The organism is Beduini massiliensis, assembly GCF_000829905.1.
Classification (GTDB): domain Bacteria; phylum Bacillota_I; class Bacilli_A; order Erysipelotrichales; family Coprobacillaceae; genus Beduini; species Beduini massiliensis.
In genome coordinates, this window is record NZ_CDPP01000003.1 from 115,343 (window position 1) to 230,685 (window position 115,343).

110 protein-coding genes, 2 tRNA genes, 1 pseudogene and 1 other annotated feature (2 of these 114 running past the window's edge) are annotated in these 115,343 nt (G+C 36.5%); of the genes and pseudogenes, 86 read left to right on the forward strand and 27 right to left on the reverse strand.

Annotation, left to right across the window (positions count from 1 at the left end; translation table 11 throughout):
• Together BN1225_RS02260 and aroD are read left to right on the forward strand one after the other, a co-directional pair.
• A protein-coding gene (locus BN1225_RS02260) for a hypothetical protein (protein WP_041138206.1) crosses the window boundary here: on the forward strand, positions 1 to 400 show its 3' portion. The gene continues 356 nt to the left of window position 1, outside the view; 400 of the gene's 756 nt are visible here — the last part of the coding sequence; its start codon lies off the left edge, out of view; it ends in the stop codon at positions 398 to 400.
• Between the two features lie 11 nt (positions 401 to 411).
• The gene (aroD, locus tag BN1225_RS02265) at positions 412 to 1,155 is read left to right on the forward strand and encodes a type I 3-dehydroquinate dehydratase (protein WP_041138207.1); all 744 of its coding nucleotides are present in this window, start codon (positions 412 to 414) and stop codon (positions 1,153 to 1,155) included.
• Positions 1,156 to 1,159: 4 nt separating this feature from the next.
• Here the strand turns inward: aroD and BN1225_RS02270 are convergent, their stop codons facing one another.
• Positions 1,160 to 1,606 carry an HIT family protein gene (locus BN1225_RS02270; protein ID WP_041138208.1) on the reverse strand — a complete coding sequence of 149 codons (447 nt, stop codon included), beginning with the start codon at positions 1,604 to 1,606 and terminating at the stop codon, positions 1,160 to 1,162.
• Positions 1,607 to 1,729: 123 nt separating this feature from the next.
• On the opposite strand from BN1225_RS02270, the gene BN1225_RS02275 reads away from it, so the two are divergent.
• From BN1225_RS02275 to BN1225_RS02290, 4 genes are all read left to right on the forward strand, one after another.
• Positions 1,730 to 2,107: an FMN-binding protein gene (locus BN1225_RS02275; RefSeq protein ID WP_041138209.1), complete on the forward strand. Its 378-nt coding sequence runs from the start codon at positions 1,730 to 1,732 to the stop codon at positions 2,105 to 2,107.
• Positions 2,107 to 2,574, forward strand: a complete 468-nt coding sequence (locus tag BN1225_RS02280) for a MarR family winged helix-turn-helix transcriptional regulator (RefSeq protein WP_041138210.1) — start codon at positions 2,107 to 2,109, stop codon at positions 2,572 to 2,574. Before BN1225_RS02275 ends, BN1225_RS02280 begins: the two co-directional genes overlap by 1 nt.
• Positions 2,571 to 3,101, forward strand: coding sequence for a flavodoxin domain-containing protein (locus tag BN1225_RS13985; protein WP_052466252.1), 531 nt, complete (start codon positions 2,571 to 2,573; stop codon positions 3,099 to 3,101). Before BN1225_RS02280 ends, BN1225_RS13985 begins: the two co-directional genes overlap by 4 nt.
• Before the next feature lie 119 nt (positions 3,102 to 3,220).
• Positions 3,221 to 4,570, forward strand: a complete 1,350-nt coding sequence (locus BN1225_RS02290; protein ID WP_041138211.1) for an MATE family efflux transporter — start codon at positions 3,221 to 3,223, stop codon at positions 4,568 to 4,570.
• Between the two features lie 94 nt (positions 4,571 to 4,664).
• Here the strand turns inward: BN1225_RS02290 and BN1225_RS02295 are convergent, their stop codons facing one another.
• The gene (locus BN1225_RS02295; RefSeq protein WP_041138212.1) at positions 4,665 to 5,000 is read right to left on the reverse strand and encodes a winged helix-turn-helix transcriptional regulator; all 336 of its coding nucleotides are present in this window, start codon (positions 4,998 to 5,000) and stop codon (positions 4,665 to 4,667) included.
• A gap of 132 nt (positions 5,001 to 5,132) precedes the next feature.
• Here BN1225_RS02295 and BN1225_RS02300 point away from each other — a divergent pair, with 132 nt between their 5' ends.
• The 12 genes from BN1225_RS02300 to greA all read left to right on the forward strand — a co-directional run bounded on the left by BN1225_RS02300 (position 5,133) and on the right by greA (position 17,059).
• Complete coding sequence (locus tag BN1225_RS02300; RefSeq protein ID WP_041138213.1) at positions 5,133 to 5,645, forward strand: nitroreductase; 513 nt, start codon at positions 5,133 to 5,135, stop codon at positions 5,643 to 5,645.
• A 526-nt stretch (positions 5,646 to 6,171) separates the two neighbouring features.
• Complete coding sequence (locus BN1225_RS02305; RefSeq protein ID WP_052466254.1) at positions 6,172 to 7,908, forward strand: bifunctional diguanylate cyclase/phosphodiesterase; 1,737 nt, start codon at positions 6,172 to 6,174, stop codon at positions 7,906 to 7,908.
• A 90-nt stretch (positions 7,909 to 7,998) separates the two neighbouring features.
• Positions 7,999 to 8,185: a binding site (T-box leader), on the forward strand.
• Between the two features lie 36 nt (positions 8,186 to 8,221).
• Positions 8,222 to 10,834 (forward strand): alanine--tRNA ligase, encoded by a 2,613-nt coding sequence (gene alaS, locus BN1225_RS02310; RefSeq protein ID WP_041138214.1) that lies wholly within the window; start codon positions 8,222 to 8,224, stop codon positions 10,832 to 10,834.
• A gap of 62 nt (positions 10,835 to 10,896) precedes the next feature.
• Positions 10,897 to 11,154: an IreB family regulatory phosphoprotein gene (locus tag BN1225_RS02315; RefSeq protein WP_041138215.1), complete on the forward strand. Its 258-nt coding sequence runs from the start codon at positions 10,897 to 10,899 to the stop codon at positions 11,152 to 11,154.
• A gap of 4 nt (positions 11,155 to 11,158) precedes the next feature.
• Entirely contained in the window at positions 11,159 to 11,578 is a 420-nt protein-coding gene (gene ruvX, locus BN1225_RS02320; RefSeq protein WP_041138216.1) for a Holliday junction resolvase RuvX, read from the forward strand.
• Positions 11,579 to 11,589: 11 nt separating this feature from the next.
• A complete protein-coding gene (locus BN1225_RS02325; RefSeq protein WP_041138217.1) occupies positions 11,590 to 11,958 on the forward strand; it encodes a DUF1292 domain-containing protein in 369 nt (122 codons plus the stop codon).
• A gap of 200 nt (positions 11,959 to 12,158) precedes the next feature.
• Positions 12,159 to 13,202 carry an endolytic transglycosylase MltG gene (gene mltG, locus BN1225_RS02330; protein WP_041138218.1) on the forward strand — a complete coding sequence of 348 codons (1,044 nt, stop codon included), beginning with the start codon at positions 12,159 to 12,161 and terminating at the stop codon, positions 13,200 to 13,202.
• Between the two features lies 1 nt (position 13,203).
• On the forward strand, positions 13,204 to 13,812 hold the full coding sequence (locus BN1225_RS02335) for an O-methyltransferase (RefSeq protein ID WP_041138219.1): 609 nt from the start codon (positions 13,204 to 13,206) through the stop codon (positions 13,810 to 13,812).
• Entirely contained in the window at positions 13,809 to 14,693 is an 885-nt protein-coding gene (locus BN1225_RS02340; protein ID WP_041138220.1) for a peptidase U32 family protein, read from the forward strand. The genes BN1225_RS02335 and BN1225_RS02340 overlap by 4 nt, the downstream gene beginning before the upstream one ends.
• The gene (locus BN1225_RS02345; RefSeq protein ID WP_041138221.1) at positions 14,680 to 15,927 is read left to right on the forward strand and encodes a peptidase U32 family protein; all 1,248 of its coding nucleotides are present in this window, start codon (positions 14,680 to 14,682) and stop codon (positions 15,925 to 15,927) included. Before BN1225_RS02340 ends, BN1225_RS02345 begins: the two co-directional genes overlap by 14 nt.
• Entirely contained in the window at positions 15,924 to 16,544 is a 621-nt protein-coding gene (gene udk, locus BN1225_RS02350; RefSeq protein ID WP_041138222.1) for a uridine kinase, read from the forward strand. The genes BN1225_RS02345 and udk overlap by 4 nt, the downstream gene beginning before the upstream one ends.
• A gap of 35 nt (positions 16,545 to 16,579) precedes the next feature.
• Positions 16,580 to 17,059, forward strand: coding sequence for a transcription elongation factor GreA (greA, locus tag BN1225_RS02355; RefSeq protein ID WP_041138223.1), 480 nt, complete (start codon positions 16,580 to 16,582; stop codon positions 17,057 to 17,059).
• Between the two features lie 98 nt (positions 17,060 to 17,157).
• Here greA and pepT read toward each other — a convergent pair whose 3' ends face one another.
• Together pepT and BN1225_RS13990 are read right to left on the reverse strand one after the other, a co-directional pair.
• A complete protein-coding gene (gene pepT, locus BN1225_RS02360; RefSeq protein ID WP_041138224.1) occupies positions 17,158 to 18,369 on the reverse strand; it encodes a peptidase T in 1,212 nt (403 codons plus the stop codon).
• A gap of 60 nt (positions 18,370 to 18,429) precedes the next feature.
• Complete coding sequence (locus BN1225_RS13990) at positions 18,430 to 19,911, reverse strand: LCP family protein (protein WP_052466256.1); 1,482 nt, start codon at positions 19,909 to 19,911, stop codon at positions 18,430 to 18,432.
• Between the two features lie 118 nt (positions 19,912 to 20,029).
• Between BN1225_RS13990 and BN1225_RS02370 the strand changes: the two genes are divergently transcribed.
• From BN1225_RS02370 to dnaJ, 14 genes are all read left to right on the forward strand, one after another.
• A complete protein-coding gene (locus BN1225_RS02370) occupies positions 20,030 to 21,406 on the forward strand; it encodes a D-2-hydroxyacid dehydrogenase (protein WP_317621625.1) in 1,377 nt (458 codons plus the stop codon).
• An 82-nt stretch (positions 21,407 to 21,488) separates the two neighbouring features.
• Positions 21,489 to 23,039, forward strand: coding sequence for a DEAD/DEAH box helicase (locus BN1225_RS02375; protein ID WP_041138225.1), 1,551 nt, complete (start codon positions 21,489 to 21,491; stop codon positions 23,037 to 23,039).
• 153 nt (positions 23,040 to 23,192) lie between these two features.
• Positions 23,193 to 23,894, forward strand: coding sequence for a gamma-glutamyl-gamma-aminobutyrate hydrolase family protein (locus tag BN1225_RS02380; protein ID WP_041138226.1), 702 nt, complete (start codon positions 23,193 to 23,195; stop codon positions 23,892 to 23,894).
• 9 nt (positions 23,895 to 23,903) lie between these two features.
• Positions 23,904 to 24,461, forward strand: a complete 558-nt coding sequence (gene ruvA / locus BN1225_RS02385; protein ID WP_041138227.1) for a Holliday junction branch migration protein RuvA — start codon at positions 23,904 to 23,906, stop codon at positions 24,459 to 24,461.
• A gap of 7 nt (positions 24,462 to 24,468) precedes the next feature.
• Positions 24,469 to 25,464, forward strand: coding sequence for a Holliday junction branch migration DNA helicase RuvB (gene ruvB / locus BN1225_RS02390; protein WP_041138228.1), 996 nt, complete (start codon positions 24,469 to 24,471; stop codon positions 25,462 to 25,464).
• Positions 25,465 to 25,503: 39 nt separating this feature from the next.
• Positions 25,504 to 25,968 (forward strand): ComEA family DNA-binding protein, encoded by a 465-nt coding sequence (locus BN1225_RS02395; RefSeq protein ID WP_041138229.1) that lies wholly within the window; start codon positions 25,504 to 25,506, stop codon positions 25,966 to 25,968.
• The gene (locus tag BN1225_RS02400; protein ID WP_041138230.1) at positions 25,959 to 27,929 is read left to right on the forward strand and encodes a ComEC/Rec2 family competence protein; all 1,971 of its coding nucleotides are present in this window, start codon (positions 25,959 to 25,961) and stop codon (positions 27,927 to 27,929) included. The genes BN1225_RS02395 and BN1225_RS02400 overlap by 10 nt, the downstream gene beginning before the upstream one ends.
• Positions 27,930 to 27,946: 17 nt before the next feature.
• Positions 27,947 to 28,912, forward strand: coding sequence for a DNA polymerase III subunit delta (holA, locus tag BN1225_RS02405; RefSeq protein ID WP_197066524.1), 966 nt, complete (start codon positions 27,947 to 27,949; stop codon positions 28,910 to 28,912).
• Positions 28,913 to 28,921: 9 nt separating this feature from the next.
• Positions 28,922 to 30,139: an L-serine ammonia-lyase, iron-sulfur-dependent, subunit alpha gene (locus BN1225_RS02410; RefSeq protein ID WP_041138232.1), complete on the forward strand. Its 1,218-nt coding sequence runs from the start codon at positions 28,922 to 28,924 to the stop codon at positions 30,137 to 30,139.
• The gene (gene hemW / locus BN1225_RS02415) at positions 30,132 to 31,256 is read left to right on the forward strand and encodes a radical SAM family heme chaperone HemW (protein WP_082029248.1); all 1,125 of its coding nucleotides are present in this window, start codon (positions 30,132 to 30,134) and stop codon (positions 31,254 to 31,256) included. Before BN1225_RS02410 ends, hemW begins: the two co-directional genes overlap by 8 nt.
• Positions 31,257 to 31,356: 100 nt before the next feature.
• Positions 31,357 to 32,391 carry a heat-inducible transcriptional repressor HrcA gene (hrcA, locus tag BN1225_RS02420; protein ID WP_041138233.1) on the forward strand — a complete coding sequence of 345 codons (1,035 nt, stop codon included), beginning with the start codon at positions 31,357 to 31,359 and terminating at the stop codon, positions 32,389 to 32,391.
• An 11-nt stretch (positions 32,392 to 32,402) separates the two neighbouring features.
• A complete protein-coding gene (grpE, locus tag BN1225_RS02425; RefSeq protein WP_041138234.1) occupies positions 32,403 to 32,969 on the forward strand; it encodes a nucleotide exchange factor GrpE in 567 nt (188 codons plus the stop codon).
• Positions 32,970 to 32,988: 19 nt separating this feature from the next.
• Positions 32,989 to 34,797 carry a molecular chaperone DnaK gene (gene dnaK, locus BN1225_RS02430; protein WP_041138235.1) on the forward strand — a complete coding sequence of 603 codons (1,809 nt, stop codon included), beginning with the start codon at positions 32,989 to 32,991 and terminating at the stop codon, positions 34,795 to 34,797.
• A gap of 59 nt (positions 34,798 to 34,856) precedes the next feature.
• On the forward strand, positions 34,857 to 35,987 hold the full coding sequence (dnaJ, locus tag BN1225_RS02435; protein ID WP_041138236.1) for a molecular chaperone DnaJ: 1,131 nt from the start codon (positions 34,857 to 34,859) through the stop codon (positions 35,985 to 35,987).
• A gap of 133 nt (positions 35,988 to 36,120) precedes the next feature.
• Here dnaJ and rpmB read toward each other — a convergent pair whose 3' ends face one another.
• Complete coding sequence (rpmB, locus tag BN1225_RS02440) at positions 36,121 to 36,306, reverse strand: 50S ribosomal protein L28 (protein ID WP_041138237.1); 186 nt, start codon at positions 36,304 to 36,306, stop codon at positions 36,121 to 36,123.
• 229 nt (positions 36,307 to 36,535) lie between these two features.
• On the opposite strand from rpmB, the gene BN1225_RS02445 reads away from it, so the two are divergent.
• The 3 genes from BN1225_RS02445 (at position 36,536) to BN1225_RS02455 (ending at position 43,375) form a co-directional block, all read left to right on the forward strand.
• Entirely contained in the window at positions 36,536 to 36,892 is a 357-nt protein-coding gene (locus tag BN1225_RS02445) for an Asp23/Gls24 family envelope stress response protein (RefSeq protein ID WP_041138238.1), read from the forward strand.
• A gap of 17 nt (positions 36,893 to 36,909) precedes the next feature.
• Positions 36,910 to 38,547, forward strand: a complete 1,638-nt coding sequence (locus BN1225_RS02450; protein ID WP_041138239.1) for a DAK2 domain-containing protein — start codon at positions 36,910 to 36,912, stop codon at positions 38,545 to 38,547.
• 484 nt (positions 38,548 to 39,031) lie between these two features.
• Entirely contained in the window at positions 39,032 to 43,375 is a 4,344-nt protein-coding gene (locus BN1225_RS02455; protein WP_041138240.1) for an MSCRAMM family protein, read from the forward strand.
• 82 nt (positions 43,376 to 43,457) lie between these two features.
• On the opposite strand, the gene BN1225_RS02460 is transcribed toward BN1225_RS02455, so the two are convergent.
• Positions 43,458 to 44,897 (reverse strand): GntR family transcriptional regulator, encoded by a 1,440-nt coding sequence (locus BN1225_RS02460; protein WP_041138241.1) that lies wholly within the window; start codon positions 44,895 to 44,897, stop codon positions 43,458 to 43,460.
• A gap of 130 nt (positions 44,898 to 45,027) precedes the next feature.
• Positions 45,028 to 45,978, reverse strand: a complete 951-nt coding sequence (locus BN1225_RS02465; RefSeq protein ID WP_052466258.1) for an alkaline phosphatase family protein — start codon at positions 45,976 to 45,978, stop codon at positions 45,028 to 45,030.
• Between the two features lie 235 nt (positions 45,979 to 46,213).
• Between BN1225_RS02465 and BN1225_RS02470 the strand changes: the two genes are divergently transcribed.
• The 9 genes from BN1225_RS02470 (at position 46,214) to BN1225_RS02510 (ending at position 54,264) form a co-directional block, all read left to right on the forward strand.
• The gene (locus BN1225_RS02470) at positions 46,214 to 46,885 is read left to right on the forward strand and encodes a response regulator transcription factor (protein ID WP_041138242.1); all 672 of its coding nucleotides are present in this window, start codon (positions 46,214 to 46,216) and stop codon (positions 46,883 to 46,885) included.
• The gene (locus BN1225_RS02475; RefSeq protein WP_052466261.1) at positions 46,873 to 47,976 is read left to right on the forward strand and encodes a sensor histidine kinase; all 1,104 of its coding nucleotides are present in this window, start codon (positions 46,873 to 46,875) and stop codon (positions 47,974 to 47,976) included. The genes BN1225_RS02470 and BN1225_RS02475 overlap by 13 nt, the downstream gene beginning before the upstream one ends.
• An 87-nt stretch (positions 47,977 to 48,063) precedes the next feature.
• Entirely contained in the window at positions 48,064 to 49,434 is a 1,371-nt protein-coding gene (locus BN1225_RS02480; protein ID WP_041138243.1) for an ABC transporter permease, read from the forward strand.
• 9 nt (positions 49,435 to 49,443) lie between these two features.
• On the forward strand, positions 49,444 to 50,112 hold the full coding sequence (locus BN1225_RS02485) for an ATP-binding cassette domain-containing protein (RefSeq protein ID WP_041138244.1): 669 nt from the start codon (positions 49,444 to 49,446) through the stop codon (positions 50,110 to 50,112).
• A 2-nt stretch (positions 50,113 to 50,114) separates the two neighbouring features.
• The gene (locus tag BN1225_RS02490) at positions 50,115 to 51,374 is read left to right on the forward strand and encodes an ABC transporter permease (RefSeq protein WP_041138245.1); all 1,260 of its coding nucleotides are present in this window, start codon (positions 50,115 to 50,117) and stop codon (positions 51,372 to 51,374) included.
• A gap of 20 nt (positions 51,375 to 51,394) precedes the next feature.
• Positions 51,395 to 51,859 carry a hypothetical protein gene (locus BN1225_RS02495; RefSeq protein WP_041138246.1) on the forward strand — a complete coding sequence of 155 codons (465 nt, stop codon included), beginning with the start codon at positions 51,395 to 51,397 and terminating at the stop codon, positions 51,857 to 51,859.
• Between the two features lie 88 nt (positions 51,860 to 51,947).
• The gene (locus tag BN1225_RS02500) at positions 51,948 to 52,928 is read left to right on the forward strand and encodes an ROK family protein (protein WP_041138247.1); all 981 of its coding nucleotides are present in this window, start codon (positions 51,948 to 51,950) and stop codon (positions 52,926 to 52,928) included.
• Positions 52,928 to 53,566 carry an HAD family hydrolase gene (locus BN1225_RS02505; protein ID WP_041138248.1) on the forward strand — a complete coding sequence of 213 codons (639 nt, stop codon included), beginning with the start codon at positions 52,928 to 52,930 and terminating at the stop codon, positions 53,564 to 53,566. The genes BN1225_RS02500 and BN1225_RS02505 overlap by 1 nt, the downstream gene beginning before the upstream one ends.
• Before the next feature lie 113 nt (positions 53,567 to 53,679).
• A complete protein-coding gene (locus BN1225_RS02510; RefSeq protein ID WP_041138249.1) occupies positions 53,680 to 54,264 on the forward strand; it encodes a sugar O-acetyltransferase in 585 nt (194 codons plus the stop codon).
• Between the two features lie 18 nt (positions 54,265 to 54,282).
• On the opposite strand, the gene BN1225_RS02515 is transcribed toward BN1225_RS02510, so the two are convergent.
• Entirely contained in the window at positions 54,283 to 54,747 is a 465-nt protein-coding gene (locus tag BN1225_RS02515; protein ID WP_041138250.1) for an NUDIX hydrolase, read from the reverse strand.
• Between the two features lie 228 nt (positions 54,748 to 54,975).
• Between BN1225_RS02515 and BN1225_RS02520 the strand changes: the two genes are divergently transcribed.
• Positions 54,976 to 55,386: a heavy-metal-associated domain-containing protein gene (locus BN1225_RS02520; RefSeq protein WP_041138251.1), complete on the forward strand. Its 411-nt coding sequence runs from the start codon at positions 54,976 to 54,978 to the stop codon at positions 55,384 to 55,386.
• A 29-nt stretch (positions 55,387 to 55,415) separates the two neighbouring features.
• Here BN1225_RS02520 and BN1225_RS02525 read toward each other — a convergent pair whose 3' ends face one another.
• A complete protein-coding gene (locus BN1225_RS02525; protein WP_041138252.1) occupies positions 55,416 to 55,652 on the reverse strand; it encodes an RDAC family protein in 237 nt (78 codons plus the stop codon).
• A gap of 132 nt (positions 55,653 to 55,784) precedes the next feature.
• Between BN1225_RS02525 and BN1225_RS02530 the strand changes: the two genes are divergently transcribed.
• Positions 55,785 to 56,609, forward strand: a complete 825-nt coding sequence (locus BN1225_RS02530) for a Cof-type HAD-IIB family hydrolase (protein WP_041138253.1) — start codon at positions 55,785 to 55,787, stop codon at positions 56,607 to 56,609.
• A gap of 12 nt (positions 56,610 to 56,621) precedes the next feature.
• Here BN1225_RS02530 and BN1225_RS02535 read toward each other — a convergent pair whose 3' ends face one another.
• On the reverse strand, positions 56,622 to 57,440 hold the full coding sequence (locus BN1225_RS02535; RefSeq protein ID WP_041138254.1) for a Cof-type HAD-IIB family hydrolase: 819 nt from the start codon (positions 57,438 to 57,440) through the stop codon (positions 56,622 to 56,624).
• 175 nt (positions 57,441 to 57,615) lie between these two features.
• Here BN1225_RS02535 and BN1225_RS02540 point away from each other — a divergent pair.
• Positions 57,616 to 57,691, forward strand: a tRNA-His gene (locus BN1225_RS02540).
• A 295-nt stretch (positions 57,692 to 57,986) separates the two neighbouring features.
• On the opposite strand, the gene BN1225_RS02545 is transcribed toward BN1225_RS02540, so the two are convergent.
• Positions 57,987 to 59,369 carry an EAL domain-containing protein gene (locus BN1225_RS02545; protein WP_082029249.1) on the reverse strand — a complete coding sequence of 461 codons (1,383 nt, stop codon included), beginning with the start codon at positions 59,367 to 59,369 and terminating at the stop codon, positions 57,987 to 57,989.
• Positions 59,370 to 59,505: 136 nt separating this feature from the next.
• On the opposite strand from BN1225_RS02545, the gene BN1225_RS02550 reads away from it, so the two are divergent.
• A complete protein-coding gene (locus tag BN1225_RS02550; RefSeq protein ID WP_041138255.1) occupies positions 59,506 to 60,960 on the forward strand; it encodes a winged helix-turn-helix domain-containing protein in 1,455 nt (484 codons plus the stop codon).
• Positions 60,961 to 61,040: 80 nt separating this feature from the next.
• Here BN1225_RS02550 and BN1225_RS02555 read toward each other — a convergent pair whose 3' ends face one another.
• The gene (locus BN1225_RS02555) at positions 61,041 to 61,505 is read right to left on the reverse strand and encodes a MerR family transcriptional regulator (protein WP_041138256.1); all 465 of its coding nucleotides are present in this window, start codon (positions 61,503 to 61,505) and stop codon (positions 61,041 to 61,043) included.
• A gap of 227 nt (positions 61,506 to 61,732) precedes the next feature.
• Here BN1225_RS02555 and BN1225_RS02560 point away from each other — a divergent pair, with 227 nt between their 5' ends.
• Complete coding sequence (locus tag BN1225_RS02560; RefSeq protein ID WP_082029250.1) at positions 61,733 to 62,389, forward strand: DUF1905 domain-containing protein; 657 nt, start codon at positions 61,733 to 61,735, stop codon at positions 62,387 to 62,389.
• 86 nt (positions 62,390 to 62,475) lie between these two features.
• Here the strand turns inward: BN1225_RS02560 and BN1225_RS02565 are convergent, their stop codons facing one another.
• The 3 genes from BN1225_RS02565 to BN1225_RS02575 are packed head-to-tail and all read right to left on the reverse strand — an operon-like array spanning position 62,476 to position 64,353.
• Positions 62,476 to 63,120 (reverse strand): ABC-2 transporter permease, encoded by a 645-nt coding sequence (locus BN1225_RS02565; protein ID WP_041138258.1) that lies wholly within the window; start codon positions 63,118 to 63,120, stop codon positions 62,476 to 62,478.
• Positions 63,117 to 63,977 (reverse strand): ABC transporter ATP-binding protein, encoded by an 861-nt coding sequence (locus BN1225_RS02570; RefSeq protein ID WP_041138259.1) that lies wholly within the window; start codon positions 63,975 to 63,977, stop codon positions 63,117 to 63,119. Before BN1225_RS02570 ends, BN1225_RS02565 begins: the two co-directional genes overlap by 4 nt.
• A gap of 1 nt (position 63,978) precedes the next feature.
• A complete protein-coding gene (locus tag BN1225_RS02575; RefSeq protein ID WP_041138260.1) occupies positions 63,979 to 64,353 on the reverse strand; it encodes a GntR family transcriptional regulator in 375 nt (124 codons plus the stop codon).
• 423 nt (positions 64,354 to 64,776) lie between these two features.
• On the opposite strand from BN1225_RS02575, the gene BN1225_RS02580 reads away from it, so the two are divergent.
• The 14 genes and pseudogenes from BN1225_RS02580 to BN1225_RS02640 all read left to right on the forward strand — a co-directional run bounded on the left by BN1225_RS02580 (position 64,777) and on the right by BN1225_RS02640 (position 81,635).
• Positions 64,777 to 65,250 (forward strand): dihydrofolate reductase, encoded by a 474-nt coding sequence (locus tag BN1225_RS02580; RefSeq protein ID WP_041138261.1) that lies wholly within the window; start codon positions 64,777 to 64,779, stop codon positions 65,248 to 65,250.
• A 1-nt stretch (position 65,251) separates the two neighbouring features.
• Positions 65,252 to 65,965 (forward strand): lysophospholipid acyltransferase family protein, encoded by a 714-nt coding sequence (locus BN1225_RS02585; RefSeq protein WP_041138262.1) that lies wholly within the window; start codon positions 65,252 to 65,254, stop codon positions 65,963 to 65,965.
• Positions 65,966 to 66,058: 93 nt separating this feature from the next.
• The gene (gene cysE / locus BN1225_RS02590) at positions 66,059 to 66,598 is read left to right on the forward strand and encodes a serine O-acetyltransferase (RefSeq protein ID WP_041138263.1); all 540 of its coding nucleotides are present in this window, start codon (positions 66,059 to 66,061) and stop codon (positions 66,596 to 66,598) included.
• Positions 66,595 to 67,173 (forward strand): phosphatase PAP2 family protein, encoded by a 579-nt coding sequence (locus tag BN1225_RS02595; protein WP_052466266.1) that lies wholly within the window; start codon positions 66,595 to 66,597, stop codon positions 67,171 to 67,173. The genes cysE and BN1225_RS02595 overlap by 4 nt, the downstream gene beginning before the upstream one ends.
• 16 nt (positions 67,174 to 67,189) lie before the next feature.
• A complete protein-coding gene (locus BN1225_RS02600) occupies positions 67,190 to 68,320 on the forward strand; it encodes an AI-2E family transporter (protein WP_041138264.1) in 1,131 nt (376 codons plus the stop codon).
• Between the two features lie 172 nt (positions 68,321 to 68,492).
• Complete coding sequence (locus BN1225_RS02605) at positions 68,493 to 69,743, forward strand: HD domain-containing phosphohydrolase (protein ID WP_052466270.1); 1,251 nt, start codon at positions 68,493 to 68,495, stop codon at positions 69,741 to 69,743.
• A 365-nt stretch (positions 69,744 to 70,108) separates the two neighbouring features.
• A tRNA-Arg gene (locus BN1225_RS02610) sits at positions 70,109 to 70,185 on the forward strand.
• Positions 70,186 to 70,893: 708 nt separating this feature from the next.
• A complete protein-coding gene (locus BN1225_RS02615) occupies positions 70,894 to 73,116 on the forward strand; it encodes a hypothetical protein (RefSeq protein WP_147585164.1) in 2,223 nt (740 codons plus the stop codon).
• 521 nt (positions 73,117 to 73,637) lie between these two features.
• Positions 73,638 to 73,847: an integrase DNA-binding domain-containing protein gene (locus tag BN1225_RS15140; RefSeq protein ID WP_041138266.1), complete on the forward strand. Its 210-nt coding sequence runs from the start codon at positions 73,638 to 73,640 to the stop codon at positions 73,845 to 73,847.
• Positions 73,790 to 73,977, forward strand: a pseudogene (locus BN1225_RS14695) (tyrosine-type recombinase/integrase); the annotation flags it as partial. The gene BN1225_RS15140 and the pseudogene BN1225_RS14695, both read left to right, overlap by 58 nt.
• A gap of 441 nt (positions 73,978 to 74,418) precedes the next feature.
• Complete coding sequence (locus tag BN1225_RS02625) at positions 74,419 to 77,142, forward strand: sensor domain-containing diguanylate cyclase (protein ID WP_041138480.1); 2,724 nt, start codon at positions 74,419 to 74,421, stop codon at positions 77,140 to 77,142.
• 140 nt (positions 77,143 to 77,282) lie between these two features.
• A complete protein-coding gene (locus tag BN1225_RS02630) occupies positions 77,283 to 78,212 on the forward strand; it encodes an AraC family transcriptional regulator (protein WP_041138267.1) in 930 nt (309 codons plus the stop codon).
• 49 nt (positions 78,213 to 78,261) lie between these two features.
• Positions 78,262 to 80,598 carry an excinuclease ABC subunit UvrA gene (locus tag BN1225_RS02635; RefSeq protein ID WP_041138268.1) on the forward strand — a complete coding sequence of 779 codons (2,337 nt, stop codon included), beginning with the start codon at positions 78,262 to 78,264 and terminating at the stop codon, positions 80,596 to 80,598.
• A complete protein-coding gene (locus tag BN1225_RS02640; RefSeq protein ID WP_052466272.1) occupies positions 80,598 to 81,635 on the forward strand; it encodes a serine hydrolase domain-containing protein in 1,038 nt (345 codons plus the stop codon). The genes BN1225_RS02635 and BN1225_RS02640 overlap by 1 nt, the downstream gene beginning before the upstream one ends.
• A gap of 236 nt (positions 81,636 to 81,871) precedes the next feature.
• Here BN1225_RS02640 and BN1225_RS02645 read toward each other — a convergent pair whose 3' ends face one another.
• The 8 genes from BN1225_RS02645 to BN1225_RS02675 form a co-directional block, all read right to left on the reverse strand.
• A complete protein-coding gene (locus BN1225_RS02645; RefSeq protein ID WP_443984283.1) occupies positions 81,872 to 82,699 on the reverse strand; it encodes an undecaprenyl-diphosphate phosphatase in 828 nt (275 codons plus the stop codon).
• 2 nt (positions 82,700 to 82,701) lie between these two features.
• Positions 82,702 to 83,451 (reverse strand): ABC transporter permease, encoded by a 750-nt coding sequence (locus tag BN1225_RS02650; protein WP_147585166.1) that lies wholly within the window; start codon positions 83,449 to 83,451, stop codon positions 82,702 to 82,704.
• Positions 83,444 to 84,352 (reverse strand): ATP-binding cassette domain-containing protein, encoded by a 909-nt coding sequence (locus BN1225_RS02655; protein ID WP_041138271.1) that lies wholly within the window; start codon positions 84,350 to 84,352, stop codon positions 83,444 to 83,446. The genes BN1225_RS02650 and BN1225_RS02655 overlap by 8 nt, the downstream gene beginning before the upstream one ends.
• 678 nt (positions 84,353 to 85,030) lie before the next feature.
• Entirely contained in the window at positions 85,031 to 86,653 is a 1,623-nt protein-coding gene (locus BN1225_RS02660; RefSeq protein WP_002334812.1) for a recombinase family protein, read from the reverse strand.
• Positions 86,654 to 86,752: 99 nt separating this feature from the next.
• Complete coding sequence (locus BN1225_RS02665) at positions 86,753 to 86,947, reverse strand: hypothetical protein (RefSeq protein WP_002334813.1); 195 nt, start codon at positions 86,945 to 86,947, stop codon at positions 86,753 to 86,755.
• A 72-nt stretch (positions 86,948 to 87,019) separates the two neighbouring features.
• Positions 87,020 to 87,964, reverse strand: a complete 945-nt coding sequence (mobV, locus tag BN1225_RS02670; protein ID WP_002334814.1) for a MobV family relaxase — start codon at positions 87,962 to 87,964, stop codon at positions 87,020 to 87,022.
• A 183-nt stretch (positions 87,965 to 88,147) separates the two neighbouring features.
• A complete protein-coding gene (locus BN1225_RS14275; protein WP_002588752.1) occupies positions 88,148 to 88,543 on the reverse strand; it encodes a replication initiator protein A in 396 nt (131 codons plus the stop codon).
• Between the two features lie 50 nt (positions 88,544 to 88,593).
• A complete protein-coding gene (locus tag BN1225_RS02675) occupies positions 88,594 to 89,067 on the reverse strand; it encodes a cysteine-rich VLP domain-containing protein (protein ID WP_455423228.1) in 474 nt (157 codons plus the stop codon).
• A 338-nt stretch (positions 89,068 to 89,405) separates the two neighbouring features.
• Here BN1225_RS02675 and BN1225_RS02680 point away from each other — a divergent pair, with 338 nt between their 5' ends.
• The 5 genes from BN1225_RS02680 (at position 89,406) to BN1225_RS02700 (ending at position 93,586) form a co-directional block, all read left to right on the forward strand.
• Positions 89,406 to 90,203, forward strand: a complete 798-nt coding sequence (locus BN1225_RS02680; RefSeq protein WP_041138272.1) for a helix-turn-helix domain-containing protein — start codon at positions 89,406 to 89,408, stop codon at positions 90,201 to 90,203.
• Between the two features lie 24 nt (positions 90,204 to 90,227).
• Positions 90,228 to 90,998, forward strand: coding sequence for a nucleoside phosphorylase (locus BN1225_RS02685; RefSeq protein WP_002578723.1), 771 nt, complete (start codon positions 90,228 to 90,230; stop codon positions 90,996 to 90,998).
• A gap of 24 nt (positions 90,999 to 91,022) precedes the next feature.
• Positions 91,023 to 91,799, forward strand: a complete 777-nt coding sequence (locus BN1225_RS02690; RefSeq protein WP_002578722.1) for an ANT(9) family aminoglycoside nucleotidyltransferase — start codon at positions 91,023 to 91,025, stop codon at positions 91,797 to 91,799.
• A gap of 199 nt (positions 91,800 to 91,998) precedes the next feature.
• Positions 91,999 to 92,544, forward strand: coding sequence for a P-loop nucleotide/nucleoside kinase family protein (locus BN1225_RS02695; RefSeq protein WP_041138273.1), 546 nt, complete (start codon positions 91,999 to 92,001; stop codon positions 92,542 to 92,544).
• 175 nt (positions 92,545 to 92,719) lie between these two features.
• Positions 92,720 to 93,586, forward strand: a complete 867-nt coding sequence (locus tag BN1225_RS02700) for an aminoglycoside 6-adenylyltransferase AadE (protein ID WP_001255868.1) — start codon at positions 92,720 to 92,722, stop codon at positions 93,584 to 93,586.
• Positions 93,587 to 94,184: 598 nt separating this feature from the next.
• Here the strand turns inward: BN1225_RS02700 and BN1225_RS02705 are convergent.
• Complete coding sequence (locus tag BN1225_RS02705; RefSeq protein ID WP_041138274.1) at positions 94,185 to 94,313, reverse strand: helix-turn-helix transcriptional regulator; 129 nt, start codon at positions 94,311 to 94,313, stop codon at positions 94,185 to 94,187.
• A gap of 303 nt (positions 94,314 to 94,616) precedes the next feature.
• On the opposite strand from BN1225_RS02705, the gene BN1225_RS02710 reads away from it, so the two are divergent.
• The 14 genes from BN1225_RS02710 to BN1225_RS02775 all read left to right on the forward strand — a co-directional run bounded on the left by BN1225_RS02710 (position 94,617) and on the right by BN1225_RS02775 (position 109,944).
• On the forward strand, positions 94,617 to 95,468 hold the full coding sequence (locus tag BN1225_RS02710; RefSeq protein ID WP_041138275.1) for a tyrosine-type recombinase/integrase: 852 nt from the start codon (positions 94,617 to 94,619) through the stop codon (positions 95,466 to 95,468).
• 507 nt (positions 95,469 to 95,975) lie between these two features.
• The gene (locus BN1225_RS02715; RefSeq protein WP_041138276.1) at positions 95,976 to 96,413 is read left to right on the forward strand and encodes a hypothetical protein; all 438 of its coding nucleotides are present in this window, start codon (positions 95,976 to 95,978) and stop codon (positions 96,411 to 96,413) included.
• 226 nt (positions 96,414 to 96,639) lie between these two features.
• The gene (locus BN1225_RS02720) at positions 96,640 to 97,938 is read left to right on the forward strand and encodes a helix-turn-helix transcriptional regulator (RefSeq protein ID WP_041138277.1); all 1,299 of its coding nucleotides are present in this window, start codon (positions 96,640 to 96,642) and stop codon (positions 97,936 to 97,938) included.
• Positions 97,939 to 98,103: 165 nt separating this feature from the next.
• Entirely contained in the window at positions 98,104 to 99,579 is a 1,476-nt protein-coding gene (locus tag BN1225_RS02725) for an SLC13 family permease (protein WP_041138278.1), read from the forward strand.
• 100 nt (positions 99,580 to 99,679) lie between these two features.
• Positions 99,680 to 100,594, forward strand: a complete 915-nt coding sequence (locus BN1225_RS02730) for an NAD(P)/FAD-dependent oxidoreductase (protein ID WP_041138279.1) — start codon at positions 99,680 to 99,682, stop codon at positions 100,592 to 100,594.
• Positions 100,595 to 100,608: 14 nt separating this feature from the next.
• The gene (locus tag BN1225_RS02735) at positions 100,609 to 100,920 is read left to right on the forward strand and encodes a thioredoxin family protein (RefSeq protein WP_041138280.1); all 312 of its coding nucleotides are present in this window, start codon (positions 100,609 to 100,611) and stop codon (positions 100,918 to 100,920) included.
• Positions 100,921 to 100,935: 15 nt separating this feature from the next.
• On the forward strand, positions 100,936 to 102,792 hold the full coding sequence (locus BN1225_RS02740) for an aryl-sulfate sulfotransferase (protein ID WP_041138281.1): 1,857 nt from the start codon (positions 100,936 to 100,938) through the stop codon (positions 102,790 to 102,792).
• 18 nt (positions 102,793 to 102,810) lie between these two features.
• Complete coding sequence (locus BN1225_RS02745; protein WP_041138282.1) at positions 102,811 to 104,676, forward strand: aryl-sulfate sulfotransferase; 1,866 nt, start codon at positions 102,811 to 102,813, stop codon at positions 104,674 to 104,676.
• Positions 104,677 to 104,700: 24 nt separating this feature from the next.
• Positions 104,701 to 105,405 (forward strand): phosphoribosyltransferase, encoded by a 705-nt coding sequence (locus tag BN1225_RS02750; RefSeq protein ID WP_041138283.1) that lies wholly within the window; start codon positions 104,701 to 104,703, stop codon positions 105,403 to 105,405.
• Positions 105,406 to 105,648: 243 nt separating this feature from the next.
• Positions 105,649 to 106,413, forward strand: coding sequence for a MurR/RpiR family transcriptional regulator (locus BN1225_RS02755; protein WP_041138284.1), 765 nt, complete (start codon positions 105,649 to 105,651; stop codon positions 106,411 to 106,413).
• Between the two features lie 89 nt (positions 106,414 to 106,502).
• Positions 106,503 to 107,057 carry a DJ-1 family glyoxalase III gene (locus tag BN1225_RS02760; protein WP_317621626.1) on the forward strand — a complete coding sequence of 185 codons (555 nt, stop codon included), beginning with the start codon at positions 106,503 to 106,505 and terminating at the stop codon, positions 107,055 to 107,057.
• Between the two features lie 47 nt (positions 107,058 to 107,104).
• Positions 107,105 to 107,797: a YoaK family protein gene (locus BN1225_RS02765; protein WP_041138285.1), complete on the forward strand. Its 693-nt coding sequence runs from the start codon at positions 107,105 to 107,107 to the stop codon at positions 107,795 to 107,797.
• 100 nt (positions 107,798 to 107,897) lie between these two features.
• On the forward strand, positions 107,898 to 108,617 hold the full coding sequence (locus BN1225_RS02770; protein WP_041138286.1) for a LytR/AlgR family response regulator transcription factor: 720 nt from the start codon (positions 107,898 to 107,900) through the stop codon (positions 108,615 to 108,617).
• Position 108,618: 1 nt separating this feature from the next.
• Positions 108,619 to 109,944: a sensor histidine kinase gene (locus BN1225_RS02775; protein ID WP_041138287.1), complete on the forward strand. Its 1,326-nt coding sequence runs from the start codon at positions 108,619 to 108,621 to the stop codon at positions 109,942 to 109,944.
• 39 nt (positions 109,945 to 109,983) lie between these two features.
• On the opposite strand, the gene BN1225_RS02780 is transcribed toward BN1225_RS02775, so the two are convergent.
• The 3 genes from BN1225_RS02780 to BN1225_RS02790 form a co-directional block, all read right to left on the reverse strand.
• On the reverse strand, positions 109,984 to 110,733 hold the full coding sequence (locus BN1225_RS02780; RefSeq protein ID WP_041138288.1) for a MurR/RpiR family transcriptional regulator: 750 nt from the start codon (positions 110,731 to 110,733) through the stop codon (positions 109,984 to 109,986).
• A gap of 32 nt (positions 110,734 to 110,765) precedes the next feature.
• Complete coding sequence (locus BN1225_RS02785) at positions 110,766 to 111,383, reverse strand: PTS sugar transporter subunit IIB (protein WP_041138289.1); 618 nt, start codon at positions 111,381 to 111,383, stop codon at positions 110,766 to 110,768.
• Positions 111,384 to 111,478: 95 nt separating this feature from the next.
• Positions 111,479 to 112,108: a PTS sugar transporter subunit IIB gene (locus tag BN1225_RS02790; RefSeq protein ID WP_041138290.1), complete on the reverse strand. Its 630-nt coding sequence runs from the start codon at positions 112,106 to 112,108 to the stop codon at positions 111,479 to 111,481.
• 137 nt (positions 112,109 to 112,245) lie between these two features.
• Between BN1225_RS02790 and BN1225_RS02795 the strand changes: the two genes are divergently transcribed.
• The 4 genes from BN1225_RS02795 to BN1225_RS02810 all read left to right on the forward strand — a co-directional run.
• On the forward strand, positions 112,246 to 113,004 hold the full coding sequence (locus BN1225_RS02795) for a metallophosphoesterase (protein WP_041138291.1): 759 nt from the start codon (positions 112,246 to 112,248) through the stop codon (positions 113,002 to 113,004).
• 261 nt (positions 113,005 to 113,265) lie between these two features.
• On the forward strand, positions 113,266 to 114,177 hold the full coding sequence (locus tag BN1225_RS02800; RefSeq protein WP_041138292.1) for a hypothetical protein: 912 nt from the start codon (positions 113,266 to 113,268) through the stop codon (positions 114,175 to 114,177).
• A gap of 71 nt (positions 114,178 to 114,248) precedes the next feature.
• Positions 114,249 to 114,902, forward strand: coding sequence for an HAD family hydrolase (locus BN1225_RS02805; RefSeq protein WP_041138293.1), 654 nt, complete (start codon positions 114,249 to 114,251; stop codon positions 114,900 to 114,902).
• Between the two features lies 1 nt (position 114,903).
• Positions 114,904 to 115,343: the 5' portion of an HD domain-containing protein gene (locus BN1225_RS02810; protein WP_041138294.1), read on the forward strand. It continues 169 nt past the right edge of the window; only the first 440 of its 609 coding nucleotides appear in the window; it begins with the start codon at positions 114,904 to 114,906; the stop codon falls past the right edge of the window.

The following is a 115,343-nucleotide window of genomic DNA, read 5'->3' on the forward strand; positions in this document are numbered from 1 at the left end:
AGTCGATCAAGGAAATTCAAAGCTGCACTATAAAATCTTCGGTGATTACCAACTGGACTGTTTTTTGACATTAAGAGAAAACCGCCCTTATGATGGTGCATTAAGAGCGCGACCAAAAGTATTGAGTGAAATTGAGAAGTATGTCGGACTTATTGGACTGCATCAAGGATGGATTGATCAATCTACCCCTTACATGATTAAATTTATTGATCGTGCATCTAATTTCAACCCTTACAGTTTCAGTGCTGACGGTTCGGAAGTAGGAATGAAAACAGCTTTGGTCTATTATGCATTAATGGTGATCACATCCCATCAGCAAATCGATGTTCAAATTGATTTAGCGAGTGAGTATCAAGTTACACCGGAACATATTTTAGAAATAATTCCTATCTGTGAATAAAAGGAGTGCTCATGTATATAAAAAATTTAGAATTGAAAAACGGACTGCCTAAAATCTGTATTCCGTTAATCGCAAAAAATAAAGAAGAATTAAAAACGGAAATAAATACATTAAAAGATATTTATTATGATTTAATTGAATGGCGTATCGATCATTATGAAAAGGTAGAAGAGGAATCGGAGCTTTTAGAAGCTTTAGAACTGATTCGTCAGGAGTTGCCGGACTGTGTCCTGCTGGTTACTTTTAGAACCATTTATGAAGGCGGCAATACGATAACAAAAAGATATGCCGATATTTATCGTGGACTGATTAAAACCCATCAGATCGATTTAATAGATGTCGAGTTTTCTCGTGGTGATGAGTTGTTTACTGAAATATTGAAGCTATCGCATCATCATCATGTAGGCGTTATTGCTTCTTATCATGACTTTTCACAAACACCAAGTAAAAAAGAAATGATGGCATGCTTTGAAAAAATGAAAACACTGCAAGCAGATATTTTCAAATTGGCGGTTATGCCTAAAAGCATAGAAGACGTATTGGCATTGTTAGAAGTGACTTATAAAGCCAATAAACTTTTTACACAGCCGATCATTACGATGTCGATGTCAAAATTAGGATTTATTACACGTGCTACGGGGGAATTATTTGGCAGTGCGGTGACATTTGGCAGCGGGAAAGAGGCATCGGCACCGGGACAAATCTCAGCCGAACAACTTCGTCAATTATTATTGTTAATGCATGAAGGATTATAAAAAGCTACAGAAGTTCATCAAGAACTTTCTGCAGCTTTTTTATTTCTTTTTTTAAAGTGGCATCATCTAATTGATAACGAACGTGATTCATCTTTTCATAGGGAACCCACCAAACCGGACCGGGGATCGGCGTATCTTGAATACGTCTTGGAAATAAGTGCCAATGAAGGTGGGCATCGCCATTGCCAAGGCATTCATAATTCATTTTCTCTGCATGAAATGCAATTTTGACAGCTTTAGCAACAATAATCATTTCTTCCATAAATTCTTTTCTGAAATTTTCTTCCAGGTCAAAGAGTTCAACAGCATGAAACTTACATAGAAAAAGCGTATATCCTTTAAAATACTGACTATCGCCTAATACCACATATCCTGTTTTTAATTCTTTAACAAAATAACGGTTTTGCTTCTTCTTTATTTGTTCGATTCGATTACAGATTAGACAGTTCATTTTTCATTTCTCCGAATCTAAGCATAACCGTTAACGTAAGGAAACTGTCAAGAGGGGTTGACAATTTATTCATTATGTAATATATTTCTTATTAGAAAGGTAATGTATTACATAGTGATAACGATGAAAAAACGAATAAAAATGATTGGAATGATTGTCCTTCTCCTCTTTATTGTGTTTGCCGGTATTTTTTTTAAAGAGAAGAATGAGATTGACAGGTTAAAGAACGTACAGGTGATGCATGTAAAGGATGGCTGTTACATTGGCGAGGCAAAAACTTTATTGATCAAAGCAAAAGTTGAAGTGACAATTCTTAATGAAAAGATAACCTCTATTCAACTTCTCGAACATGATCATGGTCTTGGACAAAACGCTGAAACGATAATTGAAGAGATGATGAAAGAAAATACTTGGGATGTGGATACGATCAGCGGAGCCACCTTATCGAGTGAAGTCATTAAACACGCGGTCAATCAGGCACTGCAGAAGGGAGCAAAATAATGGATAGAGAGAAATTACTAGAAGGTATGGAAAGCAGAAAAGCATTATTTGGATTGTTTTTTAGTTTTGATAATCGTCTTCAGCAGGCGGGGGATCAGTTTTATGAAGAAATTACTTGCAAACAATTTTTTCTATTAATCTGTTTATCTTTGTTTAAAGAAGAAGCCCCTACGATCAATGACTTATCTGAAATTATGGGAAGCTCACATCAAAACGTTAAACAGATTGCATTAAAGCTGGAAAGGAATGGATTTATCAAAACAATGAATGATCCCCATGATAAACGAAAACTAAGGATTGTTCCAACCAAAAAGATTCAGGATTTAGGAGAGAAGTATGTCAAGCAAGAAGAGGCATTCATGGAAGCCTTATATGCGGGGATCAGTGACGAAGATATTGAAAGAACTTTCCAAACAATGAGTAAGATTGAACAAAATTTGATTAAAATAAAAGGAGAACATCAATGAGAGCAATTGTTGTCTATTCAAGTAAGACCGGTTTCACCTTAAAATATGCGAAAAAATTAAGTGAAGACTTAAACTGTGAACTCCTCTCAATAAAAGAAATAAAAACAAGAAATTGGGATAAAGATGAAATTGTTATCTATGGCGGAAGTTTAAAAGCCGGGTTGATTCGCGATCTTAGTCATTTTAATAAAACGGTGAAAGTAAATCCGGATCACTTGGTTGTATTTGCCTGTGGGCTGACTTCAAGGGAGGATCAAGTTAAGATTCAAGAAATAAAAAAAGCAAACCATTTAGAAAATAGTCCGTTTTATTATTTTCCCGGCGGTGTGGATTATAGCCGGCTTGGCTTTGCCAGCAGAAGCCTTTTGAAGATGATCTGCCAATCTATTAAAAAAGATCCACAGAAAGATCAGATGATGGCAAAACGTTTGGAAAAGTCAGGAGATTATACAGAACTTGATCTTTTAGAAGAGATGATTGAACAGATTAAAAGCAAATCGCGATTTCATGAAATAAATGTTGAATAATGGGTTGAAAAACAGATCTGTAACCTGTGGCTAACCGTTCTTCTTCTTCATTTTACCTATTGAATTCACTAAATTTTTGGTGTAAACTCTTATAAGTTGGGTTAAGAGGAGGTTAAGATATGGTTAAAGATATGACAGAAGGCAAACCGATAAAGTTAATTTTAGCGTTTTGTTTGCCTTTGGTAGCAGGGAATATTTTTCAACAGCTTTACAACATGGTAGACAGTATCGTGGTAGGGAAGTTCGTTGGGGTGAATGCCTTGGCAGCAGTAGGAGCAACAGGTTCTATTAACTTTTTGGTTCTTGGGTTTGCTTTAGGACTGTGCAGTGGGTTCGGGATTCCGATCTCTCAAAGTTTTGGTGCGCAAGATGAAGTAGGCGTTAGAAAGTTTGTGATTAATTCGATTTATTTATGTTTAATCGCAACGATTGTGCTGACAACACTGACGATGATTTTTACACCGTCATTGCTGACATTGATGAATACACCGGCTGATATTTATCAGGATTCTTATACATATATTTCGATTATGTTTATGGGAATTGTCGCTACTATTTACTATAATATGCTTTCAAGTATATTAAGAGCGTTGGGGGATAGTAAAACACCATTACTTTTCTTAGCCATTGCGTCTATATTAAATGTTATTTTAGACTTAGTATTCGTTATTAACTTTAACATGGGGGTCGCAGGAGTGGCTTGGGCAACGTTGGTGGCACAAGCAGTGTCGGCTATATTATGTGCTGTCTTTATGATTAAACGTTTCCCTATTTTAAAGTTTAAAAAAGAAGAATTTCGTTTTGATATTGCTTGCTGTAAAAGATTATTGGTAATCGGAGTGCCGATGGCATTACAATTCTCCATCACAGCAATCGGATCTGTTATGATTCAGACTGCGGTCAATGGATTAGGATCTGCTCGTGTTGCTGCGGTTACAGCCGCTAATAAGATACAGATGATGGTGACACAGCCAATGGATACATTGGGAATCACGATGGCAACTTATTGTGGACAAAACTTAGGAGCCAAGAAAATCGATCGTATCGAAAAAGGCTTAAAAGTAAGCTTTGCATTATCATTTGGTTATTGTATTATCGCTTGTTTATTGATGTGGGGATTTGGAACATTTATCGCCCAGTTGTTTATCGATGCTTCAGAAACCGCCATTATGGCAGATGTCTCTTTATTCTTACGAATGAATAGTATTTTGTTCTTCTTACTGGGAGCATTGTTTATTATGCGAAACTCATTGCAGGGATTAGGGTATTCCGCTTTAACGATGTTAGCCGGAGTAGCAGAATTAATCGGACGTGCCATCGTTGCGTTTGTATTTGTAGGAATCTTTGGTTTTACAGCCATCTGCTTTGCCAACCAATTCGCATGGTTGTTGGCAGATATTATTTTACTGATAACATTCATTATTAAAATGAAGCAACTAAAGCTGTCCGCAGCTAATCAAACACTATAGCAAAAAAACTTGGAATTCACCGATAAGGCAGTTCCAAGTTTTTTGTTGCACCTAATTCACTATTCATTCTAATTAATATAATTAAACGTTTATCCTAATGATCCGTTTTTTCCATGTATTGAATATACTGTTTCCCCCATGTTTTAAAGCTATCCAAGACAGGGAGAAATTCTTTTCCAATATTACTCAAGGAATATTCTACTTTCGGTGGTATTTGCGGATATTCTTTCCTGATGATCAGACTGTCATTTTCTAACTTTTTTAACTGTTTAGATAGAGTGGCATGCGTCATATTGGGCATCATTTTTAGTAATTCGTTAAATCTGAGTGTACCGTCACTTAAAAAGTGCAGGATTAAAATAGACCATTTTCCCTGTAAAACCGATTGTGCAGTAAAATACGGGCATTTTCCAAATCTTTCATCTGTCATAATGTTTCCTCCTAAGTATCTTTTAAGATACTATGTATCATAAAATATCGTACTTTTCATTTGTTTCCTATAATGATATTATCATATTAGGAATAAAAAATACAAGGAACTAAGCAAAAGGGAGGAATTCTTATGAATGAAACAGTAAAAAATTTAATTAGCAGAAAAAGCTGCAAAAGTTATCAGGATAAACATGTCAGCAAAGAATTGTTGGAAGACATTGTTGCCGCTGGACTCAATGCCCCATCTGGCATGAATAAGCAGACACCACGATTTGTTGTCGTATCAAATAATGAGGTTGTTGGAAAATTATCAGCGATGAATGCTGCGGTTGCTGGAATGCCATCCGATCCATTTTATGGAGCAAAAGATGTGATTATCGTTTTAGCAAAGAAAGAAGCTACCTATTTATATGATGGCAGCCTCGCTATGGGGAATCTGATGAATGCGGCTTGGTCAATGGGAATTGATTCCAGATGGATACATCGTGCCAAAGAAGTATTTGAAAGTGAAGAAGGAAAGAAACTTTTGCAGGAATGGGGCATTCAAGATGAGGTAGAAGGAATTGGTTTTTGTATCCTTGGCTATGCAAAGGAAGAAAAAGAAAAAACAGAAATTCAAGATGGCAGAGTATTTTACATTTAAACGTTATCTGTATGAATGCTAAAGGACATCGTATTCTATAAAACGGTAATCTATAAGATTGCCGTTTTTTTATAAGGAGTACTTTCATACTTTTTATCAATGTTTATATTTGATTTTTTATTTCAATAAAAAACAACATAATACGCATTATGTTGTATAAACGAAAAAAATGTCCTATTTTCTAGCATTAATTCTATTATATGCGTCACTTTTATAAAATCATAATGAAATAAAATTCCATTATTCAGTATCTAATGCCAAAAAATATTGTCACGAAGGAAAATTGTTGTTAAAATGAGAGTGGATTTATTAGTAAAATATGAAACTTAAACAGCTTACATTTTCTATTTTACTATGAATTGCTAAATATGAGATACATTTGTTGAAGTTATTTCTAAATAGTTAAAGAATTTTAATAATACATTTATTTGACAACATAATGCGTATTATGTTGTACAAATTGAACGAATAATTTGTTTAAAATAGTTGAATAAATCAACGTTTTTAGAAATGTGAGGGTAGAGTTATGGATGCTGTTGAAAAAAAGATTAAAGTTTTAAGTGAATCGATGATTACACATTTTTTCGTACAGAAAGAAGATCAATACTTTGTTTCGTATTTATCTGATAACTTACTTTGGATGAGTGATGACAACACGTTTTATGATAGACAGACAACCCTAGCTTACCTAAAACAATTACGAGATGATTGCCATGGAGTCGTTAAGATCAAGCATCAAGATTTTCATGTGTATTCTCTGCGTCCGCATATTTGCTTTGTAGTAGGAACGGTGACCATTGAGGTGGGCAGTGAAGAAAATCAGTTTAGAGAAAATGAAATATGTATCAGTGGTATTTGGCAAGAAGAGAGCAACTGGTGTTTAACTCACTTCTATTCTGCGATTAAAGATGAACGACTGATGAGTCAAAACGGTTCGTTATCTTTACATCAGCAATTAGAAGTAATTCAAAAAGCAACGATGATCGATCCTTTGACACAGATCAATAATTTACAAGGGTTTGAAAAAGAAGCAGCTGCACTTTTGAAACAATATCCCAAACAGAAATATGTCATGATTAAGTTTGGTATTCGGGATTTTCGTTTTGTGAATCGCCGTCATGGCTATAAAATGGGAGATTTGGTGTTAAAGCATATTGCTAAAAATCTGCTGGCGACCTTAAATGATCGTGAAACCTGCGGACGCATGGAGAAAGATGTTTTTGCTATGCTGTATTGTTTTGAAGATAAAGCCTCTTTAGAACAAAGGGTGGAACAGCTGGAGACAGTGCTTATTGATACACCGCTCCGTCAGCGTTTGGAAACAAAAATTCATTTTAATATTGGAATCTATCAGATTGAAAATGATCATACCGAGTATATTAAAGATATGTTGGATAAGGCATTGATTGCGCAGAAAAAAGGCAGCACTTCAATCAGTCATCGTCATCACTATGCTTATTATGAAGAATGGATGATGACAGCTCAGTATCAGCGCAGTAAATTATTAGAAGAAGCCCCCAAAGCAATGGAAGAGAATGAATTTTCACTTTATATACAACCGCAGTTTGATTTAACTTCGGGAACTTTAGTAGCGGGAGAAGCATTGGTAAGATGGATTACTCAAGACGGTATTCGTATGCCCGGTGAATTTATTCCGATCTTTGAAGAACAAGGATTTATTTTTTCATTTGATTACTACATGCTTGATAAGATTTGTCAGCAAATGAGAAAATGGATAGATGTAGGGGTAGAAGTGCATCCTATTTCAACGAATCAATCAAGATTACATATTGAAGAAGAAAATTATTTTAAAGATTTTTGTGCGGTGATTGATCGTTATCAAATTCCTCATGAATATATCATTTTTGAACTGACTGAATCTGCTTTTGTGGAAAACAGTGAAAAAATGGTACGTTTGACAGAATTACTGCATGAACATCATTATAAAATTGCGATTGATGACTTTGGTACCGGCTATGCTTCTTTGAATTTATTGAGTGTAGTTCCGGCAGATATTTTAAAGATTGATAAAAGCATGCTGAAAGGGTACAGTACTAATATTCGCACCCAGATCATTATCGAAAGAATCATTCAGTTAGCTCATGATATTGGGATGAGCGTAGTCTGTGAAGGGATTGAGGAACAGGCAGAATGGGAATATCTTAAAAAAATCGGCTGCAACATCGGTCAAGGCTTTCTGATGGGAAAGCCGGTGGAAGCAGAGGCTTATCGAAAGCTATGGTTGAAAACACCAAATCGCTAAAATAATCAATTAAAGTTTATACCGGTGAAAACACGGTATAATATTCATAGATGAGTATTGAAATTTATTAAATTATATTATATAATTCTAAGTAATTCAGTGAAGAAGATGAGTAGATAATATTTATTTTACAGAGAGAAAACGGTTGGTGGAAGTTTTTAAAGGATATTATTGAAGGCTACTTTGGAGAAGTTCGCTTTGCAGCGTTATTGCATAATTAAGTGTGTGACACATAGTCATGAATTAGGATGGTACCGCGATTTAAGTCGTTCCTATTATAGGAGCGGCTTTTTATATTTTAGAGGAGGACATTATGAAAAAATTAACAGGAAATCAAGTAAGACAATTGTTCTTAGATTTTTTTGAAAGCAAAGGACACAGGGTAGAACCTAGTCATTCATTGATCCCAAATGGAGACCCGACTTTATTATGGATCAACAGCGGGGTAGCAGCCCTTAAAAAATATTTTGATGGAACGATTACGCCGGATGTGCCAAGAATTACGAATGCACAAAAATCAATTCGTACCAACGATATCGAAAATGTTGGTGTGACAGCAAGACATCATACATTCTTTGAAATGTTAGGGAACTTTTCGATCGGGGATTATTTTAAGAAAGAAGCTATTGATTTTGCTTGGGAATTTTTAACAGGTGAAGAGTGGCTGGCATTTGAAAAAGATAAGCTTTATATTACTGTCTATCAAGATGACGAAGAAGCTTATGATTATTGGGTGAACGTTATAGGTGTTCGTCCTGATCATATGCTCAAAACCGAAGGAAACTTCTGGGAAATTGGAGAAGGTCCATGTGGTCCGGATTCGGAGATTTTCTATGACCGAGGGGAAAAATATGATCCTGACCATATCGGTACAACGTTATTTTATGAAGAATTAGAAAATGACCGTTATGTTGAAATATGGAATTTGGTTTTCTCACAATTCAACGCTAAAGAGGGTGTTGATCGTAAAGACTATCAGGAACTTCCACAAAAAAATATTGATACCGGAATGGGATTAGAACGTATCGTGAGCATTATTCAAGAAGGGGAAACGAATTTTGATACAGATTTCTTTTTGCCAACGATCAGAGCTGCAGAAAAACTGGCAAAGGTCACTTATGAACAGGATAAAATGGCATATCGTATCATTGCGGATCATATTCGTACAGTCACGTTTGCTTTGGCAGACGGTGCTCAGTTTGATAATGAAGGACGTGGCTATGTATTAAGAAGAATCCTGCGCCGAGCTGTACGTTATGGTAAAAAGATCGGTATTGAAGGGACTTTCATGTTCAATTTAGTTGATGTCGTATCGGATATCATGAAAGAATTTTATACATATTTACCTGAAAAAGTGGATTATATTAAAAAATTGGTAAAGATTGAAGAAGAACGTTTCCATGCTACATTGAGTGGTGGTGAAAAAATGTTGTCAGAGATCATTGCCAACACAAAAGGCGATACGATTGATGGCAAAACCGCATTTAAACTTTATGATACTTACGGATTCCCGTTTGAATTAACTTTGGAGATTGCTGCTGAACATCAGTTAAAAGTCGATGAAGATGGTTTTAAAGAGGAAATGAGAAAACAAAAAGAGCGTGCTCGTAATGCCAGAGGCGGAAACGAATCAATGGGATCTCAAAAAGAGGATTTAATGAAATTTATGGAATCTTCTACATTTACTTATGATCCAGCCCCATTAAAAGCAAAAGTAATAGGTTTATTTAAAGACGGAATACAAGTTGAAAGGTTAGAAGATGCTGGAGAGATTATTTTTGATCATACCAACTATTATGCACAAATGGGTGGTCAATGTGCAGATCGAGGAACAATTAAGAATGCAGCCACGACTTTAGTATGTACAAATGTATTGAAAGCACCAAATGGTCAGCATTTACATTATGTAGAAGTCAAAAACGGACAAGTAAAAGTCGGCGATGAATTTACACTTGAAATTGATATGACATTAAGAAATCAGACACAAAACAACCATACAGCGACCCATTTGCTGCAAGCAGCTTTGAAAGAAGTATTGGGCAGTCATGTTGCACAGGCAGGTTCTTATGTGGATAGTCAGCGTTTACGTTTTGATTTTACTCATTATGAAAAATTAACCAAAGAAGAATTAAATAAGATTGAACGTATTGTAAATGATAAGATCTTTGCGGCTTATCCGGTCAATATTTCTTATATGTCAAAAGAGGAAGCGATTGCTTCAGGAGCAACTGCATTATTTGATGAAAAATATGGTGACGAAGTGCGTGTTGTTAATATTTCCGGATACTCAATAGAGTTATGTGGAGGAAGCCATGTTGTGAATACATCTGCTATCGGTATCTTCAAGATCGAAATGGAAGAAAGTATTGGTTCGGGTATCCGTCGTATTGAAGCCGTTACGGGGAAAGCCGCGTATGCCTCATTACATCATGCAGTTCAAACGATTGATGCGATCAGTGATACATTAAAACTTAAAAATAAAGCAGAAGTTTTAACGAAAGTAGAAGCTTTGCAGACAGAGTTAAATGAAATCAGAAAAGAAAACGAGAAACTGCGCTCTAAACTAAACAGCTTGGAAGCAAAAGAAAAATTAAGCAATGTCGAAATTATTCATGACATTAAGTTCCTATTGGTTAATCAGGAACAAATGAGTGCAAATGAAGCAAAACAGCTGACTTTTGAATATCGCAGTCAGTTAGGCAGCGGAATTGTGGCTTTAGTGAATGTGGAAGAGGATAAAGCGACTTATTATGTAGCTGTCAGTGAAGACCTTGTTGCTAAGGGGTATAAAGCCGGAGATTTAGTAAAAGCGGCTTGTGCAATCAGCAATGGACGTGGTGGCGGAAAGCCTGATTTTGCTCAAGGCGGAACAAAAGAATTGGACAAAGTTTTGTTGGGAATTAGCGAAATTAAAAAAGCTTTATAGTAGATAAATTGCGATAAATAGTGTACAATGCTTATGAGGATTAGCAGAAGGGAGTGACTGATATGGAGAAAGATATGACAGCAACAAGAATTTTCAGTGCCGAAGATATTAAGCGAGAGGTTATTCGTTCAAACTTACAAACGGTTGTTTCAGCATTAGAAGAACGCGGTTATAATGCCGTACATCAAATTGCCGGATATTTGATTTCAAATGATCCTGCTTACATCTCTAGTCACAAGGGAGCACGTGCTATTATCCAGCAAATCGATCGCAATGAAATTATCGAAGAACTCGTAAAATTTTATTTGGAAAGTAAGTAGATTTATGGAAAAAATAATGGGACTTGATTTAGGGTCAAAGACGTTAGGAATTGCCATTTCAGATGCATTAGGAATGATCGCCCATGGGGTTGAGACATTCCGATTTGCGGAAAATCAAGATAGTTTAAGCATTCCTCGAGTAAAAGAATTATGTGCTCAGGAAGGCATTAAAAAAATTGTTTTGGGTTTACCTAAACATATGAATGGCGATGTCGGTATTCGTGGGGAAGTGTCTCTCAAGTATAAAGAAAAACTTGAAAAGAATATCGAAGGAATTGAAGTGATACTCGCAGATGAGCGTTTAACCACAAAAGTGGCAGAAAATGCATTGATTTTTGCAGATGTATCAAGAAAAAAAAGAAAAAAAGTTATCGATAAGATGGCAGCTGTAACAATTTTGCAGTCTTATTTAGATAGCCATTAAAGGAGATTACAATGGATACAAATCAAATCGTAGTGACAGATGATCAAGGAAATGAACATGCTTTAGAAGTATTGTTCACATTCAACAGTGATGAAACAGGGAAAAAATATGTATTATATTTTGATCCGAAAGAAGAACAGCCAACTGTATTTGCTTCTTCATTCGATGATGAAGGGCAATTATATGAAGTAGAATCACCAGAAGAATGGGAAATGATCGAGGAAGTATTCCAAAGCTTCGTTGCTCAAGATGAAGGTGGATGCGGATGCCACAATCATGGTGACGGAGAATGTGATTGTTCAGGAGATGGTGAATGTGGATGCCATGAAGAAGAAGGTCACGAATGCTGTTGCGGTGACGACGGAGAATGTTGCCATTAAGACTGATTTATCAGTCTTTTTTTATTGACTTAAACAGCCATTATTGCTAAAGCTAAGTCAAAATTCAGGGAGTATCAATAAAAGAAGAACAGGCGGCATAATATGAATGATTTGAAACTTTATATTCTGTGTTATTATAGGCATAATAAATTGAAAAGCGTCGATAAATAGATTATAATAAACTTATTTGGAGGTAACGAATGAAACGTATACATAAAATAATTATTGCTGTTGTGGTGGTCATTGTAATAGCCGGAGCCGGTTTTTTCTTGACTTATCAGCAGTCCATTAAAGCGGTCTCAAATAAGGATGAAAAAATACAATTTACGGTAGTGGAAGGCATGAGTCATGGAGATGTTGTAAATGAATTAGAAGCATCAGGATTAATCAAGAGTAAATTTTTCACACAGTTATTCTTAAAATTCAACTCTTATCCCATTATTCAGGTGAATACCTACCAGTTAAATAAAAATATGGATTTGAAAACAATTTTTAATATTTTATCAACCGGATCTTATGAAAATTTAGTACAGGCAGGATTTACAGTAAATGAGGGACTGACCATACCTGAAATTGCTGAAATCATGGCTAAAGAACTTCATGTTTCAAAAGAAGAAGTGTTAAATAAATGGAAAGATCAAGCTTATTTACAGGGATTGATCAATCAGTATGATTTTTTAACGACGGATATTTTAAATGATCAGCTGCTTTATCCGTTAGAAGGCTATTTATACCCGGAAACTTATAGTACGGTAGGCGTAGAAGCAACAATCGAAGATTATACTAAACTGATGCTGGATATGTCGGAGACGGTTTTTGGCACATATTTGGATCAGATTAAAGCAACCGGCATGAGTGTACATGAATTCTTAACATTTACTTCAGTCGTGGAAAGAGAATCGTTATATGAACAGGATAAACCAATGATTGCCGGGGTCTTTAAAAACCGCTTAAACATTGATATGAATCTGCAAAGCGACATTACAGTTTTATATGCATTGCAAAGAACGGGGTTAGATATTTCCTATGCGGATTTAGAAGTGGATTCACCTTATAATACATATATGTATAAGGGATTACCTGTTGGACCAATCAGCAGTGTATATAAAACAACGATAGAAGCTTGTTTAAATCCTTCACAACATGATTATTTATTCTTCTTTGCATTAAAAGATGGAAATGTGATTTATTCGAAAACATTAGAAGAACATGATAAAGCAGTAGAGGAAAATATGTGGTATTAATATGATAGATCAGAAAACATTAGATAAAATTGAATTAGAAGCATTAAAACGCAATATACCGGTAATGCAAAAAGAAGGGCTTGATTTTATGATCAGCCTTTTAAATGAAGAAAAAGCAATGACGTTACTGGAAATCGGCAGTGCGATTGGGTATTCGGCAATGCGCTTAGTGACCAATGTCGAACAGTTGACAGTGGAAACCATTGAACTCGATGATGAACGTTTTTTGGAAGCGAGAAAGAATATTGATCAGTATGGCTTACAGGATCAGATTTATCTTCATCATGATAACGCTCTGACCTTTGATGAAAGTCAGCTGGTGCTTAAAAACTTTGATGCCTTATTTATAGATGCGGCGAAAGCTCAATATCAGCGCTTTTTTGAAAAATATATTCCTTATATTAAAGAAAATGGGGTAGTCATTGTTGATAATTTAGATTTTCATGGTATGGTGGATCATATTGAAGAGATTCGCAGCCGCAACACAAGACAATTAGTCAAGAAAATAAAAAGATTCAGAGATTGGATATTTGATCATGAACTCTATGATGCCCATTATTATCCGGTAGGGGATGGGATCGTCGTGGTCAGAAGAAAGGAAACATCATGAAATATATTGTTCACTTAAATGACATAGAGATGATCGAGCCATTGATTGAACGTCAGATAGCCGGTGTGATCGTTGGAACAGATCATTATTCTAATGGGGGCATCATAAATAGCTCTATTGAACAGATTCGACAGATCGTCGCTAAAATTAATCATCGTATGCACGTTTATGTACTTGTTAATCGTCTTTTTCATCAACATGAAATCGCAAGTTTAAAAGTATTCTTAAAAGATTTGATGGAGAGCGATATCGACGGTGTTGTTTTTCAGGATTTTGGTGTACTGAATATCGTTCAAGAGTTACAGGCATCTTATAAGATGATCTATGCTCCGGATACTTTGAATACCAATCATCAAACAATGAACAGCTTGTCGTTATTAGGAGTGGATGCTTTTATGCTCGCCGGACAGCTTCATTATGATGAAGTGGAAGCCATCGTCAATCATAGTCAAAAACCATGCATCGTGCCTGTTCATGGAGTCCAGTATATATCTTGTTCAAGAAGAGAACTGCTGACAAACTATTTCTCTCAGATCAATAAATCAGAGAGCAGCAGATATCAAGATAAGATTAAAATTAAAGTCAATAATAAGGAAGAATATTCTTATATTTATGAAGATGAAGCCGGGACTCATATCTATACTACCAATGAACTTTGTACACTAAATTTGAAAATACCGGGAGAATACGGCTATATCGAAACCCTTTATTTAGATAATGATTATATTTTGGATGTTATTGATTATTATCAGAATCATTTTTTAGAAGAAGAACTAAAAACGAAATATCCTGAGCATAACTATGATCATGGATTCTTGGAAGATGGAACAGTTTATAAGATTGAAGATGTAAGGAAGCGTGAAGAACATGAGAAACGTTAGTACAATCATAGATGGGAAAAGAGTTATCACCAAAAAGCCTGAGTTGTTGGCTCCGGCGGGTAACTTAGAAAAATTAAAAGTAGCGATCATGTATGGTGCTGATGCAGTATTTGTAGGTGGAAAAGAGTTTTCTCTGCGTTCTTTAGCATCTAACTTTACGTTGGAAGATATTAAGGAAGCGGTTGAGTTTGCCAATTTGTACCATGCAAAAATTCACGTGACCTGCAATATTATTCTTCATGAAGAAAATTTAGAAGGAATTCGCGAGTATCTGAAAGCGTTGGATGAAATCGGTGTAGCAGCTATCATTGTTGCCGATCCGTACATTATGCTTTTAGCAAAGCAATTACATTTATCTTTACAGGTACATGTTTCAACCCAGTTATCTTCAACCAATGCGGAAGCTATTCGCTTTTGGCAAAAGCAGGGATTGGAACGTGTTGTATTAGGGCGTGAAGTCGACTATCAGGACCTTAAAGCGATTATGGCAGAAACCGATATTGAAGTCGAGTATTTTATCCATGGGGCGTTATGTATTTCCTATTCAGGAAGATGTATGCTGTCGAATTATTATTCAAGACGCGATGCCAATCGTGGGGGTTGTTCGCAGTCTTGCCGCTGGTACTATGATATTTATAAAGGGGATCGAAAAATAAATACAGATGAAGATATTCCCTTTAGTATGTCCAGCAAGGATTTGTCATTAGTCGATCATATCGGAGAACTGATTGAATTAGGGGTGGATTCCTTTAAAATTGAGGGAAGAATGAAATCTCTGCATTATATTGCGACAGTCGTTTCAACGTATCGTAAACTGATTGATACTTACTGTGCCGATCCGGATCATTTTGAATACGATCCAAAGTATATGACGGAATTGAATAAAGCGGCAAACCGTGCGTTAACACTGGGATTCTATAATCAAAAGCCAAGTCAGAATGACCAATTATTTAACTTGCGCGATGAACATCCTACCCAGGAGTTTTGCATGCGTGTCTTACACTACAACCCAGTCACTCAACTAGCTAAAATTGAACAGCGCAACTATTTTAAATTAGGGGATGTGGTAGAATTTTTCAGTCCTGATCGAGATAATTTTAAAATGGTTGTCCGTGAGTTATATAATGAAGACATGGAAAAAATAGAAGTAGCCAATCATCCGATGGAAGTCTTATATGTCAAAGTAGAAGGGCTCGTTAAAAAAGACGATATGGCAAGAAAGGTGGGAAAATAGTGAGACCGATTATTATTGGAATTGCCGGTGGAACAGCTTCCGGCAAGACAACGATTGCGAATCGACTGGTTGAATCTTTTGTGGATGAAACGCATGTAACTGTGATTCGTCAAGATGATTACTATAAAGATCAAACTCATAAAACGATGGCGGAACGTGTAAAAAACAATTACGATCATCCGGATGCTTTTGATACGGAATTCTTAGTTGAACAACTGTCGGCTTTAAAAAGAGGCGAAACTATTTTAAAGCCTACCTATGATTATGAACAACATACCCGCAGTGATATCGTTGAAATGATTGCACCTAGCCGCGTTATCGTTTTAGAAGGAATCTTCGTCTTAGCTCAAAAGGAAGTACGTGATCTATGTGATATCAAGGTCTATTGTGACACCCCGGATGATATTCGCTTTATTCGTCGTTTAGTCCGTGATGTGAATGAGCGTGGGCGTACGGTCGAATCTGTCATCAATCAATATTTAAGTACAGTAAAGCCAATGCACGATGCCTTTATTGAACCTTCTAAAAAATATGCGCATATTATATTTCCGGAAAACACCGAAAATGATGTAGCGATCGATCTATTAATTACTAAAATTGCTAGTATTATTCAATAAATTATGTTATATTTAGGACTGGAAGGTGAAAAAACATGGAAGAAAATAAAGTTTTACTAACCCTAAGTGGTATCGAAAAATTAAAAAAAGAACGTGAAAATTTAGTTAATGTTGAACGTCCACATGTCATAGAAGAGTTACAAGCTGCCAGAGCCCAAGGGGACTTGTCAGAAAATGCTGACTATGATGCAGCCAGAGATAAACAAGCCGCATTAGAAGCAAGAATCAAAGAAATCGACAGCATGTTACAGCATGCAGAGATCATTAATGAAGATGATACCGATGTTGCCTTAGTTAAACCGGGGACAACGGTGACTTTATTAGATTTAGCCGATAATGAAGAAGGAACTTATACAATTGTCGGTTCTTTTGAAACAGATCCGGGAAATGGAAAGATTTCAAATGAGTCACCATTGGCAAAAGCGATCCTTGGACATGGGATGAATGAAATTGTTACTGTTGCAGTGGAAGATCCTTATGAAGTCAAAATCTTAAAAATTGAGTATAAAAGCTAATCTCGCTTGCGAGATTTTTTTATTTAAAAAGCAGGAATATGTCGCCATTTCATAAAGTTGGGTTACTTTATGGAAACGTTACGCATTCCTGCTTTTGTTTATGCTTTTACAATTTCAACCAATAACTCTACGCATTGTTTCATAGCATTAATACTGACATATTCGTATTTGCCATGCGCGTTATAGCCACCGGTTCCTAAGTTTGGACAAGGCAGCCCGGCATACGTCAGCATGGCTCCGTCCGTTCCGCCGCGAATCGCACTGCTTTTTGGTGTTAAGCCAATTTGTCGCATTGCTGTTTTCGCTTTCTCGATGACACGCATATCCTTTTCAATATGTTGTCTCATATTTGCGTACGTATCTTGAATATCTAAAGAGATAATCGGATACCCATATTTATTATTCATAAACGTTTGTGCATTGATAAAATCCTGCTTTTGTTTTTCTAACAGCTGTTCATCATGATTACGAATAATATAATCCATTTGCGTAAAATCCACATTTCCGCTCATTGTGTTTAAATGATTGAAGCCTTCATAGCCTTCCGTATATGCGGGGTTATCAAAAACCGGAAGCAAGCTTTGGAATTCCATTGCCGCTAATAATGAATTGATCATCTTATATTTCGCACTTCCTGGATGAATTCCTTTTCCCTGCACACTGACTTTACAACTGGCGGCATTAAAGTTTTCATAATCGATACAGTTAATTTCCCCACCGTCAACGGTATACGCAAAATCACAGCCAAAATATGAAACATCAAAGTTTTCGGTTCCTCGGCCTACTTCTTCATCGGGTGTAAAAGCCAGTTTGATCGTTCCATGTTTGATGGTAGGATTTGCTAATAAATAGTCTGCCATCTGCATAATTTCGGCAATCCCGGCTTTATCGTCACCCCCTAAAAGAGTAGTGCCATCGGTCACAATTAAATCCTGATGGATATTTTCTTTTAGACTTGGGAATTCTATTGGGTCCATCACAATATTCAGTGCTTCATTTAAAACAATCGGTGATCCATCATAATCTTGAATGATTCTCGGTTTCACATTTTCACCGCTCATATCCGGTGAGGTATCCATATGTGCAACAAAACCAATAGTAGGTAATGGTTCTTCCGTATTGCTTGGTAAACATCCGTAAACGACTCCGGAATGATCCAACTTTACCTCCTGAATCCCCATCTCCTGCATTTCCTTTTCTAAAAAGCGTGCCAGATCCAGTTGTTTTGATGTACTGGGAACACTGCTAGAAGTGGCAGAAGACTGAGTATCTATCTTGACATAATTTAAAAAACGATCAACAACGTTCATCTTATCCCTCCGTTCTTATAATTTTTATTATATGCCGATTAAAATAAAAGAGCAATGAAATCATTGCCCTTTGTGGATTTGTTCAATTAAGTTTTTGGCTTCGGCAATCGACGTGGCATCCAGATAAGTCACATAGAGTTCTTCACCATATTGAGGAAGATAAGTAATATCATCTTCTCCGGCAATAATCAGATTCTGATAGCTTAAATTACCAAAGTTAGGTGCCAGTCCGGCAAGGGTATATAACTCTTTCTTCGTAAAGTTCGTCAGCATGTTCGATGACAATACTTTTAAGATCGAATTAAAATTCGTTACGACAGAGAAACTTGTCAGCTTATTGGTAATTCCCTGAATCACTTGTTGTTGTGCGTTGTTACGGATATGATCGGTTACCGTTTTACGATGACGGGCATAAGCTAAAGCCTGTTCTCCGTTTAGATTTTGCTGACCTTCTTCTAAACAGATGGCATCCGGCACATCGTTGCTGTCTTGTTCACAGAAACCATAGTCGACATGGATATTAATACCGCCAATCGCATCGATAATTTTAACTAACGCATTAAAGTTAAATTTCGCAAAGTAGTTGATATTGATATCTAAAAGATCTTCTACCGTATTGATAACAGATGGAATTCCGGACATCCCGGCATGTGTGATCTTGTCTTTTTCTCCCCCATTGATGCTGACATAAGAATCACGCGGGATGGAGATCAGACTGATTTTCATGGTTTTAGGATTAAAAGAAGCGACCATCAGTGTATCTGTACGGCTGTCTGTTTTGATCGTTCCTTCTTCTTCACGAATATCCACTCCCATGATGAGGACATTGAAGGGTTCACTGGAAACATTCACCGGATCACTCGTGGCGGAAGAAGAAAGTGACAGCTGACAGACTAATGTTGTCTTTTGAGTAAAGTCTTCATTGTATTTTTTCATTGTTTCGGTTTCTTTTTCAGAGACAACGATGACATCAACATCTTTTTCCGCTAAACCAATATATAGATCTACGGCCGTTGGATAAGAAACAATTGTATGCGTAGACGAGGTTTTGTTGTAATCTTTTTTGAGTGTATTGGATAAAGGCATCTTGATACTTCCATCTTCACGGGACAAGGTACCAAAATAATCGATTTCTTTTGAACTCAAACTGGTAATATTGGATTCTTTTAATGCATACACATTACACACCAAGACTTCTTCAGTCAGATCAATATCTGTAATGGAATCCATCGTTCGATCGATATTATAGTATAGATGGTTAACATAGGTTAAACCAATACATAGCGCCAGCATCAAACAGATTGAGCTTAGTCGCTTGCGTTTGATTTTATTCTTTTCTCTTTGGGGCATCTTACGTTTGACCTTTTTTAATTGTGTTGACCAAAAACGTATAAAGATCAATGCACAAACAACGATTAAAATAATAATAAAAGCATAACGAAATCCGGTTGTAAAGCCTTGATATTGATAAAGCTGCCAGCCGCTAAATCCGGTAATCCCGATAAAGATGGCAGACAGCACAATTGCGAATATTTTTCTCATTTCTATCACCTTGTTTAATATTACCCAATGAAGCAAATTTAGTCAATGAATATCATTGCTTTTTTCGCATGACAAATTTCGTGACATCATATATAATGAGGCAAGGAGCGTGAGAATAATGAAATTGATTGAACAGATGAAAAATGAAGATTTAGGCGGTGTCCTTTTATATAATTTTACTTTAGGATATGGTCAGCCGGTTCCGATAGAAATTTATGACTATGTACTGCCATTGCTTTTTAGTGAATGTTTTACTTCACATATTTTAAGCGTTTCGACTTATCAGGAATGTGTCGTTGAAACGCTGAAAGAAGATCCTGCTTTATTTGATGATATTCGTAATCAGCTGGAAGCGTTGAAGCAGCTGACAAACCGTACGTTAGGATTAGCCGTTGTCAATAGAATAATGGCATTTGAAACTATCGCGCAGCAAGTCTGCGGGATAACGCAGCCAAGTTCGATTCTGCCTTTTAATGAAGCAATACGTTTAGGCGAGTGGTTTAAGCAGCTTACTTTGGAAGAAATGATTAAGCCTTTTTCTCACCAAACGAAAAAAATCGTTATTTTGGATGGGGAGACATTGGGAGATGATATTGATCTTACCGTATTTAAAAAATTAGGACAGCTGACGATCTATCCGGCATCTACCCAAGAAGAAGCGATTCAACGCATAGCGGATGCTCATTATGTGTTAGTCAATAAAGTCGTGTTGGATGAACAAGTATTAAAAAATGCCCCGCATTTAGAATATATCGGCTTGTTTGCCACCGGTTTGAATAATATAGACTTAAATTATTGTCAGAATCATCAGATTACTGTCAAAAATGTATCCGGCTATTCTACGGATATCGTGGCACAACATACCTTTGCTTTACTTTTATATCTTTATGAAAAAATGGCATATTATGATCACTATGTGCAATCGGGTGATTACTGTCATTCTCTGTCATTTTCTCATTTTGGAATGCCATTTAACGAATTATCAGGGAAAACTTGGGGAATAATAGGATTAGGGCAGATCGGATGTCAGGTCGCAAAAATCGCAGAAGCCTTTGGCTGTCATGTGATTTATTATTCAACCAGTGGTAAAAATCATCACGATCACTATCAGCAAGTACCGTTTTATACTTTGCTGGAACAAAGTGATATCGTCAGCATCCATGCGCCTTTGAATGAACAAACGTATCATCTATTCAATGGGAAAGCATTTGCACATATGAAACGTACGGCTTATCTGATCAATGTCGGCAGAGGACCGATTATCGATGAAATTGAATTGGCTTTTGCCTTGAAACATCATTTGATAGCCGGTGCGGGATTAGATGTATTGGAAACAGAACCCATGACTAAAGATAATCCTCTGCTTCCGCTTTGTGATTCACAGCATTTAGTCATTACACCACATAGTGCTTGGGCGGCAGTGGAAACAAGGAATCGACTGGTTCAGTTTGCATTTTCCAATTTAAAGGCATTTATAGAAGAAAATGTTGAATAGAAGGTGATTAATCGCCTTTTTTGTTTGCTTTTTGCAAGAAAATGTGGTACAAATAATCTATTGCAAGAAAAAGGAGAAATGAATGAAGAGATTTGAAGAATTTAATTTAAGTATTGAGGTACTGCAAGGTATCCGCAACATGGGATATGATAAACCAACAAACATCCAAGCAGAGGCGATTCCTTTAATGTTAGAAGGACAAGATGTTATCGGTTTAGCTCAAACTGGAACAGGAAAAACTTTGGCTTTTGCCAGCGGGATGCTTTCGTTGTTAGAATATAATTATGATAAATCAATTAAAGGAGTAATTTTATCTCCAACAAGAGAGTTAGTTGTTCAAATAGAAAATGAAATGCGTCGTATCGGTGAATTTACAAAAGCCAAGATCATCTCTGTCTATGGCGGAAGCAAAATCGAACCGCAGATTCGTGATATTAAAAGAGGTGTTGATATTATCGTTGCTACGCCGGGACGTTTAATGGATTTAATGCGTCGTAAAGTGGTAAAGTTAGATCAAGTAAAAATATTCGTTTTAGATGAAGCAGATGAAATGCTGAACATGGGATTCTTAGAAGATATTGAAACGATTCTGGAACAGACGAATACAGATCGTCAGACGGTATTATTTTCTGCCACTATGAAAGAAGATATTCAGCGTATCGCTAAAAACTATATGCGTGAAGATGCGGAATTAATTAAAGTAGATCAGCATACGAAAACAGCATCAACAATTAAACAGTATTATATTGAGACAAAACCTAAAGCACGTTTAGAAACACTTTGCCGTTTGATCGATTTTGCTCAGATTGAGAGCGGAATCATCTTTTGTAAAACGAAAAAAGGCGTGGATGATCTTGTTTTTGAACTTAAGAACCGTAATTATTTAGTCGAAGCGATTCATGGTGATTTGTCACAGGAACAGCGTATGAAAGCTTTGCGTCAGTTTAAAGAAGGGGCAACCACTTTATTAGTAGCGACAGATGTTGTAGCTCGTGGAATCGATATTGAAAATGTAACACACGTTATTAATTATGAATTACCACAGGAAAAAGAAGCGTATGTCCATCGTATTGGGCGTACCGGGCGTGCATCGAAAGAGGGAACAAGTTATACTCTGATCACAAGTCGTGAAAAGAGCTTTATCGAACAAGTACAAAAGCAAATGAACTGTACGATCAAGGAATTGCCGATTCCAACGAATGAACAGATCTTAGAAGTGAAGGCGGCAGCGTTATTAACCAAAGCGAGTCAGTATTTTGAAGACCGTCGTCATCAGCGTTTTGTGGATATGATGAGTGCCTATGATCATCATATGCTGGTAGATTTATCTGCTTCACTATTTTCAATGCTGTATGAAAAAGAAATCGGTTTTGATGAAACACAACGTGTAGAAAAACCGACAGAATATGAAGTCATTCGCTTAAATGTCGGAAAGAAAGAACGTGTTCAGGCAAAACAAGTCTTATTCTTTATCTTAGATAATAGTAATATCAATAAAAGAGCGGTTGGGCATATTCGCTTGGCACCGAAATTTACAGATGTTGAAATTGAAAAGAAATACGCTAAGAAAGTATTGGATAAATGTCAAAATCAGCGTATCGGTCGTAATAAAGTAAAATTAGTCAGAGCTTAAAAAAGGCGGGTCATCATGGCTCGCTTTTATTGTTACAACAATGAGATTTCTTTGGCATATAATGATAGTGATTCTCTGATATAATGGTACTGTGTCATCTTTTAATTTCATGAAAAGCGTGTTATACTGATAATATTCAAAGGGGGAACGAGAATGAGTAAGAAAATTATTGCGATTTCTGGCGGGATTAGCAGAGAAAATGGCGTGAAGCGTGCGAACATCAGTCAAAATTATATTGATGCGGTCGTAGCAAGCGGACATTCGCCGCTTATTTTACCTATCATGCAGGATGAAGAAGCAATCGAAGCGGCACTTCGTGTTTGTGATGGATTGATTATGACCGGGGGAGTGGATATCAATCCATTATATTACAATCAGCCGGTACATCGTTTATGCGGTGAACTTGATGATGAACGTGATACGTATGAAAAGAAAGTAATGGATAAAGCAACAAAATTAGATATGCCGATCTTAGGTATCTGTCGTGGGAATCAGATGATTAATGTATATTTTGGCGGAACCTTATATCAAGATGTCACATTGAAAGATCAAAATGTGATTCAGCATTTACAACTTGGAAGTCGTGGGAAAGGCTGCCAGTTTATTGATATTGAAGAAGGCAGTTTGCTATATAGTGTGTTGGGCAAGAAAGGATATGTGAATTCTTATCATCACCAATCTATTGATCAGTTAGCCCCTAATTTTAAGGTGACAGCTACAGCGGTAGATGGTATCATTGAGGGGATCGAGCATGTCAGCAAAAAGATTTATGGTGTGCAGTTCCATCCGGAAGTCACCCATTATGAAGATGAACTCATGCTGAACATCTTTAAAGAATTTATTGATCGCATTTAGGAGGAAAGTATGTACAGTTATATAAAAGGAATGGTCACAATGATCTTTAAGGATCATATTGTGTTGGAAAATCAGGGAATCGGCTATATGATCTATGTACCTAATCCATATAGTTTTAAAACAAACAGTGATATGACTGTATATATTTATCAGCAGGTAAAAGAAGATGGGCATCTTCTTTTTGGGTTTAAATCTTTAGAAGAAAAAGAATTGTTTTTAAAACTGATTTCGGTAAAAGGAATCGGACCCAAAACAGCGGTCGGAGCTTTAGCGACTTTGGAAGTGGAGCGCATTGTCGGTGCGATTGAAAGCGGCAATATCAACTTCTTAAAGAAAATTCCGGGAATCGGACCTAAGGCAGCCGGACAGATTATATTGGATTTACAAGGGAAGATTGTTTTGCATAACGAGCCTTCGATCAATCCGGCATTTGATGAAGCGATTGAGGTGCTGGTGGCATTGGGGTATCGTGAAGCGGATGTTGTGAAAATAATGAAGAAAATCGAAGATGATGCGTTAGATACGAACGGGTATGTCAAACAAGCATTAAGTTTATTAGTAAAGTAGGGAAAACATGAATAGAGAAGGAATATTGGATGCCACTTTCCAAGAAGTGGAAGAGATCACTTTGCGTCCGCAGTCCTTTGCGGAATATGTCGGGCAGGAGGATCTTAAGCAGAATTTAAAAGTTTTTGTTGGAGCTGCCAAGATGCGAGAGGAATCATTGGATCATGTCTTGTTGTATGGACCCCCCGGACTGGGGAAAACGACAATGTCCATGATTATTGCCAATGAGATGGGGACCAACATTAAAGTGACGACAGGGCCAAGTATTGAAAAAACTGGGGATTTGGTTGCGGTATTAACCCAATTAGAAGCAGGAGATGTCTTGTTTATTGATGAAATTCATCGTATTCCCAAAGTGGTCGAAGAGATTTTGTATCCGGCAATGGAAGATTACTGCGTAGATGTAGTGATTGGAAAAGATGCGTCAACACGCTCGGTGCGTATTGATCTGCCTCCGTTTACTTTAGTCGGAGCAACAACGCGTGCCGGTGATTTATCGGCACCATTGAGGGATCGTTTTGGGATTATCTCAAAGCTCGAATACTATCAGCCGGAAGATTTAATCAAGATCATTTCTCGAACTGCCGGTGTTTATAATATGGAAATGGAAGAAGAAGCAAAGGCGGAATTAGCCCGTCGTTCTCGCGGTACTCCGCGTATTGCTAATCGTCTGTTTCGTCGTGTGCGTGATTTTGCACAATTTAATGGGGACACCACAATCACTTTAGCACGTACCCAAGAAGCATTGGGGCGATTAAAAGTCGATCATTTAGGACTGGATGATGTCGATCACAAGTATCTTTTAGGGATTATTGAACGCTTCCGTGGGGGACCGGTCGGATTGGAATCCATTGCCGCGTCCATTGGTGAAGAACCGATGACTTTGGAAGATGTTTATGAACCTTATTTATTGCAGACAGGGCTGATTAAACGTACGCCAAGAGGACGTGTCGTAACAGAAATGGCGTATCAACATTTTAATATTCCTTATCATACGAAGTAGATCTAACGAGGTTAGGTCTATTTTTATTTAGGAGGCTATATGAAATCAATTATTCTATTTATTATACTGCTGTTTAGCAGTTATTTTTTTACTTTTCAAACCCAAGGTTCTCTAACCAAACAAGAAAGCCAACCGATCATTACTGTGGTGGTCGAAGGAGCACTGCATAATCCCGGTACTTTTGAATTAAGTGAACCGACTATGGACGCCTTACTGCTCCAACTGGATCTTGATGTTCAAGCAGATTGTACCTGTCTTTCTATGGAGAGGACTTTGCTTGATCAGGATATTGTATTTATCCCTAGTATGGTCCAGCAAAAAGTGTCCTTAAATCAAGGAAGCATAGAAGAATTGATGAGCATCAACGGAATTGGTCAAAAGAAAGCGGAAAAAATCATTGAATATCGAAATAATATTCCCTTTACTTATATTGAACAGATCATGGAGATAAGTGGTGTAGGGTATAAAACCTATTTAAAATGGAGACCCTATCTATGTTTATAATCTATTTAGCGTTGTTTATGATCATGGTGATTTTACTCATCAATGGGACTTATGCAATTATTGTTGTTTATGGCCTCCTGCTTTATTTTTGTTGTTGTAAATATGGGGTTAAAATGTCACTCCTGCTCCAACTGCCCGTTCTCTTGTTTTGTTTCATGGTTAAGGTCCCACAGGCACAGCTGCCAAGTGAATTAAAAGGAGAAGTGGTGGAGGTTGGGGAGTATCATTATATTTTAAAGACCGATTATGGAAAAATAAGGGTCGTCAGTCATGGACAGGAAATTGAAAAAGGCAATCGTCTGGTTATTGAAGTTTTGCCGGATTCTTTATCTAAACCAAGCAATTTTAATGCCTTTGATAATCGTCTGTATTGTTTTAGTCAGAAAATCTTTTACCAAGTAAAAGAACAGCAACTGCTTTCTAATGACCATCATCGCTCATTAATAGGTAAGGCGGAACATTGGATAGAAGGCTTTAAAAATGAAAAAGTCGTTTCAATGACGAAACAGCTTATATTAGGAATCAAGGATGAAGCCATGGCAGAATTATTAGAAGCCGGACAAAATCTATCCATCGTTCATCTCTTTGCCCTTTCAGGGATGCATTTAATGATACTGAAAAAATTATTAGAAAGAATTGGTATTCGCCAAACAAAATGGCTTCTTTTTATATTAGGGGCTTATGTCTTGTTTTTAGGGGATGTGATTTCCTTATGGCGGGCTTATTTGATGCTTCTGTTTCGCTATTTATTAAAAGATAAAGGGAATGATTTAGAGATTCTTTCGGGAATCAGTATTTTATTTTGTCTTTATAATCCGTTTGTCATTTACTCCTTATCCTATATTTTCTCCTTTACGATTTATGCATTCATATTGTTAGCTAAAGGACATCGCTTTTCTTTTATCTACCCTTACTTAGCGGGCATTCCCATTGTTTTATCCACTCAATTTTCACTAAATCCGTTTAGTTTCTTTTTTATCTGGTTATTTTCTCATGTCATTGAAATCCTTTATGGTATCGTACTATTAAATGTGGGATGCTTTAATCTTTTGGGAACGATTACCGGGTTTGTGATTTCTCAATTTGAACGAGTTCTCTATTTTTTAGATCATTATTCATTAGAATGGATATTCATGAAACCGCCAATGATCTTCTTTTTATTTTATTACGGTTTCTTACTGTTATCTTTATACCATGAACCTCTCAAGGGGTCTTGTTATAAAGATTATTTAAAATTAGGCGGTGTAATCGTGATCTTATATTTTTATCCCTATCTTCAGCCCTATAGCCGTGTCACAATGATCGATGTGGGACAAGGGGACTGCTTTTTAATTATGCAGCCCTTTCATCAAGGAAATTATTTAATCGATACCGGTGGGAACCAGAATTATGATCTGGCTAAAAAACGCATTATCCCTTATTTGAAGTCTATCGGTATTAAAGAACTGACTGCACTCATTATTACCCATGATGATTATGATCATATGGGGGCGAGTGAAAGCTTACAGACGCACTTTATAATTAATAAAGTTATCACGAAAGGCGAGGATGTTGGCATGTTGAAGTATTTGCCTCTGCCTTATGCTTCAGAAGATAAAAATGCTAATAGCTTAGTGTATTATTTGTACTTAAATCAGCTAGGATATTTGTTTACCGGTGATTTGCCGATTGCTCAGGAAGAACAGCTGACGGCAATGTATCCGCAGTTAGAAGTCAATGTATTAAAAGTAGGACATCATGGATCTAATACATCTACAGGGGCACTGCTGCTATCGACCTATCAGCCACACTATGGGCTTATCAGTGTTGGCAGAAATAACCTTTATCATCACCCTAATGCGCTTGTTTTAGAACGGCTGAAAGCTTATGATGTTGACATTTATCGCAGTGATACGATGGGAATGGTAGAGATCGTCAGTCTTTTGGGGATTCACCGAATTAATTATTGTAGAAAAACTTGAGACAGGGTATAATTTGAATGGTGATAAAAATGATTTATGTGCTTTATGGAGAAGAAACGTTTCTATTGGAACAAAAACTTAAAGATATTAAAAAAGAATACGGAATCAGTGAAGAAAATATGAATCTTGCTGTCTATGATTCCGCTGCAACAGAATTAAAAGAGGTGATTGAAGACTGCAATATGCCGCCTTTTTTAAGTGACTATAAAATGGTACTGTTGAAAAATCCTTATTTTTTGACGACCCAAAAAGGACCGGCGAGTCTTCATCAAGATGGCACTCTATTGGAAAAATACCTTAAAGCACCGATGGAATCTACAATATTCGTCATCTATCATAATGTCAAGAATTTTGATGAACGTAAGAAATTAGTAAAGCTCTTGAAAAAAGAAACAACATTCATGCTGATGGATAAGATCGGACATCATCAGTTAAAGTCTTCGGTTCGCAATGCAGTAAAACGCAGAAAAGCGGTGATTGACGATGAAGCGTTGGAATTTATGCTGAGTCGTTTGCCTAATGATTTGATGATGATTTCTAGTGAAGTAGAGAAACTATGTCTTTACTCACAACATATCACTTTGGAGGATGTACGTGCCGTCGTCAGCAAACCCTTAGAGGAAAATGCGTTTGAACTGGTCAGTGCAATCATGAAAAAAGACCAGCAAAAAGCTGTTCAGATTTATAAAGATTTGATGGTGAATAATGAGGAACCGGTAAAACTGATTGTATTAATTGCTAATCAGATGCGTTTGCTGATGCAAGTCAAAACTTTGGATCGAAAAGGGTATAATGACCAGGAAATCGCTAAAATACTTGGGATTAACCCATTTAGACTGCGTTATATTCGCGCCGATGCTTCTCAGTATGATATACAGGATTTGATGCACCGATTAAATGATCTTGCCTTGTTAGATACCGATATTAAAAAAGGAATGGTCGATAAGAGGCTGGGCTTAGAATTATTTTTGATGAAAGTATAGGAGATAATTATGGAATCTTTAAGAAACTTATATAAAATTGGGGTAGGACCTTCATCTTCACATACCTATGGACCTAAATTAGCGGCAGAAAGAATTAAAATGCTTTATCCAAATGCTTCAAAGATCGTTGTCACTTTATATGGATCTTTGGCATTGACAGGAAAAGGACACTTAACCGATTATATTATCGAAAAAGCCTTAGCACCGTTACCCTGTGTGTTTACCTTTAAAGCGGATGCTTTGCCTTATCATCCGAACGGGATGATGTTTACTGTCTATGAGGGAGAAAATAAGGTGGATGAGATTACTGCCTATTCCGTGGGCGGTGGCAAGATTGAAATGCCCGGGGTTGAAAATGAAGCCGATCAAGAGGTCTATCCGCAAAAAAATATGACAGAAATCATTGAGTATATTGAAGATCATAATATTTCTTTTTACGATTATATATTAGAGTTTGAAGATGAAGAAATTGAAATCTATTTATACCATGTTTTAGAAGCGATGTTTCAAAGCGTTGAGGATGGGCTGCATACTCAGGGCACGATTCCCGGGCGTCTGCAATTAAAAAGAGTGGCTAAGATGATGCATGCACAGGCTTTAAACACAAAAAAAGAAAGCGAACGTGAACGGCTTTTAGTCAGCAGCTATGCTTATGCGGTCAGCGAAGAAAATGCGTGTGGGCATACAATTGTGACTGCTCCGACATGTGGGGCCAGCGGAGTAATTCCAGCGGTACTGTATTATTGCTATAAACAATTGCATATGGAGAAAAAAGATTTAGTCAAAGCCTTGGGAGTCGGCGGATTATTTGGCAATGTCATCAAGAAAAATGCAACGATTTCCGGGGCTGATGGGGGCTGTCAGGCAGAAATAGGTTCGGCATGTGCAATGGCCGCCGCACTTTATGCATGGCTGTTAGAACTCAATAATAGTGCGATTGAATATGCAGCGGAAATGGGAATGGAACATAATTTAGGATTAACCTGTGACCCTGTTGGCGGTTATGTTCAGATTCCTTGTATTGAACGCAATGGCTTTGCGGCATTAAGAGCGATGGATGCGGCAGTCTATTCAAAACAACTTGGATATATCCGTAAAAATAAAATCTCATTTGATGCAGTAGTAAAAGTTATGTATGAAACAGGAAAAGATCTAAACTCAGCTTATAAGGAAACATCACTAGGCGGACTTGCAAGTCATTTTGAATTTGGTGAAGAAAATGAATAAAAAAATAGAATGGTTGGAAAATAATGAAGGGATGGGATTGTATGTCCATATCCCTTTTTGCACGAATATCTGTACTTACTGTGATTTTTCCAAAATGTATTATAAAAAAGAATGGGTTGATCGCTATTTGGAAGCTTTAAAAAAAGAGATTCAGCAATATGCCATTGATGTCCCGATTACCACAGTATATATTGGCGGTGGAACGCCAAGCAGTTTAACCACGGAGCAATTGCAAACACTCTTACAAATGCTGCAGGTGTATACGAATAATGTATTGGAATATACGATTGAGGTGAATCCGGAATCAATGACCTGTGAAAAACTGCAGTTGTTTAAAGCTTATGGCATCAATCGTTTAAGTATTGGAGTTCAGACCTTTAATGAAAAGATTTTAAAGAAGATTGGCAGACAACATTGTAATCAAGAGGTTTTTAGGCTCATTTACCAAGCACAAGAAATCGGTATAAACACCATTTCAATCGATTTAATGTATAATCTGCCTTTACAGACAAAAGAGGATATTTTAAAGGACTTGCAAATTGTTGAAACTTTGCCAATCACACATTTATCCTATTACTCCTTAATATTGGAAGAACATACTATGTTGTATAATGAACACTTTGAGGGCATGAATGAGCAGGAGGAATACACAATGACAGAGATGATCCGTGAAAAGCTCGGGCAGATTGGGTTTCACCGATATGAGATCAGTAATTTTGAAAAAAACGGACATCCTTCTTTGCATAACAGCATATATTGGCTCAATCAGCATTATTATGGATTTGGTTTGGGAGCGCATGGATATCTTCAAAATATCCGCTATTCAAATACAAAACAGTTATCCGCTTATTTAAGGGGAGAGTTTTTGCTATGTGAGGAAACGATCAATCAAACAGAAAGTATGTTTGAAGCTTTGATGTTAGGCTTGCGTTTAGCTAACGGTATCTCTCTTTCCTTGTTTAAACAGCGTTATCACATAGATTTGCTTGCTTATTATCAAGAAAGATTGCAGCCATTTTTCGATCAAGGACTCTTAATCATAGAAGAAAATCATTTGCGCCCAACTAGTAAAGGGATGGATTTATTGGATTTTATATTACTTGAATTGGTCGATTAACTTTTTTATATTTTTAGCACTAAATTGTTGACAGTGCTAAATAATTATGTATAATATAGTTAGCACATGAAAATGATGAGTGCTAAAAGGTGGTGACATCATGCTTACATCAAGACAAATCACGATATTTAAAGCCATTGTGGATGCGTTTGTAGAAACGGCAGAACCGGTGGGCTCTAAGTATTTATTGGAAAGATATCAGTTACCATACTCAAGTGCAACAATTCGTAATGAAATGGCGGCTTTAGAGGAATATGGCTATCTGGAAAAGACACATACCTCTTCGGGACGTATTCCCAGTGTGGAAGGGTACAAGTATTATGTGGAAACACTGACGGATTTTAAAATCGAAGATACGATTAAAAATCAAATGCAGACAATATTCAGCGAGCGCGGCAGAACTTTAAATGAAGTTGTTAAAGAAAGCTGTGAGATGCTGAGTCAGCTGACGCATTTAACGTCCATTGCTTTAGGACCGGATGCCCGGAATGAAAGTTTGCAAAACATCACGATAGTTCCCATTTCCAATGAGCGTGTCTCGGTGATTATAGTGACCGATATGGGACATGTGGAAAATAAGACGTTTATCTTGGATGGAACGTATAGTTATGAAGATTTGATTTCTTGTGTAGGAGTTATGAATGAGATGCTGATCGGCACTCCGATCAATCAGGTCATTATCCGTTTGGAAAAAGATGTAAAACCAATCATCTCAAGTCGTATTCAGGAACATGAAGTGCTCTTTAGAGCGTTTCTGGAAGCTTTTGTTAAGTTTGCCAGCAAAGATGTTTATTTCTCCGGCAAAGAGAATATGCTGTATCAGCCTGAATTTAATGATGTCAATAAATTAAGAAGACTTGTCAGTGCCTTTGAAAATTCACAGATGTGGCAAAGCATCGGATTGAATGAAGAAGAAGGCGTCACTGTTAAAATTGGTCAGCCACTTCCTTTAACAGAATTAGAAGATGTTTCAGTGATTTCCGGATCATTCAAAACCGGCAGTCATTCATCCGGAACTATTTCCGTTATTGGTCCAACAAGAATGCCTTATGAACAGGTTGTTTCTTTAGTGGATTACGTGTCAAAAAATATTGAAGAATTATTTTTCAATGATGACGACGAAGATGATGAATAAGAGGTGAAAGAATGGAAAAAGATAAAGTAGAGCAGGAAGTAAACGAAGAAGTTGAAGAAAACCAAGCTCAAGAACAGGAAGAAAATGTTGAAGAAGTAAAAACAGAAAAATCAGTGGAAGAACTTCAACAAGAAAAAATCGCTGAATTAGGTGAAGAAGTAGAAAAATGGAAAACAGATTACTATAAGGTGTTTGCCGATATGGAGAACCTTAAAAAACGTCTGCAGAACGAACATGCGAACGCTTTAAAATATATGCTTCAATCTTTTGCAGAAGATCTGTTGCCGGTCGTAGATAACTTGGAACGTTCACAAAATGTGGCTGAACCAAGTGAAGAATTAAAGAATTTCTTAAAAGGTTATGAAATGATCACTGCTCAGTTCATTGAAGCATTGAAAAAACATGGTATTGAACAGATTGATGTAGAAGGAAAAGAATTTGATCCAAATTTCCATCAGGCAGTTATGATGGTAAATGATGATAATTATGGTCATAATATGATCGTAGAAGAATTACAAAAAGGATACAAGTTGAAAGATCGCGTTATTCGTGCATCTTTAGTAAAAGTAAATGAGTAATTTTTAGGAGGATAAGAATATGAGTAAAAAAATTATTGGTATTGACTTAGGAACTACTAACTCTTGTGTTAGTATTATGGAAAACGGAGAAGTAAAAGTAATTGCTAATCCAGAAGGAAATAGAACAACACCTTCGGTAGTATCATTTAAAAACGGTGAAATCATTGTTGGGGAAGCCGCAAAACGTCAGGCAGTAACAAACAAAGATACAGTTTCATCAGTAAAAAGACATATGGGAACAGCCTATAAAGAACATGTTAACGGAAAAGATTATACACCACAAGAAATCTCTGCTATGGTATTACAGAACTTAAAAGCTACAGCAGAAGCTTACTTAGGGGAAACTGTCACAAGTGCAGTTATTACTGTTCCTGCTTATTTCAATGATGCGCAAAGACAAGCAACAAAAGATGCAGGTAAAATTGCCGGATTAGAAGTAGAACGTATCATCAACGAACCAACAGCAGCCGCTTTGGCATTCGGGTTGGATAAATTAGATAAAGAACAAAAAGTATTAGTTTATGACTTAGGTGGAGGAACTTTCGACGTTTCTATCTTGGACTTAGCAGATGGTACTTTTGAAGTATTATCAACTGCCGGAGACAACATGTTAGGTGGAGATGATTTCGATAAGAAAATCATGGATTATGTTGTCGCTGAATTCAAAAAACAAGAAGGTATTGATTTAAGCGCAGATAAAATGGCAATGCAACGTGTTAAAGAAGCAGCTGAAAAAGCGAAAAAAGATCTTTCAGGTGTAATGCAGACACAAATTTCATTACCATTCATCTCAGCCGGAGCAAACGGACCAGTGCATTTGGAAATGACATTGACTCGTGCTAAATTCGACGAATTGACAAGAGACTTAGTTGAAAGAACTGTCGGACCAGTTAGACGTGCATTAAGCGATGCCGGAGTTACACCTAATGAAATCGATCAAGTATTGTTAGTAGGTGGATCAACACGTATCCCTGCTGTACAGGAAACAGTAAAAAGAGAATTAGGAAAAGAACCTAATAAATCAGTAAACCCTGATGAAGTGGTTTCTATGGGAGCTGCTATCCAAGGTGGCGTTATTGCCGGAGATGTAAAAGATATCGTATTATTAGACGTTACACCATTATCATTAGGTATCGAAACAATGGGTGGTGTCATGACGGTCTTAATCGAAAGAAATACAACGATTCCAACTACAAAATCACAGATTTTCTCAACTGCTGCCGATAATCAGCCAGCGGTAGATATCAACGTATTACAAGGTGAACGTAGTATGGCAAAAGATAATAAACAATTAGGTTTATTCAAATTAGACGGTATTGAACCGGCTCCAAGAGGAGTACCTCAAATCGAAGTTACTTTCAATATCGATGTTAACGGTATCGTCAACGTTAAAGCAAAAGATATGAAATCAAATAAAGAACAATCTATCACTATTCAAAACTCTACTGGATTAAGTGATGAAGAAATCGATAGAATGGTAAAAGAAGCAGAAGCAAATAAAGCGGATGACGAAAAGAAACGTAAAGAAGTAGAAACAAGAAACAAAGCAGAACAAATGATCAATGAAATCGATAAATCATTAGCAGAACAAGGTGATAAAATCGATGAAAAACAAAAAGAAGAAGCAACAAAATTAAGAGATGAGTTAAAATCAGCTTTAGATAACAATGATTTAGATACATTGGAATCTAGAATGAATGAATTAGAACAAATGGCTCAGCAAATGGCATCTTATGCTTACCAACAACAACAGGGTCAAAACCCAACCGACACAAACAGCGGTGGGGCTGATGATGTGGTAGATGCAGATTTTGAAGAAAAGAATTAATGATTTGGCCAAGGGATTTTTCCCTTGGCTAAGATCATAATACGTAAGGATGGTAGCAAATGGCAAAAAGAGATTATTATGAAGTGTTGGGTGTCAGCAAGGATGCAGATGCTCCCACTATAAAAAGAGCTTATCGTAAGCTCGCAAAAACATATCACCCTGATGTTAATAAAGAAGCAGATGCTGAGGAAAAATTCAAAGAAGTTCAAGAAGCTTACGATGTTTTATCCGACGACAATAAACGTGCTGCCTATGACCGTTATGGACATGCTGCGTTTGATCAAAGTGCAGGTGGCTTTGGCGGTGGTGGGTTCCAAGGTGGATTCAGTGGTTTTGATGACATGGACCTTGGTGATATTTTCAGTTCGTTCTTTGGTGGCGGCGGTGGCTCAACACGTGCGCGCTCAACCGGACCTCGTCGTGGGCAAGATCGCTATATGCAAGTGGAAATTGACTTCATGGATGCGATTAACGGAAAAACATTGGATTTAAAAATTAATTATGATGAACAATGTTCTCACTGTCATGGAACCGGTGCGGAAACCCCAAATGATTATACGACTTGTTCACGCTGTAACGGAACCGGGCAGATCAAAACTCAGCAGCGTACAGCATTTGGGACTTTTGTTAACCAAAGTGTTTGTCCGGATTGTCAGGGAACAGGAAAAACAGTGAAAACAAAATGCCATCAATGTCATGGCAGCGGATATACAAACAAGAACATTACAGTGGAATTAAAGATTCCAGCTGGAATTGATTCGCATCAGCAGCTGCGTGTAGCCGGAAAAGGGGCACGTGGAAGCAATGGCGGATCTAACGGAGATTTATATGTTGAAATCGTAATCAAGAGACATCCTCATTTTGTTCGAGACGGACGCAATATCTTGATTAATATACCGATTTCTGCCCCTAATGCAACATTAGGGTGTGAAGTCGATGTTCCAACCCCATATGGTGAAGTCACCTTGAAAATTCCTGAAGGAACACAACATGGAACAACATTACGCTTAAAGGGCAAAGGAGTTAAGGATTTACGCAGTGATAACTATGGGGATGAATTAGTGAAGATCGAAGTTAAGATTCCAACGAAGTTATCTAAAGAAGAAAAAGAACTTTATCGTAAGATCATTGAGAAAGATAAGAAAAAAGATTCATTCTTCGATAATTTCAAAAGAGCATTTAAACGTTAACAAGCGCACGAATTTCGTGCGTTTTCTTTATGGATAATAAAAAAGCTATCATACAGGATCATCCTATACAATAGCTTGATTAATAAAAAAAGATGCGTTTGCATCTTACCATGGTAAATTTACAATACTAAAATTAAGCGCTTTTTCTTAAAGTTTTAAGAGCTCTTGCTGAAATTTTAACTTTTGTTGGTTTTCCATCCACCAATACGACTGCTTTTTGAAGGTTAACATTCCATTTTCTTCTTGTCGCATGTAATGAATGTGAACGTGCGTTTCCAGACATTGCACCTTTACCAGTTAATTGACATTTTCTTGACATTTCATTTTACCCCCTTTTTTAGTGGCTTTTTCATACTTACCAATAATAACATCTAATAATATAAAAATCAAGCAAAAAATATAAATTTAATTCATGAAAGGTGTTGAAATATTGGAAATAGACGAATATAATGTATTGGTCGTGAATTATTTGCTTAATCAAAATATCTAGGGTATAATAATATTAGCGTTTATTATACATAAATGAAACAATATGGAGGGATCACTTGATGATTGAAAAAAATACACAATTTGGTAATATTAATTTTTCTTCAGAAGTCGTAGCTCAAACAGCTGGCGGGGCAGCCACTGAATGTTACGGGGTAGTGGGCATGGCCAGTCAAAAAATGTTAAAAGATGGTTTCTATGAATTACTAAAGAAAGATAATTTTTCTCGTGGAATAGAAGCAAAAGAAGGATTGACGGGATTAATCGTAGATATGTATATCTTTGTCGGATATGGGATGAAGATATCAGAGATCGTATATGAAGTTCAAAAGAAAGTAAAATATGTTCTTGAAAAATCACTAGATGTTAGAGTTGAAGCTGTTAACGTTTATGTTCAAGGCATTAAAGTTGTGGAGTAAACGTGGAGGGAACATAAATGGAAAAAATCAATGGACAGCTATTTAAAGAAATGATATTGGCAGGGTGCTATCTACTGCACAATCAGCATCATGAAATTGATGCCCTAAATGTTTTCCCAGTACCAGATGGAGATACGGGAACAAATATGTCACTTACTTTTTCTTCAGGAGCAAAAGAGATTGAAAACATGGATACGAGCAGTATCTATGATATTTCAAAGAAATTATCAAAAGGATTGCTGATGGGAGCCCGTGGAAATTCAGGGGTTATTCTTTCACAGATCTTTAGAGGTGTTTCTATTGCTTTAGAAGGAAAAGATGAAATTGATTGCGTAGATTTAGCAAAAGCTTTTAAAAACGGGGCTAAGGTGGCATATAAGGCCGTTATGAGACCCGTGGAAGGTACAATCTTGACAGTCATCAGAGAAGCTTCAGATGCTGTCGTGAAATACGCTAAAAAAGATAAATCAATTGAAGATGTCTTTTCTTATTTTGTGAAGCAGGCAGAAGATTCATTAGAAAGAACACCAGAATTATTGCCGGTTTTAAAAGAAGTGGGTGTAGTGGACAGTGGTGGAGCTGGATTAGTCTTGATCCTAACCGGGTTTATGTCTGCGATTGCCGGAGATAAAATTGAAAAAGTCGATGTTTTTTCAGAGGTGCAGGCAGCAGCCAGCAATGTGGATACAGGAGAAGAAGGCTTTGGATACTGTACTGAATTCATTTTAAGATTAGAAGAATCCTTAGTGAATAAATTCAGTGAAGATCAATTGAAAAATGAATTATCGATGATTCCAGGAGAAAGTATTGTCGTGGTACAAGATGAAGATATCGTTAAAGTCCATGTACATACCTTAAAGCCAGGGGAAGCATTGAATTTAGCTCAGCGATTTGGTGAATTTATCAAACTGAAAATTGAAAATATGCAGGAACAGCATAATACCATTATTGAAGAACAAGCACAAAGTGCAAAAACGGAAGCCCCACGTGAAGAAAAAGAAGTTGGGTTGATTTCAGTAGCTGCCGGAAGCGGAATTAAAGACATGTTCATGGAATTAAACTGTGACTACGTGGTAAGCGGCGGTCAAACGATGAATCCGTCTACTGAAGATTTAGTGGCGGCCATTACAAGCATCAATGCAAAAAATGTGATTGTTTTACCAAACAACTCTAATATTATTATGGCAGCTAATCAGGCGGCGGTCGTGCTGGAAGGTAAAGTCAATGTTAAAGTGATTCCGACTAGAACGATTCCTCAAGGATTATCCGCATGTATCATGTTTAATCCGGAAGCACATTTAGAGGACACAATCGAAGATATGATGGAAGCTGTAAACAATGTTAAAACCGGACAGGTTACTTTTGCGATTAAAGATACCAATATTGATGGCATAGATATCAAAGCGAATCAATATATGGCAATGGTAGAAAAAAGCATTGTCGCTTGTGTTCCTAGTAAAGTAGAAGCATGTAAAGAGACATTAAATGGATTATTCAGCGATGAAGATGAAATTATTACATTGATTGCCGGAGATGATGTCAGCAAAGAAGAATTAGATGACATCACACATTTCATCGAAGAAAATTCGGAAGCTGAACTGGAAGTTCATTTAGGGATGCAGCCAATTTATTCGTTTATTGTCGGTGTTGAGTAAAAGACAGCTGAAGACTTATATATACTAAAAAATTTAAAAAGCCTCATTGGTTAGACGATGAGTCTCCTCTACTGGTCAAAACAGTAGAGGTTTTTTGCTTTTATTGTATGTTTGTAAATATAACCGATATAGGTATTTATGTAAAACGCAATACATCCTCATTAACTATTTTAAATGTAAGAAACAAATATCTGATTAAAAAAATCAGTAGACCTGATATAAAAAACAGGTCTTTTTTATTTAAATTTTGAAAGGGGGAATATCATATATTTCATTTTTTCTTTATTAAAGAATTAATCTATAAGAAGGATAAATGAGGTGGAGAAAACAGTAAGAAGTTGTTGAAAACGGTAGCTTGTACTATTAGGTACTTGTCAGCCATTTTGCTAAATGATATAGTGATGCTGCTCATGATATCGCCACTGACGATAACGTCACTGGTGATATCGTAAATTTCATTTTAGGGAGTAGAGGAGAGAAAACTATGCTGAAAAAAAGAGTAAACCAACTTTCAAAGATTTTACTGTCTTTGCTGATGGTAATAATGCTGGCAGTAAATTCATCTTCAGTATTTGCGGATGATGCAAAAGAATCTGTTGATATGAAAGACTTTTTAACGGATGCCGGGATTGTCGGTTATAAGGGAATTCCTTATACAAAAGAAACAAAAATTCCAAAATACGCAGAGGATATCCAGTTTGAAATTACTTTTACAGAAAAAAGTGATCATCAGTTTCCAATTGGAAAAATTTTAGAATATACACTGCCATCAGGGCTGACTTTACCCAGTAATCAAAATGGGGAAGTATTGATGGGAGAAACGGTAATCGGCTCTTATACTATAAAGACAGATGGAACTGTACAAATGGAATTAAAAGCAGAGTATGACAGTGATGATATTGTCATCACAAATTGTCGTATTGGGTTTACCGCTAATCTAGGAGATATTGCATCTGACAGTACCAATCCTAAAAAAGGACAGCTCGCCTTTCCCCCTGATAAAACCATCACTTTTCTATGGGAAGATCCGATTAATTTTTCATTGAATAAAGCGATTCAAAATTATGATAAACAAACCCACATTGTCACATATAAAATTGACCTTCTTATTACAGAGATGAATATGTACAATGAGGGAACCACCATTACATTAACAGATACAATGGGGAATAACTTGGTGTATCAGGCAAATAGTCTGCGGATTGATAATATTAAACAAGCAGATCCAGTAATTAAAGATCAGCAATTTACTTTAGAGCTTCCTATTGTTGCAGGGCAGAGCGGAGCAAAAACGATTACAGTGGTTTATCAGGCAAAAATTAAAGATGATGCTTTCATTCAAGCCAATACAGACACAGTAGTAGTAGATGAAGTTGATAATCGCGTAACAGCAGAAGAACCCAATTCTAAACCGCAAACCAGTGAAGTGGATTTAGCGACAGATAGTGGTACAAAAGATGAAATGAAATATCAATGGATAGAAAAATCAAGCAAACGTTTAGCTGGAGATGCAATCGAGTGGACAGTGAAAATGAACAGTTCTTGTTATTTTGCTGTTGGGGGTTATACTTTTAAAGACGTTTTAGATAGCCGTGGAATTCTTTCTTACGATACCACAAAGGATGTTGTATTAAAGAAAACAAACAGTAACGGAGACATAATTTACAACGGATCTATTATAGTTAATTACAATGATGAAAAGAGTCAGTTTACTTATCTGTTACCAACAGAGGACACTTCCCCTTATATCTATGAATTTACATATACAACGCTTTATAATCCTAAGGGTTTTTTGGGCAGTGGTACCTATAATAATGATGCTTATCTGATTGGACCAGGTCCCGGACAAAACTTTCATTCACAGGTAGGTATTGCATTAAAAGGAGTCGAAGCAACCGTAAAAAAAGAAGTCATTGCTTATGATTTTGATACAACAGAATGGAAATATACGATTCATGTCCCTAAAGATGGTTTAAAACATGCCTATTTTGTAGATACTTTTGGAAATAATGATGGTATGATCCAAGCGTTAGCTAATGGAATAACCGATATAAATGTGAGTAGTTCGAGTTTAGTGAACATCTATCATACGGTAAAACAAGGAATAAACGGATTTGAAATCTATTTTGCTGACACGCAGGAAAAAGCAGATATCGCAAGCAGTGAAAATAAAAGTGGAACAGAATCTTCTAGCTTCTTACCGGAAACAAGCACAGAAGATGGGTATGATATCACAATCACTTATCAGACAAAAATAACAAATATGAGTGATCTGATGATGGGTAAAACCGTTAAAAATACCGGTAAGCTGTTTGCTGAGGAAACCAGTGCACAGGCATCAGCGGCTAGAAAAATTATTGCTGCTGTCAATAAAAGCGGCAATGCCAATAAAGATGGAACGATCACATGGAATATCATTGTACCGCAGTCTTTTCTTAATTCAGTGGTAAAAGAGAATGGTAAGGTTGTTCTGCAAGATGAAATGCAGGCAAATGAACTGGAATATATTGATGAAAGTGTTACGATGAGAGCGATAGACGGCATTTTGACAAATCCATCTGTATCTGATTTTAATGCAAGGGCAACCTGTACGAATATCAATGCAAGCAATGAAGGCAACGGTAAAATAAAGTTTTTCATCGATCTATCTGGTGATGCACATGACTATTATCTGATCACCTATCAAACAAAAATTGTCGATAAGCGATTATTAGATGAACAAAGCAAAGCCGATCATATACTCCAATATGAAAATAAAGTCGCTATTCCCTATAGTGGGACATTGGAAGATTTTCAGTTCAATTCATCAGCTGTTGTTCCTTATGATAATAAAATTGTGAATAAGCAGGTGATAGAAAAACCAAATGCTAAAAATAAAAATACAGTGACCTATCAGATTGATATAAACCCATTGGGACTTGATCTTTATGCAAGCGAAACGTATCAGGAAAAAGAAGACTACTTTATCTATGATTTACCAAGTGATAATTTGTCTTTAAATTATGATACTATTCAAATTTTAGATAAGACAACGAATGTAACGTTAAACAAAACGGATTATCGTGTTTTCCAACAAGTTGTAAATGGACAGCCTCAAATTGTTTTCCAGATTCACAATAAGAAGATTGCCGGAGAAGGAAAAGGACATCATTATGTTATTATTTACCAAGCAAAAGTATTGGGAAATGTTGGAGAAAACACGGCTTATTCCAACAGTGTTTCTTTAAATAATCAATCCACTATTCGCTTTGAACAATCAGATAGCTATAAATATGAAAGTTCTTATTCTTCAGCGGAAATACTTAATTATGAATTGACTATAAAAAAGAGTGCCAGTGACGATATGCTAAGTGGTCTTTCAGGAGCCGAATATGCGGTGTATAAAGAAAATTATGATCCCTTGCATCAAGATCGCTATTTAATGGAAATGTTAGTAACTGATGAGAATGGTAACGCAAAATTAGAAAAATTACTAAGTCACTATGATTGTCAAGCAGGGACAAAACTTATTTTAGTAGAGACGAAGGCACCGGATGGCTACACCCTTAATAATGAGCCTATTGAGATTATCTTAAATGATGGGAGACAAACCATTGAAAATAAAGAAAAACTGGCTGATTTAGGATCAATATTCTATTTAAGTGATAATAACATTAAAAACGAATTAATGATTCAAAAACAGTTTTATAAAGGAAATGAATTACAAAATGATGATACTTTATCAGCTGTATTTGCTTTATATGAAAATCAAGAATCTCTAGTGCCGCTTTTAGAAGCAACTACTTTTAAAGGAATCGCTAAATTTCATAACCTAGATAATGGGACTTACTATTTAAAAGAATATAAAACTACAGAAGGCTATCAGTTATCTCCAACGGTATATGAAATAAAAGTTGATGGTTCTTCAATAAAAATAGATGGACAAGAAATAAATAAGGTAATAATCAAAAATCAGTATTGTTATGGAAGCTTTTCGTTTGTTAAACAGGATGCACTAAAAGAACATAATTTGAAAGGCGCAGTCTTCTCTTTGAGCAATAAACAAAACCGTTATGAAGCTGTCTCTGATGACTTAGGAAACGTGCATTTCACGAATTTGGAGCAAGGAACTTACTTACTAACGGAAGAGATAGCACCATCACGCTATGAATGCAGTGATGCAATGGTACAAATCACAGTAGATCAGCAAGGCAATATTTTAATGGCTGATCAACCTTATGTTGCCAGCAGCTTAACTGAACTTTTCTTAAATACATTAAAAGACAATGAGCAGGCAGATACCGCTATTTCATTAATAATCACCGATTCTGACAGTCAGCCTCTACGTGGTGCTATCTTTACCCTTTATAAACGAGTAAATGGTCATTTAGCCAAGGTGGTGGAACTTACTGAACAAAGTGAATATATAATTGAACATTTAGATGAAGGCGATTATGTATTGAAACAAACATCCACACCAAATGGGTATCTGTCTGCTGAGGATTATCTGTTTACGATTGACGAACAATTACGTGTATGGTCTTCTGATCAAGAAGTTACAGATAACCAAATCCCAATAATCCTTAGACAGTATGCAGATGCTGAAGAATTACAACCGGCACTGCCAAAACCAACTCTACCTCATCCCAATCTGCCCAAACCAGATAGTATACCGGAATTACCCGATCAAACAGTCAATGAAAATACACCTGTAGAGAAAGTGAATGAAAATAAAGTAGTTTTAACTGGAGATCAGAATAATCCATGGTTCTATTTGGTAGGGCTAGCAGTAAGTGGGGGACTGCTTGGAGCAATCCTTGAATTAACAAAAAGAAAATTCCCACTTTAATAATCAGCATAATAAAAGACCCCTCTTTACTGGTTTGTCCGGTAAAGAGGGTACATATTCATAAATATTTGGATTCACTTTATTAAGAATCGCTTAATGTCGTATCATAGGCTTGAAGCAGCTGATCAATATAATTTTCTACAATATAAAGTATTTCATCTATATAACGATTTATCTCATTGTATTTTTTTAGGCTTAATGCTTCTAAAAACTGATGGTTTCTTTTTATAAAATCATAAGGAATTCGATTTGGATCAAACAAAGTGTCACTATAAATATTCCAGGCAAGGGATTTATTAAGCTCAAGGTAAATGTTATATAAAGTTGAATTGCTGTTTGAAAAGATAAACTCAATATAATGAACTAAAACCATTTTATTAGAGGCTTGCTTTTGATATTGGATGAAGGAAGCCAATACGTCATCCGCACAGGTGGATAACACAGGTTTATTTAATCCTTTTGCCAAAATTAATAAAATCTGCAAAGCCTCCTTGTAAAGCATGATATTAGACATAACTTCTTTATTAGACAACAGTATTCGAGGATCGTGTATTTCATCAATAATGATCCGACTTTTTAAACCGTTGCTTTTTTGAATAATGTGATATTCATCTAATAGGTCACAAGCTTTTCTTACAGTTCTTAAACTGGTCTGATAGTTTTCAGAAAGCTGTTGTAATGAAGGCAATGAGGTAAGATATTTCTTATTATTAATATCCAAGATGATCTTAATAAGTGTTTGCATATAACGAAGATCTAAATGCCGTGTGCTTTTCCAATTAAATGCGATAAACTCTGTTTGATCGACAGCACTGCCTATTTTATCCACATAGTTTAAAGTAGTATAAGACAGTGTGGATAATAACAGTGAAATGGAATGTTTAAGTACAAAATCATTTTTAGTCAGTAAGAAACCAGCTATTTTTGGAAGTGCATCACTGATCGTCTGCGTGATTTGATTAAATTTTAGATTTTGCTTATCGTCTGCGATGGGCAAATAGATGAAATGAAAAATATCTCTAAAAAGGGTATCTAATAAGCTGTTCTTGAATAGAGCGATAACTTCAAGGATAATTCCATAGAATTTATCAACAAATTCTTTTTGTGAATAAATCTTATTTTTATTAATATAAACTGTATTTATTTTTTCTGCCAGATGTATTAATTCCTCTTTGTTTGTTTTTTTCTTTAATTCAATGATTAGATCTGGCATGCACCAGCTAAGAAATTGAAAAAGATCTTCATAAGCCTGCTTACGTTCATAAATGGATTTTTTATACATAAACTGCGATTCCATCTCATTGATATCAAATCTAACAATCGCTGGTGCACCACGCTGGTTTTGAATAAATCCGCGGGTTTCAAGCAAGTTCAAGGCAGAGCGGACAGTGTTGCGCCCGACATTGTATTTTTCACATAAATGATTAAGAGTAGGGAGCTTTTCACCGTAAAGATATTTACGGTTTAAGATATCTGTCATAAGATGTTCATAAATGTCTAAGTACAGTTTATTTTCAGACATGATCTCTCCTCGCTTTCATCATCAAGATATTCTTATTTTATCACTATTACATGAAAATGGTAGGATAATTCTATATATAGAGAAAAACCTCTGCATACTCGACTGAATACAGCTAAGCATGCAAAGGTTTTTATTTGTGATAATTCAGCCATTCTGAATTAGGCGTGACAGGTTGATTTACAGCAAACCAAGTATTGCGTTCTTCATCGCTTTGACCACCATGATGCAGATCTATACCGCCATGATCGGTTGTGATGATGACGAGCCATTCTTCCTTTGGATAAGTTTCACGCTCCTTTACGGCATTCAATATTTCTTTTCCCCAATGATCTGCCTCTTGGCAGGCTTCTTGATATATGGGATTATCATTGCCAAAACCACTAGAATGTCCCGCATTATCGGTACACTCGGCAATCGCCATAACAATATCAAAATCTTGCTTTATCGCTTCGATTGCCTGATTTTTAGAATCTTCATCATTCGTTGCGAAAATATATTGTGAAGGCTCGTTTAATAATTCTGCCCTTATCATATCTTGTGTATAAACTGTTTCAAAATGTTCTTTCCATGAAGAAACAAATGTAGTGGAATATCCTTTTTGAACTGCTGTTTGAAATAAAGTCGGTACATCCTTTTTAGGAATTCCGTTATCTTCAACACCATGATAATCATGCCATCCTCCTGTGAGAATGGAACTCCATCCGGGAGATGTACTGGTTGCCTGTGAAGAATCTTCCAAACCACCGGCAAAGCTATGATACAGTCCGCCGGAATCCATAATAGACAAGATAGCACTATTTTCTATATCATAGATATTATTTAAACCATCTTCACGAAATCCGTCATATCCAAGAATCAGTACCTTTTTTCTTTCTTTCCCATTTGCCAGAGGACGATTTATAAAATCATCAACAATTTTTTGAATAATAGTCTGTGGCAATCTTTCTTCAGCACTAAACGTAAAAGCAGCAGCATTTACCTTACAATCCCCACAGGCATTCGCTCGTGAAATAAATGTTGCAGCCAAAGCAACAAGTACGATTACACATGCAATCCATGTGTTTGTCATCTTTTTTTTCATTATTTCTACCTCCTATTTCTATCAAAAAGGCCCTTACTTCCTTCTTGATGAGATAACTCTATCATTTAAAGTTAACTCCAAGTCAATGTTTTTTTCTTTCCTTTATCATTTTATTTTCGATAAAACTCTTCTTCTCATCATTTATTTATTAAATTGTCTGTTTAAAGAAAGTAGTCAGTCTGTGATAGGTATGCTATGATAGTAGTAATCTATTATTTGGAAAGAGGGCGATATCATGAAACTATTAATCGTAGAAGACTATGTAGAGCTGTCGTTAAGAATGAAGGAAACATTAGAAGGTATTGGTTTTTATGTAGATGTAGCTCATGATGGAGCGAGTGGAGAAGAAAAAGCGTTTGTGAATCATTATGATGCGATTCTTTTGGATTTAAACTTACCCGATAAAGATGGGATCGATATACTTAAATTTTTAAGAAAAAATGATGTGGCAGCACCTGTCATTATTATTACTGCTAGAGATGAATTGGGTGATCGAGTGAAAGGATTGGACTTAGGAGCTGATGATTATTTAGTTAAACCATTTCAATTAGAAGAATTAAGAGCACGTGTTCAGGCTGTCATACGACGATTTTACGGGCGTCATCAATCGCAAATCAAGATAGAAGGATTGATCGTAGACAGTGGTGCCAGAACAGTTACTTTAAATAATCAGCCGGTATCTTTATTAGCTAAAGAATTTGATATTTTAGAATATTTAGCGATACGTTATCCGAATGTTGTTTCCAGTGAGGAATTGGCAGAACATGTTTATGATGAAAGTTTTGATCCGTTTTCATCTGCTCTACGTGTACAACTGACCCGCCTGCGTAAAAAATTAAGTGAAAGCACGCATCGGGAAATTTTAAAAACAATCCGCGGGAAGGGTTATTATCTATGTCTAAAGTAACCATTAAAATGGCTTTGGTAGTAAGTGTTTTTGCTCTGTTTATTACCAGTTTATTTGTGTTAGGCATCTTCTCTTTTGCTTCGATAAAGGATAATATCGACATAGACTATTATATTCAGGAAAATATGGTCGAAAGAGAGAACTATGCAACTATTGATGATATTTCAGAGTTGGTAGAACCCGATGAATCTTCGATTTATGAAAATAATGATGGGCGCTATGCTGATTTAAAGGAGTATACAGTTTATTATAATGCTGAATTGATGAAAAGAATCATTCCGATTGCCGGGCTATTTTGTATTTTTTTAATAGGGGCATCGATATTGATGTGGATTCTCCTTAAAAGAATTCAGCACCAAGAAAATAAACGGATTGCCAATCAATTGGCATCTTTGCAAGAAATACATGAATTTACCCATGATGATCCGGTATTGGCTAAAGCCTATGAAAGTATTCAAAGAGAATTTGATCGGCATATTACAGATTATAAGCGTCTTCATACGTATTTATCCCATGAACAGAAAAATGCTTTATCGTTATTAAAAGCAAATTTAGAATTGCATCATGAAGAAGCTTGCATGAAAAATATTGATGATATAAATGAGGGGATTGATGATCTGGTTACATTGAGTGAACAGGGAAAGGAAACTGACATCGAAACTGTCGACATCACTTTATTATGTGCGGATGTTTATGATAAATATAAGGTATATTATCCCCAGTTAAACTTTCAGTTTGACGATCAAGAACTTTTAGTAAAAGCAAAGCCACGATGGATCATCTGTGCATTAAATAATTTAATCGATAATGCAATAAAATATGGCAATAATAAGGAGATACTGTTATCTGTCTATCGTAAAAATGATCAAGCAATCATTGAAGTCAAGGATCATGGAATTGGGATTGCTAAAGATAAGTTAGAGAAAATCTTTGATCATCACTATCGTATAAACGAATTAAATAAGGATGGGTACGGTATTGGACTCAGTCTATTACAACATGTCTGTGAACTATGTGATGGAATGATTGAGTGCAGCAGTGTTGAAAATGAGGGTACCGTCTTCACTTTAGCATTTCCGATTAATAATTAAGAAAACGAAATTTCGTTTTCTTTTTTTTATGTAACATTCATGTAACACAATAAGTTATATACTGGGTTACAGTAAGGAGTGAGATATATGTATTTAATAGAAAACGCTATAAAAAACATAGGTAGAAATAAAGGCAGAAATTTATTGCTTGGAGGAATGATGTCTTTGATATTATTTATCGCAACATTATCCATTATGATCTATTCTGCGACTCAGCATCAGATTCAGATTTATAAAAATCAGCTTTCTGCTTCGGTTGTCATATATCGAGATGATGAAAAAGCAATGAAAGTTAAAAATTATCAAGAACCGAGTATAGAAGATTATAAAAAATTTGCAACATCTTCATTATTAAAAAGTACTGAGATGATCCTTACCACACCAGTCAGTCTGCTTCAGGGAAAAGCACTGGATGAAGATAGTACTAAGATCTCCGGGATCGAAAGAGAAGATACGGAGGGACCGACTGTCAAGGTTTCAACGAATATGATTTATGGAACCAATCATCCCTTTGTTAATGGTGAATTTGAAAATGGTATTCGCAAAATAATCGAAGGAAGAAAGTTTGAAAATATTAATGAAGTTATCATTTCCCAACAGCTTTCTAAACTCAATAATTGGCAAATTAATGATACGATTGAACTTCAGTTAGCTTCAATAGGAGAAAAAGAAAGTGGCAGATTAAAAGTGACGATTGTGGGGATTTACGAAGACCATACACAAGCATATGAAGATAAAGAGATGCAGATGCCATTGTTGAATCGTGGCAATGAGATTTTCACCAGTTTGGAGACTCTGGAAAAAGCAGAGGGTACGTTTATTAATGCAGCTGCAAATTTTACGATTCAGGATCCATCAAAAATCAAAGAGTTAGAAAAGGAAATGTATGCGTTGGGGTTACCACAATATTTTGGGTTACAGGCAGATGACAGCGGTTATCAAAAGGTCATTGCACCATTGATGGGACTTCGTGATTTAGCGATAATATTTGTGGTAAGCGTTTTAGTTGTTGGAGGTGGAATCCTGATTCTTTTATCCGGTCTTTCAATTCGTGAACGTACTTATGAAGTAGGTGTTCTTCGAGCAATAGGAATGAAAAAAAGAAAATTGGCAGTCAGTTTTCTTTTAGAAGGATTTATTATTACCAGTCTTAGTTTATGTCTTGCCTTTGGTACTGCTAAATTAGTGAGTCATCCTGTTGCAAATGCATTATTTCAGCAGCAGGAAACAATTCAGCCGTCTCAGAATGAACAATCAAGCAATGTCACGCTAAGTACTGCCGGAGGATTTTCAGCAGGATCAGGCACCCAGTTCGAGCAGATTCAAATCAATATAACATCAGAAATGATGGTTCAGATTATTGGAATGACAATTCTATTTGGAACGATCGCCAGTATGGGAGGGATCTATTATGTCATGCGCTATGAACCAAGAAAAATATTATCAGATCGACATTAGGAGGTTATTATGAGCATATTAAAATTAGAACATGTCAGTTATCAGTATGAAAAAAGTAATATAAATGTGATTAACGATATCAATGCCCAATTTGAAACAGATAAAATTTATACCATTATAGGAAAATCTGGAGCTGGAAAGAGTACCTTGTTATCTCTTTTATCTGGGTTGGACGTAGCTACAAAGGGGGAGGTGCTATATAAAGACATCTCATTAAAAAAACTAGATCGGGACGATTATCGTGCTAAAAGTATCGGTATCATATTTCAGGGGTATAACTTATTAACGAATATGAGTGCTGTTGAAAATATTATTCTTGCCATGAATATTTCTGGAAGTCATATCAAAGATAAACAACAAGCGGCATACCACCTTTTAGAACAAGTAGGGATTTCAGCAGAAATTGCAGACCGTAAAGTTTTGAAATTGTCTGGCGGAGAACAGCAGCGTGTTGGGATTGCCCGTGCACTCTCTCATGATCCGGATATTATCATTGCGGATGAACCAACCGGAAACTTAGACGGCGAGACGGAAAAAGGAATTATGACAATATTGCAGAAACTTGCTCATGAAGAACATAAATGTGTGATTATTGTAACACATTCAAAAGGTGTAAGTACTTATGCAGATCATTGTTTCAAACTGATGAACGGAAAACTTAAAGAGATGGGTGAATAAAGATGTATGCTTTAACTTACGCGACACACAACTTATTACGAAATAAGGGAAGGAACATTTTACTTGGCATCATTTTAACTGCCATGATCACTTTATCGGGAATTACATGGATTGTTTATCATGGCAGTTCTCAGTTAACTCAGGTGTATAAACAGCAGTTTGGTTCAAAAGTAATCTTGAATGCTGCTCTAAATGCCCCTAAGTTATCACCATCTCAGCTCATGGCGTTTGGGACTTCCGAATATTTGCTTAAACAGGACTTGACCGCTAAAGTACCCATCATACAGGAAAATTTAAAAGCGGTAGGGGAAGAAGAAAGCACCTCATTGGAAAATATACCAAAAGGTTATTTAATAAGCTTTTCGGATCAGGAATTAAATGACACTTTTAAAAACAAATCAAAAAAATTAGTTCAAGGACGCATGTTTGAAAATTCCAAAGAAATCATTGTCAGTCAAAAATTTGCCGAGTTAAATCATTTAAAACTTAATGATACGATTTATTTAAAAGGGAAAAAAACAGATTCTCCCGCTTCAACCACATTTACGGTTGTCGGCATTTATACCCCTCTTGCATTAGGACAATATTCGGGCGATGTTCCTTTGTTAGATCCGCAAAATCATATATATACTTCTTTTCAAACCATACTTCAAAGTGAATTGTTTCATCAATATGGAGATTTATCCGCAGTCTTTTATTTAAAAGACCCGCAAATGATTGCGGTTTTTCAAGAAGAAATGCGAACAAAAGGTCTGCCTGAAAGTTACGAAGCAACTACCGATGACAGGAATTATGAGGAAGCAGTGCAGCCGCTTCGTACCACAAATAAGATCTCTCTTTTATTTACCGCTGGTATTCTTTCATTAGGTAGTATAATTACTTTACTTCTTTCATTATTTTTTATGCGGGAAAGAAAATATGAAATCGGTTTATTAAGAGCAATGGGAATGAAAAAATTAAAGGTAGCCATTAGCTTAATGACTGAAAATGTATGGATTTGCTGTATCAGTCTAAGTATTGGATTGGCTTTTGCTCAAGTGGGCGGACACTGGATTGGTCAAATCTTTTTGCAAAATCAGCAGCGCTTTATTGAAAAGATGCAGCTATCTGTTGACTTATCTCAAATTACTTTTCATATGGATATAACCGGCATGGTTTTATTGATTGGTACAATATCTTGTCTCTGTTTTCTTTCTGGATTAGTGGCAATATGGAAAATCATGCGCTATGAACCAAGACAAATTTTATCTCAGCAAAATTAGATAAATCAGGAGGAATTAAAATGAATAAAAGACTAAAAGAAATCTTTGTTTTACTATTAACAATAAGCATAATAAGTGGATGTGCTGATCGTTCAAATAATCACTCATCCTATCAATATCCCCCATCTTCCTCACAGACAAATCGACAATCCAACGATGATCAGATTCCTGATGCAAGTGGTTTTTCTATAAAGGAGCTTGAAACAGCTTTACGTAAGGTCGGGGCTATTAATGAGAAAGGAGAACCTTACGATGTAGCAGGAACATATTTTGAATCTGCTGTGCGTTATGGGAATATCGTAATTGCAGAAAGTGGTATTAACAGTATTTCTCAAGCCATCTCCGATTATAATAAAGGAAGTATGGAACTTCATGGAAATAAAGTAAAAGTCGCTAATATGATAGGGGGTTATTTACTGATTGTTTTAGAGGGTGATATCAGCCAAGAAGCAATCAAAGCTTTTCAGGCTGTAGGAGGATTATAATCAAGCAGATTCAATGAATCTGCTTTTTCAGTAAAATAAATTGACGTTTACTTTTATTATATTATAATAAAAGTAAGGAGGAAATGAAATGAAGGCGTATGCACACACTGTTTTAAAACAAAACAACAGTCATTTACTGTTACATCATTTATATATTAAACAGAATGCGACAATGTACGATTTGGTACAAGCAACACACTTATCACAGTCCAGTGTCCGTAATATGCTAAGACAATTTGAAGAAAATAAGATCGTTAAAACTATTGGAGTAGATGAATCTACGGGAGGAAGATGCCCTATACGTTTTTCTTTAAACCCGGATTTTTTCAGCTTGATTTGTTTATTTGTTCACAAAGATTATGCTGAATGTAAAATAATGAAGTTATATGAGGTAATTGAGTCCATAAAGATAGAGTACACTGCATTCCATCAGCTTGCCAATCAAATTAAAGGTTTAATTAAACAGTATGACTCCACTGCGATTGTGATGGCAGTAGAGGGAATCGTAGATCAGCATATGTATTATACAGACCATGAAGATCAGTACATAAAAAATGATTGGATTGATCATTTACAGCAACAGCTGACAATTCCGATTTATATTGAAAACGATGTTAAATGTATGCAAAGAGGCATCTATAAGCATGATGAATCTGTCGATAATTTTGTGTATTTATATATCAGTTCTCTAGGAATGGGGGGATCCGTGATGGTAAATGGAACTATTTTAAATGGTCATAAAGGGATTATGGGTGAATTAGGACTGATTCCCTATCAGGACAAAACGATTAATCAAGCGATACGCGTATGTCAAAATGAAATGGAATTTAATCAGATTATGTCGTATTTGTTAGTGATTACCTGTACGAGCAATGACCCGCAGAAAATAAAAATGACTTCGAGACTTTCGTTTCCTTTGAACTTATCGTTATTGAAACAACAGCTTAAAACCTGGGTTCATCAGGAATATTGTTTAGAGCTTGAAGAAAACCCAGATCAATGTCTATTTGATGGTCTGGAATATTTAGGAATAATGAATCTTATTAAAAAGATAGCGGAGGAACAATGATGAAAAGTTATAAGGCAATTATTTATGATATAGATGGAACAATTTTAGATACTTTAAAAATGAATATGGTTCCACTGCAAAGAATTATTAAGGAAGAACTTTATGTCGATTATACTTATGAGCAAGTCCTGAAATATGCCTCTTACCCGGGAATGAAAGTGATGGAAGAATTACCTATTAAAGATAAAGAAAAAACTTATGCAAGATGGGTGCAGTATGTAAATGATTATGAGGAGGGGGCAAGTGTTTATTCGGGAATCAGAGAAGTACTTGAAACTTTTCATCACTATATGCGGCAAGCCGTAGTTTCTGCCAAAACAAAAAAACAATACCAAATCGATTTTGTATCCAAAGGATTGGATCAATATATGGAGACTGCTGTTTTAGCGGATGATACTACATTGCATAAACCTGATCCAGCCCCCATTCTTTTGTGTTTAGAAAGACTGAACGTAAAAAAAGATGAAGTGATTTATATCGGGGATGCGTTGAGTGATTACCTCTGCTGTCAGGCAGCGGGAGTTGATTTTGGTTATGCTAAATGGGGCAGTGTTTCAGATAAAGGTATCATTGATTCAACGTTCACCTTTTATCAGCCTGCTGACTTGCTGAAGCTTTTATCTATCCCTGAAAAGTAAATATAAAAGATTATTGCAAAAATAGATAAGGAAGGAATAGAGGCAAATTGCTGAGATGGCAATGATCAAATATTAAAATGGAATGAAGTCATAAATAGATAAAGGAGAAGCACATGACAGAAAGGGAAAAAATGTTGGCGGGAGAATTATACGACTGTGGAGATAAAGAACTGTTGTTACAATGGCATTTAGCGAAAGATTTAGTACGCCAATATAATCTTTGTGATTCAAATGACAGTGAGAAAAAAATACAATTGCTTCAACAACTTTTAGGCGGATTTGGTGAAAATCTTTGGATTACACCTCCGTTTTATGTGGATTATGGGGAAAATATATATTTCGGTGAAAATTGTGAAGTAAACATGAATTGTACCTTTTTAGATGATAATACGATTAAAATTGGGGATTATGCTTTGATTGCACCGAATGTCCAAATTTATACTGCTTTTCACCCCACCAGTGCAAAAGAACGTTTTGGGGAAAAGAAAGAAGATGGCACATTTGCTTTTTGCAAGACTCAAACTGCTCCGGTGATCATTGGCGATCATGTATGGATTGGGGGCGGAGCGATTATTATGCCCGGAGTTACAATCGGTGATAATGTTGTGATTGGCGCAGGGAGTGTCGTCACAAAAGATATTCCCTCTAATAAGGTGGCTTATGGTAATCCTTGCCGCGTTATTCGAGATAATAGTTAATTATAAAAGTCAATCTGATCAGATTGACTTGTTTTCATTTATATAGTTTTTATAAAATTGAATGTATATTTTATATTCATCTTCCATATTTTCCGGCAGACTCTCTAAATCAAAATAATCTAGGGCTAGGCTTTCAAAGCCGTCTGCCAGTAGTTCACCACTAATATGTTTGGCATGATATAACGCCGTTACAACATAGATTTGATCTTTATTTGGCAGAGTAAAATAGAATGCTGGTCCGGAAAAAACGTTAAGCAGCTTTAATTCCGCAATATCAATATGGGCCTCTTCTTTTACTTCACGAATCGCCGTTTCTTCTAAGGATTCCCCAATTTCCATTAATCCGCCAAGCAGCCCCCACGTTTCATTGGCTCTTTTTTGAAGTAAGATTCGATGTGATGAATCCGTGATGATAATATTTGATCCGATTAAAATCAAATCATCATGTCCGATTTTCTTTCTTATTGTTTTTACATAATTCATTTTATCCTTCACCACGCTTTATAATTACTGTTACTATTATAACATTGATTAGGCTTTGCCTAAATAGATTTTACGTTTAAATGAGTGTGTTTATAGACTTTCTTTTCACAGCTAATTTCACATAAAATCTGTATAAATATTTGACAATACTAACTTATTGGCATAATATAGAATTATAAGTTAGATAAAACTAACAAAGTGAGGGATCTTTATGATAAGAAATGATAGATGCAGCAGTCAATCGAGAAAAAGCAGCAGAATGGGAATATGGTCACAGCTATTCTTTTTACAGCTATTGTTTTAATAAGTATATTTGCGACTAAATCTTATTTAAGAAAATTACTGCATGGCTGCTGCGAAAATGAAACGTCAAAGAATGAGGGGGATATGAATAAAACCATTGATAAGAAGAACTATCCTTATTGTCATAGAATTTTGATTTATGGCATGACATGTGCTTTCTGCAAGAGCAGAATAGAAAATGAATTCAATCGGCTAAAGGGCTATTATATTGAAGTAGACTTAAAAAACAATTGTGCTGTTCTTTACACGATGCGTCCGATTGTAAGGGAAGATGTCATAAACAGAATCCGTTCATTAGGGTATCATGTGTTTAAAATATATGCTGAAACAAAATAAAACTCTTATTACTAAAAATAATAAGAGCTTTATTTTATTAACAAATGATTGGAATCATACGGATCTGCCTCTACTTGCAGCCAGCTTTGACTTAAAAATGAATTTATTTTATCGCAAAGTTCTTTCATGTGGATATCACTTTGTGTTTCAATACGTAAAGAACGATTATCACAAGCGCTGGCATGATGAAGAATGCAGTCTATGTTTTCCTCTTTTAAGTATTGATTTAGTCTCATTAACGTCATTACATCAATCGTTTTAGACATAATATCACCTCTTTTCTTTATTCTAACGAATTTATAAGATGAGTACAATCAAGATACATTTCTTTTCATATTTTGAGATTCTCGCTATTCATTATCGAAATCATGTACAATACAATTAACGGAGGAATATATATGTATAAAATAATAGCAAGTGATTTAGATGAAACTTTATTAGATGATCACCATCAAATCTGTGAAGCAAATAAAAAAGCAATTCATGAAGCTTCAAAAAGAGGAGTGAAATTTGTTCCCTGCACCGGAAGAGGGTATATGGCTATCCAGTCAATATTAAAAGATTTAGACTTAGATGATAAAGAGAATGAATATTCCATCTCATTTAACGGTTGTGCATTAACAGAAAACAAGAATAATCGTTTAATATTTTTTAATGGGTTAGATTTTGATAAAGCTGCTGAATTATTCGAGTTTGGAAAAACAAAAGATGTCTGCATTCATGTATATACATCTACAGAGGTGTATGTCTATAATCTTAATGAAGATGAACGCCAGCGCTTTTACAATCAAAAAAACACGTTTATTGAGATACAAGGAGAGTCGATTGAATTTTTAAGAGATGAACCGATTGCGAAAGTTCTCTATCAAAATGTAGATGTTCCTTATTTAAAAAGCTTTGAAGAAGAAATGCGACCGATGACAGATGATGCAGTAAGTGTCAGTTATTCATCTAATCGATACATGGAATTAAATCGTTTAGGTGTCAATAAAGGGGATACCCTTAGACAATTAGCCAAGTTATTAGACTGCAAAATCGAACAGACGATAGGGGTAGGGGATAATTACAACGATATGCCGATGCTGCTTGCGGCTGGCTTGAGTGTGGCGGCTGGAAATTCTGTTCCCGATGTTAAAGAAGCCTGTGACTATGTGTGTGAAAATGATAATAATCAGGGCGTTTTGGCAGAATTGATCGAAAAATTCATTTTAAATGAAAAATAGTGCTGTTTGGCACTATTTTTTTAATATAAATTCTTCAATAACTTCGGCAACCGATCCTTCTGCATAATCTCTTTTAGTGACATAATCGGATATCGCTTGTATATCTTGATGAGCACTGGCAACACATGCCCCTAATCCGGCAGTTTTGATCATATCGATATCATTGTAATTATCACCAATGCCGATTGTTTCTTCAATTGGAATATTCAAGTATTCAGCCAGCCATTTTAATCCAACCCCTTTATTAACCCCTTTTTTATTGAATTCAATGTAGCGGGAAGAAGAAGCCGTAACGGTTACTTTATCTCCTACCAAAGGTTCGATTTCTTGTTTTATTTTTGCCATATACTCGACATCTGTGTTCTCATAGTTAATTTTAGCGATGCGCTGATCTTTTAAGAAATCAATATCATAGCCTTCCATAACTTTGAAGTTTGACTTTTGTCTTGTTTTTCTTTGAATTTCGTCTTCATTCGCATTAAATAAGTAACATCCTTCTGTTGTAAAGACCATTAAGCAAACATCTAAATTTTTACCATATTCAAAAATTTGTTTCATCAACTCATATTCTAAGCCATTGAACATCAATTCTTTAGGTCCTTTTGTTTCCATGATCAAAGCACCATTATACCCAACCAAATATTCTCCAGCTTGCTCGTATTGATCTAATTCTTTAAGAACGTCGATTGTCATATCGTAGCCACGCCCTGTACAAGGAATAATTTTAACCCCTTGTTGCTTTGCTTTATTGATTGCCTGCAGGTTCACTGCCGGAACATGATGATCGGCTAACAGCGTTTCATCTAAATCCGCAAAAACTAATTTATACATCTAATCACCTCTTCACCACTTTAACATATGTGGCAGAAGAATCCCAGTTTTTTAACATTTGTAAAAAAGAATCAACACAGAAAATGGAATTATAAATAAATTTTAAAAAATGTCATTTTATGCTTTACAAGTAAAAGGTTTTATACTATAATATTTTTTGCTGATGAGCGATATGGCGATCGTGGTGAAGTGGTTAACACATCAGATTGTGGCTCTGACATTCGTGGGTTCGATTCCCATCGGTCGCCCCATTTTAAAACTAACATCAGCAAATATATAAAAGTAATCAACTGTTTAGGCAGTTGATTTTTTATTTTAAATATAGAGTTTTAAAAAATGAATTGAGAAATAATGACGGATATTGAACCTTCTATAAAGAAAGCATTATCTTTAGTAGATATGTACATAATCCGTATATAATCTATTTTTCAATATTGATTATATAAAGTTTATTGAAATAGATAAATTAACGTGTCCAACTTTTTGGTGACACTACATATTTGTACGGTTGGTATTTTATGATGTGTAAAGTATAACGTTATGGATTTAAAACTGATTTTTAAAATTATCCAGCCATGATTCCAATGTGGCAAGAGGGTATGGTCTAGCAAAGTAATACCCTTGAACGATTTCACAACCGCAATGTTTTAAAATTTCTATTTGATTTGCGGTTTCAATCCCTTCAGCTACCATTTTTATACCTAACTCTTTAGTCAAGGTAATAAAGCCGGCTATAATGGTTTGTGCTTTGGGATTTTCTATATCTATAAAAAATTCACGATCTAACTTAATACAATCAATGTTAAAATCTTTTAAAAGTGCCAAAGCTGAAAAGCCAACACCAAAGTCATCGAGAGAACATAAGAAACCCGATTGATGCATTTCGTCAATCGCATCTTTTACGGCTTTTCGCTGTTCCTTATCAAAAAAGGTATATTCTGTAAGTTCAAATTCAATCCATTTATCTGGTATTCCATATTTACGTTTTATACGTGAAAAAGCTTCTAAAAAATTTGACTTTTTAAAATGGATGCGAGATAAATTGACCGAAATTGGATAGATCGGTTTTTGTTTTTGCTGACAATCGTGAAGATACTTACATACTTGTTCAAATACAAATAGATCCAGTTGACAAATCTTATTACTTTTTTCAAATAAAGGAATAAATTCAGAGGGGGCAATCATTCCTAAGCTAGGATGCTGCCAACGAACAAGAATTTCCAAACCGACGATAGAATGATCATTCAACTTTATTTTAGGTTGGAAATAAAGCTGAAATTCATGATTATACAAAGAAGTCTCAAATAACTGGTTCAGTTCGTATTCTTTATTTAATCGCATGGATAATTTCTTTTTATAAAAATAACAGAAATTCACCGCTTCTTTTTGATAACAGGCAATGCGTGAACGATCCATTGCAATTCTGGCATTTATAGTAAGATCGTCAATTAGATAAACACCCAGATAAAAAGTATATTCAAATGTTGTTTTTTGGGAATAGTGGTTCATATGTTCGATCATACTAGATAATCGCTGACCAATCGTATGAGGGTCATGTTCCTTGAGACAAAGAAAAAAACAATCAGAGTTATCACGACATAGAAATTCTTCATCACCAATCTGACTTTTTAAAATATGATATAGATTTATTAAAATTTGATCCCCCATCGATGAACCGTATTTTTCATTAATCCATTTAAAATTTTTCATGTTCATAAATACGATAGTGTAGGTATGTGGGGGAGACTGCAAGACCTTTTTTTCATATTCCTGACAAAATGCCGTAATGTTGAAACCTTGAGTTATATGATCTTGAAAAGCCAATTGTTTTAAATGTTTACACTTTTTTTGAAAAAAGCAACAGCTAATCAACACACTAACAAGTAAGGCAAGATAAAAAAATATAAAAAGAATATGCATCAATTTCATCACCTTCGACACATGAATAATATCATTAAATATCTTGTGCTTCAATTATCAATCTGGGTCCATTTAGGTATAGCAGGATTGTAAAAGTGAAGGATATGACTATAATAATTTAATAATCATTATTTTGGAGGAAACTATGTGGCATAAACAGACGTTATTTGATTATGTCTATGACAGCTTAAAAGAACAGATTTTAACGAAACGATTTAATAATGGGGAAAAACTCCCATCTGTAAGCCAAATGATGGAAATATATCATGTTGGGAAGCGAACTGTGAAGAATGTCATTCATCGATTAAAAACGGAGGGATATATTATTGGGGAAGAACGAAAAGGACTGTACGTCGTTTATCAAGGAGAGGAAGACGAACACCTCATGATCTTGCTGAATAATCAAAAATCCTCAATTATTCAAGCCTATCAGACATTGGCGATTATCCTTCCTTTGTTTTTGTCTTTTTCTCTTACTCAATACAAAAGAAGGGAATTATCAGAATTAGCAAAACACTATTCTTCTAATCTATGGATAAAACAGAGGAATCCTAAACGATTGTACCAGTCTTGTATACATGAAATATTTAATCATTCAAATAACCCTCTTTATTATGACTTTATTTGTCACATTGCGGTTTATGCAAAACTTTCTTTTCTAAATCAAGAGAACCGAATAGGTCATTTACTTTTTAATCATCCACAAAAAGAAAAGGATTGGTTTTTTCATACGTTATTGCTCGATAATAAAAATGAACTTATTGAACGTTTTTCAGCGTTATTAAATGAACAAACTCTATTAGTGGAAAAAATGTTGTCAGAAACGATTAAAACGACACAACATAACGCCTTACATGAGAACCTAAATCCTTTTTATTGGAATATTCACTATGGGCAGGATCATTTTTATATGCAAATCGTACACGATATCATTGATAAGATTTCTCTTAAAGAGTATCCCTTGAATGGTTTTTTACCCTCTGAAAAAAAGCTTGCTGAATATTATCAAGTAGGTTTATCCACCGTTCGTTCTGCGCTTTCTTTATTAAATAAGTTGGGATATGCAGAGACTATAAACGGGCAGGGAACGAGAATCATGCTGCAAGATGAAGTGACAGCACAAAAATGTATGAACAATAGGTGGATACGAAAAAACACAATACTTTATTTGAATGCACTGCAATGTATGATTATTATTCTTCCACCAGCATGCAGAATGAGTTTTGACTTTATTGAGGATAGCACTAAAACTGATCTTATTGAACGTTCTTTAAAGCAGAATCATATTTTTATTGATGATCTATATCAATGTCTGATCGATCATATTTCATTGCAGCCTTATCAAGAAATATTGATTCAATTAAGAGAAATTTGTCGCTATGGATACTATTATTCCTTCTTTAAGAACGGGATTGAAAGTGAAAAAGTGGTTGCAGATAAAAGTAAAAAAGTACTCCAATTTTTATTAGATGGAGAAAAAGAAGCCTTTACTCGGGAATTTACATCGTGTTTTCAGTATATATTAGAGTTTGTTAGAGAGCATATCATTAATTATGGCTTATTAGAAGCAAGAAAAATTAAGATTCCTATGATGAAATAGATATTCCATTATAAAAGGTCTGTTCCTTATTAATAAGAAACAAACCTTTTGCTTAATAGAGATGATGATTGAGCCATCTCTTACTTAGAGGGAACGATATCCAGTTTTCCCAGATCACGCTTTATCTTGGCATATTTTTCCGGCATTTCTTCAAATGACATGCGATCGACATAATCCATTGTGCCATCTTTTTTTGAAGTTTCATAATACCAGCATTTATATTCTAATATGGCAAGCGTTTTTTGCATTTCTTTAATTTTATTTTCGACAGATTCTTTTTCTTTTCTGAAAAGTTCTAAACGGGCATCAATACTTTTATCCCCCTCACCAATCATATCAATATAGCGTTTAATATCTTTAATAGAAATTCCGGTCTGTTTCAGACAATGAATAACAGAAAGAATTTCAAAATCTTTTTCGGTAAAAAAACGAATTCCGTTTTCACTGCGCTGAATGAAAGGCAACAGCCCTTCTTTATCATAATACCGAAGTGTGGAAGGGGCAACGTTCATCTTTTTTGCGACTTCTCCAATAGTAAAGGTCATGTGGTTTCCTCCTTGAATAATAGTTAAAGTTAACTTTAATTAAACTACATAAAGTATAACATAATTATTTCTGTCTCACAATGCTTCAAATTTTTAACGGTAAAATTTTAGAAATATTGCATTTCTTCATGACAATTTCTTGATATAATGAGGTTATGGATTAGAAATAAAGGTTAAATCTTATCTCAAGAAAGTTATACACGAACTAAGAAATGGGGATGAACACAATGACACATGCGTTTATTGGTAAAATAATTAAGCAAGGGAATCGCCATTTTATTGCTGTTCCTTTTAATGTTTGGGAAACATGTGGTCAAAAAGGGAACGTTCAAGTTCAAGTGACTATTGATAATTGTGTTTTTGAATGTAAGTTGGTTCCTAAAGGAAAAGGCTTTTATTATATTCCCATTACAAAATCAATATTAACTGCCATCGATAGGGAAACCAATGTAGATGTTTCTTTCAGAATAATCACAGGACTAACGCGAATTCGTCAGAACAGTCCTTATACAAAAGAAAATCCGATTCAAACAATGAAGACTATTCAAAAAATAGCTTATCCTAAAGCGGGTTACTGTGGTCAGCAATGCATCGCTATGCTTACGGGATTGCGTGTCGAGGATATCGTCGAAATCATGCATGCAAAAGCGTGGCAATGTTCTTTTTCTAAATTGGTAGAAACATTGGATTATTTTGGGATTTCTTACGAGGATAAGGTTATGTACACAAGGGGTAAACCCGTCGAATTGCCCAAGTGCTGCATTGTGACGATCCGAGATGAAAGAATAAACCACTTTGCTTTATATTATAAGGGAGAATTTTACGAAGATACAACTTACGAAGCAAGCGATATTATCAGCTATTTAAAAATCAATGTTGAGTAGGACAGGTGTATATTTTATTGATAATATTTATAAGTAAAAAAGAGTTTATAGAAATATGTACAATTTCTTCTAAACTCTTTTTGTTTTTATGAATATTTGCGAGTGAAAATCTTCAGTGAAGTAAAATAACTGACGATCAAGCAAAGTATCGTGATTAGACAAGCTATGAGCATTAATACAGTGGAACTTAAAGTTAACACTTGCTTGATATCAAAACCAAGGAAGGTAACGACATAACCAATAATGGAAAGAAGCAAGATGACCATATAAACAAACGTTCCTTTTTTTGCTCCCAGTAAAATATATCCGACACTATTGATAGAAATCATCATTGTGCCGATCAATAGACCAATTCCCCATAGAAGAAGACCAAATTCTAAACTAACGGATTTAATCACATAAATATGGATAAAAGTATAAATCAGCCCAAACAGCATATGGATTCCAAAATAGATGAATGAGGTAATATATTTAGCTAAAATAATCTCAGCTTTTGTAACAGGCAGTGAAATAACAGTTTTGTCAAAATTAGTACGTTCCTCTTTTTCCATGACCACTTGGATAAAAACACTTCCGCCAATTGGGTAAGATAAAATAATAATCAATGCTAATCCATATAAGTTTTGAAAGAAAAATCCTATTGGAATGACCATTAATAAATTAAGAATGAGTGTGGCCAGCTGACCTTTTTGTTTTAAAACAAATAAATCTTTGTAAATTAATGCTTTCAAAGTTTTGTCCCCCTTACATACATCAGCATGATGTCTTCAATTGTTGCTTTATCAATAACAAGATCTTTATAGATTTTTTGGAAATCTTGTCTGTTTTCCACTAATACTTTATATTCAAAATCCTCTTTTTTATAAGCTAATATTTCATCTTCAGGCAGAGTTTCAAATATCTTTTGTCCACATCGAATAAGACCATATTGACTGTGAATATCATCGTAGGTTTTGGTGAATAAGATTTCCCCATTATGGATAAAGGTAATATAATCGGCAATCTTATCTAAATCACTGGTGATGTGGGAAGACATCAATATGCCATGTTCTTCATCCATGATAAACTCTTGCAGGATTTCTAAAATCTCATCCCTAACGATAGGATCGAGCCCACTGGTTGCTTCATCTAAAATCAGCAGTTTAGGGTGGTATGACAGCTCTGCGGCAAAACATAGTTTCATCTTCATTCCCTTGGAATATTGGGAAATAGTTTTATTTTTAGGTAATGAAAAGCGATCAATATATTCAAGATATTTTTCTTGGTCCCAATGATCATAGACAAGACTCATCATTTTACCAAGATCTGAATATTTAAACTTTTCATTATAATGACAGCTGTCATAAATGATGCCAATATCCTGTTTTAATGTTTTTTCATGCTCTCTAAGATTTTGACCAAAGACATATATTTCACCACTGTCTTCTTTTAATAATCCCTCTATGATATTAATAATAGTCGATTTACCTGCTCCGTTTTCACCAATCAGACCTACAATCATTCCTTTTGGAACAGTAATCGATACATTTTTTAATTGAAAATCATCAAATTGTTTATTGATATTTTTTAATTCAAGAATTGAGTCCATGTTAATCCTCCTTATATAATAATGTAATGGTATCAATTAATTGAGATAGTGGAATGCCATTCATTTTCGCAGCTTCGACTAACTCCTCTGCCTTTGCTTCCAGTATTCTCAGTTGTTCTTCACGTACAAAATCTTTATTTTGAAGAGAAACAAAGGTGCCTTTTCCGGCAACTGTTTCAATAAAGCCATCTCGGGCTAAATCTTCGTAAGCATGTTGGGAAGTAATCACACTGATATGCAAAGATTTGGCTAAGCCGCGAATAGATGGCAAAGTATCTCCGGGTTTTAATGTTCCATTCATAATCATGGCTTTGATTTGGGAAACGATTTGTTCATAAATTGGTTTATTTGAACTGTTGCTTAATATGATCTCCACATTTTTCCTCCTAACTGTACTTACTGTACATATACAGTATAGTCTGTACATGTACAGTTGTCAATCCCTCAATAGTAAATTCTGCATAAAATAAAAATCAACTACTATGAAGCAGTTGATTTTATCTGGCTAAACCCGGTGAACTCAATGATCTTGGACGTGTAAATTAACATATAGAATATAGGGAGTACCGAGTGGAAACGTGATTGCTTATATTTTCTACTTGTATTATAAGAGGATTTTATGTATAAGCTTCATTATTTTCAAAGGATGAAACGTATTGTCAGAATCTTTTCACTTTTAAAGTTTAGATAAGGTGAATGAATGGAAAAAATAGTTGCATCGTTAATCTGTGAATTTGGTTTCACAGTTTGAATAAGTTATGCTATAATGGTAAATGATTTCGATAAAGAGGGAGAAATTATGATTAAAATCATTGTGGCAATGGATAAAAATAATTTGATTGGCAGTACTCAGGGAAGAATGGGGATGCCATGGCATAACGCCGAGGATCTTTTGCATTTTAAAGAGACCACTTGGAAACAAACGATTTTGATGGGAAGAAAAACGTTTGAAGCGATTGGCAGAGCATTGCCGGAAAGAAAAACGATTGTTGTCAGCAAAAGAAACCGGATTGAAGATCCTGCTGTTGAGATTTGTGAAGATTTAGACTCTTTATTGAAAGAATATGCGGATGATCAAGATATTTATATTTGCGGAGGAGCGTCCGTTTATCAGCAAACCCTTGATTTAGCCAAAGAGCTAATTGTTTCTTATATACCCGGAGAATATACAGGAAATGCCTATTTTCCAAAGATTAAAGAAGATCAGTTTATGTGTATAGAAGAAGTGAAAAAAGAAACGTTCATTTTAAAAAAGTATAGGAGGATCAAATAGAATGAAAAGAATAGCACTCATTGTATTACGATTATTTTGGAAAATACCGTATTACTTATTCCAATTGAAGCGATTGCAGAAAGTAGATAAGTTTCCAATAGAAGAAAGATATGGCTTTATAAATAAGTTTTTAACCGATGTGGCAAGAGCGGGGAGAGTTCAAATCGTGTGTACAGGATTAGAGAACCTGCCTAAAGAAGATGGTTATTTGATGGCACCCAATCATCAGGGGTTATTTGATCCGGTAATTATTGCGATCACGCATAAAAGACCGACAACTGCAGTTATTAAAAAAGAATTGTTAAAGGCTCCGATCGTGAAGCAGATTGCGGTGATCGATCAAGCACAGGCTATGGATCGTAATGATATCCGTGGGTCAGTTAAAATTATCAGACAGGTTACAAAAGAATTAAAAGAAGGACGTACTTATTTTATTTTTCCTGAAGGTACACGTTCTCGTGAGGGAAATAAGATGGGAGAATTCAAGGGCGGAACATTTAAGACTGCGGTAGAAGCAAAAAAACCCATCGTTCCGGTTGCTTGTATTGACTGCTATAAACCGTTTGATGCTAATACGATTGCGAAAGTAACGGCACAAGTGCATTATTTGAAACCTATCTATCCGGAAGAATATGCAGAAATGTCAACAGTGGATATCGCAAAATTAGTACAATCAAGAATTCAAGAGAAAATGGATGAGGTATTGGGAGAATAGGAGCATCTTTCTCCTTTTTTCATATATATAACTATAACATCATTTGAAAAAATGAGTGAAACATGGTTAAATGACAAACAAGGAGAGATCTATGTGGAAAAGAGTCTTGTCAAAAAGATCTTGGAGACCGATCCGGCAGCTAAAAACAGATTGAATGTAGTATTAAATTATCCCGGGGTTCATGCGTTATTTTTTTATCGTATCGCCCATACTTTGTGGAAAGGACACCTGAGAATACTGGCTCGTTTTATCAGTCAGCTGGCTCGCTTTATGACTGGCATTGAAATTCATCCGGGAGCAAAAATCGGGAAACGTTTATTTATTGATCACGGACATGGTGTAGTCATCGGTGAAACAACAGTAATCGGTAATGACTGCACTTTATATCAAGGGGTTACATTGGGTGGTGTCGGGACAGGACCGTTGATGATGAAACGTCATCCGACCTTAAAGGATCGAGTCATGGTGAGTGCCGGTGCTAAAGTCATCGGGAATATTACGATTGGCAATGATTCCATTGTAGGAGCACAGGCAGTGGTTTTAAAAAATGTTCCTCCTAACTGCACAGTTGTGGGAATCCCGGCGAGCATTGTGAAAAAAGACGGAGAAAGAATGAGGGAAGAATCAAAATGAAGAAGTGGACAATAGCTTGTTTAATACTTATTGGAATATTGATTTTGGTAAAGACAAATATCATTTTACCATTAGATAAACAAATCTATGATTATGTCTCATTACTTCAATCCCCTAAAACCAATCAGCTAATCATCAATATTACTAATTTGGGGTCAGGAACTTTTTATGGGATTATTTGTGTTCTTCTCATTGTCTTTAAAAGAAGACTGGGGCTCGTTCTGACCTTAAACAGCAGTTTTGGTTTTTTAATGAATTACACTTTAAAAAATATTGTTCAGCGACCACGACCAATAGATCGTTTAGCCGTTGAAACAGGATTCAGTTTCCCAAGTTCCCATACTACCTGTTCAGTCATGTTTTATGGGATGCTGGGGATTATGTTTGCTCACAGCAACCTGAAATATAAAAAAGCGTTCAGTTATGCCTCATGGGCAATGATTCCCATTATTGCGTTTACACGGGTTTATCTGCATGTTCATTATTTCAGTGATGTATTGGCGGGGGCCGTATTTGGTGGTATATTATTAGCAGTGATGTATGAAAAAGTATTTAAGAAAATGCTAGACTACTAGCAAAGAGGTGAAGAGATTGTCTAAAGAGAAATTTAAACATTATTTAGAGTGGTTTTTATTAGCTGCGGCAGTGATTGTATTCTATAAGACTTTTGATAGTTTACATATTATTTATGATGTCTTTAAAATGATATTAACGATATTAACGCCGTTTATTGTCGGCGGTGCTTTAGCGTATTTCTTGTATCCAATTTGTAAGAAAGTGGAAGGGATACTTGAAAAGACAAAGAAACCTTGGGTGATTGAAAGACGCTTATCTTTGAGTGTATTTATAACTTATTTCGCCTTTTTGCTTCTATTAGCGATTTTATTATTATATCTGATTCCACTCACTATCAATAATGTGATGGACTTTATCAGTAAATCAGGACAGTATGTCGAACAGTTTGATCAGTTGGTAACCTCCACATTCAGTGATCCTAAACTTGTTTCTTTCCTACAATCTACGTTTAATAATTTTCAAATTCCATTTGACCGTTTATTAAACTTTGATGTTTTAAAATATGCTCAGGGAGCCATTAATACGGCTGGGGTCTTGTTATCTTGGGTGATGGGAATCGTCATTTGCCCTTATGTACTTTTTGAAAGAAGAAATTTAATGCGTATATTTGATCAAGTGATGGGAATGTTTATTGATCAAAAAAAGATTTCTTTGATTCATTACTATGTACGTAAAGTTCATATTATCTTTTCTAATTTTATTTATGGAAAAGCTGTTGATTCCTTAATTATAGGGATTATTGCTTATATTGGGTTTTCCTTACTGAACTTAAAATTTGCATTCATGTTGGCTTTAATTATTATGGTGACTAATATGATACCTTACTTTGGCCCCTTCATTGGAGGAATACCGGTTGTGATTATCACCTTGATTGTCATGAATCCGATCACTGCAATTTGGGTTGCACTCTTTATCTTTGCCCTGCAACAATTTGATGGATTGATCTTGGGACCGGCAATCTTAGGAGATTCAGTGGGCATCAGTCCTTTTTGGATTATCTTTGCGATTACGTTATTTGGTGGATTATTTGGTTTTTTAGGAATGTTTTTAGGTGTTCCGCTGATTGCGGTCATCCGCATGATTATATTAGAAGTACGAGATTATCAGGCGAATCCTTCTAAACAAAAACTCATCGATGATGAATAATAGTGAAGCCTTCGTTTTTAAGCGAAGGTTTTTTATTATTTATAAGATTTACTGGATAGAAAGATAAAATAAATTATCATCTGAAAGCTGTTTAGTGAGACTAATTTTATTTCAAATGGAATATATCTAGTGTATACTAGAATTAGAGTAGAAACTTAAAGAGGGAAAAAGCGTGAATATAATAAAAGATCAAGATGTAATCATTATTTTAAAGACAATGTTGAACAGACTGGATGATCGTTTAGTGGATCATGGAGAACGCGTTGCTTACTTGTGTTTAGAGCTTATGCGTTACATGAATGTTTCAGAGGAAGAATATCTGCATGTCGCTAAACTTGCACTGCTGCATGATATCGGAGCCTATAAAACTGAAGAGGTCGATGCCTTGCTTAGCTTTGAGAGTGAAGATGTTTGGGAGCATGCGATTTATGGTTATTTATTTTTGACTAAGATGTCCCCATTGAAAAAGAATGCGGATTGTGTATTATATCACCATATGTCCTATGAAAGATTGATGGAAACGGATTGTTCAAATAAGAAGATCGCAGCCTTGATCCATTTATGTGACCGCATAGATGTTTCTATAAAACGGGGAGCATCACTTCCATCTATTCTTCATCAGGAAGGACAATTTGATCCGATACAAGTTAAGGCTTTTGAAGAATTAAATCATGATAACCGCTTAATACAAAGATTAGAAAATAAATCTTATCAAGATAAAATGAATGATCTTTATCAAACTATTTATTTAGGTGAAGACGAACGCAAAGGCTATCTTGAAATGCTTGCTTACTCGATTGACTTTAGAAGTGAATTCACGGTTCTGCATACGATTACCACTACGGCGATTGCTATTGAATTGGGCAAACAATATCAATTAAGTTCAGAAGAACTCGATAAATTATTTTATGCCGCCTTACTTCATGATATTGGCAAAGGAGCAATTCCAATCAGTATCTTAGAAAAGCAGGGGAAACTTAATGACGAAGAAACAAAATGGATGCAGCGTCATGTATCGATTACCGAAGAGATTTTAAATGGATATATTCAAACAGATGTACTTCATATGGCAGCGCGTCATCACGAAAAACTAGATGGGAGCGGGTATCCGCATCAATTAACGGATAAAGAGCTGACCTTAGGAGATCGCATTGTAGCCATTGCGGATATCCTCAGTGCTTTATTAGGAAAACGAAGCTACAAGGAAAAATTCTCTATCACAAAAGCTATTTCCATTATTGAGGAGATGGCGGAGAATGAGAAAATTGATCGGGAGATTGTTCGTGTATTTGCTGATCATCATGAAGACATAATGATTCAGGTTGAACAGAATACAAAAAAGATGAATCAATTATATGGGGATATGCTGGAGCATTACCAAGAACTTAAAACAATGTATTGGATGAACAGTGTAAAAGTGTAATTTATTTTTATAAAATTATATATTGTATAAAAAGAGCCATACAAGTTAAATAGAGTTTATTAAGCAATCGAAAGACGTTATAAAAAAGTTATTGTATGAATCAATAACTTTTTTGCTAGTAACCTCAAAACTTAATTCATTACTGTAAGAAGTAATTTAAAGGTACATCTATACTATTGCTTTATGAATGATATTATATCGAGGTGAGCATTAATGACTAGAATACGATTTATCAGATAACATATTAAACTGCAAGGAAACGGAAATATTTACTTCATTCTATTCTTTATTTTGCATATTTTGTAAATGGCAGCAAAGTTGCATTTTAAAATAAAAAATGCTAGAATGGTAGAGTCTTTAAAAATGTCGCTATAGCTCAGCTGGATAGAGCGACCGCCTCCTAAGCGGTAGGTCGGAGGTTCAAATCCTCTTAGTGACGCCAAAAATTCCGCCGAAAACGTTGATTTTTCAAGGTTTTCGGCGTTTCTTATTTTTACGAGAGAAATTGCACTCGTAGCAATGTGCGATTAGCAAGAGCATCTTTCTGCTAATTTTTTCTTCCTCAAATATAATCGAACTATATATTTTGGTCAGCGATTAGCTTACTAATTTAAAAGGCGAAAGTTCCTCATTTTACCCGGTGTTTTCTAACATTATCTGCTCCTGCTGTTGAAGATGTACAGGAGAAAAAAACATCTAAAGCGGCACAGTCCAACCAAGAAATATGTCTTGCTAATCACCTGCAAAAAGGAGCGTTTAAAATACCTTAAAACCAGCAAGGAAGCGGAGGTACGAGATAACACCTTAACCTTGTGAAAAGTGAGTAAATATAGGGATTATTTAAACTTATAAGGGAACTGTTTAGCCCCTGCAGTGCTGCTCCTAAGCGGAAGACCAGCGGTTCGGTAAAAAAATATTGCTTTTTAATATAGTACATGTTATTTATATAAATATATCTGAACGGTTTGTGAGGATGATTGTTATTGCCATGAAATGATAAATGGGAGAACAGATATGCATTATGTTACAAAGGGAAGTATTTTCTCAAAAGTAGAAAGGGACAGAGATGATAAAAAAGAGAAGAATAAATAAGATATTGTTATTATGTATATGTCTGGGTTGGGGCTGGATCCAGACCGGGGCATACCAGGTGCAGGCTGCTAATATTGCTTCAGTCAGTTATGATGTTTCCACGGATTCGGTGAATTTGACAAATACCAATGAGACAGTCAGTATTACCGGAACAAGCGAGGAACAGAATACAACTGTTATATTAGACCAGCCAACGCTCCACTTAAATAATGTAAACATTCAAGAGTCAAACAAGAATGTCATGTCTGGGGCGGATAATTCTAATATAAGTAAGCCAGCTTATTATGATGAGATTCCGGAAGAGCCTATGAACAAAACTGTACAAATAGCAGTGTCTGACAATGTGAATGGCAGGGAGTTTAAGCTGAATCATTCGGCAGCTATTGTAAAGAATAAGGTTCCTCAGGTGGAGAGTATGACTGTAGATATAAAAGGAGAGGTAGAGTCAGAAGAAATATTTACGATTACGTTAACCGGAACACAAATGGAGGCTTTTCAAAACGGAACTTTAATGGCTATCATGGAAATTCCAAAAAGCAATGTGACGTCACAGGCAACATTTAAACGTGTAAATGATAATCAGTGGAAAGCCAGTTTAAAAGCTCTGATGAACCGAACGGATCAAACGCAGACATACCAGGTTCGTATCTCTGCACTGTCGAAGGACAATGAAAGTTATGACTATGATTTCCATGCAAATGCGTTTGTAGATTCCAGCAGTGCGGATTTTGACAGTTGTATGACACCTGTATTCGTGAAGCCTAATTTGGATACTCCTTCATTTTCATTAAAGAATGGAGCGTTAAAGATTTCTAAAAATGTGGACGGTACAATCCAGGTCGAACAGCCGAATAGACAGGCAGTCACTCTTTTGCAAAAGAAATTGGCCATTTCAGATGGGACAACATTGGATTCATGGAAAATTCTTTATGGAGACGATGGCTATAAAGAACAGCCATTGGTCGAGATTGGTGAGGGGGTAGAGGTTGAGATTGTCCTGGATGGTGATGTTTTGCAAAGAATGCCGGGTTATAAAGCAAATACCATTGAGAGTCAAGGTGATGTTGTGCTGAAACTGGACACAGCAGCCCGCTCAATTATATATGGAGATATTGATTTGGGAAAAAATAGTATATTAAAGGTGGGTGTAGTGGAGGTCGATGGATACGTCACAGCTGATCAGGTAAAAGTAGAAACATCAGGGGTTTTTCTCGTCGGGGATACACTGACTGCCAGGCAAATAGTCACTGATCAGGCAGTCATCTATGCGGATAGTTTAAAAGTGGCAGATTCTGCTGTTTTTAATGAAAGTTTAGTGCACTTTCAAAATATCAGCAATTCCGTGCTGCCGACTTTAAATTATTCCATCTTTGGTGTTCAAAACGGATTTAACGAAGTTTTAAAAGATTCGGACAATCAGACGTTAAAGGAGACGGATATCACTCTCCCACTGCTGATGTCACATGGAGATTATCCATTCCCGGCTTTAAAAGAGGTGATTTTCTCCGCAAATCAGGGAGAAAACTGGCATACAGTAGATCTCAGTGAAAAAAATGTCGACTATGATATTTTTAAATATTTTTTTATGTCAGATATCCCTGTACTCTATGTGCAGGAGGACATCTCCGCTGTTCTTGTGAAGATTGCAAACAGGATCTATCAGTATGATATCGACGGAAAGGCATTTGAGAATGAATTGATTCTTCATTTGGATAAAAATGAATTGGCTTCCCAGGGAACTACGCCGCAGGTGGAACTGGGATTGCAGAATAAGGGAACTGTAGATTTGCCCTATGTCAATTACCAACTATCCGGGCAGGATGGGGACAAGATGCAGATATTGGAAAAGGCCAGTCGTTCAATGATGATGAACATTGCGGCCGGAGACCAGAAGAATGTGGCAGTTGGATTAAAAGAGGGGATGAACGCTGGGACGTACAAGGCAGAAATGGAGGTTTCTATTGGAGATTTAAATCTATATAAGATACCAGTTACCTTAACAAAACAGGAGAAGCAGCCCGAAACAACTGATCCATCGGGAGGAATAGACAGTCATCCCGAAACAACTGAACCGTCGGGAGGAACAAACAGTCAGCCCGGCACCGATGTGGACAAGCAAACGGATAAACAGTCCGGTTTGGATTCATTAGGAAATCCTGCAGGTGGAAATACAAAAAATGGGAATGTGAAGTCTGGTGATACGGCTCCTGTTAGTCTGTACTTTAGCACTCTTGTTGCATCAATTGCTGTAATAGGCGTGGTGGGGTGTTTTGTTTTATAAGAAAAAAGCTAAGAAATAAAAGGTAATCATTTGAAAACTATGTATAATTAATATCAGCATAGATTCTAAGGAGGTATATTGGTGTGACCTCCCATAAGCTTGAGGTGGTTAGAGAGAGCAAAGTGCCGGAAACATTGAATTTCCGGCACTCTTTCTTTAGCAGCTTTAGCTTACAGTAAAAAATTCCCAATGATAAGCAGTGATTTATTTATTGTTATTACGGAAATGTTTTGGTGAAGAACCATATACTCCTTTAAATGTAGGGGAAGAGTGTAACTGATTACTATAGACTACAACATTACCGATTTCATTTATGGAAAGTTCAGTGGTAATAATTAGCTGCGCGGCTTTTGAGATTTGATTAGATACTCTTGTGACCTTGTCCCAGGATATCCTTAAAAAGCTTGAGTAAATGATTGCGATGTATGTTACACTGAGCAGCAATAGACTCTACAGAAATATCATTCATAAAATTTTTTCTATATATAAAAGGGCAGTCTGCATAAGAGAGAAGAGAACAGATGGCAGATACTTTTGGGGAACAGCAATCCGTGTATTCATGGAAATTGGCCGCCGCGGACAGATTGCTGAAAGGAAAACGTGACTGTGTGTCACTACGGGAAAAAGAAGCAGAGATACGCAAAGACCTAAAGGATGATATAAACGCTTTGCTAACTTTACGCCAAACATCACACCACATATCCTGTGCCACATGTTCTGTAGCCATTTAGCGAATAAGAACATGAACCCAATGCGCTTGCAGTATATCATGGGTCATTCTAATATCAATATTACGCTGAATCTAAACGCCATGTGTCACTGGATGGTGTAAAGACTGAAATGGTAAATCTGATAGCGTAATAATTTACCACTTATTTACTACTTTCCAAAGATAAAACATGAGAATTTATGAAAAGAAACGTGAAGTATCTACCGATAGTAAAAATGCCCGTAAATTCTGTAGAATAAAACTTTGCGGACATATACGAATTTATGAAAAGATAATCAGAAACCTATTTTAAGGTTAATTAATCTTATTATACTTCTTATCGTTAAAGAAACAGAATCAATTTTACCATTCTTATTCTTACTTATACTTTTTATGATAAGAAAAAGGTGGCCATTTTATCTTCTAATTGATAGGGTATATAATAACAAGTTTCTATTTATTTATAGTAGCCATTAGAAATTCATTTATTTAGAAAGTAAAACATAAATTAGTTAAGAAAAATGGTATAATGGGATTACATCTGATTGTTTTAAAAAATCAAGGGATTTATCAGTAATAGGAGAGTGATTTTGGTGAAAAGAAAATTGTCGAAAATGCGAGTTGCAGCAGTTCCGTTTGTTTTATGTATTGCCTTAATATTAAGTGGAATACTGTCGGTTCAATCAATCAATAATTTGCAAGGAAATGCACGCATTATTAATTATACCGGAATCGTTCGTGGAGCTACTCAAAGATTAATCAAAAAGGAACTGAATTATAATCCCGATGATAGTTTAATGGAACGTATTGATGATATTTTAGTTGGGCTTGATGAAGGCAGTAAAGAATTGAATTTAATTAAACTTAATGCAGAGGAATTTCAATCTTTGCTTTTGCAAATGCAGACAGAATGGGAAGAAATAAAAACGGAGATTGCATTATATCGCCAGCAGGAAACATCAGGTGAGCGTTTATTTAATTTAAGTGAAGACTTTTTTAATTTGGCAGATGAAACGGTTATGGCCGCTGAAGTTTATACTGAAAAAGTGGTAATGAATGCACGGAACCAATTATTTTATATGAATGGTATTTTTATCTTATTGGCAGGGTTATGTACCGTGTATGCTTTTATGCAAGAAAAACGTCGTATTCAGCTGAATGCCGCGGAAGAAGAAAATCGCAAAAAAGGAGAGCAGCTTTCACAGCGATTTCAGGAATTATTAGTTCCTATGAATGAGATTACCGAATTATTATATGTCTCTGATATCGAAACAAATGAACTCTTATTTGCCAATGAAATGGGGAAAAAGACCTTTCATATTACAGATGATGCGCATTTAAAATGTTATAAGGCATTGCAGGGATTAGATGCGCCTTGTCCGTTTTGCACTACCCAACATTTAAAAGAGGGAGAAACGTATACGTGGGAGCATACTAATTTAATTACGCATCGCCATTATTTATTAAAGGATCGTCTCATGGAATGGAATGGACGTCCGGCAAGAATGGAGATCGCTTTTGATATCACGGATGCAGCTAATGAAAAAAATGAATTGAAAAATAGATTAGAACGAGATAATGTTCTTGTTGAATGTATTCGGGAATTTTATCGTAATCAGGATATGCTGGATGCATCGTCGCATGTATTAAAAAGAATCGGTGAATTGTTTTCAGCCGATCGTGCTTACATTTTCTCTTTTCATGGAGAGGCTATATCCAATATTGCAGAGTGGTGTCAAGAGGAAATTGAACCCCAGATAGAACACCTGCAAAACCTGCCTAAATCAGAATTCCAAATCTGGCTGAATATGTTTGATCATCAACAGAATATAGTGATTCATGATCTAAATGATATTAAAGAGATGTCCTATGAATATGCATTTCTTGCACAGCAGGGAATTCAAAATGTGATTATGGTGCCATTGGAACGTGATGGACAGTTAGACGGCTGCATTGGATTAGATAACCCTGAGCATAAACTTATGGAAAATGCGGTCACATTTTTAGAAACGCTTCGCTATTACATTATGCTGGCAATGCGAAGAGAAGAAGATGAAAAAGCACTGTATCACTTAAGCTATGTAGATACGCTGACTTCTTTTTATAATCGAAATCGCTATATCCAAGATATTAACCGGCTGAAAGAAAAAGAAGAATCTGTGGGGGTTATTTATTTAGATGTAAATGGATTAAAAGAAATCAATGATCGATTTGGACATGATGCCGGAGATGCCCTATTGAAAAAATGTGCAAAAATAATTCAAAAGAGTATTATAAACGGATCTTTTTATCGCATTGGCGGTGATGAGTTTATTATTATCTGTTTGGGAATAGAAGAAGAATCGTTTAAGGAACACCTTTACGGGTTAAAAAATAATTTATCTCATGAGGAATGCACTGCTGCGATTGGTTATAAATGGGAAAACAACTGTCATCATATTCAAAAAATCATTAATCAGGCAGATGAATTTATGTATACCGATAAAAAAGAGTTTTATCACCGTCATCTTGAAACAGGACGTTATCGTCATCAAAATGATGTGCTGGATTATTTGTCTGATCCGTCTTTACTCAAAGATAAAATTGCCAATAAAAAGTTCCAAGTATACTTACAGGCAAAGCTTGATGTTGAGACACATGCTTTAGTAGGTGCAGAAGCTTTAGTTCGCTATTTAGATGATGATGGAATGATTCAGCCACCGGATCGTTTTATTCCCGTGTTAGAAAATACGTATCAAATCAGTAAAATAGATTTTTATGTTTTTGAAACAATCTGTGCTCAATTACAGACGTGGCAAAAGCAAGGAAAACAACTGTTTCCAATATCAAGTAACTTTTCACGTATTACATTTATGGAAGAAAACTTGCTGGAAAAATTGGAAACGATCATTCAAAAATATGGGATTTCCAAACAATATTTAGAAGTAGAGATTACAGAAAGTACCTGTTCATCGAATTGTAAAGGGTTAACAGATCAAATCAATCAAATCAGAGAAGCCGGATTCTTAGTTTCAGTCGATGATTTTGGGGCTGAAAGTTCAAATCTCGCACTATTGGCAACGGCCCAATTTGATATTTTAAAGATAGATCAAGGTTTTGTTAAAGATATTGTGTCGAATACTTATGCACAATCGATTGTAGAAGCTATGGTAGGCGTGTGCAATAAAAGAGGGATTCATCTGATTGCAGAAGGAGTAGAAAATGAAGAACAGTTTGAAGTTTTAAAAAACTGTGGGGTTAAAACCGTGCAGGGGTTCCTTTTTAGTAAGCCGATCCCTATGAAACAGTATGAATGGCGTTATCTAAATACTAAATAATAATGTACGATTGTCAATGAAACTGCCCGATATAAATAGGCAGTTTTATTTGTTATAGGGCACTCTCATTGAGGTATTAAAATAGATTAAGTATAATGAATGAGAATAGTAAGTCAATATTCATATAAAGGAGAAACGATATGGAACATTATAAAAGTAAAAGTGAATATCAGCATCGTATTAATAAAGTTCAGGACTATATTGAAGCTCATCCTTTTGAGTCTTTTACACTGGCAGAACTTGCACACGTTGCCGGATTTTCTAAATACCATTTTCATCGCATTTTTAAAGCAGTAACTCATGAATCTTTATCTCAGTATGTCCATCGTTTTAAGTTGGAAAAAGCAACCCATCTTTTGGGACAACGTGATGATATGAGTATTACCGATATTGCTTATCATTTGGGATTCACGGATTCAGCTGTTTTTTCAAGAAGCTTTAAACAAATGTACAAGATCAGTCCTAATGATTATCGTAAAAATTATCGCAAGAATTGCAAAGACCAATATAATATTTCCAGATACAATCAAAGTGTATCAGACATGGGAAAAAGCGTATCTAAAGAAAAGGTGAGAGGACAAGTAGAAATCGTAAAAGTAGAAAAGATGAGGGTCGCTTATGTTCGTTTTACCGGAAACTATGGAGAGCTTGCAGAGCAGTTTTCTGCTTTATTGAATCGCTTATTCAAGATTGCTCAAGAACAGCATTTATTGGATGAAAAAACAAAAGTGTTATCTGTTTATCATGATCATCCTGAATTTACGGAACCGGATTATTTCAAGACCAGTATCGCGGTGACGATTGCAGAGGATGTCAAGGTAGATGAAAATTGTGGTCTAGGAGTGATGGAGCTGCCTGCAGGGCAATATCTTGTAGGACATTTTTACATTGAACAGGATCATTACAGTGCAGCATGGGATTATATTTATGAAGAATGGCTGACAACAAGCGGTTATGTACCGTGTGACAGTTGTCCATTTGAAATGTATATGAATGATCACTCCGTCGATCCTAATAATATGCATTTAGTAGATATTTATTTGCCGGTAGAACCCATCGTTTTATCTTAGCTGTTTTCCATCTCTGATTAGATCGTGAATTTAATGATGAGGTGATGAAATGAAAGAAATAAAGATTAAAGGGGCACATCTCCATAATTTGAAAAATATAGATGTAACCTTGCCTAAAAACAAATTAATTGTGGCAACAGGAGTCAGTGGATCAGGAAAATCCAGTTTAGTTTTTGATATTATTTTCGAGGAAGGACGTAAACAATATCTGCAGTCTTTAGGCATGCTGACTAACTTAGAAGAATCTTATAAATTTGATTCAATTGAAGGGATCGGTCCCACAATTGCCGTTCATCAAAATACGATTCGTCAAAGTAATCCACGTTCTACTATTGGGACACGAACCGGAATCCTGCATATGCTGACACTTTTATATTCCAGCGAAGGGAAAGTGAAAAATGAGGATTATGATGAGGATGAACATTTTGGACCGAGCTTCTTTTCCTATAATTCAGCTAGTGGAATGTGTCTTCATTGTTCAGGAAAAGGTGCCCATTATGAAATCAATCTCGAGCAGCTTGTCAGCGATGATAAGATGACATTAAAAGAAGTTTTTATTCAATCAAAAGTAACGCCGGGATATATGAATATTTTAAAGAAACGGTTTGAAGCTTATTTTGATATGCCCTTTGTTTCATTGCCTAGTGAAGTAAAAGAAGAGGTCATCTATGGGCGTTTTGAGTTAGGAAAAAGCAGTTATTGTTTAATGAAAGCTTTTGAAAATCGTCAGCGCAAAGGTGAAGCTGTTCAGGATTTTTATGCACTGCAGCCATGTGTTGAGTGTCACGGTTATCGTATCGGTATAGAGGCAAGAAGTGTTTTTATTCATGGAAAACACATTGGAGAATTATGTCTGATGCCTGTTTCTGACCTCCATACGTTTCTTTTAGAGACCCTTGAAACAGAAAGTTACAGTCCGCTTGGAAGTAACTTGATTCAAGATATCCTTATTAAATTAAAGCATTTAATGAGTGCTAAACTGGGCTATTTAACGCTTTATCGGGAATTATCTTCATTAAGCGGCGGAGAGCTGCAGAGACTATTTTTAAATTCTCATTTGGATAGTAAAATGGATTCTCTAATTTATGTTTTAGATGAGCCGACAGCCGGACTTCATGCTTCTGAAAAAGAAGAAATCATTGCTTCCATTCAACAGTTAAAGGAGATTGGCAACACAGTTATCGTTGTTGAACATGATAAAAATACAATCCAACAGGCAGATCACATTATTGATATCGGTCCCTTTGCCGGGCGTTTAGGCGGGCAGATTGTTTATCAAGGGGATGTCGCCGGTTTATTGAAATCTTCTGATTCTGTTACCGGGAACTATTTATCAGGTAAAAAGAAACTGCCCATTAGAAAGTTTCGACCGATAATTGATAAAACCTCATTTCTGACGATATCCAACGCCAAAACGAATAACCTTAAGAATATCTCTGTGGGAATACCTTTACATGCGCTTGTGGGCATTGCCGGGAAATCCGGAAGCGGGAAAAGCTCATTGATCTTTGATACATTGCTTCCTTTACTGCGAACACATTTTAAATATGGATATCAAGACGGTATTAGGACTAAGACAACAGTAAAGGCAAAAGCAGATGGTTTAATAGGCGTGGAAGCAATCGCCGGATATGCGGAAATATCCCAAGCTCCGATTGGCCGCAACAGCAATTCAAATCCCGCTTCCTACATTGGCATTTGGGATAAAATTAGGGCATTGTATGCCAAACAGGAGGAAGCTGTTGCTCAAGGGATGCATGAAGGCTATTTTTCATTCAATTCAAAGGGTGGCTGTGGCAAATGTAAGGGGAGTGGATATGAAAAAATATGGTTAGGAGAGCATCTCAGCATTAATAAAACCTGTCCCAAATGCTTAGGAAAACGATTTAATCAAGAAACACTTTCCGTTCATTATAAAGGAAAATCAATTGCCGAGGTGCTTGAGATGAGTGTTGATGAGGCGATTGCATTCTTTTGTGATCACTCAGCTATATTAAATCCATTAAAGATTCTGCAGCAGATTGGAATGGGCTATATCCAATTAGGACAACCAACACCAACACTAAGCGGTGGGGAATCACAGCGAATCAAACTGGCAAAAGAAATAGGCAGAAAAAGAAAAGGGAATATTCTGTACATCCTTGATGAACCTACGACAGGGCTTAGTCAATATGATATCGCTAAATTGATTGAACTATTAGATCAGCTTGTGAAACAAGGCAATTCTGTTATTGTGATTGAACATGATACCGATGTGTTAAAAATCTGTGACTATCTGATTGAATTAGGACCTAACGGAGGAACAACAGGTGGCTATATTATTGCCAAGGGAACTCCCAAAGAGATTAAGAAAATTGAAAGTTCAGTGACAGGGAGGTATCTCTAATGAAACAGATGGCATTATCTTTCGAGAAAATCGATCCAAGTATGGTTGGTATGTGTAAAGAAAAATTAATCGAAATGGACAAAGCTATTCCGGTATTGTATAAAAACTTAAACGGAATGATTGTGATAAGGGCTAATAAAATGGTCTTTGAACGTTATTACAACGGCTATCAAAAAGAGGATACGTTCCATATCGCCTCAGTTACAAAAAGCATTCTTTCTGCTTTAATCGGTATTGCCATTGAGCAGGGGAATATAAAAAGCCTTGATCAGAAAGTATTGGATTTCTTTCCTGATTATATCTGTCATCCTTCAGAAATACAAAAAAAGGCAGTGACGATTCGCGATTTGCTGACGATGAGAGCTCCCTATCTTTTTAAACCGATGCAGGAGCCGATGGAAAAAATGGTCAGACGAAAAGACTGGATCAAATTTTCTCTTGATTTATTAGGTAAAAACGGAAACATCGGTGCATTCAAATATGCTAACTGCAGTGCTCATCTTTTATCAGTTATCTTAACTAAAAGCACGGGTAAAAGTGCCAGAGAATTTGCTAATGAATATTTGTTTAAACCGCTTGATATAAAGCCGATTGAAGATAATCCGGACCAAACATTTGATTATGAGGGTTTGTTTGGAAAACAGCTGAAAGGTTGGGCAAAAGATCCAATGGGTTATTCTACCGGTGGCTGGGGTCTTAAACTGACAACCCGAGATTTGGCAAAGTTTGGTGTTCTTTATATAAATGGAGGAATATATAATCATCAGCAGATTGTATCAAAAGACTGGATCCAAGCATCCACTATAGGGATTCCGTTGGAAAAAGAAATAAATGTTTCATTTACTCATTATGGCTATTTATGGTGTATCTATCGTTCAGAAAAACTTTTTGCTTATATGGCATTGGGAGATGGCGGAAATATGATTTGTTGTATTCCAGAAAAAGAAATTGTCGTAGCGGTAACATCAAAGAATATGCGTAAGGCACATGACCGTTGGGATCTTATTGTGGATTATATATTACCGGCTATTCTTTAAGTAAAAGCTGTTCTTGTTGAGAGGACAGCTTTTTTTCTGAAAATAGGGATCATTGCATAATTTAAGAATGTTTTGGTAATAAGCAGGATAATAATTTGTGTTGACTTTTGAAGCATTTTTAAGAAGGAGTAAGTCAGCATAAGCAAATACCAGATTATTTTTAGAAAACTTAAATTTAGTAAGGAACAGTGTCGTAAGACGATGAATGCAAAACTACCGGCATAACCGGTAGTTTTTTAAAGAAATATAAAATACAATAAAACAATGATACCTAAAATAATGCGATACCACCCAAAGACCTTGAAATCATGCTTTTTAATATAGTTCATTAAAAAGCGAATAACAATTAAAGACACAACAAAAGCAACAACCATTCCGATGAGCAGCAATGTCAATTCGGCAGTGGTAAAGATAAAGCCAAATTTCAACATTTTAATAAAACTTAGTCCAAACATTACAGGTACTGCCAGAAAGAAAGTGAATTCTGCGACTGCTACTCTTGAAACACCGATCAATAGACCACCGACGATGGTTGAGCCGGAACGAGATGTACCGGGAATAATGGATAAAACTTGAAATAGCCCGATCATAAAAGCCGTTGTATACGTAATATCAGAAAGTTCATGAACAATAGGTGTACGTTTTTTATTCCAAGTTTCAATAAAGATAAAGGCTATTCCATAAAAAATTAAGGCACAGGCGATAACGATAGGGGTATGAAAATGTGCCTCGATGTAGTCATCAAATAAAAGCGTTACAATTGCACCGGGAATGCAAGCAACCACAACTTTCAGCCATAGAGAGATAATATCAGTTTTAATCATTGGTGCTTGCTTATCGGCAAATTGAAAAGGTATCATTTTTTTATAAAATAATACAACAACAGCTAATACTGCTCCAAGCTGGATGACAATAAAAAACATTTCTTTATAATGGTCACTTACATTTAAAGTAATAAACTGATCGACTAAAAGCATATGACCGGTACTGCTGATTGGAAGCCATTCGGTGATCCCTTCGATGATTCCCAGTAAAATGACTTTAAGGACTTCGATTAAATTGATTATCATTTTAAATCCTCCTTCTTAAAATAAGTATATGTGCATATAAAGCCAATCATGGCAATTAAAATAATAATGGTTAAACTAAGCCAAATGGGATAGTTAGTGGATAAAGTTTTTTTCATCATTATAAAATAGGTTCCGGTCCATGGATATAGAGCACCTAGATCTTGATTGGATAAAGCTGCATTTCCCATCACAATCACAGCTGAAACGATTACAGGAACTACAATGCCTTTGCTTTTTAAAGAAAGATAAGCAAAAGGACTTAAAGTGATAAACATGAAGATTCCACCCAACAGCATTTTAATAAGCCAAACAAAAGCAATGGTGATTTGAAATCCATCTAATCCGATCATTATGTGATATAATCCGAATAAAAGAAAGATCCCCATCCAAGTTATTCCCATCAATATCATTATCCATATAAATTGAACTAAAAACTTGCTCGTTAAAAAGGAAGAACGTGAGATTGGAATGGGCAGAATTGTTTTCAGTGTTCGCTGTGTATATTCTCGGCTGAATAAGTAAGCGGTAATCGCAACATAGATCATCATATTGATCAGTAGCATCCCATACAACAAGCCGTTACTGTAAATATCAGCTAAGGTAAACGATTGCTCGGGATGTTCAAAGTGGGTTTGCAGTGCTTCAATAAACAGCATAAAAGGTGTTGTACATACACTGACTGCACTAAATAAAACAATTTTGGAACGTTTTAGTTTCAGCCATTCACAAAAAATAAATCTAGCCAATGTCATTCCCTCCTATTAAATCAGAAAAATAGTTTTCTAAATCTTCTTTTTCAATTCGTAACTGATGAACAGCAATATGATTTTCTATCAACAATCGATTATAGACATCACTTCGCTGCTTACAGCCATAAAGTTTAAATGATTGTGCTTCCAGCCGATAATGAAGCGTAGGTTCATATTGAAGAAGAAACTCGAGTGCGTGTTGAGGATTATTGACATCAAAAGATAAATAACAACGCTGTTTTTGTTTTAGTTCATCGATGGGGATCTCTTCAATCAGACGACCATGATGGATTATACCGATTATATCGGCAATATGTTCTATTTCGCTAAGAATATGACTGGATATTAAAATGGTCATTTTATTTTCATGACATAATTTGACTAATAGGGAACGTATTTGTGAGATACCAATAGGATCTAAGCCATTGGTTGGTTCATCTAAAATAAGCAGTTGCGGCTGGTGGAAAATAGCGGCAGCAATTCCTAAACGCTGTTTCATTCCCAATGAATAATCCGAAAATACCTTTTTTGTTTCATGATGCAAGTTAACCGTTTTTAATGCTTCATATATCTTTTGATTATCTTGATTTCCTTGATAACATTGCAGTAAATGTAAATTCTCATAAGCGGTTAAATTATCATAAAATCCCGGAGATTCAATTAAAGACCCGATTCTGCGGTAATGTTCTTTTTTTGGTGTTTCATTAAATAAATTGAAATGTCCGCTGGTAGGTTTAACTAATTGAAGCAGTATTTTCATTAATGTTGTTTTTCCTGCTCCATTTCTTCCAAGTAAGCCATAGATTTTTCCTTGAGGAATATGAAGGTTTACACGATCAACTACTGTTGTATGGGGATATGCTTTGCTTAATTGGTAAGTTTCTATAAGGTTTGTCATAATGGATTCCTTTCTGCAATAATGTTTGCATGATTATTATTGTTTTATTCTTTATGAATCTCAAGAAACGAATTGTCACATTATAAAAAAACTCCGACACGAAACGTGTCAGAGCATAAATTCTATTGATAATATCAACTGTTTTTATATTTAATTAAGAGATATATTTTAATGATAAAAAGCATGAACAACATGACGTTGACATATGGCTGTAAGCTAATCGCAAAGAAAATAACGGCTGATCCATGTATAAAGATTGAAATCAATTTTACTTTTTTCAATCCCTTTTCATCATTGAAATGGCGCATAAGAAGCTCAATGATCCCAAAAACAAATAGGGCGACAAGGAGAGTAAAATAGATAGTACGAATAACAAGAGAAGCATCGTGGTAAGCTAGTAATGATACCGATTGAATAAAGTCAACTTCCTTTTGACCATATAAAGGTAAAAAAATGAAAGATAAACAAAGAAGATCTAAGACCCCATAGATGAAATTTAATAAACGGTTAATATTTTTTCCATTCTCATTTTCAGCTAAGACAATCAGTTCTTCACCCGATAAGAGTTCATCAATGGATACAGAGAAAAGTTTAGAGATACTTTTTAAAGATTCGATATTCGGATAGCCTTTGCCCGTTTCCCTTAGTTAAAGATATTGTTGGGTATCTCAAGATGTGTCATTCGATTTTGCCGATAAAGCGGTAGAAGATTTCCACTTCCTGTTCCCGGCTTCCGTCCTCACTTTTGACCGCTTCATGGACAAGGATTTTTTCAATCAGCGTATTCAGAAGTTCAGCCGTCAATTCTGTGGGATTGACATACTGTTTCATCAGACCTATCCACTTTTCAGCGTCAACCGCTGTCTGGGCGGCGGTCTCCATCGCTTCGTGAAGCCGTTCAATTTTTACGTCCAATTCTCGCTGTTCGCCCTGATACTTTTCGGACAGCATATTGAAATTGTATTCTGTAATGCGTCCGGCAGACCAGTCCTCATACATTTTTGCAAACAGGGTGTCTACTTCTGCTTTGCGCTTTTCCGCCTTTTTCAGTTCGGCTGTCTGCCGCTTCCTTGCAGTATTGCGTTCCTTGTCGCTGGCGTTAAGTAGCCGTTTCAGAAGTTTGTCCCCATCCTGCTGTGCCAGCACAGACCAGTATTGCAGACGGGAAAGGACATAGGCGTAAAGCACATCATAGCGGATATAGTGCATGGAACACTGGTGCAATCCTTGCCCGTACTTGCTACAATGGTAGTGGGCATAGGGATTTTTGTTCTGGCTGTTCATACCATAGGCCAGCGACCAGCCGCAGTCCGCACATTTTACCAGCCCGGAAAATATCTGTGTTGTGCCGTTCTTCTGCCGTCTGCGCCTGTTGCAAATCTGCTCCTGTACTTGACGGAACACATCTTCGGAAATAATCGCTTCGTGGGTGTTCTCCACACGATACCATTCCTCTTTTGGCTTGCGTACTTTCTTCTTGTTTTTGAATGAAATGTTGGTCTGCTTATTGTGGACGCTGTGTCCGATATAGGTTTCCTCTTTCAGAATACTTTTCACCTGCGCTATCGTCCACGCATAGGCTTTTTCCTCCGGCGCTCCGGCATAGATATTTGCGAAAGTGCCGTATCTCTGGAAATTCAGCCAGCCGGGAGTAGGTACTTTTTCTTCGACCAAAATCCGTGTAATGCTGGCGGCTCCCCGGCCATGAACGGCAAGGTCAAAAATCTTTTCGATAATCCACCTTGTTTCCGGGTCAATCAGAAGATGGCCTTTCTTATCTGGGTCTTTGACATAGCCAAGCGGAGCATAGGCTCCATAGTGTGCGCCATTTGCGAACCGTGTCCGCATGGCCGCCTTTACCTTTTTGCTGGTCTGGCGGGCGTGCATTTCATTCAGAATGTTGAGGAATGGGGCAAGCTCATTCTCTCCGTTGATGGTGTCCACATTGTCATTGACAGCGATATAGCGGACGCCTTTGCTGGGAAAGTAGATTTCCGTGTACTGGCCGGTCAGAATGTAGTTTCTGCCTAAGCGGGATAAATCCTTCGTAACAACGCAGTTGATTTTCCCGTCCTCAATGTCATCAATCATTCTCTGAAAATCCGGCCTGTCAAAGTTCGTTCCAGACCATCCATCGTCGATATATTCATCTATGACATTCAGGCCATGCTCGGCGGCATATTGCCGGAGCATCATGCGTTGTGTCTGAATACTCCCGCTTTCTCCTTGCAGTTCATCGTCCCGGCTCAATCTCATATAAAGCGCCGTGTTGTAAATCGTAGTATTGTAAGGTTGTTTCACCGTAAAAATCCTCCTTCTAAAGAAACAACCCACGCTTACAATACTTTTGCTCTATGGCAATTATATCATAAGCGTGGGCGTGTTATCAATGATGGGCTATCAGGTTGAAGCGGCTTTTTCTGCGGTATGCCGCACCACATCTACAATCAGATCACCGAGGGGCTTCCCGCCTGCGGCGAAGTGTTCGGAGATTTTTATACGGTTGTTCCCACATACAAAATACTGCGTGCCGTTCTCTGCTTGTATAACCTGCCCTGTTCGGGGTGTAAAAATATCGCTTTCACTTTTTGCCATCCAGTGTCCTCCATATTCAGTTTTCAAGGTACAATGCCGCACAGAGGCGGCGAAAATTTCTGCTTATATCTATCACCTTTCCTTTACCGTGTGCCGCTGCTGACGTTTCAGTTCCGCCAGTATATCCGGCGGGATACGGTCAACCAGCCGCTGTAAATTGTCCAGTTCGCTTTTCAGCTTTGCCCGTTCCATCGTATCTTTCATCTTTCCTTTTTCGCTGGCCTTTGCCCTTGCTTCCAACTTCTCATTCTCCGCCAGCAGGTCATTGATTGTGACCTTGTACTTTTTCAACTGCCCGGAGAAATTCTCCATCTGCGGGAACCACTTTTTCAGCATGGAGAGGGCTTCCTCTTTTTTCTTTCCGGCGTTCAGCGGGTTAATGCCGTCCAGTGTGGCTTCAATGGCTCTTGCCTGCCGGGAGAGGGAAACCGCCTGTTTGAAAAGCCGGGTGGGGATATGCTTCCGGCCTGTCCTGCTGGCGCTCTCCCCACGCTCCAAGTCAGGATATTTCTCCACCATATAGGCGTGAAAATCGTCCTGCCACTTCGTCAGGTTTGCCCGGTTGCCGATAATCTCCTTTGCACACAGGCGGTTGTCCTTTGTCAGCGGAACAAAGGTCAAATGCAGGTGGGGCGTTTTCTCGTCCATGTGTACCACCGCCGACACGATATTTTCCCGTCCTACCCGGCCAATGAGGAAGTCCGCCGCCCTCTGGAAAAACGCCTGTATCTCCTTTGGGGATTTCCCCTTGAAAAACTCCGGGCTGGCAGTTACCAGCGTATCGACAAACCGTGTGCTGTCCTTGCGGGTTCGGCACCCGGCCTGTTCAATGCGGTTTTGAATGAAATGATAGTACCTGCCCTCTGGCTTGACGATATGAAAGTTGTACTTGCTCCGGCTTGTGTCAATGTCGGGGTTGCTGGCGTATTGTTCTTTCTGTCTTTCGTGATGGGCTTCCAGCGGCCTTGCCGGGTTGCCCTTGTGCTTCTCAAACCGCAAAATTGCGTGTTGTGCCATTCTGCTCCTTTCCCCATTCCTTTCCTATCCGGGGTTTTCCACAGGGAAAATCCCGCAGAAATTAGCTCGGATAGGATTGGAATGGATAGAATATAAATAAATCTTTTTAATCTTTGTATTTCTATATACCGTCCGGTTTTCGTACTTCCGGGGAGTGATTTCCTCACTTCATAAGTACGGTTTTCAGCCCTCCGGCGTACCAGAACCGGATTTCTTGAAGTCGGTGTTTGGAACCGCTTCATAGGATTTTGGGAAAATGCGGTTGGGTTTTCCACAGCCCTGCTTCTGGATCTCCACCAGCCCGGCGTATTGCAGTTCCCGCAGGGTGTTTACCGCTTTCTGCCGCCCACAGTGGAGCAGGTCAACCACCTCGCAGATGGGATAGTACAGATAAATCCGTCCGCAATCATCCGCCCACCCATTCTTGCGGGATAACTCTGTCCGGCGCAGGATAAAGGCGTACAGAACCTTTGCCTCGTTGGACAAGGGCTTGAATGTGGGGGCTTCAAAGAGGAAATTCGGGAGCCGGGTGAAGCTGAACGCCTTTTCCGGCTGATGGATATAGATGGTATTTGTCATAGTGCGTTTTGTGGACGGTTAGAAGCCCGTTTTCCGGGGCGGGCGATACTTTATACCACCAGCCCCGGTTTGGGGCTTGCGAAGCCTGATAAATCAAGGCTTTTTTCGCTCCTAACTGTCCACAGCAGACCTCCTTTTCCGTTCACTTTCTGTTTTCTGCCGCCTGTGAACTCTGGCGGCACAGCCGGGGCAGTATTTGCCCGGTTGGATTTGGGGACGAACACACCGCCGCAGACCTCACAGCGTTTCAAGTCCTTATCCCGGAAAATCTCCGCTTCCAGCGTCCCGTCCAGCGGCAAGACCGCCCAGCGGAACCACTTACAGCAGACCGAGAAAGAAATCGTCTGCGGACAGGTGCAGGTGTCCCCATCGTCAAGGACAATGCAGTTGCCGTCCTCACAGCAACAGCACTCCCGGCGTATCAGGCTGGCCGCCTGTTTTCTCTGCGCCGGGGTCATGCGGTAAAGGGAACCGTCCGGCCTGCGTTCCAGCGGCGGCAAGTCTTTATAGGGGTTATCTCTCATGCGTTCCCTCCATTTTGCTTTCCGTTGCCGTTCTCCCCGAAAAGGTTTCCTGCCCCATTCCTGCGGCGTGTTCCGGCGTTGGCACGCTCCTCGCAACTTCGGGACATTTTGTCCCGAAGTCCGACTCCTTGCGGTGCTTCCCCAGCCGGGGTATTCCTTTTCGGACGGTCATTCTGTTTTCAAGGTGCCGTCCATCGATGAACTACCCTAAGTCTACACGAAAAAAATGCAATTCCCGGAATATTGCGAGAATTGCATTTTGATGAAGTTTACACTTTGGACATTGCATTTTTGCAATCATTCTGTATAATGGAAGTATGCGGAGGAGGTGCGTATCTATGGCTTTACCCGGAACGCCCGGACAGCGGATTTCCGATTTATGCAACGGGAACCACATCACACAAAAGGAACTTGCGGAGAAGATAGGCGTTTCCGCTTCCCAGTTGAGCCGCATTGTCAGCGGCGAAACAAGAACGGTCAGCAGTGATATTCTCATAGGTGTGGCAAAGGAATTTAAGGTATCGACAGACTACATACTGGGCTTGTCTACCGTGAGCGTTCGTAAAAGCTACGATATTTCTGAATTAGGCTTGTCCGAGGGAGCCGTGAGGGGGCTTGTGACGGGTGCTGTTGATGTGCAAATCCTCAACCGCCTGTTGGAACACAGGAATTTTCCTAAGCTGATAGATTTGATACGGATTTATTTTCAGGATACGGCGGCAAAGGGCATAACAGCAAGAAACCAGCTTATCGAGATGGCAACGGCTTCCCTGTCCGACCTGATGAAAGAACACCCGGAACACCGGGCAGAAGCGAAGCAGGATTTACAGCTTTTGAACGCCCAAAAGATAGGGGAACATGAAGCGGAGATTGAAAAAATCAAAAATGTGTTCCTGGCTATCCTGCGGGACATTAAGAAAGACATTGACAACGGGGAACAGCCGGGAGAAGCTGTGACCGCCGCTATGTTCCAAGCCATGCGGGACGCACTGGCGGAACAGAAGCAAAACCCGCTTTCCATTGACGATGTAGCGGCGATGGTTGCCGGACAGATCGGACAGCTTACGCCGATGGATGAAGAAACTGCCGACCTGTTCAAGCAGTTGGCAAAAAAGATGATGAAAGGAATAGAATAATAGCCTGTTATTCGAGATAATAATATGCCATTAGTAAAGCATGACTACCCTGTTTTAGAGTACGATACCGCATCAAAAGCTGTTTTTCAGCCGGGAAATGGGAAAAAATGTTTTCCTGCAAAAGCAGTGTTTGCTTTTTTAGGAGACGAGGTTGAAAATTATGCACATACCCATGATGGAATACAGATAGATGAATTTGAAAGTGCAACAAGACGATATCCTATTTATGAATGTCTTTATAATCAGGAGAAAATATGTCTATGTCCGGCTCCTGTGGGAAGTGCTGCTGCCGTCCAAGTTTTAGAATATTTAATTGCAGGGGGTGTAACAAAGATTATTTCCGTCGGCTCCTGCGGCGTATTGGAAGACATCCCGGAAAATAGATTTTTGATACCTGTTTCTGCATTGAGAGATGAGGGAACATCTTACCATTATCTTCCTCCCTCCCGAGAAGTAGAGATTTCAAAGGCTGGTATAAATGCGATTGAATCTGCTTTAAGCCAAAAGAATATACCATATTGGGAAGTTAAAACATGGACAACAGACGGTTTTTATCGAGAAACAGTAGAAATGGTTCAGTATCGGAAAGAAGAGGGATGTCAAGTAGTAGAAATGGAATGTTCCGCATTGGCGGCGTGTGCAAAATTTAGAAAAGTTACATGGGCTATGCTGCTTTTTTCAGCCGATACTCTTGCAGACCCTCATAAATACCAAGAAAGAGAATGGGGAAAAACAAGTATATCCATAGCCTTAGAATTAGCCTTAGACGCTGTTTTATCAGTTGTTGAGGAGTAAAAATAAATACATATAGGAGTTACAATGAATATAAATGAATTTCCACAACAAGTAAATCAAGTTATTTCAATAGCAGAAACCATATTACAAGGTCAAATATTGGGGATATATTTATATGGTTCAGCAACAATGAATGGGCTGCGTCCAGATAGTGATATAGATATACTGATAATTACTAAACAAGAATTGAGTAATTCAATCAGAGCAGATCTAACAAAGCAATTATTGAAAATTTCTGGCTCCGTAGGCTGTATTGAAAAAAGACCTTTAGAGGTAACTATTATCAATCAATCTGATATTGTTCCGTTGCAATTTCCGCCAAAATGTCAGTATATGTATGGTGAATGGCTAAGGGGAGAGATGGAAGCAGGAGAATATCCGCAAGCCTGCAATGACCCAGATATAATGATTTTATTATGGCAAGCAAGAAAAAATAGCATAACTTTGAAGGGGGCGGAAAGCAAAGAGCTTATTCCCGCTATCCCATTTCACGAAATTAAAAAAGCAATTCGGTTTTCTTTACCTGGTTTGATTTCCAGCTTTAAGGGTGATGAAAGAAATGTGTTATTAACCTTATCACGAATGTGGTTTACTTTAGTAACAGAAGAAATCACGACAAAAGATGTTGCCGCAAAATGGGTAATTTTAAAATTGCCGGAGAGATTCCCCCCCCTGCTAACAACGGCAAAGGAAGCTTATTTGGGAAATTTGTCTGATGAATGGGAGACAGTAGAAAAGGAAGCGATGGCACTTGTAGAATATATGAAAAAACAAATTGAGGAATTACTTAGAACAGAGTAGCAAAGTTAGCGGGGCCAATCAACGGTCAAGATGAACGGCGCATAAATGCGCCGCCGTTGACAGTCCCGCCCGTCTTTGCTGATGGGCAATCAAGGCGGGAAAGCCCTAAAATGGCTTCCCGCCCATTTCAATCTTGAGAGAAGAAACGCTCCAAAACCAGAAAGAGAGCGGTAAATCTGAATTGCGAGGGAGAATGTAGATGAATCAAGGAAGAATTATTGTGATTACAGGTTCGCCGGGAACAGGAAAGACAACAACTGCGTCGATTGTCGCAAAAGAATCGAACATGGATAAATCTGTGCATATGCACACAGACGACTTTTTTCATTATTTAAGCAAAGGAGCAATACCGCCGCATTTACCAGAGTCCAACGAACAAAATTTAGTTGTCATTGAAGCCTTTTTAGAAGCTGCAAAGCGCTATGCCCGCGGCGGATATGATGTAATTGTAGATGGAATTGTCGGGCCATGGTTTTTGGAGCCATGGAAAGCTCTTGCCCAAGAAGATTACGAGGTACACTATATTGTATTAAGAGCGAGTAAAAAAGAAACTATGAAGCGAGCTGTGGAACGCTCAAAATTAGATAGAAAAACAAATATTGAATTAGTGGAAACAATGTGGGAGCAATTTTCCGGTTTGGGAGTATATGAATCAAATGTCATAGACACAACTACATTCACAATTAAAGATACGGTTTCCGCAATAAAAGAAAGAGTTGCATGTGGGACGTCTTTACTATCTTAGACATTCCCATTTGTCAGGAAGATAGCAAAGCCAGCCGAGCCAGTCAACGGTCAAGATGAACGGCGCATTTCATGCGCCGCCGTTGACAGTCCCGCCCGTCTTTGCTAAAGGGTAATCAAGGCGGGAAAGCCCTAAAATGGCTTCACACCTATTTCAATAATTGGAGGAGATAAAAATGAGATCAGAAAAGGAAGTTTATGATATTGTTTTGAATTTTGCAAAAACAGACAAACGCATTCGCATGGTTACTTTGGAAGGATCTAGAACAAATACAAATATTCCGCCTGATGATTTTCAGGATTTTGATATTACTTTTTTTGTTACGGATATGGACAGCTTCACAAGTGATGATAAATGGCTAGATATATTTGGTGAAAGGTTGATTCTGCAAAAGCCGGAAGATATGGAATTATTTCCAGCTGTAGAAAAGGGATTTTCATATTTAATGCTGTTTACTGATGATGTTAAGATAGATTTAACTTTGCTGCCGCTGGAACTGATAGACGAGTATTTTACATGGGATAAACTGGTAAAGTTACTGTTGGATAAAGACAACCGTATCGTAAAGCCGCCAATACCAACGGATATAGACTACCACTTGCAGAAGCCTACTCAAAGAATGTTTGACGATTGCTGTAATGAATTTTGGAATACTACAACATATGTAGTAAAGGGCTTATGCCGCAAAGAAATTCTTTTTGCTATTGACCATATGAATGATATAGTACGAAAAGAATTGCTTCGCATGATTTCCTGGCTGATTGGTATCAAACAGGGATTTCATTTCAGTTTGGGAAAAAACTATAAATTTATGAAGCAATATGTCCCAGAGGAATTGTGGGAACGACTTATGTCCACTTATAATATGGATTCCTATCCCCATATGTGGGAATCCTTTGAACAATGTATGGCATTGTTCCGGGAGGTTTCGTCAGAAGTGGCATGCCAGTTGGATTACCAGTATCCACTATATGATGAAAAAATCAGTAATTATGTGATTCGGCAAAAGAAAAAATATGGCATTGAAGATGATAACAAATAAAATTTTTTCAATCGAAAAAATTTATTTTGATTATTCAATTTTGAAAAACTGAATACCTCAAAATCAGAAAGAGAGCGGCCAAGCACTTTGAGGGATTGGCCGCCTTGTCCACCCATCCAGCGGGACAGCGGGCGGAGGTCAAGGCCGGGTGTAAACCCGTTCATTTCAGCCTTGACGGTTGCCCGTTGTCCTGCTACTTTTCCGGGAGTGTGGCCACAACTTCGGGACACTTTGTCCACAAGTCGGAGCGTAGGACGAGGAACTGGGGCTTTCATATACGCCCTGTCTGCTGATGAGTCCAGACCTGCGCTTGCGGCTCCACGCCACGCAAGCACAGCCCTGTTTTCCTGCCGCTTCAAATGCCCTTGCCCTCCCCGGCGGCAACGGCATTTTCACGGCAACGCCGGCAGAGCGTATAACACACTACACTTTGCTTCGCAAAGTCGTGTGCCAAATGGGGGCGTTGCCCCCTTTGGAAACCCCCACAAGAAAAGGCGGTACGCTACCCCTCCACGGGGCGCATACCGCCTTTTCTTGTTATCCAGCCCTCCGGCTGTATCGGTTGAGCAAAAGTCCGCGTGGGATTGATGTGGTATCTTTAACTTTGGGAAACTCCACTTTCCCATTTGGAAATGGCAGTACGTGAAACATAGAGACACTCAGCCAGTTGTTCTTGTGTCATTTGCTTTTGTTTTCTTAGCTGCTGTAATTTTTCACTAAAGTCCATACAGCTTCCTCCTAAATGATTATTTATCTAATACTATAGTATATCCCATCCATTTAAACAACTAAAAGCCTAATTTAATAATTTTAACGTTTCTTAATCTAGGTGTTTTAATAAGAAAAATTCATATATTAAATAAGAAATATCCTAAGTTTAGAACCTTAAATATATGAAGTAGACAAAATCATATCGAATATATAAAAAATTATTTTATTTTTAAATTATCTCCCGATTATTAGTATGCTGTATAAATTCAACGTGCTATGATGAATTTATAACACAATGAGTTAAAAGGAGAAGTGTGACATGAAACGAGCAAAATTAAGTGTAAAAACAATAAAAAAGTATAAAAATTTTCTATATGAAGAAGAACGAAGTACCTCAACGATTAATAAGTATATAAGGGATATCCAATCTTTTTATGAGTATCTGCCGGAAGATAAAATGATTACTAAAGAAATTCTAGTGGCATATAAGCAGCATCTCGCTGATAAAAAATATAAAATATCCAGCATCAATAGTATGTTAGTGGCTATTAACGGACTTTTGGAATTTATGAATTTAAGCAGTTTCAAATTAAAATTACATAAACTGCAGCGAAATGTCATCTGTGAAGAAGAACTGTCCAAAGAAGAATACAAGAGGCTGTTGGAAGCTGCTTTGAAAAAAGAAAATGAACGTCTTTACATGCTGCTGCAAACCATTTGTGGTACGGGCATACGTGTATCGGAACATCAATATATTACTGTCGAAAGTTTAAAAGAAGGAAAATCAGTCGTTCATAATAAAGGCAAAACACGAGTAATTTTTATTCCTGATAAATTAAGAAAGATTCTGATTCTTTACTGCAAACAAGAAAAGATATTAAGTGGTCCGATATTCGTAACTAAACGAGGAAATCCAATGGATCGTTCAAATATTTGGGTAGCCATGAAAAAACTATGTGAAGACGCAAAGGTGGATGGAAAGAAAGTCTATCCTCATAATTTACGTCATCTGTTTGCCTTAACCTACTATAGAATGCAAAAAGATGTCGTGAGATTAGCAGATATACTTGGACATTCCAATATTGAGACAACTCGTATTTATACGATGACAAGCGGAAAAGAATATCAAAAGTCTTTATCAAAAATGGATTTAGTGGATCTCCTTTGTTAATCGCAAAAGGATCGATAAAACTTATAAAGGGACTCTAAATTAAGTTTTATAACCCCATGCAGCAATAAGTTGTGGAAAAAAGGATATTCTATTGCTTTAAGAGCTGGTCTGGTATGAAAGTATGTAATCGAATTATTCAAAGTATTGAACATTTCTACAGCCACTTGGAAATTGAATGCAAAGATAAGTTAGATTGAATTTAAAGAAGGTGTAGTCAAAAGAAAAAATAGGATTATTGATTTTTATAATAAGGGATAGAAGAATAAATTTGAATGAATAAGAGAAAAGATCCGATGATTCCTAATAATTTAAATGGGTTTATCGTAGTTAAAAAGATAAAAAATATTGAGTGAAGGCTTATCAGTATCATTTTGATAAGTCTTTTTATATGGTTAAAATCATGATAAAATGACACTATATCATAGGACGTGTCCTATGTAAGCGCGAATAGAAAATTTAAGTTAGCAGTAAAGTGAATAAAACAAAGTATGTAAAAGGGAGGATAACATGAATCATCACTATCAATTTTATATTGCCGGGAGAGCAAGAAATAAAGAAAATATTTTAACAATATGCAATACATTTGAGGAATTAAATATCTCTCATTACTGCTTCTTAAAAAATGAAAAATCGCATAAGCAAGCGGGCTTAGATTTACATGATGATCATCTCGCAGAGACATTTGAATCGTTAGAATTAGAAAGTCCCAGTGTCAGAATACTGTTTGAAAACGATTTAAAGGGAATTAAAAGTTCTGAAAAATTTTTATTAGTGCTTCCAGCAGGAAAATCAGCCCATATCGAGGCAGGGATTGCTTATGGATTGGGAAAAAAATGTTATGCGGTGGGAGAATATGAGGTTACCGATTCTTTATATCTCATCTTCGATCACATTTTCAAAGATGAAAATGAATTGAAATTATTTCTGAGCAATCAGAGCGTTTGATGATACCGGACCTCTGTTTATTGTTGGTAAATTATAGAAGAGAGAATTTTCAGCCGATTCGCAAAAAGGTTGGAAGAAATTAAAGGAATATTGAGAATGAACTTAGTTGTTATAAAAATAGTAGGGTTGAGAAAGTAATGATGAAATAAAAGAGAAATTTATGAATCCCTCTCTTTAAAAACAGAAAAACATGTGAGATAATCAATAAACAGCGAGGAGTGGTAAGATGAAACGAATTGATGTCGGAATGATGAAAGTATATTCATCAAAGGCACATTATCATCAAGATGATCTGGAAATTATTTTAGTGTTAAAAGGCAGTCTGACAATTCATAAGGTTCAGCGGCATCTTACAATCCACGAGGGACAGTTTACCTTTATTAATCGTTTTATTGTTCATAGTATCGAATCCGATGGAGCAACAATATTATCGGCAAAAGTACGCTTATCCGAGTTTAAGGATATTTTTGAAAAGATTGAATATGTAGAATTTTTAAATAATGATGAAATTCATGAGATTGAAAGACCCCTTAAGGAACGCTTGAATGCCATTGTTGTCGATTTACTGATTAAGTTTTACTATGATCAAGAAGAGGAGAAAGAAAGATGGCTAAATGAAAATAATTTGGTACATCTTCTGTTTCTTTCGTACCAACTGATTTCCCATACAAAAAATCAGGAAGAATATCCCACTTATGAACTGCAGTTACGCTATTACAGCATCGTTGAATATATCATGAAACATATGGATAAAAAGATCGAGGTAGAAGATATTCTTCAGGAATTTTATATGAACCGCGCTTATTTTTCACAGTTTATGAAGAAAATAGGTGGTGAAGGATTTAAAACTTTCCTGTCTTATCGAAAACTGATTCATATTTTAGATCAGCTTATCGATGATCAGTTGTCAATGGCAGAAATAGCTGCCAGTGTAGGCATCTTGAATATGAAATCTTTCTATGGATTATTCAAGAAATATTTTGATGTATCACCTATGAAATGGAAAGAAAAAACAGCGTTAATTCAAGACCATTATCAAAAAATCAATGAGGAACAGCCTTTACAGGATTTTATTAAGAAGTATCATATTGATAAACATCGTGATAATACAATCTATAAGCTGTATAAATATTTGGCGATTGCAAAAGCAAATAAAATAAATATGAAGGGAATCGATATCGTCTTAAACCCTTATTTGGATATGGGAGAAGAAATGGACGAAGATTACCAAGTCTATAAATTTTTAGATAGGCTGACACAGCTTACTAAATCCATTGATGCCCATCTAAAGCTCATCTTTCCTTTTCATTATTTAAAAGAGGAGAGTCAAAAAGAGCTATTGTTTCAGGCTTTAAGGCTGCAGGCTCTGCAAAATGGTGTGAATGAACTGAAAAAATGGAAGATCTGTTTTTATATTGATCGCTTATATGATTACCCGGACGCTTTAGCATTAAAGGAATATATTGAAAAGACGATAGGAACGCTTAATATACAAATAGCTTTGGATCCTTTTACAACCAAATAGATGAGGAAAGTGATTTTAAAATGACTTTCCTTTTTTTAGCTTTTAATAAATTATAAATCTAAGTTACTGCCATTACCAAGCGCTTACATTTTTTGTATAATTATCCATGTTAAGTATGATAATTTTTTAACAAGCATACAAAATTTATAATGAGAGGTAAGTTGTATGAAAAAGAAAATCAAAAGTTCGTACATCCATTTCGTGATTGGAATGGCGATTATGATCGCATTTCGTTTCATTCCTTTGGGTGTCTTGCCAAATGTAACTAAAGTAGGGCTGCAGGTAATGGGAGTATTTATCGGCACAATCTATCTATGGTCAACGATAGATCCGACAGTGGCAAGTTTAGCGAGCATCTTCATGCTGACCTTTACGAGTTTTTCCACCTCAAGCAATGTATTAATGTCTTGTTTTGGAAATCCAACCGTAGTTCAGCTGCTTTTCTTAATGATCTTTATGGGGGGATTAACGAATCGACGTTTAACTGTCTATATTGCCAGATGGATTACTACTAGAAAAATGATTGAAGGGAGACCTTGGGTATTTACCTTTGTCATGCTGCTAGGGACTTATGTGATGTCCGTCTTTATTGGCGCATTTGCACCAATCTTCTTATTTTGGCCGGTCTTGTATGGGATTTTTGAAGAAGTGGGCTTTAAGAAGAAAGATGCTTATCCAAAGTTAATGATTATCGGCATTGTTATCGCGGCATTAATTGGTTTTCCGGTTCCGCCTTATATGTCAAATGGGCTGGCGTTATTAGGAAACTATCGTGGATTATTAAATAACTTTCCCGCTTTAATGGGGATGGAAGGGGCATTGATATCTGATGCCAGTTACTTTATTGGGTGCTTTGTTTTAGGCTTATTGCTGATTGTAGTAACGGTCTTGATTATTAAATTTATCTTTAGGCCGGATGTATCACCATTAAAGAAGATTAGTATTGAAATGCTGGAAAAAAATCCGTTGCCGCCAATGTCATTATCACAAAAGATTTATGGTATTTTCTTATGTATCTTCATCTTTATTATGTTGGTACCGAGTCTATTGCCAAATGTACCGATCTTGAGTTTCCTCAATCAAAATTCTTTGGTAATGCCGTTAGTGCTGACATGTATTTTAACCTTATTGGAATTTGAAGACGGACCGGTATTAAAATTAAATGAAGTGATGGGTAAAGATTTTGCTTGGGCGACTTTCTTCCTTTGTACGTCTGCGATCTTATTGGGAAGCGTACTGACAAACGAAGCAACAGGCATCACCGCATTCTTAAATGCTGTTCTTTCTCCTATCTTTTCAGGAATGTCAGGCATGATGTTTACGATTGTCTTATTATTGATGGCTATCATCTTGACTAATATTTGCAATTCATTGGTCATTGGTATGATCTTACAGCCGGTTGCTTTGACTTATTGTGTAAATGCGGGCATCAATCCGGCACCGATCATTACCTTATTAATTTTTACGGTGCTGCTCTCAGCGGCTTGTACACCGGCGGCATCACCATTTGCGGCGATGATGTTTGGAAACAAAGAATATTTATCTTCGGGGGATGTGTACAAATATTCAACGGTGTTTGTATTGATTGAATTTGTCATCATTATCATTGTCGGCATTCCATTTATCAATCTGTTATTTTAGAAAGTAAAAATATTAGGTCGGATAGATTTCAGAAAACTTAAAATATCTATTACTTATTTAGAGGTTAGGGAGTAAAATAAAAGAATAGGAGGTATATAGGATGAATACTTACGATTTAGTTATTATTGGCGCCGGACCGGCAGGCATGACAGCTGCGATTTACGGGGCACGAGCAGACTTAAAAGTATTGATGTTGGATAAACTGGCACCGGGAGGGCAAATCATCAATACAAACGAAATTCAAAATTATACCGGGATGGGAACCATCAATGGTGCAGAACTGGCAATGCAGATGTTTATCCACACTCAGGAATTAAATGTGGAATTTGATTACGGAACGGTTACCAAAATTGTAAATGAAGAAAATATAAAAAAGATTTATATTGAAGAAGATAGTGAAAGAATAATTTGTACAAAAGCAATTATCATCGCAACAGGAACAACCCCAAGGCGTTTGAATATTCCTAAAGAGGATCAGTTTATTGGCAATGGTATCAGTTTCTGTGCAATTTGTGACGGAGCCTATTATCGTGATAAAGATGTCGTTGTGATCGGTGGGGGAAATTCAGCAGTGGAAGAATCCATCTATTTAGCGGGGATAGTAAAATCACTTACGATTGTGACGATGTTTGATCTAACGGCAGATCCGATTGCCTGCGATAAATTAAGAGCGTTGGAAAATGTAACGGTATATCCTTATCAAGATGTTTTGGAATTTGTCGGAGATCGTCAGTTGGAAGGCGTTCGTTTTAAATCAACGCAGACGGGAGAAGAAAAAACCGTACATTGTGATGGTGTGTTTGAATATATTGGGCTGTCACCGGTAACGGCTTTTGTTAAAGATCTGGGAATTTTAAATGATCACGGCTATATTGAGGTCAACGATAAAATGGAAACTAAAGTCACAGGTATCTATGGGGCCGGAGATTGTATCACGAAAAATTTAAGACAAGTGATTACGGCTTGTGCAGATGGAGCGATTGCGGCACAAGTTGTATCGAGATATGTAAAATAAGAGGAGGAAAGAATATGTTAAAAGAGGTAGAAAGTACAGAATTCAATGAGTTGGCAGAAAGTGGGTTAGTATTGGTTGATTTTTTCTCAACAACTTGCGGGCCATGTAAGATGTTGGCATTTGTCCTTAACGATGTAGAAAAAGCAGTGGGAGACAAAGTGAAAATCTTAAAAGTAGATTTTGATAAAAACAGTGATCTGACTAAAAAATATGAAGTAAAAGGATATCCTACTTTGATTTTATTGAAGGATGGGACAGAAATAAAACGTATGCAGGGATTACAGCAGAAACCTGCCATTATTAAGATGATTGAAGAAAATGCATAAGAAGGAGAAAATGGGATGAGCGTAGAATATAAAAGAATAGAACATTGGATTCCACTGCAAAAAGAAGCTGAAGAAAAAATGTTGGCAGAATTTGAAAGTGGAGACTATACCATTGAAAATCCATTGGTAAAAGTGAATGCGTATCTAATCAATCCGTTGTCAGCAGTCGTTTTATTTAAAACGAAAGAAGAAACAGCCGTCACGATTCGTGTACGAGGAAAAACGAAAGCAGCCGATATCGTGCATACTTTCCCTAAAGGGAAAACACATATCTTACCGGTTTTAGGACTTTATGCAAATTATAATAATACGGTGGAAATTACTCCTTATCGTGGAAAAACAACAACGATTCAGATTGAATTAGGGGATGTCTGCGATCAGAGTGTCGTGGAATATATTGAAACTACACCGGAATATTTCCAAGATAATATCATGTTGTTAACACCGGCAGGATCAGAAAAATCAATTGGCGTTGACTTTGCCGGAGATATTCGTTTTCATTTAACCGCTTTATGTGTATTTGATGCGAAGCGTTTGAAAAATGGAAATTTATTGATTGGGACAGATCGTTTGATTAAACTGCCTTACTATATGTCAGGACTATATGAAATGAGCATGGTCGGGAAAATCTATAAAGAGTACCGCGTACCGGGAGCTTACCATCATGATGAATTTGAAATGCCGGATGGCAATATCCTATGTCTGACTGAAGATTTAAGAAGTGAAACGGTGGAAGATATGTGTGTTTTACTGGATCGCAACACTGGTGAAATTTTAAAAACTTGGGACTATAAAAAATTCTTAACGCCAGGAGAAGGACAAGGGTTATCTTATACAGATGAAGACTGGTTCCACAACAATGCGGTTTGGTATGATGAAAATACACATTCATTGACTTTCTCAGGGCGTCATATTGATTCGATGGTAAATATTGATTTTGATTCCGGGGAATTAAATTGGATCATCGGAGATCCTGAAACGTGGCCTGAACATATGCATAAATATTTCTTTAAACCGGTAGGGAACAATTTTGAATGGCAATATGAACAGCATGCTAACTTAATTACCCCTAATGGGGATGTCATGTGCTTTGATAACCACCATAACTCTACCAAGGTAGAAGCAAAAAAAGTCTTAGCTCACAACAATTATTCAAGAGGAGTTCGTTATAAAATCAATACCGAAGATATGACGATCGAACAAGTTTGGCAATATGGAAAAGACCGAGGGGCAGAATTCTTCTCACCTTATATTTGTAATGTGGAATATTATAATGAAGGACATTATCTAGTGCATTCAGGTGGTATTGCGTATGATAAAGATGGATTGCCATCAGAAGCGCTGGGAGCCTATGCTGTACAAACCGGAGGACGACAGGAAGCGATTACCGTTGAAGTCGTGCATAATGTTAAAATGTTTGAATTGAAAACAAACAGCAACTTCTATCGTGCTGAAAAAGTAAAATTATATACACAAGGAAGCAATCTGGAATTAGGAGAAGGACAGATTTTAGGATCAATGGGAGTCACTTTAGAGTTTGATACAGAAATTCCGGCAGAAGCTGCGGGAGAAATGCTGCCCGAAGACTGCAATGCAAGAATTGAAGATGAAATGGACAAATTCACTTTCTTTTGTCGTTTTATGAAAGGGGATCTGGCAATGCTGATGTTAGAAAAAGGGGAAGAGGTACATCGCTACTATATTTCCACAACATCACAACCTGCTAAGGCAATGTGCTGTGGTTCATTCTTGGATTCTGATGACCGCAATACTCGTACCGGCATCAATAAAGCGGGATTAAGCGGAACTTATGATGTACGTGTTATTATCAATGATAAAAAATATGAAACTGGCATTAAAATTGAATGTTAAGTAGAAAGCAGGTTAAGTATGGCAATTGAATATACATTTACTAAAAGCTTGGTGGATCGTCAAAATGAAGCAGAAAAAGCAATGTTAGATGAATTAGAAGCAGGTTCATTTACATTCGATCATCCACTGGTGAAATTAAATCCTTACTTTATTAATCCTTTGGCAGCGGTTATCTGTTTTAAAACAGATAAAGAAACAGCTGTTACCATTCGAGTATTAGGCAAAGAAAAAGAGGGGACGATGATGCATACGTTCCCTAAAGCAAAAACACATATCCTTCCGGTACTAGGTTTATATGGCGGATATGATAATACTGTAGAAATTGAATTATACCGTGGTAAAAAGCATACCGTTCACATTCAAACGGAACCCTTATCAAATGATGTACCGGAACTTGTGCATATGAAGACTACTTATCATTATCTAAGAGATGAATTGATCTTTGTATCTCCGGCCCTTACCGATTTAGCCACCGGATTTGATTATGCCGGAGATGTGCGCTGGCATTTGAATATCCCAACTGTATTTGACATTAAACGGGCTGCTAATGGCAATATCTTGATCGGCACACACCGCTTATTAAAACTTCCTTACTATATGTCAGGGATTTATGAAATGAGCATGGTTGGAAAAGTAATCAGAGAGTATACGATCCCCGGTGGCTATCATCATGATCAGTTTGAATTGTCTAACGGCAACTTATTGATTCTGACTGAAGATTTAACCAGTGATACGGTAGAGGACATGTGTGTATTAGTCGACCGCAACAGCGGTGAAATCTTAAAAACTTGGGACTATAAAGATTTCTTGGACCCAACAAAAGTAGCCAAAAGCGGTAGCTGGACAGAAGAAGATTGGTTCCATAATAATGCAGTTTGGTATGATGAAAAGACAAATTCATTAACCTTCTCAGGACGTCATATTGACAGTATGTGCAATATTGATTTTGATTCAGGGAAGTTAAATTGGATCATTGGTGATCCTGAAATGTGGCCGAAAGAATATCTGCCTTACTTCTTTAAACCAACAGGAAATGGTGAATTTGACTGGCAGTATGAACAACATGCCAATGTGATAACACCAAATGGCGATGTCATGTGTTTTGACAACGGTCATTTCCGTTCAAAAAATCCAGATAAGCGTATCTTAAATAAGGATAACTTCTCACGTGGAGTACGCTATAAAATTAATACGGAAGATATGACGATCCAGCAGGTATGGCAGTATGGAAAAGAAAGAGGACAGGAGTTCTTCTCTCAATACATTTGTAATGTAGAATATTATAAAGAAGGGCATTACATGGTACATTCCGGCGGAATTCAGTATTATGGGGACGATGCTTCTGAACAGTTTGCAGCATTGATGCAGGATGATCCTATGGTTAGAACTCGTTCAATCACAGTTGAAATATTAGATGATGAAGTGATGCTTGAACTGGAAGTCAAAGGAAACTTCTATCGTGCTGAAAAATTAGGATTGTATCATGATCAAGATAACCTACCTTTAGGCAAGGGCGTTCGTTTAGGACAAATGGGCGTAACAAAAGAATCCGATACATTAATTCCGATGGATTCATGTAATGAAGAATTAAGTCATATTTATGAAGCAGTCATTGAAGAGGAAGATGATCGCTTTACCTTCAAAGCCACATTTGAATCCGGTCAGTTGGTAATGCTGATGTTAGAACAAAATGATGAACAGCATGGTTATTTCATTTCTACAGCGAAGACACCGTTTGCGGCATTATGCTGTGGAACCTTTATTGAAAAAGATGCAAGAAAGATCAGCTGTTCAGTAAATAAGGCAGGATTAAGCGGAACTTATGAGGTACGTGTCATTGTCGATGATAAAAAATATGAAACGGGCATTAAAATTACTTGCTAGAAGGTAAGGAAAGGAGTCCAATCAATGAAAGAACAAATCAAGATTCCGGCAAAATCAAATGATCAGTTGGTGCTGAGAGTTACTCCGGGACATTTTTCCAGCGATCGCTTTCATGTGAACTATTATATTGATATGTCTTCCTTAAAGATGAGACAGTCAGAAGCAAAATTAGTCGCTAAAGTAATGGCAGAAAAATACGTTAAAAAAGTGAAACTGCCGGGAAATGTAATGGGAATCAATTTAGAGGCAATGGCAGAAATCGGCGCTAATCGTACTCCTGTAGATACGATTATCTGTATGGATGGCTGTGAAGTAATCGGAGCTTATTTGGCAGAAGAATTAAGTGATGGAGGTTTTCCTTCAAACAATAAGCATAAGAGTTTCTATGTCATCACACCAGAATTTGATAATACCGGACAAATGGTGGTTCGCAATAATATTAAACCCATGATTAAAGGTAAAAATGTATTAGTCGTATTAGCAACGGCAATGAGCGGGCGTACTATTTCTAAAGCGATCGGGACTATCTTAGCCTATGGCGGGAAAGTAACAGGATTGTCGGTGATCTTTGCCAATGTTGATCAAGTTGATGACTATCCGGTGTATGGTGTTTTTACGCATGAAGATCTGCCTAATTTTAAATTATCGGATCCTCATCATTGCACTGACTGCGAGGATGGCAAGCCTTTGGATGCGGTGGTTAATTCTTACGGTTATCAAATGCTTTAATCAATGCGAATGTTCAGATGAACATTCGTTTTTTTTATAAGCATAGGAAACTTTGGTTCTTATTTGGTTTAAGTGAATCATCCATGATAGAGTCAAGCCCAATGATTTTATTAAAAATGAAATGATAAAAAGTTTATTGTTGTGATTGGATACTTATAGTCTTTGGGTTTTCTTTTAATAAGAATTCTTTTATAATAAATAAAGGAGATAAACAATAGCATATAAAAAGAGAGGAGGATCATTATGCTTTACAGTAAACTGCCAATCATTTTTTTAAGTACCCTGGCAAGTGAAAAAGATGGATCCACCAATAGCCAGATCGCAGAATTTATTCTCACTCATTTAGAGGAAATGAAAGCAATCGGTATCCGTGAGCTATCTGAACAATGTCATGTGGCAATCAGTTCAATCTCTCGTTTTTGTAAAGAAATAGGATTGCAGGATTATAATGAACTCAAGACGCTTTTAACCTTGCCGGATCTTCAATTTGAATTATATTCTTCCTCGACAACACTAGCAGAGCGTATCGGAGATTATGGAACAAAGATCAAAGAGAGTATCGATCAGGTCATCCAATCTATTCAACCTAAACAGATCCGCCAATTATGTCTGGATATTCGACGTTATCAAAAAGTTGCGTTGTTTGGTTTGATGAAAGCCGGTTCAGTTGCCCTCAATTTACAAAGTGATTTATTAATGCAGGGCAAAGTAACCTATACGAAGATTTCATATAAACAGCAGATGGAATATCTTAAATCTGCATCACAGGAAGATTTAATTATTATCTTTAGTTATACAGGTGCGTATTTTGATTATGAATTTCGCCGTTTGCCCCAGTCTTTGAAACGCCCTAAACTTTATTTGATTTATGGTGGAGAAGAAGCACAGGAAGAATTTATCGAAACGATTCATTTTGATTCTTTGCAAGATCAAGCCAGTCATCCCTATCAGCTTCAGTGCATTGCCAGTCTTATTGCTCAGGAATATGCGTATTTAAACAAGGAATGATCCTTGTTTTTTCATTTCTTAATTTAGGAAATGAATAGAAGCCAAGTCTTATTCTTTGTATACTGAGGGCAGTGAAAGGAGAGATAATTATGAAAATAGCGTTATTATTAGCCACCGGATATGAAGAAGGTGAATCTTTATTTGTCGCAGATATTTTGCGCAGAGCCGGTTTTGAAGCAGATTTAATCAGTACGACCAAGGAGCTTTGGGTTACAGGGGCACATGGCATCAAAGTTGAAGCTGATCGTCTTTTAGATGAGAGTGCTTATCATTATGATATGGTGATTTTACCGGGAGGAATGCCGGGAGCCACCAATTTAAGAGATAATCCAAGAGTGATCGATCTTATCCGTTATTTTGACAAGGAACATAAATATATCGGAGCTATTTGTGCTGCGCCGATCGTACTGCATGCGGCGGGAATTTTAGCGGGCAGAAAGATGACCTCTTATCCGGGAGAAAACTATGAAAGCTTATTTACAGAAGCAGCGTACTGTCAGGAACGGGTTGTTGTTGATGATCGATTGATTACCAGCCGAGGACCTGCGACAACATTGCCGTTTGCCTATGCAATCGTGGATTTATTAGGGGGAGACAGTACCCCGTTAAAACGTGGAATGCTGTATTTGGATATTGAAAAATAGAGATAAAAGAGTACAATAGAGAAAAAGTGGATTAGAGGGGAATCAGGATGAAATTTTTGCGTGAGCAACTTTCAAAACAGCAAGTGTCAGAATCTTTCGTGTTGGCGTCTCTGCTTGCTTTTGTGGGTGGATATTTAGATGCTTATACGTATTTTTGCCGAGGGCATGTATTCGCTAATGCCCAAACCGGAAATATTATTTTCTTAGGGCTGAATATTGGCAATGGCAATTATCTTAAAGCAGCGTCTTATCTGATTCCGATTCTTGCCTTCATTCTTGGTGTTTTGTTGGCACAAGGGGTACGTGAGCATTATCAGTATAAAAGTGACCTCAATATCCATTGGCGGCAGATCATTGTATTATTTGAATTGTTGATCATCGGAATCGTTGCTTTTGTACCGACAGGCAAATTTGATTTGATGGTAAATACTGCAATTTCTTTTGTTTGTTCCTTACAGGCGGAAAGCTTTCGTAAAGTCAATGGAAATGCCTATGCGTCGACAATGTGTACAGGGAATTTAAGAAGTGGAAGTGAACAGCTGTACAAAGCTATGCTTCACCATGACCAAACCGCGAAAAAACATGCCATACAGTACTTTATGATTATTGCATTGTTTATCATAGGCGCCGTAATTTCAATGTATTTGACTCGGTTTCTGGTTGAAAAATCAATCTTGGTTAGTGTGATAATCTTAGCAGTTGTATTTCTTATCATGTTCATAGAATCTAAAAACGACTGATGGCAGTCGTTTTTATTGTTGTGTATTCTTTATTTAAAATTGTAGTTTTTTCATGTATAATATAAATGATAAAATTTGTAGATAAATGGGGGATGATCATATGAAAATAGCGATCATAGAAGATTCACCAAAGGAACAGCAGCAGTTGGTGGAATATCTTCAGACATATAATCAACTGCAGCATTTGGAAATGGAAATAAATCATTTTGAAGATGGAGAATCTTTCATCCAGTCAGATTTTGCAGACTATGATATTGTATTTATTGACATTTACTTAACGGGAATAAATGGTTTGGAGATTGCAAAAGTTATTCGGCAAAAGGACGCTGAAAAGATTTTGATATTTACAACGACAAGCAAAGATCATGCTGTGGAAAGTTATCGTGTAAAAGCATTTGACTATTTATTAAAGCCATATCAATATGAGCTGTTAGTCGAAGTCATGGAAAGATGCTTGAAACAGTTGAATGCAAAAAGCAAATATATTCAGGTAAAAGAAGGACGAATCCAGATTAAAGTTTTATTGAAGGATATTATTTATACAGACTATAATAATCATTATATCCAGATTCATACTTCTCAAAGAATGATTAAAAGTTATATGCCGTTTGATCAGTTTGCACCCATGCTGTTATGTTATCCATCGTTTTTGAATTGTTATCGTAATTGCATTATTAATATGGATAAAGTCAGTAAAATGGATACTACTGATTTTCTAATGGATAATCAAGAGCGGATTCCGATCGCCAGAGCGAAACGTGCGGAGATTCGCCAACAATATGCAGATTACCAGTTTGCTAAATTAGAAGGAACCCTTTAAGATGTTTTCGATTGATCATCTGCTTAAAGCGTGGCTTGTCTTTTTCTCACTTGCTTTTATTATTTGGTATTTATTTAAGGATTTAACGAACTTAACGGGAAAGCAGATGTGGATGATTGTTGGGGAGTTTATGGTCTATGATATCATTGCTATTTTCATTCATTATTATTTTTTAGATGATCGGATTGATTTTATTGTGGTCGTGATCTGGGTTTTTCTCATCATTTCTTTAATCAAGAAAAAATGTCAGATCCGGTTGGGTGAGCTGATTTTTATCTTTTTTATCATCGTCAATTACAGTGATGCCATTTATTTGTTTTACCGCTCATATGACCGTATTTTACCGGTCGTGATTAAAAGTCATTTACTCTTGCCGATTTCATTAGTTATCTATATCTTAGTTAATATTATTTGTTTACCGCCAATGATTCTGATTGTTAAACGTGTGGTTAAACCGATTATTATGAAATCAAAAGAATTGCCGTTATCAAACTATTTATGGCTGGTTCCGGTTTGCTTCTTTTTGATTTATCGCTTTTGCTTATTACCGGCAATCGAATATATGAAACTGAGCGAACTTTTTATTACAAATATTACGGTGCCGATTTTTTGGTATGTAGCGGTTACGTTGGCTCACACCGGATTATTCATCACCTTGGAAAGAACGATCGAGGGCAAAGAAATCGAAGAAAAATATCATGCTTTAGATCGCCAGAATCAATTGCAGCAAGATCAATATCGAATGATTGAAACTCAGTTCAACGATATGCGCCGCATGCGCCATGATATTCGTCATCATGTATTAGCCGTTAGAGAATATCTTTCTATGGAAGAATATGAAAAAGCCGATCATTATTTGGATTCAATGCTGAATAAGATTCATAATGAATCCATCTGCTTATGTGATAATATTGTGGTTGAAGCGATGGTACAGCATTTTTTAAAGGAAGCACAAAAAGATAATATAAAAATGACTACCTCACTTAAACTGCCTCGGCAAATCGCGATTAATGAGCAAGATTTGATTACCTTGTTAGGAAATTTATTAGAAAATGCCTTTGAAGCTTGTCGTCGTCAGAAGCAGTCACCACGATTTGTAGATATTAAAGCGGGCATCTCCGGAACAGATTCTTTCATGATTGTTGTCAGCAACAGCTTTGAGGGAAAAATTGTCGAAAAGGAAGATGGAATCATTTCGAGTAAACGTGAGCATCAAATCGGAATTGGGATTCCTTCTATTAAAAAGATTGTCAATAAGTATAATGGAATTACAAATATTACCTATGATGATCACGTCTTTAAAGTACAGTTATTATTAAATCACTAAAAAACAGCGCTATTGAGTGGATCAATATACGCTGTTTTTTTATAGATAATATTGTTGGTAGTAATGGATTCTCAATAAGTCAAAGATCATCATCAATTGGTAATTGAAGTTAATCCCATCATATTTACCTGGAATGATTAGGGTGTGCTTAGCTAAAGACATTGAACTGTCGGCATAAATTTTATTTTGGGTAATCAAGATGGACTGTGCCCTTTCTAAATGCACATGTTCTTTTTCACGATTGAAATCTTGAATATAGCGTCCGGTACCGGAAACAACGATTGCCACATCTTTCTCAGTCAGCTGCATCGGGATAAAACTATGATACTGAATACTTGGTTTACCTAATGAAATAAAATCAGTCTGCATTTCGACACTGATTGCCATAGGATATTGGGCACCAAACAAAACGATGCGATCAGCTTCAAAAATCATCTTACAGATCATGGAGATTTTTTCTTTCAATTCTTCCTTACTGTAGATTTCTCCCATCATATCAATAAAAGTATCACTGTTGACATCAATCATTCTAGCGCGTATCTGATCCATTCGCATACTGTGTGTCTGCATCAAATACTCGTTAAAGGCTTCATAACTATCAAATCCCAGCAAGCGGCAAAAAGCTAAAATATCTCCTTTTTTTACTCGGCTTTTCCCGATGACTTTATCTAAAGTCATACTGTCCATCTGAGTATAGTTTTCAATGACAAAAAGGCAGAAACGGTAATAATCATCATTAAACAATGTACCATTCAAATAAGTTAAAATACGGCTTAGCAACGTGATCATAAAATCCCCTCCTGTCTTTATTATAGTATTTTTTAGGTTAAATTCCTATCTACAATTTCTAAAACTAATTGATGATAGTTTTGCGTTGCAAAATCATTTGGTGAAATACAAATGATTTTTTGTTTATTATTTGTTTTATATTGAGCAATGGTTGATCGCATATAAGCAATCTGCGGTGCCAGTAAAATAATGTCATATTCATGAAAGATGTCTTTTAACTGCGTGACACCGACAGCAGAAAAGGTAATCGGCAGATGATAGCTGTCTGCGACCGCTTGTAAATGATGAGAAAATAAAGACGTGGAAAGTCCACCCGAGCAACATAACAAGACACGTGTATGAGAAAGGGCTAAGAAATTGATGAACGCTCTGAAAAAATCATGGATAAAGCTATAGCATTGCTTTAAAGAAACGATATTATAATGCAGATAAAAGATGGTATGCTGGTCTTTATCTTTGATTTCTTCTTCAATGATGTGTTCATTTAGCCACAAAGTAATACTGCCGTGATAATCTTCTTTATTGATTGAAGCTTTTTTATATGTCTCTTCTTCTTTTTGAAAAACATTAGGAAACTCATGTTTAATACAAAGTGTTTTGATCCATTCAAAAATAAGATCTCCATATAGCTCATTGTAAAATTCATCCATTTTCTTCGCCTCCTTTACAGTCTTATCATAACAGAGAACATCTGTCAGCAAGCGCATTTTCCAAAGCAGTAAATGATTTGTAAAAAATGAAAATACTATTTCAGTTTGCTGAGTTGTAATTGATTCAGTTGGGTTAATACCCGATGATAGTTATTGGTAGCAAAATCGATAGGTTCAATGCAAAAGATAGGAATCTTACGATCGGTTGCTTTTAAGATGGCAGGCTCTAAATAGGCAATCTGAGGTGCCAGAAGAATGGCGTCAAAATCACTTAACTGATAACGTAAATGATAGATACTGATGGCAACAAAATCGTAATTTAGTTTTTCCAGTTCTACTAATTCAGCCAGCTTGACTGAAAAAAGTGACGTTGATAGACCACCGGAACAACATAACGCTACTTTTATTTTGATTTGATTATTATGATGTAAGATCACTTTATAGAATTCATAAAATAAGTAGCGGCATTGACGAATGTCATTGATATGATAATGCAGATAAAACAAATGCTCTCCGTTTTTATCGATAATTTCTTCTTCAACGAGATTTTCCTTCCAGATTTTAAGATAGGCAGTGGCATTTGTTAAATCAAAGCGGATGATACGTGCGGAATCTCCATGATCAACCGGACTCATTAGGATATGATGCTGGTGAAAGTCGGCTTTTTTACCGATAACCCAATAATAAAACAAATCACTGTAGATACTTTGATAAAATTGATCCATAGATCATCACGCCCCTTTTAATACATTATAGCAACAATTATTGTCGCTATTTCTCATTTTCTTAATTAGTAAAATCTTTTCAAGTATTTCAATAGATTTATTCTAAGAGTATGATACAATAAAAACGAGGTGATAGCATGGCAAAAAAGGTCTATATCATTTCTGATTTGCATGGGCATTATCAGGTGTTCATGAAATTACTGGAAAAGATTCAATTCAGAGATGAAGATGATATGTATATATTAGGCGATGTTTGTGATCGGGGGCCACAGAGCTTGGATATTTATTTTGAAATATTTAAGCGTAAGAATATTCAACTGATCAAAGGAAATCATGAAATCATGATGCGAGAATCGCTTTTAAGAGATAATGATACGACGACAAATCAGTTTAGAATGTGGATAGAAAACGGCGGAAGGAAAACGATTGATAACTATCACCAGTATTTGAATAAGAAAAATATCAGTGAAGAAGAATATAAACAAGTCAGAACTGCTTTTTTAGCGGATATGATCCGTTTTGTAAATGATTGTCCGAGCTTTATTGAAGTTGTGATGAATAAAAAGAAATATGTGCTGATTCATGCCGGAATCAATCCTGAAAAGGGATTATACGATCAAACCGAAGAAGAATGTGCATGGATGCGTGAGTATTTTTATATGAGCAAGGGATTAGCCGGGAAAACGATTATCTTTGGACATACTCCGACTTGCTTTTTACATGGTGAACAGATTTTTGACATTTGGGAAGATCCGATCTTCCATGATAAAATCGGTATTGATGGTGGGCTGGGCAGTTTTGAGGGCGGACAGATCAACTGTCTATGCTTGAACGATATGTCCATCACGACGATAAAAAAAGCAGAAGTTTATACGCAAAATGAGAATGTTTCATAACCGTAATACATACCTTTATTTATGGGTATGTTTTTTTTATAAGTGGTGCTTCGTTTGTGTCAAAAGTCTTAGATTATGTTAATATAAACAAGCCGATAGTTGGAAACAACTAAAAAATAAGCAAAATGGAAGATTTGTTGTAAGGAACAAATAAGAAATTTTGTTTATTTTATTTTCAAATCATATACCACATAAGTAGGAATTATGATATACTGATACCGGCAGGGAAATGTCAAATTATGTTGATTAATGGGAGGATTTATGAAGAATTTACAACAATTTGTAATTGAAAACAACTTTAAAGAGGATAAGCAGCGCAACGCTGTTTACGGTGTTTTTAAAAGCTATCCGGTTGTCGTTGTTTATGATAAGGTACGAAAAGTTTTTTTAATTACAGTAAATGCGAAAGAACCTGAAGGAAGCGATAATCAAAAGAATCGTGATATGTTCAGTGCAATGGCAAAGGAAGTGGCAAACGTCAATTATGTTAGCTACAACGAAGGCATTGTATCAATTAATTTAAAAGACAATAAAAAAACGAGCAGTGAAGCATTAGCTGAAATATTGAAGAAAGTAACAAGCTATTGTCAGTTAGAAGGATTTGTTCACACATGTAAATACTGTGAAAATGAAACGGGATTAGATTTTTACAGCATTCAGGGAAATGTAGAAGTGATTTGTCCGGAATGTTATGAAAAGATCGTGAATGCTACTACAGAAAAATCAGCGAAACCAGAAAAAGTGGATATGGGAGTTGTTGGGGCTGTTTTAGGAGCTTTAATTGGAGGTGCCATTTGGGTAGGGGTTTACCAGTTAGGCTATATCGTAGCCATTGCCGCTTATTTAATGGTCGTATGTGCAGTAAAAGGGTATGAAAAATTTGCCGGGTCTTTATCAAAGAAAGGACTTTGGATTTCGATCATTATCAGTATTGTCGTGTTATTCTTAGCGGAATACGTATGTATCGGAGTTGAAATTTATAAGGTATTTGATGTAACGATATTTGAAGCAATCAAAGCTGTACCAAGCTTTATGGAATTTTCTGAAATTATGGGGGCATTCGTTAAAGATATCGTGATTGGCTATGTCTTCATGGCAATCGCAAGCTTCCGTTATATTTCTTCAATCAATCATTATGTTTCAAATAGCTATGAAGTAAAACGTTTAGACTAAACCGAGGACTCGGTTTTTTCTTTTGCAAAAGAGGTACTGCTTTTGTATAATAAAAGAACAAGGAGGCGCCTATGGAAAAAGCAGTGATATTTGATTTTAACGGAACTTTATTTTTTGATAATGATAAACATATTCAAGCTTGGAATGAGATGTCTTTAACAATACGTCAAAAGGGAATCAGTGAAGAAGAACTGCATACACGATTGAATGGTGTGCCCAATCATCAGATTATTGAATATTTTCTGCAAAGAGAAATCGATGAAAAGGAAAGCAAACGTTATTCTTTAATGAAAGAGGAACTATATCGTCAAGCTTGTTTGGATGATCCGGCTTCGTTTCATTTGGTTAAAGGCGTTACGGAATATTTCGACCTTTTAAAAAAACAAGCCATCCCCTTCACGATTGCCAGTGCATCGATTAAAGAGAATATTGATTTTTTTGTTGAGCACTTCCATTTAGATCGTTGGATGGACCCTGAAAAAATTGTATATGATAACGGCAGTTATACGAGTAAAGAAAAAATGTTTTTAGATGCTGCCAAACTGTTGGACTGTGATATTCAAGAGATTTTGATTTTTGAAGATTCATTGGCAGGTATTCATCATGCTTATGAAGCAGGATGCAGAAAAATAATCGTAGTATGTCCAAAAGAAAAAGAAGAAACATTTAAAGCATTGCCGGGAGTCATACAAACGATTCAAGATTTTAGTGAGATGATGAAATAGGATGAATAGAAAATTAAAAGATTATTTAGAACAAATTATTATTCCCACTTATAGAAATTATGATAAGGGACATGATGAAGCTCATGTTTTAAAGGTGATTGCCAACAGTATGGAAATTGCTAAAGATTATGATGTAAACATGGAGATGGTCTATGTCATTGCGGCATTTCATGATTTGGGGATACCTTTTGGCAGAAAGGATCACCATTTAAGTTCAGCAGTCTTAGCCTACTATGATCATGTTTTAAATGAATGTTTTAGTCCCCAACAGCTTTTGATAATCAAAGAAGCGATTGAGGATCATCGTGCCAGCAATACAACACAACCACGTAGTCTATATGGAAAGATCATTGCCGAAGCCGACCGTGATTTAGAGGTCGATACCATTCTTTATCGAACGTGGCAGTATGGACTGACCCATAATCCTCATCTGGATGAAAA

Excerpts from the sequence above, each read along its gene's own strand:
- ruvB (WP_041138228.1), top strand. The coding sequence starts at position 24,469 with ATGAATAGAGAAGGAATATTGGATGCCACTTTCCAAGAAGTGGAAGAG.
- BN1225_RS02780 (WP_041138288.1), bottom strand. The coding sequence starts at position 110,733 with ATGATCACGTTGCTAAGCCGTATTTTAACTTATTTGAATGGTACATTG.
- BN1225_RS02805 (WP_041138293.1), top strand. The coding sequence starts at position 114,249 with ATGGAAAAAGCAGTGATATTTGATTTTAACGGAACTTTATTTTTTGAT.
- BN1225_RS02545 (WP_082029249.1), bottom strand. The coding sequence starts at position 59,369 with ATGAAATTGATGCATATTCTTTTTATATTTTTTTATCTTGCCTTACTT.
- dnaK (WP_041138235.1), top strand. The coding sequence starts at position 32,989 with ATGAGTAAAAAAATTATTGGTATTGACTTAGGAACTACTAACTCTTGT.
- BN1225_RS02395 (WP_041138229.1), top strand. The coding sequence starts at position 25,504 with ATGAAATCAATTATTCTATTTATTATACTGCTGTTTAGCAGTTATTTT.
- BN1225_RS02515 (WP_041138250.1), bottom strand. The coding sequence starts at position 54,747 with ATGAATTATGTAAAAACAATAAGAAAGAAAATCGGACATGATGATTTG.
- BN1225_RS02640 (WP_052466272.1), top strand. The coding sequence starts at position 80,598 with ATGAAACAGATGGCATTATCTTTCGAGAAAATCGATCCAAGTATGGTT.
- holA (WP_197066524.1), top strand. The coding sequence starts at position 27,947 with ATGGTGATAAAAATGATTTATGTGCTTTATGGAGAAGAAACGTTTCTA.
- BN1225_RS02445 (WP_041138238.1), top strand. The coding sequence starts at position 36,536 with ATGATTGAAAAAAATACACAATTTGGTAATATTAATTTTTCTTCAGAA.
- BN1225_RS02560 (WP_082029250.1), top strand. The coding sequence starts at position 61,733 with ATGACACATGCGTTTATTGGTAAAATAATTAAGCAAGGGAATCGCCAT.
- BN1225_RS02770 (WP_041138286.1), top strand. The coding sequence starts at position 107,898 with ATGAAAATAGCGATCATAGAAGATTCACCAAAGGAACAGCAGCAGTTG.
- BN1225_RS02305 (WP_052466254.1), top strand. The coding sequence starts at position 6,172 with ATGGATGCTGTTGAAAAAAAGATTAAAGTTTTAAGTGAATCGATGATT.
- BN1225_RS15140 (WP_041138266.1), top strand. The coding sequence starts at position 73,638 with ATGGCAGATACTTTTGGGGAACAGCAATCCGTGTATTCATGGAAATTG.
- BN1225_RS02410 (WP_041138232.1), top strand. The coding sequence starts at position 28,922 with ATGGAATCTTTAAGAAACTTATATAAAATTGGGGTAGGACCTTCATCT.
- BN1225_RS02290 (WP_041138211.1), top strand. The coding sequence starts at position 3,221 with ATGGTTAAAGATATGACAGAAGGCAAACCGATAAAGTTAATTTTAGCG.
- BN1225_RS02375 (WP_041138225.1), top strand. The coding sequence starts at position 21,489 with ATGAAGAGATTTGAAGAATTTAATTTAAGTATTGAGGTACTGCAAGGT.
- BN1225_RS02760 (WP_317621626.1), top strand. The coding sequence starts at position 106,503 with ATGAAAATAGCGTTATTATTAGCCACCGGATATGAAGAAGGTGAATCT.
- BN1225_RS02315 (WP_041138215.1), top strand. The coding sequence starts at position 10,897 with ATGGAGAAAGATATGACAGCAACAAGAATTTTCAGTGCCGAAGATATT.
- grpE (WP_041138234.1), top strand. The coding sequence starts at position 32,403 with ATGGAAAAAGATAAAGTAGAGCAGGAAGTAAACGAAGAAGTTGAAGAA.
- BN1225_RS02720 (WP_041138277.1), top strand. The coding sequence starts at position 96,640 with ATGAAACGAATTGATGTCGGAATGATGAAAGTATATTCATCAAAGGCA.
- BN1225_RS02370 (WP_317621625.1), top strand. The coding sequence starts at position 20,030 with ATGAAATTGATTGAACAGATGAAAAATGAAGATTTAGGCGGTGTCCTT.
- BN1225_RS02750 (WP_041138283.1), top strand. The coding sequence starts at position 104,701 with ATGAAAGAACAAATCAAGATTCCGGCAAAATCAAATGATCAGTTGGTG.
- BN1225_RS02785 (WP_041138289.1), bottom strand. The coding sequence starts at position 111,383 with ATGGATGAATTTTACAATGAGCTATATGGAGATCTTATTTTTGAATGG.
- BN1225_RS02630 (WP_041138267.1), top strand. The coding sequence starts at position 77,283 with ATGGAACATTATAAAAGTAAAAGTGAATATCAGCATCGTATTAATAAA.
- BN1225_RS02735 (WP_041138280.1), top strand. The coding sequence starts at position 100,609 with ATGTTAAAAGAGGTAGAAAGTACAGAATTCAATGAGTTGGCAGAAAGT.
- BN1225_RS02460 (WP_041138241.1), bottom strand. The coding sequence starts at position 44,897 with ATGTCTGAAAATAAACTGTACTTAGACATTTATGAACATCTTATGACA.
- BN1225_RS02725 (WP_041138278.1), top strand. The coding sequence starts at position 98,104 with ATGAAAAAGAAAATCAAAAGTTCGTACATCCATTTCGTGATTGGAATG.
- BN1225_RS02400 (WP_041138230.1), top strand. The coding sequence starts at position 25,959 with ATGTTTATAATCTATTTAGCGTTGTTTATGATCATGGTGATTTTACTC.
- BN1225_RS02690 (WP_002578722.1), top strand. The coding sequence starts at position 91,023 with ATGAATATAAATGAATTTCCACAACAAGTAAATCAAGTTATTTCAATA.
- BN1225_RS02550 (WP_041138255.1), top strand. The coding sequence starts at position 59,506 with ATGTGGCATAAACAGACGTTATTTGATTATGTCTATGACAGCTTAAAA.
- BN1225_RS02505 (WP_041138248.1), top strand. The coding sequence starts at position 52,928 with ATGAAAAGTTATAAGGCAATTATTTATGATATAGATGGAACAATTTTA.
- BN1225_RS02300 (WP_041138213.1), top strand. The coding sequence starts at position 5,133 with ATGAATGAAACAGTAAAAAATTTAATTAGCAGAAAAAGCTGCAAAAGT.
- BN1225_RS02495 (WP_041138246.1), top strand. The coding sequence starts at position 51,395 with ATGAATAAAAGACTAAAAGAAATCTTTGTTTTACTATTAACAATAAGC.
- BN1225_RS02675 (WP_455423228.1), bottom strand. The coding sequence starts at position 89,067 with ATGAGAGATAACCCCTATAAAGACTTGCCGCCGCTGGAACGCAGGCCG.
- BN1225_RS02380 (WP_041138226.1), top strand. The coding sequence starts at position 23,193 with ATGAGTAAGAAAATTATTGCGATTTCTGGCGGGATTAGCAGAGAAAAT.
- rpmB (WP_041138237.1), bottom strand. The coding sequence starts at position 36,306 with ATGTCAAGAAAATGTCAATTAACTGGTAAAGGTGCAATGTCTGGAAAC.
- BN1225_RS02700 (WP_001255868.1), top strand. The coding sequence starts at position 92,720 with ATGAGATCAGAAAAGGAAGTTTATGATATTGTTTTGAATTTTGCAAAA.
- BN1225_RS02535 (WP_041138254.1), bottom strand. The coding sequence starts at position 57,440 with ATGTATAAATTAGTTTTTGCGGATTTAGATGAAACGCTGTTAGCCGAT.
- BN1225_RS13990 (WP_052466256.1), bottom strand. The coding sequence starts at position 19,911 with ATGAGAAAAATATTCGCAATTGTGCTGTCTGCCATCTTTATCGGGATT.
- BN1225_RS02800 (WP_041138292.1), top strand. The coding sequence starts at position 113,266 with ATGAAGAATTTACAACAATTTGTAATTGAAAACAACTTTAAAGAGGAT.
- BN1225_RS02345 (WP_041138221.1), top strand. The coding sequence starts at position 14,680 with ATGAGAAACGTTAGTACAATCATAGATGGGAAAAGAGTTATCACCAAA.
- aroD (WP_041138207.1), top strand. The coding sequence starts at position 412 with ATGTATATAAAAAATTTAGAATTGAAAAACGGACTGCCTAAAATCTGT.
- BN1225_RS02470 (WP_041138242.1), top strand. The coding sequence starts at position 46,214 with ATGAAACTATTAATCGTAGAAGACTATGTAGAGCTGTCGTTAAGAATG.
- BN1225_RS02695 (WP_041138273.1), top strand. The coding sequence starts at position 91,999 with ATGAATCAAGGAAGAATTATTGTGATTACAGGTTCGCCGGGAACAGGA.
- BN1225_RS02795 (WP_041138291.1), top strand. The coding sequence starts at position 112,246 with ATGGCAAAAAAGGTCTATATCATTTCTGATTTGCATGGGCATTATCAG.
- BN1225_RS02525 (WP_041138252.1), bottom strand. The coding sequence starts at position 55,652 with ATGTCTAAAACGATTGATGTAATGACGTTAATGAGACTAAATCAATAC.
- BN1225_RS02450 (WP_041138239.1), top strand. The coding sequence starts at position 36,910 with ATGGAAAAAATCAATGGACAGCTATTTAAAGAAATGATATTGGCAGGG.
- BN1225_RS02280 (WP_041138210.1), top strand. The coding sequence starts at position 2,107 with ATGGATAGAGAGAAATTACTAGAAGGTATGGAAAGCAGAAAAGCATTA.
- alaS (WP_041138214.1), top strand. The coding sequence starts at position 8,222 with ATGAAAAAATTAACAGGAAATCAAGTAAGACAATTGTTCTTAGATTTT.
- BN1225_RS13985 (WP_052466252.1), top strand. The coding sequence starts at position 2,571 with ATGAGAGCAATTGTTGTCTATTCAAGTAAGACCGGTTTCACCTTAAAA.
- hrcA (WP_041138233.1), top strand. The coding sequence starts at position 31,357 with ATGCTTACATCAAGACAAATCACGATATTTAAAGCCATTGTGGATGCG.
- BN1225_RS02665 (WP_002334813.1), bottom strand. The coding sequence starts at position 86,947 with ATGGCAAAAAGTGAAAGCGATATTTTTACACCCCGAACAGGGCAGGTT.
- BN1225_RS02275 (WP_041138209.1), top strand. The coding sequence starts at position 1,730 with ATGAAAAAACGAATAAAAATGATTGGAATGATTGTCCTTCTCCTCTTT.
- BN1225_RS02510 (WP_041138249.1), top strand. The coding sequence starts at position 53,680 with ATGACAGAAAGGGAAAAAATGTTGGCGGGAGAATTATACGACTGTGGA.
- BN1225_RS02765 (WP_041138285.1), top strand. The coding sequence starts at position 107,105 with ATGAAATTTTTGCGTGAGCAACTTTCAAAACAGCAAGTGTCAGAATCT.
- BN1225_RS02755 (WP_041138284.1), top strand. The coding sequence starts at position 105,649 with ATGCTTTACAGTAAACTGCCAATCATTTTTTTAAGTACCCTGGCAAGT.
- pepT (WP_041138224.1), bottom strand. The coding sequence starts at position 18,369 with ATGAACGTTGTTGATCGTTTTTTAAATTATGTCAAGATAGATACTCAG.
- BN1225_RS02680 (WP_041138272.1), top strand. The coding sequence starts at position 89,406 with ATGGCTTTACCCGGAACGCCCGGACAGCGGATTTCCGATTTATGCAAC.
- BN1225_RS02520 (WP_041138251.1), top strand. The coding sequence starts at position 54,976 with ATGCAGCAGTCAATCGAGAAAAAGCAGCAGAATGGGAATATGGTCACA.
- BN1225_RS02555 (WP_041138256.1), bottom strand. The coding sequence starts at position 61,505 with ATGACCTTTACTATTGGAGAAGTCGCAAAAAAGATGAACGTTGCCCCT.
- BN1225_RS02585 (WP_041138262.1), top strand. The coding sequence starts at position 65,252 with ATGAAAAGAATAGCACTCATTGTATTACGATTATTTTGGAAAATACCG.
- mobV (WP_002334814.1), bottom strand. The coding sequence starts at position 87,964 with ATGGCACAACACGCAATTTTGCGGTTTGAGAAGCACAAGGGCAACCCG.
- BN1225_RS02740 (WP_041138281.1), top strand. The coding sequence starts at position 100,936 with ATGAGCGTAGAATATAAAAGAATAGAACATTGGATTCCACTGCAAAAA.
- BN1225_RS02705 (WP_041138274.1), bottom strand. The coding sequence starts at position 94,313 with ATGGACTTTAGTGAAAAATTACAGCAGCTAAGAAAACAAAAGCAAATG.
- dnaJ (WP_041138236.1), top strand. The coding sequence starts at position 34,857 with ATGGCAAAAAGAGATTATTATGAAGTGTTGGGTGTCAGCAAGGATGCA.
- BN1225_RS02775 (WP_041138287.1), top strand. The coding sequence starts at position 108,619 with ATGTTTTCGATTGATCATCTGCTTAAAGCGTGGCTTGTCTTTTTCTCA.
- BN1225_RS02790 (WP_041138290.1), bottom strand. The coding sequence starts at position 112,108 with ATGGATCAATTTTATCAAAGTATCTACAGTGATTTGTTTTATTATTGG.
- BN1225_RS02490 (WP_041138245.1), top strand. The coding sequence starts at position 50,115 with ATGTATGCTTTAACTTACGCGACACACAACTTATTACGAAATAAGGGA.
- BN1225_RS02655 (WP_041138271.1), bottom strand. The coding sequence starts at position 84,352 with ATGACAAACCTTATAGAAACTTACCAATTAAGCAAAGCATATCCCCAT.
- BN1225_RS02635 (WP_041138268.1), top strand. The coding sequence starts at position 78,262 with ATGAAAGAAATAAAGATTAAAGGGGCACATCTCCATAATTTGAAAAAT.
- BN1225_RS02570 (WP_041138259.1), bottom strand. The coding sequence starts at position 63,977 with ATGGACTCAATTCTTGAATTAAAAAATATCAATAAACAATTTGATGAT.
- BN1225_RS02480 (WP_041138243.1), top strand. The coding sequence starts at position 48,064 with ATGTATTTAATAGAAAACGCTATAAAAAACATAGGTAGAAATAAAGGC.
- greA (WP_041138223.1), top strand. The coding sequence starts at position 16,580 with ATGGAAGAAAATAAAGTTTTACTAACCCTAAGTGGTATCGAAAAATTA.
- BN1225_RS02715 (WP_041138276.1), top strand. The coding sequence starts at position 95,976 with ATGAATCATCACTATCAATTTTATATTGCCGGGAGAGCAAGAAATAAA.
- BN1225_RS02295 (WP_041138212.1), bottom strand. The coding sequence starts at position 5,000 with ATGACAGATGAAAGATTTGGAAAATGCCCGTATTTTACTGCACAATCG.
- BN1225_RS14275 (WP_002588752.1), bottom strand. The coding sequence starts at position 88,543 with ATGACAAATACCATCTATATCCATCAGCCGGAAAAGGCGTTCAGCTTC.
- BN1225_RS02325 (WP_041138217.1), top strand. The coding sequence starts at position 11,590 with ATGGATACAAATCAAATCGTAGTGACAGATGATCAAGGAAATGAACAT.
- BN1225_RS02485 (WP_041138244.1), top strand. The coding sequence starts at position 49,444 with ATGAGCATATTAAAATTAGAACATGTCAGTTATCAGTATGAAAAAAGT.
- BN1225_RS02500 (WP_041138247.1), top strand. The coding sequence starts at position 51,948 with ATGAAGGCGTATGCACACACTGTTTTAAAACAAAACAACAGTCATTTA.
- BN1225_RS02730 (WP_041138279.1), top strand. The coding sequence starts at position 99,680 with ATGAATACTTACGATTTAGTTATTATTGGCGCCGGACCGGCAGGCATG.
- BN1225_RS02340 (WP_041138220.1), top strand. The coding sequence starts at position 13,809 with ATGAAATATATTGTTCACTTAAATGACATAGAGATGATCGAGCCATTG.
- BN1225_RS02595 (WP_052466266.1), top strand. The coding sequence starts at position 66,595 with ATGAAGAAGTGGACAATAGCTTGTTTAATACTTATTGGAATATTGATT.
- BN1225_RS02465 (WP_052466258.1), bottom strand. The coding sequence starts at position 45,978 with ATGAAAAAAAAGATGACAAACACATGGATTGCATGTGTAATCGTACTT.
- BN1225_RS02335 (WP_041138219.1), top strand. The coding sequence starts at position 13,204 with ATGATAGATCAGAAAACATTAGATAAAATTGAATTAGAAGCATTAAAA.
- ruvX (WP_041138216.1), top strand. The coding sequence starts at position 11,159 with ATGGAAAAAATAATGGGACTTGATTTAGGGTCAAAGACGTTAGGAATT.
- BN1225_RS02475 (WP_052466261.1), top strand. The coding sequence starts at position 46,873 with ATGTCTAAAGTAACCATTAAAATGGCTTTGGTAGTAAGTGTTTTTGCT.
- BN1225_RS02745 (WP_041138282.1), top strand. The coding sequence starts at position 102,811 with ATGGCAATTGAATATACATTTACTAAAAGCTTGGTGGATCGTCAAAAT.
- BN1225_RS02270 (WP_041138208.1), bottom strand. The coding sequence starts at position 1,606 with ATGAACTGTCTAATCTGTAATCGAATCGAACAAATAAAGAAGAAGCAA.
- BN1225_RS02580 (WP_041138261.1), top strand. The coding sequence starts at position 64,777 with ATGATTAAAATCATTGTGGCAATGGATAAAAATAATTTGATTGGCAGT.
- hemW (WP_082029248.1), top strand. The coding sequence starts at position 30,132 with ATGAATAAAAAAATAGAATGGTTGGAAAATAATGAAGGGATGGGATTG.
- BN1225_RS02530 (WP_041138253.1), top strand. The coding sequence starts at position 55,785 with ATGTATAAAATAATAGCAAGTGATTTAGATGAAACTTTATTAGATGAT.
- mltG (WP_041138218.1), top strand. The coding sequence starts at position 12,159 with ATGAAACGTATACATAAAATAATTATTGCTGTTGTGGTGGTCATTGTA.
- BN1225_RS02455 (WP_041138240.1), top strand. The coding sequence starts at position 39,032 with ATGCTGAAAAAAAGAGTAAACCAACTTTCAAAGATTTTACTGTCTTTG.
- BN1225_RS02710 (WP_041138275.1), top strand. The coding sequence starts at position 94,617 with ATGAAACGAGCAAAATTAAGTGTAAAAACAATAAAAAAGTATAAAAAT.
- BN1225_RS02685 (WP_002578723.1), top strand. The coding sequence starts at position 90,228 with ATGCCATTAGTAAAGCATGACTACCCTGTTTTAGAGTACGATACCGCA.
- ruvA (WP_041138227.1), top strand. The coding sequence starts at position 23,904 with ATGTACAGTTATATAAAAGGAATGGTCACAATGATCTTTAAGGATCAT.